At 74.1% G+C, this 110,882-nt stretch carries 113 protein-coding genes and 2 pseudogenes (1 of these 115 running past the window's edge); 66 read left to right on the top strand and 49 right to left on the bottom strand.

Features of this window, described 5'->3' with window-relative positions; genetic code table 11:
* A protein-coding gene (locus AB0K17_RS18470; protein WP_365965847.1) for an XRE family transcriptional regulator crosses the window boundary here: on the top strand, positions 1-214 show its end. 359 nt of this gene lie to the left of the window's left edge; only the last 214 of its 573 coding nucleotides appear in the window; its start codon lies beyond the left edge, outside the window; it ends in the stop codon at positions 212-214.
* Positions 215-242: 28 nt separating this feature from the next.
* Here the strand turns inward: AB0K17_RS18470 and AB0K17_RS18465 are convergent, their stop codons facing one another.
* Both AB0K17_RS18465 and AB0K17_RS18460 read right to left on the bottom strand, forming a co-directional pair.
* On the bottom strand, positions 243-737 hold the full coding sequence (locus AB0K17_RS18465) for a GNAT family N-acetyltransferase (RefSeq protein ID WP_365965846.1): 495 nt from the start codon (positions 735-737) through the stop codon (positions 243-245).
* A 34-nt stretch (positions 738-771) separates the two neighbouring features.
* Positions 772-1,248 (bottom strand): CoA-binding protein, encoded by a 477-nt coding sequence (locus tag AB0K17_RS18460; protein WP_365965845.1) that lies wholly within the window; start codon positions 1,246-1,248, stop codon positions 772-774.
* A 64-nt stretch (positions 1,249-1,312) separates the two neighbouring features.
* On the opposite strand from AB0K17_RS18460, the gene AB0K17_RS18455 reads away from it, so the two are divergent.
* The 3 genes from AB0K17_RS18455 to AB0K17_RS18445 all read left to right on the top strand — a co-directional run bounded on the left by AB0K17_RS18455 (position 1,313) and on the right by AB0K17_RS18445 (position 6,388).
* Positions 1,313-1,939, top strand: a complete 627-nt coding sequence (locus tag AB0K17_RS18455; RefSeq protein WP_365965844.1) for a YigZ family protein — start codon at positions 1,313-1,315, stop codon at positions 1,937-1,939.
* 115 nt (positions 1,940-2,054) lie between these two features.
* The gene (locus AB0K17_RS18450; RefSeq protein ID WP_365965843.1) at positions 2,055-3,221 is read left to right on the top strand and encodes an exonuclease SbcCD subunit D; all 1,167 of its coding nucleotides are present in this window, start codon (positions 2,055-2,057) and stop codon (positions 3,219-3,221) included.
* Positions 3,218-6,388: an SMC family ATPase gene (locus tag AB0K17_RS18445; protein ID WP_365965842.1), complete on the top strand. Its 3,171-nt coding sequence runs from the start codon at positions 3,218-3,220 to the stop codon at positions 6,386-6,388. Before AB0K17_RS18450 ends, AB0K17_RS18445 begins: the two co-directional genes overlap by 4 nt.
* On the opposite strand, the gene AB0K17_RS18440 is transcribed toward AB0K17_RS18445, so the two are convergent.
* On the bottom strand, positions 6,333-6,824 hold the full coding sequence (locus tag AB0K17_RS18440; RefSeq protein WP_365965841.1) for an Lrp/AsnC family transcriptional regulator: 492 nt from the start codon (positions 6,822-6,824) through the stop codon (positions 6,333-6,335). The genes AB0K17_RS18445 and AB0K17_RS18440 overlap by 56 nt on opposite strands.
* Before the next feature lie 93 nt (positions 6,825-6,917).
* On the opposite strand from AB0K17_RS18440, the gene AB0K17_RS18435 reads away from it, so the two are divergent.
* From AB0K17_RS18435 to AB0K17_RS18390, 10 genes are all read left to right on the top strand, one after another.
* Positions 6,918-7,439 carry a rhodanese-like domain-containing protein gene (locus AB0K17_RS18435; RefSeq protein WP_365965840.1) on the top strand — a complete coding sequence of 174 codons (522 nt, stop codon included), beginning with the start codon at positions 6,918-6,920 and terminating at the stop codon, positions 7,437-7,439.
* A gap of 115 nt (positions 7,440-7,554) precedes the next feature.
* A complete protein-coding gene (locus AB0K17_RS18430) occupies positions 7,555-8,247 on the top strand; it encodes a class I SAM-dependent methyltransferase (protein ID WP_365965839.1) in 693 nt (230 codons plus the stop codon).
* A gap of 66 nt (positions 8,248-8,313) precedes the next feature.
* Entirely contained in the window at positions 8,314-9,210 is an 897-nt protein-coding gene (locus tag AB0K17_RS18425) for a TIGR03621 family F420-dependent LLM class oxidoreductase (protein WP_365965838.1), read from the top strand.
* Positions 9,211-9,385: 175 nt separating this feature from the next.
* A complete protein-coding gene (locus tag AB0K17_RS18420; RefSeq protein WP_365965837.1) occupies positions 9,386-10,738 on the top strand; it encodes a hemolysin family protein in 1,353 nt (450 codons plus the stop codon).
* A complete protein-coding gene (locus tag AB0K17_RS18415) occupies positions 10,735-11,748 on the top strand; it encodes a hemolysin family protein (RefSeq protein ID WP_365965836.1) in 1,014 nt (337 codons plus the stop codon). The genes AB0K17_RS18420 and AB0K17_RS18415 overlap by 4 nt, the downstream gene beginning before the upstream one ends.
* Positions 11,749-11,798: 50 nt before the next feature.
* Entirely contained in the window at positions 11,799-12,692 is an 894-nt protein-coding gene (locus AB0K17_RS18410; protein WP_365965916.1) for an SGNH/GDSL hydrolase family protein, read from the top strand.
* A 107-nt stretch (positions 12,693-12,799) separates the two neighbouring features.
* Positions 12,800-12,997: a hypothetical protein gene (locus tag AB0K17_RS18405; RefSeq protein ID WP_365965835.1), complete on the top strand. Its 198-nt coding sequence runs from the start codon at positions 12,800-12,802 to the stop codon at positions 12,995-12,997.
* A 113-nt stretch (positions 12,998-13,110) separates the two neighbouring features.
* Positions 13,111-14,544: an adenylosuccinate lyase gene (gene purB, locus AB0K17_RS18400; protein ID WP_365965915.1), complete on the top strand. Its 1,434-nt coding sequence runs from the start codon at positions 13,111-13,113 to the stop codon at positions 14,542-14,544.
* Positions 14,545-14,591: 47 nt separating this feature from the next.
* A complete protein-coding gene (gene mug, locus AB0K17_RS18395; RefSeq protein WP_365965834.1) occupies positions 14,592-15,095 on the top strand; it encodes a G/U mismatch-specific DNA glycosylase in 504 nt (167 codons plus the stop codon).
* Positions 15,096-15,185: 90 nt separating this feature from the next.
* Positions 15,186-16,343: an ROK family transcriptional regulator gene (locus AB0K17_RS18390; protein WP_365965833.1), complete on the top strand. Its 1,158-nt coding sequence runs from the start codon at positions 15,186-15,188 to the stop codon at positions 16,341-16,343.
* 7 nt (positions 16,344-16,350) lie between these two features.
* On the opposite strand, the gene AB0K17_RS18385 is transcribed toward AB0K17_RS18390, so the two are convergent.
* Entirely contained in the window at positions 16,351-17,085 is a 735-nt protein-coding gene (locus AB0K17_RS18385) for a GntR family transcriptional regulator (protein WP_365965832.1), read from the bottom strand.
* Between the two features lie 191 nt (positions 17,086-17,276).
* Between AB0K17_RS18385 and AB0K17_RS18380 the strand changes: the two genes are divergently transcribed.
* On the top strand, positions 17,277-18,035 hold the full coding sequence (locus AB0K17_RS18380) for an SDR family oxidoreductase (RefSeq protein WP_365965831.1): 759 nt from the start codon (positions 17,277-17,279) through the stop codon (positions 18,033-18,035).
* A gap of 128 nt (positions 18,036-18,163) precedes the next feature.
* On the opposite strand, the gene AB0K17_RS18375 is transcribed toward AB0K17_RS18380, so the two are convergent.
* Complete coding sequence (locus AB0K17_RS18375) at positions 18,164-19,048, bottom strand: RNA polymerase sigma-70 factor (RefSeq protein WP_365965830.1); 885 nt, start codon at positions 19,046-19,048, stop codon at positions 18,164-18,166.
* Between the two features lie 90 nt (positions 19,049-19,138).
* On the opposite strand from AB0K17_RS18375, the gene AB0K17_RS18370 reads away from it, so the two are divergent.
* Positions 19,139-19,969, top strand: coding sequence for an alpha/beta hydrolase (locus tag AB0K17_RS18370; protein WP_365965829.1), 831 nt, complete (start codon positions 19,139-19,141; stop codon positions 19,967-19,969).
* A 7-nt stretch (positions 19,970-19,976) separates the two neighbouring features.
* Here the strand turns inward: AB0K17_RS18370 and AB0K17_RS18365 are convergent, their stop codons facing one another.
* Complete coding sequence (locus tag AB0K17_RS18365; protein WP_365965828.1) at positions 19,977-20,429, bottom strand: VOC family protein; 453 nt, start codon at positions 20,427-20,429, stop codon at positions 19,977-19,979.
* 169 nt (positions 20,430-20,598) lie between these two features.
* Here AB0K17_RS18365 and AB0K17_RS18360 point away from each other — a divergent pair, with 169 nt between their 5' ends.
* Positions 20,599-21,975, top strand: coding sequence for an NAD(P)/FAD-dependent oxidoreductase (locus AB0K17_RS18360; protein WP_365965827.1), 1,377 nt, complete (start codon positions 20,599-20,601; stop codon positions 21,973-21,975).
* A gap of 39 nt (positions 21,976-22,014) precedes the next feature.
* Here the strand turns inward: AB0K17_RS18360 and AB0K17_RS18355 are convergent, their stop codons facing one another.
* Positions 22,015-22,791: an alpha/beta fold hydrolase gene (locus AB0K17_RS18355; RefSeq protein ID WP_365965826.1), complete on the bottom strand. Its 777-nt coding sequence runs from the start codon at positions 22,789-22,791 to the stop codon at positions 22,015-22,017.
* Between the two features lie 200 nt (positions 22,792-22,991).
* Between AB0K17_RS18355 and AB0K17_RS18350 the strand changes: the two genes are divergently transcribed.
* Both AB0K17_RS18350 and AB0K17_RS18345 read left to right on the top strand, forming a co-directional pair.
* Positions 22,992-24,386 carry a GNAT family N-acetyltransferase gene (locus AB0K17_RS18350; protein ID WP_365965825.1) on the top strand — a complete coding sequence of 465 codons (1,395 nt, stop codon included), beginning with the start codon at positions 22,992-22,994 and terminating at the stop codon, positions 24,384-24,386.
* Between the two features lie 47 nt (positions 24,387-24,433).
* Positions 24,434-26,119, top strand: a complete 1,686-nt coding sequence (locus AB0K17_RS18345; protein ID WP_365965824.1) for a DUF885 domain-containing protein — start codon at positions 24,434-24,436, stop codon at positions 26,117-26,119.
* 48 nt (positions 26,120-26,167) lie between these two features.
* Here the strand turns inward: AB0K17_RS18345 and AB0K17_RS18340 are convergent, their stop codons facing one another.
* Genes AB0K17_RS18340 through bioB form a run of 4 tightly spaced genes read right to left on the bottom strand, consistent with a single transcriptional unit; the run spans position 26,168 to position 30,324 of the window.
* Positions 26,168-26,950, bottom strand: a complete 783-nt coding sequence (locus tag AB0K17_RS18340) for a polysaccharide pyruvyl transferase family protein (protein ID WP_365965823.1) — start codon at positions 26,948-26,950, stop codon at positions 26,168-26,170.
* A gap of 43 nt (positions 26,951-26,993) precedes the next feature.
* Entirely contained in the window at positions 26,994-27,707 is a 714-nt protein-coding gene (gene bioD / locus AB0K17_RS18335) for a dethiobiotin synthase (RefSeq protein ID WP_365965822.1), read from the bottom strand.
* Between the two features lie 9 nt (positions 27,708-27,716).
* The gene (locus AB0K17_RS18330; RefSeq protein WP_365965821.1) at positions 27,717-29,033 is read right to left on the bottom strand and encodes an adenosylmethionine--8-amino-7-oxononanoate transaminase; all 1,317 of its coding nucleotides are present in this window, start codon (positions 29,031-29,033) and stop codon (positions 27,717-27,719) included.
* Positions 29,026-30,324, bottom strand: a complete 1,299-nt coding sequence (bioB, locus tag AB0K17_RS18325) for a biotin synthase BioB (protein WP_365965820.1) — start codon at positions 30,322-30,324, stop codon at positions 29,026-29,028. Before bioB ends, AB0K17_RS18330 begins: the two co-directional genes overlap by 8 nt.
* Positions 30,325-30,471: 147 nt before the next feature.
* Between bioB and AB0K17_RS18320 the strand changes: the two genes are divergently transcribed.
* Positions 30,472-31,623: an 8-amino-7-oxononanoate synthase gene (locus AB0K17_RS18320; RefSeq protein WP_365965819.1), complete on the top strand. Its 1,152-nt coding sequence runs from the start codon at positions 30,472-30,474 to the stop codon at positions 31,621-31,623.
* Positions 31,624-31,689: 66 nt separating this feature from the next.
* On the opposite strand, the pseudogene AB0K17_RS18315 reads toward AB0K17_RS18320, so the two are convergent.
* Together AB0K17_RS18315 and AB0K17_RS18310 are read right to left on the bottom strand one after the other, a co-directional pair.
* Positions 31,690-31,872, bottom strand: a pseudogene (locus AB0K17_RS18315) (DUF397 domain-containing protein); the annotation flags it as partial.
* A gap of 9 nt (positions 31,873-31,881) precedes the next feature.
* A complete protein-coding gene (locus tag AB0K17_RS18310; protein ID WP_365965818.1) occupies positions 31,882-32,763 on the bottom strand; it encodes a helix-turn-helix transcriptional regulator in 882 nt (293 codons plus the stop codon).
* Between the two features lie 175 nt (positions 32,764-32,938).
* Here AB0K17_RS18310 and AB0K17_RS18305 point away from each other — a divergent pair, with 175 nt between their 5' ends.
* A complete protein-coding gene (locus AB0K17_RS18305) occupies positions 32,939-33,367 on the top strand; it encodes an ATP-binding protein (RefSeq protein WP_365965817.1) in 429 nt (142 codons plus the stop codon).
* Positions 33,368-33,389: 22 nt separating this feature from the next.
* On the opposite strand, the gene AB0K17_RS18300 is transcribed toward AB0K17_RS18305, so the two are convergent.
* From AB0K17_RS18300 to AB0K17_RS18290, 3 genes are all read right to left on the bottom strand, one after another.
* The gene (locus tag AB0K17_RS18300; RefSeq protein WP_365965816.1) at positions 33,390-33,875 is read right to left on the bottom strand and encodes a C40 family peptidase; all 486 of its coding nucleotides are present in this window, start codon (positions 33,873-33,875) and stop codon (positions 33,390-33,392) included.
* 495 nt (positions 33,876-34,370) lie between these two features.
* The gene (locus AB0K17_RS18295; RefSeq protein WP_365965815.1) at positions 34,371-34,727 is read right to left on the bottom strand and encodes a hypothetical protein; all 357 of its coding nucleotides are present in this window, start codon (positions 34,725-34,727) and stop codon (positions 34,371-34,373) included.
* 5 nt (positions 34,728-34,732) lie between these two features.
* Positions 34,733-35,323 (bottom strand): ATP-dependent Clp protease proteolytic subunit, encoded by a 591-nt coding sequence (locus AB0K17_RS18290; protein WP_365965814.1) that lies wholly within the window; start codon positions 35,321-35,323, stop codon positions 34,733-34,735.
* Positions 35,324-35,387: 64 nt separating this feature from the next.
* Between AB0K17_RS18290 and AB0K17_RS18285 the strand changes: the two genes are divergently transcribed.
* The 8 genes from AB0K17_RS18285 (at position 35,388) to AB0K17_RS18250 (ending at position 42,270) form a co-directional block, all read left to right on the top strand.
* Positions 35,388-35,690, top strand: a complete 303-nt coding sequence (locus AB0K17_RS18285; protein WP_365965813.1) for a type II toxin-antitoxin system Phd/YefM family antitoxin — start codon at positions 35,388-35,390, stop codon at positions 35,688-35,690.
* A gap of 129 nt (positions 35,691-35,819) precedes the next feature.
* A complete protein-coding gene (locus AB0K17_RS18280; protein ID WP_365965812.1) occupies positions 35,820-36,122 on the top strand; it encodes an urease subunit gamma in 303 nt (100 codons plus the stop codon).
* A 17-nt stretch (positions 36,123-36,139) separates the two neighbouring features.
* Positions 36,140-36,451: an urease subunit beta gene (locus AB0K17_RS18275; protein ID WP_365965811.1), complete on the top strand. Its 312-nt coding sequence runs from the start codon at positions 36,140-36,142 to the stop codon at positions 36,449-36,451.
* Entirely contained in the window at positions 36,444-38,165 is a 1,722-nt protein-coding gene (locus tag AB0K17_RS18270) for an urease subunit alpha (protein ID WP_365983547.1), read from the top strand. Before AB0K17_RS18275 ends, AB0K17_RS18270 begins: the two co-directional genes overlap by 8 nt.
* A complete protein-coding gene (locus AB0K17_RS18265) occupies positions 38,165-38,863 on the top strand; it encodes an urease accessory UreF family protein (RefSeq protein ID WP_365965809.1) in 699 nt (232 codons plus the stop codon). The genes AB0K17_RS18270 and AB0K17_RS18265 overlap by 1 nt, the downstream gene beginning before the upstream one ends.
* Positions 38,864-38,888: 25 nt before the next feature.
* A complete protein-coding gene (gene ureG, locus AB0K17_RS18260) occupies positions 38,889-39,590 on the top strand; it encodes an urease accessory protein UreG (RefSeq protein ID WP_365965808.1) in 702 nt (233 codons plus the stop codon).
* Positions 39,587-40,474, top strand: a complete 888-nt coding sequence (locus AB0K17_RS18255) for an urease accessory protein UreD (RefSeq protein ID WP_365983546.1) — start codon at positions 39,587-39,589, stop codon at positions 40,472-40,474. The genes ureG and AB0K17_RS18255 overlap by 4 nt, the downstream gene beginning before the upstream one ends.
* A gap of 203 nt (positions 40,475-40,677) precedes the next feature.
* Entirely contained in the window at positions 40,678-42,270 is a 1,593-nt protein-coding gene (locus AB0K17_RS18250; protein ID WP_365983545.1) for an alpha/beta hydrolase, read from the top strand.
* 43 nt (positions 42,271-42,313) lie between these two features.
* Here AB0K17_RS18250 and AB0K17_RS18245 read toward each other — a convergent pair whose 3' ends face one another.
* The 3 genes from AB0K17_RS18245 to AB0K17_RS18235 form a co-directional block, all read right to left on the bottom strand.
* On the bottom strand, positions 42,314-43,009 hold the full coding sequence (locus AB0K17_RS18245; protein WP_365965805.1) for a hypothetical protein: 696 nt from the start codon (positions 43,007-43,009) through the stop codon (positions 42,314-42,316).
* Positions 43,006-43,563 (bottom strand): sigma-70 family RNA polymerase sigma factor, encoded by a 558-nt coding sequence (locus tag AB0K17_RS18240; protein WP_365965804.1) that lies wholly within the window; start codon positions 43,561-43,563, stop codon positions 43,006-43,008. Before AB0K17_RS18240 ends, AB0K17_RS18245 begins: the two co-directional genes overlap by 4 nt.
* 256 nt (positions 43,564-43,819) lie before the next feature.
* Positions 43,820-44,812 carry a helix-turn-helix domain-containing protein gene (locus AB0K17_RS18235; protein WP_365965803.1) on the bottom strand — a complete coding sequence of 331 codons (993 nt, stop codon included), beginning with the start codon at positions 44,810-44,812 and terminating at the stop codon, positions 43,820-43,822.
* Between the two features lie 51 nt (positions 44,813-44,863).
* Between AB0K17_RS18235 and AB0K17_RS18230 the strand changes: the two genes are divergently transcribed.
* Positions 44,864-45,259, top strand: coding sequence for a cupin domain-containing protein (locus AB0K17_RS18230; RefSeq protein WP_365965802.1), 396 nt, complete (start codon positions 44,864-44,866; stop codon positions 45,257-45,259).
* Positions 45,260-45,263: 4 nt separating this feature from the next.
* Here the strand turns inward: AB0K17_RS18230 and AB0K17_RS18225 are convergent, their stop codons facing one another.
* Complete coding sequence (locus AB0K17_RS18225) at positions 45,264-45,614, bottom strand: hypothetical protein (RefSeq protein WP_365983544.1); 351 nt, start codon at positions 45,612-45,614, stop codon at positions 45,264-45,266.
* Between the two features lie 42 nt (positions 45,615-45,656).
* On the opposite strand from AB0K17_RS18225, the gene AB0K17_RS18220 reads away from it, so the two are divergent.
* Complete coding sequence (locus tag AB0K17_RS18220) at positions 45,657-46,343, top strand: RraA family protein (RefSeq protein ID WP_365983543.1); 687 nt, start codon at positions 45,657-45,659, stop codon at positions 46,341-46,343.
* Between the two features lie 19 nt (positions 46,344-46,362).
* Here the strand turns inward: AB0K17_RS18220 and AB0K17_RS18215 are convergent, their stop codons facing one another.
* Complete coding sequence (locus AB0K17_RS18215; protein WP_365983542.1) at positions 46,363-47,181, bottom strand: TIGR02452 family protein; 819 nt, start codon at positions 47,179-47,181, stop codon at positions 46,363-46,365.
* A gap of 228 nt (positions 47,182-47,409) precedes the next feature.
* Between AB0K17_RS18215 and AB0K17_RS18210 the strand changes: the two genes are divergently transcribed.
* Positions 47,410-47,823 carry an SSI family serine proteinase inhibitor gene (locus tag AB0K17_RS18210; protein WP_365965798.1) on the top strand — a complete coding sequence of 138 codons (414 nt, stop codon included), beginning with the start codon at positions 47,410-47,412 and terminating at the stop codon, positions 47,821-47,823.
* Positions 47,824-47,856: 33 nt separating this feature from the next.
* On the opposite strand, the gene AB0K17_RS18205 is transcribed toward AB0K17_RS18210, so the two are convergent.
* The 5 genes from AB0K17_RS18205 to AB0K17_RS18185 all read right to left on the bottom strand — a co-directional run bounded on the left by AB0K17_RS18205 (position 47,857) and on the right by AB0K17_RS18185 (position 52,414).
* Positions 47,857-48,015: a hypothetical protein gene (locus tag AB0K17_RS18205; protein ID WP_365965797.1), complete on the bottom strand. Its 159-nt coding sequence runs from the start codon at positions 48,013-48,015 to the stop codon at positions 47,857-47,859.
* A 121-nt stretch (positions 48,016-48,136) separates the two neighbouring features.
* On the bottom strand, positions 48,137-49,090 hold the full coding sequence (locus tag AB0K17_RS18200) for a cytochrome c oxidase assembly protein (RefSeq protein WP_365983541.1): 954 nt from the start codon (positions 49,088-49,090) through the stop codon (positions 48,137-48,139).
* A gap of 54 nt (positions 49,091-49,144) precedes the next feature.
* A complete protein-coding gene (locus AB0K17_RS18195) occupies positions 49,145-50,143 on the bottom strand; it encodes an ATP-dependent 6-phosphofructokinase (protein WP_365983540.1) in 999 nt (332 codons plus the stop codon).
* A 272-nt stretch (positions 50,144-50,415) separates the two neighbouring features.
* Positions 50,416-51,144, bottom strand: coding sequence for a glutamine amidotransferase (locus tag AB0K17_RS18190; RefSeq protein WP_365965794.1), 729 nt, complete (start codon positions 51,142-51,144; stop codon positions 50,416-50,418).
* 31 nt (positions 51,145-51,175) lie between these two features.
* The gene (locus AB0K17_RS18185) at positions 51,176-52,414 is read right to left on the bottom strand and encodes a MurT ligase domain-containing protein (RefSeq protein WP_365965793.1); all 1,239 of its coding nucleotides are present in this window, start codon (positions 52,412-52,414) and stop codon (positions 51,176-51,178) included.
* 169 nt (positions 52,415-52,583) lie between these two features.
* Here AB0K17_RS18185 and def point away from each other — a divergent pair, with 169 nt between their 5' ends.
* Positions 52,584-53,123 (top strand): peptide deformylase, encoded by a 540-nt coding sequence (gene def / locus AB0K17_RS18180; RefSeq protein ID WP_365983539.1) that lies wholly within the window; start codon positions 52,584-52,586, stop codon positions 53,121-53,123.
* A 12-nt stretch (positions 53,124-53,135) separates the two neighbouring features.
* On the opposite strand, the gene AB0K17_RS18175 is transcribed toward def, so the two are convergent.
* Positions 53,136-53,792, bottom strand: coding sequence for a TetR family transcriptional regulator (locus tag AB0K17_RS18175; protein ID WP_365965791.1), 657 nt, complete (start codon positions 53,790-53,792; stop codon positions 53,136-53,138).
* Positions 53,793-53,941: 149 nt separating this feature from the next.
* On the opposite strand from AB0K17_RS18175, the gene AB0K17_RS18170 reads away from it, so the two are divergent.
* Complete coding sequence (locus tag AB0K17_RS18170) at positions 53,942-55,171, top strand: acyl-CoA dehydrogenase family protein (protein WP_365965790.1); 1,230 nt, start codon at positions 53,942-53,944, stop codon at positions 55,169-55,171.
* Here the strand turns inward: AB0K17_RS18170 and AB0K17_RS18165 are convergent.
* A complete protein-coding gene (locus AB0K17_RS18165) occupies positions 55,134-55,700 on the bottom strand; it encodes an EF-hand domain-containing protein (protein WP_365983538.1) in 567 nt (188 codons plus the stop codon). The genes AB0K17_RS18170 and AB0K17_RS18165 overlap by 38 nt on opposite strands.
* Positions 55,701-56,035: 335 nt before the next feature.
* Between AB0K17_RS18165 and AB0K17_RS18160 the strand changes: the two genes are divergently transcribed.
* From AB0K17_RS18160 to AB0K17_RS18150, 3 genes are all read left to right on the top strand, one after another.
* On the top strand, positions 56,036-56,371 hold the full coding sequence (locus AB0K17_RS18160; protein ID WP_365983537.1) for a hypothetical protein: 336 nt from the start codon (positions 56,036-56,038) through the stop codon (positions 56,369-56,371).
* Positions 56,372-56,452: 81 nt separating this feature from the next.
* Positions 56,453-56,755 (top strand): hypothetical protein, encoded by a 303-nt coding sequence (locus AB0K17_RS18155; RefSeq protein ID WP_365983536.1) that lies wholly within the window; start codon positions 56,453-56,455, stop codon positions 56,753-56,755.
* Positions 56,752-56,991 carry a hypothetical protein gene (locus AB0K17_RS18150; protein ID WP_344438792.1) on the top strand — a complete coding sequence of 80 codons (240 nt, stop codon included), beginning with the start codon at positions 56,752-56,754 and terminating at the stop codon, positions 56,989-56,991. The genes AB0K17_RS18155 and AB0K17_RS18150 overlap by 4 nt, the downstream gene beginning before the upstream one ends.
* Positions 56,992-57,013: 22 nt before the next feature.
* On the opposite strand, the gene AB0K17_RS18145 is transcribed toward AB0K17_RS18150, so the two are convergent.
* Complete coding sequence (locus AB0K17_RS18145; RefSeq protein WP_365983535.1) at positions 57,014-57,775, bottom strand: 4'-phosphopantetheinyl transferase superfamily protein; 762 nt, start codon at positions 57,773-57,775, stop codon at positions 57,014-57,016.
* Positions 57,776-58,089: 314 nt separating this feature from the next.
* Here AB0K17_RS18145 and AB0K17_RS18140 point away from each other — a divergent pair, with 314 nt between their 5' ends.
* Complete coding sequence (locus tag AB0K17_RS18140; RefSeq protein WP_365983566.1) at positions 58,090-59,706, top strand: GMC oxidoreductase; 1,617 nt, start codon at positions 58,090-58,092, stop codon at positions 59,704-59,706.
* Between the two features lie 29 nt (positions 59,707-59,735).
* On the opposite strand, the gene AB0K17_RS18135 is transcribed toward AB0K17_RS18140, so the two are convergent.
* Positions 59,736-61,868, bottom strand: a complete 2,133-nt coding sequence (locus tag AB0K17_RS18135; protein WP_365983533.1) for a PIG-L family deacetylase — start codon at positions 61,866-61,868, stop codon at positions 59,736-59,738.
* Positions 61,869-62,171: 303 nt separating this feature from the next.
* Positions 62,172-62,765, bottom strand: a complete 594-nt coding sequence (locus tag AB0K17_RS18130) for a GNAT family N-acetyltransferase (RefSeq protein ID WP_365983532.1) — start codon at positions 62,763-62,765, stop codon at positions 62,172-62,174.
* A 141-nt stretch (positions 62,766-62,906) separates the two neighbouring features.
* Here AB0K17_RS18130 and AB0K17_RS18125 point away from each other — a divergent pair, with 141 nt between their 5' ends.
* The 5 genes from AB0K17_RS18125 to AB0K17_RS18105 all read left to right on the top strand — a co-directional run bounded on the left by AB0K17_RS18125 (position 62,907) and on the right by AB0K17_RS18105 (position 66,818).
* Entirely contained in the window at positions 62,907-64,097 is a 1,191-nt protein-coding gene (locus AB0K17_RS18125; protein WP_365983530.1) for an alpha/beta hydrolase, read from the top strand.
* A gap of 81 nt (positions 64,098-64,178) precedes the next feature.
* The gene (locus AB0K17_RS18120; RefSeq protein WP_365965782.1) at positions 64,179-64,361 is read left to right on the top strand and encodes a hypothetical protein; all 183 of its coding nucleotides are present in this window, start codon (positions 64,179-64,181) and stop codon (positions 64,359-64,361) included.
* A complete protein-coding gene (locus AB0K17_RS18115) occupies positions 64,358-65,425 on the top strand; it encodes a radical SAM protein (RefSeq protein ID WP_365983529.1) in 1,068 nt (355 codons plus the stop codon). The genes AB0K17_RS18120 and AB0K17_RS18115 overlap by 4 nt, the downstream gene beginning before the upstream one ends.
* A gap of 1 nt (position 65,426) precedes the next feature.
* Positions 65,427-66,590 (top strand): hypothetical protein, encoded by a 1,164-nt coding sequence (locus AB0K17_RS18110; protein ID WP_365983528.1) that lies wholly within the window; start codon positions 65,427-65,429, stop codon positions 66,588-66,590.
* 45 nt (positions 66,591-66,635) lie between these two features.
* Entirely contained in the window at positions 66,636-66,818 is a 183-nt protein-coding gene (locus AB0K17_RS18105; protein WP_365965779.1) for a hypothetical protein, read from the top strand.
* Between the two features lie 40 nt (positions 66,819-66,858).
* Here the strand turns inward: AB0K17_RS18105 and AB0K17_RS18100 are convergent, their stop codons facing one another.
* Positions 66,859-67,899, bottom strand: coding sequence for a polyprenyl synthetase family protein (locus AB0K17_RS18100; RefSeq protein ID WP_365983527.1), 1,041 nt, complete (start codon positions 67,897-67,899; stop codon positions 66,859-66,861).
* Positions 67,896-68,936, bottom strand: a complete 1,041-nt coding sequence (locus tag AB0K17_RS18095; RefSeq protein WP_365965777.1) for a tetratricopeptide repeat protein — start codon at positions 68,934-68,936, stop codon at positions 67,896-67,898. The genes AB0K17_RS18100 and AB0K17_RS18095 overlap by 4 nt, the downstream gene beginning before the upstream one ends.
* 293 nt (positions 68,937-69,229) lie before the next feature.
* Here AB0K17_RS18095 and AB0K17_RS18090 point away from each other — a divergent pair, with 293 nt between their 5' ends.
* Both AB0K17_RS18090 and AB0K17_RS18085 read left to right on the top strand, forming a co-directional pair.
* The gene (locus AB0K17_RS18090; protein WP_365983526.1) at positions 69,230-70,849 is read left to right on the top strand and encodes a phospholipase D-like domain-containing protein; all 1,620 of its coding nucleotides are present in this window, start codon (positions 69,230-69,232) and stop codon (positions 70,847-70,849) included.
* 174 nt (positions 70,850-71,023) lie between these two features.
* Positions 71,024-71,962, top strand: a complete 939-nt coding sequence (locus AB0K17_RS18085; protein WP_365965775.1) for a serine hydrolase — start codon at positions 71,024-71,026, stop codon at positions 71,960-71,962.
* 9 nt (positions 71,963-71,971) lie between these two features.
* Here the strand turns inward: AB0K17_RS18085 and AB0K17_RS18080 are convergent, their stop codons facing one another.
* The 3 genes from AB0K17_RS18080 to AB0K17_RS18070 form a co-directional block, all read right to left on the bottom strand.
* Complete coding sequence (locus AB0K17_RS18080) at positions 71,972-72,910, bottom strand: alpha/beta hydrolase (RefSeq protein ID WP_365965774.1); 939 nt, start codon at positions 72,908-72,910, stop codon at positions 71,972-71,974.
* A 113-nt stretch (positions 72,911-73,023) separates the two neighbouring features.
* Positions 73,024-74,316 carry a wax ester/triacylglycerol synthase domain-containing protein gene (locus tag AB0K17_RS18075; protein ID WP_365965773.1) on the bottom strand — a complete coding sequence of 431 codons (1,293 nt, stop codon included), beginning with the start codon at positions 74,314-74,316 and terminating at the stop codon, positions 73,024-73,026.
* A gap of 38 nt (positions 74,317-74,354) precedes the next feature.
* Complete coding sequence (locus AB0K17_RS18070; RefSeq protein ID WP_365965772.1) at positions 74,355-75,599, bottom strand: glycosyltransferase; 1,245 nt, start codon at positions 75,597-75,599, stop codon at positions 74,355-74,357.
* A gap of 191 nt (positions 75,600-75,790) precedes the next feature.
* Here AB0K17_RS18070 and AB0K17_RS18065 point away from each other — a divergent pair, with 191 nt between their 5' ends.
* Positions 75,791-76,978, top strand: a complete 1,188-nt coding sequence (locus AB0K17_RS18065; protein WP_365983525.1) for an aminotransferase class V-fold PLP-dependent enzyme — start codon at positions 75,791-75,793, stop codon at positions 76,976-76,978.
* Here AB0K17_RS18065 and AB0K17_RS18060 read toward each other — a convergent pair.
* The 6 genes from AB0K17_RS18060 to AB0K17_RS18035 all read right to left on the bottom strand — a co-directional run bounded on the left by AB0K17_RS18060 (position 76,966) and on the right by AB0K17_RS18035 (position 81,990).
* Complete coding sequence (locus tag AB0K17_RS18060; protein WP_344438819.1) at positions 76,966-77,208, bottom strand: hypothetical protein; 243 nt, start codon at positions 77,206-77,208, stop codon at positions 76,966-76,968. The two genes, AB0K17_RS18065 and AB0K17_RS18060, sit on opposite strands and share 13 nt — an antisense overlap.
* Before the next feature lie 18 nt (positions 77,209-77,226).
* Positions 77,227-77,514: a hypothetical protein gene (locus AB0K17_RS18055; protein WP_365965770.1), complete on the bottom strand. Its 288-nt coding sequence runs from the start codon at positions 77,512-77,514 to the stop codon at positions 77,227-77,229.
* A gap of 107 nt (positions 77,515-77,621) precedes the next feature.
* Complete coding sequence (locus AB0K17_RS18050) at positions 77,622-77,933, bottom strand: hypothetical protein (RefSeq protein ID WP_365965769.1); 312 nt, start codon at positions 77,931-77,933, stop codon at positions 77,622-77,624.
* A gap of 108 nt (positions 77,934-78,041) precedes the next feature.
* The gene (locus tag AB0K17_RS18045; RefSeq protein ID WP_365983524.1) at positions 78,042-79,226 is read right to left on the bottom strand and encodes an amidohydrolase family protein; all 1,185 of its coding nucleotides are present in this window, start codon (positions 79,224-79,226) and stop codon (positions 78,042-78,044) included.
* Between the two features lies 1 nt (position 79,227).
* Complete coding sequence (locus tag AB0K17_RS18040; protein ID WP_365983523.1) at positions 79,228-80,586, bottom strand: glutamine synthetase family protein; 1,359 nt, start codon at positions 80,584-80,586, stop codon at positions 79,228-79,230.
* A gap of 147 nt (positions 80,587-80,733) precedes the next feature.
* A complete protein-coding gene (locus AB0K17_RS18035; RefSeq protein WP_365965766.1) occupies positions 80,734-81,990 on the bottom strand; it encodes a serine hydrolase domain-containing protein in 1,257 nt (418 codons plus the stop codon).
* Between the two features lie 207 nt (positions 81,991-82,197).
* On the opposite strand from AB0K17_RS18035, the gene AB0K17_RS18030 reads away from it, so the two are divergent.
* From AB0K17_RS18030 to AB0K17_RS18020, 3 genes are all read left to right on the top strand, one after another.
* Positions 82,198-82,566 carry a hypothetical protein gene (locus tag AB0K17_RS18030; RefSeq protein ID WP_365965765.1) on the top strand — a complete coding sequence of 123 codons (369 nt, stop codon included), beginning with the start codon at positions 82,198-82,200 and terminating at the stop codon, positions 82,564-82,566.
* 88 nt (positions 82,567-82,654) lie between these two features.
* Positions 82,655-82,924 (top strand): hypothetical protein, encoded by a 270-nt coding sequence (locus AB0K17_RS18025; protein ID WP_365965764.1) that lies wholly within the window; start codon positions 82,655-82,657, stop codon positions 82,922-82,924.
* A gap of 98 nt (positions 82,925-83,022) precedes the next feature.
* Entirely contained in the window at positions 83,023-83,778 is a 756-nt protein-coding gene (locus AB0K17_RS18020; protein ID WP_365965763.1) for an SDR family oxidoreductase, read from the top strand.
* On the opposite strand, the gene AB0K17_RS18015 is transcribed toward AB0K17_RS18020, so the two are convergent.
* Positions 83,763-85,082 carry an NB-ARC domain-containing protein gene (locus AB0K17_RS18015; protein WP_365983521.1) on the bottom strand — a complete coding sequence of 440 codons (1,320 nt, stop codon included), beginning with the start codon at positions 85,080-85,082 and terminating at the stop codon, positions 83,763-83,765. The two genes, AB0K17_RS18020 and AB0K17_RS18015, sit on opposite strands and share 16 nt — an antisense overlap.
* A gap of 321 nt (positions 85,083-85,403) precedes the next feature.
* On the opposite strand from AB0K17_RS18015, the gene AB0K17_RS18010 reads away from it, so the two are divergent.
* Together AB0K17_RS18010 and AB0K17_RS18005 are read left to right on the top strand one after the other, a co-directional pair.
* Positions 85,404-86,273 (top strand): hypothetical protein, encoded by an 870-nt coding sequence (locus AB0K17_RS18010; RefSeq protein WP_365983520.1) that lies wholly within the window; start codon positions 85,404-85,406, stop codon positions 86,271-86,273.
* A 448-nt stretch (positions 86,274-86,721) separates the two neighbouring features.
* Complete coding sequence (locus AB0K17_RS18005; protein WP_365983519.1) at positions 86,722-87,690, top strand: polysaccharide deacetylase family protein; 969 nt, start codon at positions 86,722-86,724, stop codon at positions 87,688-87,690.
* A gap of 24 nt (positions 87,691-87,714) precedes the next feature.
* Here the strand turns inward: AB0K17_RS18005 and AB0K17_RS18000 are convergent, their stop codons facing one another.
* From AB0K17_RS18000 to AB0K17_RS17985, 4 genes are all read right to left on the bottom strand, one after another.
* Positions 87,715-88,947 carry a DUF1343 domain-containing protein gene (locus tag AB0K17_RS18000; RefSeq protein WP_365983518.1) on the bottom strand — a complete coding sequence of 411 codons (1,233 nt, stop codon included), beginning with the start codon at positions 88,945-88,947 and terminating at the stop codon, positions 87,715-87,717.
* A gap of 122 nt (positions 88,948-89,069) precedes the next feature.
* Entirely contained in the window at positions 89,070-90,257 is a 1,188-nt protein-coding gene (locus AB0K17_RS17995; RefSeq protein WP_365983517.1) for a cytochrome P450, read from the bottom strand.
* Between the two features lie 123 nt (positions 90,258-90,380).
* On the bottom strand, positions 90,381-91,025 hold the full coding sequence (locus AB0K17_RS17990; protein ID WP_365983516.1) for a phosphatase PAP2 family protein: 645 nt from the start codon (positions 91,023-91,025) through the stop codon (positions 90,381-90,383).
* A complete protein-coding gene (locus tag AB0K17_RS17985; protein WP_365983515.1) occupies positions 91,022-91,750 on the bottom strand; it encodes a DedA family protein in 729 nt (242 codons plus the stop codon). The genes AB0K17_RS17990 and AB0K17_RS17985 overlap by 4 nt, the downstream gene beginning before the upstream one ends.
* A gap of 300 nt (positions 91,751-92,050) precedes the next feature.
* Between AB0K17_RS17985 and AB0K17_RS17980 the strand changes: the two genes are divergently transcribed.
* The 6 genes and pseudogenes from AB0K17_RS17980 to AB0K17_RS17955 all read left to right on the top strand — a co-directional run bounded on the left by AB0K17_RS17980 (position 92,051) and on the right by AB0K17_RS17955 (position 98,505).
* Positions 92,051-92,365: an antibiotic biosynthesis monooxygenase gene (locus AB0K17_RS17980; RefSeq protein ID WP_365965753.1), complete on the top strand. Its 315-nt coding sequence runs from the start codon at positions 92,051-92,053 to the stop codon at positions 92,363-92,365.
* A gap of 375 nt (positions 92,366-92,740) precedes the next feature.
* Complete coding sequence (locus AB0K17_RS17975) at positions 92,741-93,760, top strand: 2-oxoglutarate and iron-dependent oxygenase domain-containing protein (RefSeq protein ID WP_365965752.1); 1,020 nt, start codon at positions 92,741-92,743, stop codon at positions 93,758-93,760.
* 167 nt (positions 93,761-93,927) lie between these two features.
* Positions 93,928-95,254 (top strand): annotated as a pseudogene (locus tag AB0K17_RS17970) (DUF692 domain-containing protein).
* Between the two features lie 38 nt (positions 95,255-95,292).
* Positions 95,293-96,318, top strand: coding sequence for a TIGR04222 domain-containing membrane protein (locus AB0K17_RS17965; protein ID WP_365983514.1), 1,026 nt, complete (start codon positions 95,293-95,295; stop codon positions 96,316-96,318).
* Positions 96,319-96,579: 261 nt separating this feature from the next.
* Entirely contained in the window at positions 96,580-97,653 is a 1,074-nt protein-coding gene (locus AB0K17_RS17960; RefSeq protein WP_365983513.1) for a S1 family peptidase, read from the top strand.
* Between the two features lie 117 nt (positions 97,654-97,770).
* Complete coding sequence (locus tag AB0K17_RS17955) at positions 97,771-98,505, top strand: Mut7-C RNAse domain-containing protein (protein ID WP_365983565.1); 735 nt, start codon at positions 97,771-97,773, stop codon at positions 98,503-98,505.
* A gap of 72 nt (positions 98,506-98,577) precedes the next feature.
* Here the strand turns inward: AB0K17_RS17955 and AB0K17_RS17950 are convergent, their stop codons facing one another.
* Positions 98,578-98,961, bottom strand: a complete 384-nt coding sequence (locus AB0K17_RS17950; protein WP_365983512.1) for a MazG-like family protein — start codon at positions 98,959-98,961, stop codon at positions 98,578-98,580.
* A 94-nt stretch (positions 98,962-99,055) separates the two neighbouring features.
* Here AB0K17_RS17950 and AB0K17_RS17945 point away from each other — a divergent pair, with 94 nt between their 5' ends.
* The 9 genes from AB0K17_RS17945 (at position 99,056) to AB0K17_RS17905 (ending at position 110,462) form a co-directional block, all read left to right on the top strand.
* Positions 99,056-99,325, top strand: a complete 270-nt coding sequence (locus tag AB0K17_RS17945; RefSeq protein WP_365965748.1) for a DUF1876 domain-containing protein — start codon at positions 99,056-99,058, stop codon at positions 99,323-99,325.
* Between the two features lie 103 nt (positions 99,326-99,428).
* Positions 99,429-101,165 (top strand): histidine kinase, encoded by a 1,737-nt coding sequence (locus AB0K17_RS17940; protein WP_365983511.1) that lies wholly within the window; start codon positions 99,429-99,431, stop codon positions 101,163-101,165.
* Between the two features lie 60 nt (positions 101,166-101,225).
* Complete coding sequence (locus tag AB0K17_RS17935) at positions 101,226-101,888, top strand: response regulator transcription factor (RefSeq protein ID WP_365983510.1); 663 nt, start codon at positions 101,226-101,228, stop codon at positions 101,886-101,888.
* A gap of 293 nt (positions 101,889-102,181) precedes the next feature.
* The gene (locus tag AB0K17_RS17930) at positions 102,182-103,453 is read left to right on the top strand and encodes a phenylacetate--CoA ligase family protein (protein ID WP_365983509.1); all 1,272 of its coding nucleotides are present in this window, start codon (positions 102,182-102,184) and stop codon (positions 103,451-103,453) included.
* Positions 103,450-104,739 (top strand): MFS transporter, encoded by a 1,290-nt coding sequence (locus AB0K17_RS17925; RefSeq protein WP_365983508.1) that lies wholly within the window; start codon positions 103,450-103,452, stop codon positions 104,737-104,739. The genes AB0K17_RS17930 and AB0K17_RS17925 overlap by 4 nt, the downstream gene beginning before the upstream one ends.
* Entirely contained in the window at positions 104,736-105,878 is a 1,143-nt protein-coding gene (locus AB0K17_RS17920) for a GNAT family N-acetyltransferase (protein WP_365983507.1), read from the top strand. The genes AB0K17_RS17925 and AB0K17_RS17920 overlap by 4 nt, the downstream gene beginning before the upstream one ends.
* Entirely contained in the window at positions 105,875-107,032 is a 1,158-nt protein-coding gene (locus AB0K17_RS17915; RefSeq protein ID WP_365983506.1) for an acyl-protein synthase, read from the top strand. Before AB0K17_RS17920 ends, AB0K17_RS17915 begins: the two co-directional genes overlap by 4 nt.
* Positions 107,029-109,533, top strand: a complete 2,505-nt coding sequence (locus AB0K17_RS17910; protein ID WP_365983505.1) for an acyl-CoA reductase — start codon at positions 107,029-107,031, stop codon at positions 109,531-109,533. Before AB0K17_RS17915 ends, AB0K17_RS17910 begins: the two co-directional genes overlap by 4 nt.
* Positions 109,534-109,610: 77 nt before the next feature.
* On the top strand, positions 109,611-110,462 hold the full coding sequence (locus AB0K17_RS17905) for a methyltransferase domain-containing protein (protein ID WP_365965741.1): 852 nt from the start codon (positions 109,611-109,613) through the stop codon (positions 110,460-110,462).
* Positions 110,463-110,474: 12 nt separating this feature from the next.
* Here AB0K17_RS17905 and AB0K17_RS17900 read toward each other — a convergent pair.
* Positions 110,475-110,882: Hsp70 family protein (locus AB0K17_RS17900; RefSeq protein ID WP_365983504.1), on the bottom strand; the 408-nt coding region annotated here is incomplete at its 5' end.

Genomic DNA, 110,882 nt, shown 5'->3' with positions numbered 1-110,882 from the left:
CGACAGCAGCGTCTCCGACGCCCATCCGGCCGGTACCGTCGAGCTGCTGCGCGTCACCGCGGGCGAGCTCACCCTCGTCGTCGACGGCGAGGAACACCTCCTGCCGGCCGGCACGTCCGCCACCTTCGAGGCCAACGTGCCCCACGTCTACCGCAACGCGGGCACCGAACCGGTCGAGATGACCATGGCCGTCGCCGTCCCGCCCGCCCGCTGACCGCTCCACCCGGGCGGGCAGGCGCCGCTCAGGGCCGCACCGGGCGCCGGGAGACGTCGAGCGACAGGGCGAGCGAGTGCTCGGCGAACCCCAGGCTCCGGTAGAGCGCCTCGGCGTCCGGCGTCGCGTGCAGGTCCACACGCGTGACGCCCCGCTCGGCGAACCAGCCGAGCAGCGCCTCGGTCGTCGCCCGGGCGTACCCCCGGCCCCGGTACCGCGCGTCCGTGGAGACCGTGAAGACGAAACCGAAGCGCCCGGTGGGATGACCGGGCGCCGGCAGCCGCTCCTCCAGCCGCCCCACCGCGCACGCCGCCAGATGCGCGGGCCCCTCGCCGGGGACGCCGTCCACGACGAACGCCCCGAGGACCGGCTGCGCGGCCGCCAACTGCTCCCGGGCGATCCGCTCGGCCTCCCGCTCCCAGGGACCGGGCGCGTCATGGCCGTCCATCGCGGCGAACATCAGCCGGCGCAACCGTACGATCTCGGCGGCGTCCTCGGGACCCGCCGGGCGTGTGGTGATCATGAAGGGACGCTAACGCAGGCCCGGGCGACCGGTCTCACCAGGCGGGCAGTGCACCCCCGGGCCCCTGGCCCGGGGCGCCGGCCTTCTGCCGCCGCGCGGCCCGCAGGCCCAGGGAGGGGATCTCGATCGCCGGGCAGCGGTCCATCACCATCAGCAGCCCGGCCGCCCGCGCCCGGTCGTAGGCGTCCTCGTCGACCACCCCGAGCTGGAACCACACCGCCTTCGCGCCGATCGCCACGGCCTCGTCCGCCACCGCGCCCGCCAGCTCCGAGCGCACGAAGACGTCCACCACGTCCACGTCGAAGGGAATCTCCGCGAGCGAGGCGTACCCCCGCTCGCCGTGCACCGTCTCCGCCCTGGGGTGCACGGGAACGACGCGCTTGCCGTACTGCTGCAGGACCCCGGCGACCCCGAAGGCCGCACGCCGCTCGTTGGACGAGAGACCGACCACCGCCCAGGTGTCGCCGGTCTCCTCGATGATCTTCCGGATGATTCCCGGTTCTGCGTACATGCCCGCTCAACGACCGGTCACCGCCCCCCATTCCCGCCTGCGGGCGAGCATTTAGGCTGGCGGGATGCAGGACGAGTACCGCACGGTGGCCCACGAGGGCGTGCACGAGATCGAGATCAACAAGTCGCGCTTCCTCTGCGCGCTCGCGCCTGCCGCGACCGAGGAGGAGGCCCAGGCGTTCCTCGCCCGCGTCCGCAAGGAGCACCCCACCGCCCGCCACCACTGCTGGGCCTACGTCCTGGGCGCCGACGGCTCCGTGCAGAAGGCCAGCGACGACGGCGAACCCGGCGGCACCGCCGGCGTCCCCATGCTGCAGATGCTGCTGCGCCGCGAGATGCGCTACGTCGTCGCGGTCGTCACCCGCTACTTCGGCGGCGTCAAGCTCGGCGCCGGCGGCCTGATCCGCGCCTACGGCGGTGTGGTCGGCGAGGCCCTCGACACCCTCGGCACCGTCACCCGCCGCCGCTTCCGGCTCGCCACCGTCACCACCGACCACCAGCGCGCCGGAAAACTGCAGAACGAACTGCGCGCCACCGGCCGGGACGTGCGCGAGGTCGCCTACGGCAGCGAGGTCCGCATCGAAATCGGCCTGCCCGAGGCCGACGTCGAGGACTTCCGCGCCTGGCTCGCCGACACCACCGCCGGCACCGCGCGCCTCGACCTCGGCGGAGAGGCGTACGGCGACGCCTGAACGATGAGAACCTGAACGATGAGAAACTGAGCCGGGTGAGGAACAGGGTGCCGCGCGGAGCGGATGTGGCACGGGGCGACTGCGGAGGAGACGAGATGCGGGCCGGAGCCCTCCGGTGAGGCTGCTGCACACCTCCGACTGGCACCTGGGCCGGTCCTTCCACCGCGTCGGCCTGCTGGCGGCCCAGCGCGCCTTCCTCGACCACCTCGTGCACACCGTGCGCGAACACCGCGTCGACGTCGTCCTCGTCGCCGGCGACATCTACGACCGGGCCGTCCCCCCGCTCGCCGCCGTCGAGCTCTTCGACGAGGCCCTCCACCGCCTCGCCGCCCTGTCGGTGCCCACCGTCATGATCTCCGGCAACCACGACTCCGCCCGCCGCCTCGGCGTCGGTGCCGGCCTCATCGACCGTGCCGGCATACACCTGCGCACCGACCCCGCCACCTGCGCCACCCCCGTCGTCCTGCCCGACGACCACGGCGACGTCGCCTTCTACGGCCTGCCCTACCTCGAACCCGCCCTCGTCCGCGAGCAGCTCGGCGCCGACGGCGGCACGCACGCCGCCGTGCTCGGCGCCGCCATGGACCGGGTCCGCGCCGACCTCGCCGCCCGGCCCGCCGGCACCCGCTCCGTCGTCCTCGCCCACGCCTTCGTCACCGGCGGCACCCCCAGCGACAGCGAGCGCGACATCACCGTCGGCGGCGTCGCCTCCGTGCCCCCCGAGACCTTCGCCGGCGCCGACTACGTCGCCCTCGGCCACCTGCACGGCTGCCAGACCGTCGCCGAACGCGTCCGCTACTCCGGCTCCCCGCTCGCCTACTCCTTCTCCGAGGCCGACCACCGCAAGACCATGTGGCTCGTCGACCTCGGCCCATCCGGCCAGATCACCGCCGAGCGCATCGACTGCCCCGTGCCCCGGCCCCTGGCCCGCATCCGCGGCCACCTCGCCGACCTGCTCGCCGACCCCGCCCTCGACGCGCACGAGGACGCCTGGGTCGAGGCCACCCTCACCGACCCCGTGCGACCGGCCGACCCCATGGCCCGCCTCGCCCGCCGCTTCCCGCACGTCCTCAGCCTGCTGTTCGACCCCGAACGGGCCCCCGGCGACGACGCCCCCGCCTCCTATGCCCAGCGGCTGCGCGGCCGCACCGACCAGCAGATCGCCGAGGACTTCGTGGCCCACGTGCGCGGCCGGGGCCCCGACGACGCCGAACGCGCCGTGCTCACCGCCGCCCTGGACGCCGTACGCACCGAGCAGACCGTCCGCGAGGTGGCCCGGTGAGGCTCCACCGGCTGACGATCACCGCCTTCGGGCCCTTCGGCGGCACCCAGCACATCGACTTCGACGACCTGTCGGCAGCGGGGCTCTTCCTGCTCCACGGCCCCACCGGCGCCGGCAAGACCTCCGTCCTCGACGCGGTCTGCTACGCCCTCTACAACGAGGTCCCCGGCACCCGGCGCGGCAGCGACCTCGCCCTGCGCAGCGACCACGCCGAACCCGGCACGGCGACCGAGGTCGTGCTGGAGTTCACCGTCGCCGGCCGCCGCCTGGAGGTCACCCGCCGGCCCGAACAGCTCCGGCCCAAGAAGCGCGGCAGCGGCCTGACCAAGGAGAAGGCCTTCAGCGCCCTGCGCGAGAAGCCCGCCGGGGCAGCCGAATGGAAGGGCCTCAGCCGCTCCCACCAGGAGATCGGCGAGGAGATCGGGCAGCTGCTCGGCATGAGCCGGGAACAGTTCTGCCAGGTCGTGCTGCTGCCGCAGGGCGACTTCGCCCGCTTCCTGCGCGCCGAGGACGCCGCCCGCGGCAAGCTGCTGCGCAGCCTCTTCGGCACCGGCCGCTTCCTGGCGGTCGAGGAGCGCCTGGCCGATCAGCGCCGCGCGGCGGAGACGCGCGTGCGCGGTGGCGACGAGCACCTGCTCGCCCTGGCCCACCGCATGCAGCAGGCAGCGGCCGACCCCACCCTGCCGCAGGTGGCCACACCGTCTCCGTCGACGGCGGTGCGGGACGGCTCCCGCCGCGCGCCGGGGCCGTCCGGTGCCGGCCCCCAGGAAACGGTCAAAGGGCAGGGTCGGGGCCCCTCCACCTCCACGCGCCGCGCCACCGTGCCCGCCCAGGGCCGCCGCCCCGCCGAGCCCCCCGTACTCGCCGCCGGCGAGGCCGGGCTCGCCGAGGCCGTGCTCGAGTGGGCCGCCCTCGCCCGCACAGGTGCCCGCGAGGCCCTCGCCGTCGCCGAGGTCGCCGTACGAGCCGCCGAGGACGCCCACCGCGACGCCCAACAGCACGCCGAGAGCGCAGCCCGCCTCGCCGCGAACCGGATCCGCCACGCGGAGGCCGTACGCCGGGGCGAGGCGCTGGCCGCACGCCGCGACGCGTACGAGGAGGCCCGCGCCCGCCTGGAGCGTGCCAAGGCCGCCGAGTCCGTCGCGCCGGCCCTGGAGCTGCGCGAGAAGGCCGCCGCCGCGCACCGCGCCGCCACCACCGCCGAGGAACAGGCCCGCGAGGCACTGCCCGCCGCGCACCGTGCCGACGATGCCGGTGAACTGGCCGCCGCCGAGCGCACCCTGCGCGAGGAGCTCGGCGCCCTGTCCGCCGCCCGCCGGGCCGAGGAACGCGCTGCCGGCATCGTCGCCGAGACCGCCGCCCTGGAGGCCGAGGCCCGCGCCGACGAGGAGGCGCTGGCCGAGGCCGACCAGTGGCTCGCGGTCTGGGAGACCACGCGCGAACACCACCGGCAGCGCATCGAGACCGCCCGTGACGCGGTCGGCCTGGCCGAGCGGCTCGCCGGGGCGCTCGCCCCCGCGAGGCGCCGCCTGGAGGCCGCCCGCCGCCGCGACGCCCTCGCCCGGCAGAGCGAGGAGGCCGAGGCCGGCCTGCCCGCCGTGCGCAGCGCGGCCCTCGACGCCCGCGCCCACTGGCTCGACCTGAAGGAACGCCGCCTGGACGGCATGGCCGCCGAGCTCGCCGCCGGCCTGCAACCCGGCCTGGCCTGCGCGGTGTGCGGCGCCACCGAGCACCCCGCCCCGGCCCGGCCCGGGGCCGGCCACGTGGACCGGGCGGCCGAGGAGGCGGCCCTGGCCGCCCACCAGCACGCCGAGGCGCGCCGCGAGGCCGCCGAGGGCCGGCTGCGCGCCCTGCACCAGGAACTGGCCGCGGCCACGGCCGAGGCCGGCGACGAGGGCGCCGACGGCCTCGCCGGCGCCCTCGCCGAGCTGGAGGACCGGCACGCCGCCGCCACCCGCGCCTCCCACGATCTGCTGCCCGCCCGCGAGGCGCTGGCCGCGGCCGAGCGCGAGTACGAGCGGCGCCGCGAGGACCGGCAGCAGGCCGGGCTGCGCCTTGCCTCCCGCACCTCCCGCCGCGAGCACCTCGAGCGCGAACGGGAGTCGCTGCAGCACGAACTGGACCGGGCCCGCGGCGGCGAGGCGAGCGTCGCCCACCGGGCCGCCCTGCTGGAGGACCGGCTCGCGGCCCTGGCCGCCGCGGCCGAGGCCGCGCGCGAGGCGGCCCGCACGGCTGCCGCCTTGGCGGCCGCCGAGGCGGACCTCGCGGGCGCGGCCGCCCGCGCCGGCTTCGCCGGGCCGCGCGAGGCCGCCGACGCGCTGATGGATGCGGCCGGGCAGCGGGAACTGCAGCAGCGGCTCGAACAGTGGCGGGCCGCGGAACTGGCGGTGGCCGCCGAGCTGGCCGATCCGGAGCTGGTCGCGGCAGCTGCCGCGCCCCCCGCCGACCCGCAGGCCGCCCGGGCCGCCGCCGACACCGCGCACGAGGCGCTGCAGCGGGCCTTCGCCCGGGCCGCCGCGGCCCGGACCCGCTGCGAGGAGCTGGACCGCCTCTCCGCCGAGGCCACCGCCGACGTGCGGCGGCTCGCGCCGCTGCGCGAGGAGTACCACCGCGTGGCGGAGCTGGCCGCGCTGGCCGCCGGCACCTCCGCCCGCAACGAGCTCAAGATGCGCCTGGAGTCCTACGTCCTGGCCGCCCGGCTGGAGCAGGTCGCCGCGGCGGCGACGGCCCGCCTGCAGCGGATGTCGGCCGGGCGCTACACGCTCGTCCACTCCGACGCCAGGACCGGCGGCCGCGGCCGCTCCGGCCTCGGCCTGCACGTCGTCGACGCCTGGACCGGCAGCGAGCGCGACACGGCGACCCTCTCCGGCGGCGAGACGTTCTTCGTCTCCCTCTCCTTGGCCCTGGGCCTCGCGGACGTGGTCACCGAGGAGGCCGGCGGCACCCGGCTGGAGACCCTCTTCATCGACGAGGGCTTCGGCAGCCTCGACGAGCAGACCCTCGACGAAGTGCTGGACGTCCTGGACTCCCTGCGGGCACGCGACCGCGCCGTGGGCATCGTCAGCCACGTCGCCGACCTGCGCCGGCGCATCCCCGCTCAGCTGCAGGTCGTCAAGGAGCGCTCCGGCTCGGCCGTACGGCACCGGACGGCTCGCTGCGCCGGCTGAGCGCCCGGCGGGGGAGCGGCGAGGAGTACACCACGCTGGTCGTCACCGCGCCCAGCGCCCCCACGCGGCCGGCGACCTCCTCCAGGTGGCGCATGGAGCCGGCGGCGACCTTCAGCACGAAGCAGTCGTCGCCGGTGACGTGGTGGGCCTCCAGGATCTCGGGCGTGGCGGCCAGCAGGTCGTGAAAAGGTTTGTAGTTGCCGTTGGGGTAGCGCAGGCGCACGAACGCGAGGACGGGAAGTCCCAGCTTCTCCGGGTCCACGACGGCGGTGTAGCCGCCGATCACCCCGGCCTCCTCCAGCCGCCTGACCCGCTCGGTGACCGCGCTCGCGGACATGTTCACCGCGCGCGCCAACTCGGCGTAGCCGGCACGGCCGTTGCTCTGCAGGGCGTCGAGGATGCGCCAGTCGGTGGCGTCAGGGGAATACCCGGTCATGGGCGATGTCTAGCAGCGGAATCCCCGGCGGGGCAATACCTTTCCCGTGGATCATTCGTTCCGGCCGTTGATCACGGACCGTAGGTTTACGGCATGACGAACACCGCCCTGACGAGCACCGCCACCACAAGCACCGCCACGACGAGCACCGCCACCACAAGCACTGCTGTCACCGCCACCCTTGCCACGCCCGCCGAAGCGGCGGCCCACTTCGCCGCCCGGCTGACCTTCTACACGGACGTCGCCGACGTCCACGCCGCGCTGGCCGCCGGCACGGCGGACTTCACCGTGGTCGACTGCCGTTCCACGGCGGCGTGGGACCAGGGGCACGTGCCGGGTGCGGTGCACCTGCCCACGGCGCAGATCCCGCAGCTGGCCGACGAGTTCCTCGACGCGACCGTGCCGGTCGTCGTCCACTGCTGGGGCCCGGGCTGCGACGGCGCCACGCGGGCTGCCCTGGCGCTGGCGCGCCGGGGCTACCGGGTGAAGGAGATGCTGGGCGGCATCGAGTACTGGATCCGCGAGGGCTACGAGGTCGAGACGTGGCAGGGCCGGACGCGGTCCGCCCCCGACCCCCTGACGGCCCCGGTCGACGGCGCCGACTGCGGCTGCTGACGCCGCGACCGCGCGCCGAGAGGCGGGGAACGGGAAACGGGTGACGGGGAACGGGCGGGGTGGGGGAACACCCCCTCTGGGAAGGATCCCGGTAGCCGTCAGGAAGGGGTCCGCCATGCCGCACCGGACCAGAACCGCGCACGACCCCGTGCACCACCCCCTCTTCGCGCGCTTCTACGCGCGCGTCGCTCCTGCCCTCGACGAGCGCGCCGGTGTGCGGGCCCACCGCCGCGAGCTCGTGGCCGGGCTGTCGGGGCGCGTGATCGAGATCGGCGCCGGCGCGGGGCTGAACTTCGCGCACTACCCCGGCACCGTCTCGGAGGTCGTGGCGATCGAGCCGGAGCGCCTGCTGCGCCGGCTGGCGGTGGAGGCCGCCGTGCGCGCGGGGGTGCCGGTGGACGTGGTGCCCGGTGCCGCCGAGGCGCTGCCCGTCAAGAGCGAGGCGTTCGACGCGGCGGTGGTGAGCCTGGTGCTGTGCTCCGTCCGCGACGTGCGGCGGTCGCTGGCGGAGCTGCGCCGGGTGCTGAAGCCGGGCGGCGAGCTGCGGTTCTACGAGCACGGGGTGGCCCGTGGCCGGGTGCCGGCGCAGGTGCAGCGGGCCCTGGACCGTACGGTGTGGCCGGTGCTGTTCGGCGGGTGCCACACCGCCCGCGACCCGCTGGCGGCGATCGAGGCGGCCGGGTTCGAGCAGGTGACCTACAGACGGTTGCTGGTGCCGGGCGGCAGGATCCCGATGCCGCACGCGCCGCACGTCCTGGGCTCGGCCAGACGCCCGGCGGACGGGCAGGAGCGCCAGGAAAACCCTTGAGCAAACGGAGGCGTCCTCCTTTACGGTGGCGATCGTCAAGATCATCGATCGCCGAGGGGGTCCTCCATGACGTACCAGGCCGACCGGCCCTTCCGCTTCGCCGTCAACATGTTCACCGCCGGCACGGGCGCCCAGTGGCGCGAGAAGTGCCGCCGGGCCGAGGAGCTCGGTTACGACGTGATCCTGGTGGCGGACCACCTCGGCATGCCGGCCCCCTTCCCGTCCCTGGTGGCCGCCGCCGAGGCCACCGAGCGGCCCCGGCTGGGCACCTATGTGCTCAACTCCGGCTTCTACCACCCGGCGCTGCTCGCCCGCGAGGTGGCCACGACCGACCGGCTGACCGACGGCCGGCTGGAGTTGGGCCTGGGCACCGGCTACGCGCAGGCCGAGCACGAGAGCGCCGGCCTGCCGTTCGGCTCGCCGCGCGAGCGCGTCGACCACCTGGCCCGTACGGTCGACGAGGTCGGCCGGCTGCTCGCGGACCCCGGGCACGTGCCCGCGGCCGTCCAGCCGCGCGTCCCGGTCGTGATCGGCGGCAACGGCGACCGGGTGCTGCGCCTGGCCGCCCGGCACGCCGCCACCATGGCCTTCACCGGGGGCGGCGCCGGCCCCGACGGGGCGCCGCGGCTGCACGCGCCCGCCGCCCTGGACGAGCGCGTGGCCACCTTCCGCCGCTTCGAGGCCGAGCGGCCCGAGGGGCTCGCGCCGGCCGAGCTGAACTTCCTGGTCCAGATCGTGACCGTCGGCAGCGATCCCTTCGCCAGGACCGGCGACCTGATCGGTGACGTGTCGCACCTCACCGAGGACGAGCTGCTGGCCCACCCCGCACTGCTCTCCGGCTCGGTCGAGGAGATCGCCGAGCGCCTGCGCGGCCACCGCGCGCGCTACGGCTTCAGCTATTTCACGATCCTGGAGCCGTACATGGAGGAGTTCGCACCGGTGATCGAGCACCTGCGCGGCTGAATCCCACGCTGTTTTGCCTCTCCTTTACCATGGAGGGGCATCAGTACAGCCGACGGAATCCCGCACACGAAAGGTGTGAGCGTCCGCCCATGGGCGAGCCTCCCAGTAGCCATCCCCGGAACCGACATCGCGCGGTCCTTCCGCCCCTGCCCGACCATGGGACGGAGGTGAACCGATGACCGAGCTCCTCCTCCTGGGGGTCGCGCTGCTGCTCACGCTGGCCTGCGCCGTCTTCGTCGCCGCGGAGTTCTCCCTCACCACCGTCGAGCGCGCCGAGCTGCAGCGCGCGGCCGAGAGGGGCGAGCGCGGCGCCGAGAGCGCGCTGAAGGCCGTGCGCGGCCTGACCTTCCAGCTCTCCGGCGCCCAGCTGGGCATCACGCTCACCGGCCTGGTCATCGGCATGCTCGCCAAGCCGTCCATCGCCGCCCTGCTCACCGGCCCGCTGGCGGCCGCGGGCCTGCCCGCCTCGGCGGCCTCCTCCACCGCGCTGGTGCTGGGCACCGTCCTGTCCACCGTGGTGCTGATGGTCGTCGGCGAGCTGGTCCCCAAGAACTGGGCGATCTCCCGGCCGCTGCCCGTCGCCCGCCACGTGGCCGGCGCGCAGCGCGCCTTCAGCACGGCCTTCCGCCCGCTGATCCGGCACCTGAACAACAGCGCCAACCACATGGTGCGCCGCCTGGGCCTGGAGCCCTCCGAGGAGCTCGCCACCGCGCGCGGCCCGCAGGAACTCATCGCCCTCGCCCGGCACTCCGCCCGCGCGGGCGCCCTGGAGGCGGACACCGCCGAGCTGTTCGTGCGCACCCTGAACCTGGCCGACCTGACCGCGGAGAACGTGATGACCCCGCGCGTGCAGGTCATCGCCCTGGACGAGCGGGCCACCGCCGAGGACGTCGCCAACGCCACCCTGGCCACCGGCCTGTCCCGCTTCCCCGTCTACCGGGACACCCTCGACACCGTCGTGGGCACCGCCCACATCAAGGACGTCCTCGCCATACCCGCCGACGAGCGCCCCCGCCGCCCCGTCGCCAGCCTGATGCGCGAGCCGCTGTTCGTACCCGCGTCCCTGACCGTGGACCGGCTGCTGGACCGCCTCTCCGGCAAGCGCACCATGGCCATCGTCATCGACGAGTACGGCGGCACCGCCGGCGTCGCCACCCTGGAGGACATCATCGAGGAGGTCGTCGGCGAGGTCCGCGACGAGCACGACCCCCTGGAGCTGCCCGACCTCGCCCCGGCCGGCCGGGACACCGAGGGCCGCAAGCGCTACGACGCCGACGGCGCCACCCGCACCGACCAGCTCGAACACATCGGGCTGCGGGCCCCCGAGGGCCCCTACGAGACGCTCGCCGGACTGGTGGCCACCCTGCTCGGCCGCATCCCCGCCCGGGGCGACACCGTGGCGGCCGGCGGCTGGCGGATCGAGGTCACCGACGACTCCGGGCGCCGCGCCGCCCGCGTGCTGCTGACGGCCCCCCTGCCGCACGAGCGGCAGGCGAGCGCCGACGGCGCCGAGGAGGCCGGCCGATGACCTTCCTGCAACTGCTCATCGGCCTGGCCACGCTCGTGGCCAACGCCTTCTTCGTCGGCGCTGAGTTCGGCATGATCTCCGTGCGCCGCGGCCAGATCGAGCCGTACGCCGAACAGGGTGACCGCCGGGCCCGGGCCGTGCTGTGGGGCCTGCAACACATCTCCGCGCTGATGGCGGCGGCCCAGCTGGGCATCACCCTGTGCACGCTGGTCCTCGGCGTGGTCGCCGAGCCGGCCATCGCCGACCTGCTCACGCCCCTCTCGGACGCGGTGGGCCTGCCGCACCAGCTGGTCCACCCGGTCTCGTTCGTCATCGCGCTCGCCGTCGCGACGTACCTGCACATGCTCTTCGGCGAGATGGTGCCCAAGAACATCGCGCTCGCCGAGCCCGTGCGCACCGCGCTGCTGCTCGGCCCGCCGCTGGTGACGCTGGCCCGCGCCCTGCGCCCGTTCGTCTTCACCATCAACCAGCTGGCCAACGGCGCACTGAAACTGCTGCGGGTCGAGCCCAAGGACGAGATCACCGCCGCCTTCTCCGACGAGCAGCTCTCCCGCATGGTCGCCGACTCCAGCGAGGCCGGCCTGCTCGACTCGCGGGCCACCGCACGGCTGCGCGACGCGCTGAAGCTCGGCACGCGCCCGGTCAAGGACGTGGTCATGCCGCTGGAGAAGGTCGTCTCCGCCCCCTTCGGGATCACCCCCGAGGAACTGGAGCACCTGGCCGCCTCCTCCGGCTACTCCCGCTTCCCCGTGACCGACGACGCCGGACGGATCCTGGGCTACCTGCACGTCAAGGACGCCCTGGACGCCCGGCCCCGCACCGCGCCCTTCCCGCTGCGCCGGCTGCGGCCCATCGCCCGGGTCCAGGCGGACACCCCACTGGACGACGTCATCCGCGCCATGAGCCGCACGGGCGCCCACCTGGCCGCGGCCATCGGCGAGAACGACCGGCTCACCGGGCTGGTCATGCTCGAGGACGTGCTCCGGCAGCTGGTGGGCACCCGCGCCTGAGACGTGCCGGCGGGTAGGATTTGCGGGCCATGTCGATGAATGCCGCGCCGATGAACAAGGGCCCGCAGGACGAGGGCCCGACGCCCGCGCCCCGCCCGTACACCAGCTTCGTCGCCGTCGGCGACTCCTTCACCGAGGGAATGTCCGACGCGCTGCCGGACGGCAGCTACCGCGGCTGGGCCGATCTGCTCGCCACCCGGCTCGCCGGGCGGACGAGCGGCTTCCGGTACGCCAACCTGGCGGTGCGCGGCAAGCTCATCGGGCAGATCACCGACGAGCAGACCCGGGCCGCCGCCGACCTCGGCGCGGACCTGGTGACCCTGGTCGGCGGGCTCAACGACGTCCTGCGGCCCGGCTGTGACGTGGACCTGGTCTGCGCCCGCCTCGCCGAGGCCGCGGGCCGCCTCGCGCCCAGCTGCCGGCAGCTGGTGCTCATGCGCAGCCCCGGCCGGCGCGGCCCCGTCCTCGAACGCTTCCGACCGCGCATGGAGCACCTCTTCGGCTTCATCGACGAACTGGCCGAGCAGCACGGCGCGCTGGTCGTCGACCTGTTCTCCTCCGAGACCCTGGGGGATGGCCGGCTGTGGGCCGAGGACCGGCTGCACCTGAACGCCGAGGGCCACCGCCGCGTGGCCGAGGCCGTGTGGCAGGCGCTCGGCCACGAGCCCGAGGACGACTGGCAGGCCCCGCTGCCGCCCGCCGTCCGCCCCGGCTGGGCCGCCCGGCGCACCGCCGACCTGCGCTTCGCGCGCGAGCACCTCGGCCCCTGGATCGGCCGGCGGCTGACGGGGCGCTCTTCCGGCGACGGCCGCATCGGCGCGCACGTCGGCGCCGAGGACGGCCGGGCGTTCTGGGTCACCCCCGCGGACGCCGTGACCCCCGGCTGCGTGAGCACCTGGCGGCGCTGGCAGGACGAGGCAGGCGTCGTGGTCAACGCCGGGTGACCGGCGGATCGTTTCGCCGCTCCCCCAGGGGTGAGACCCGGCGTGCTGGCCCGCCGCCCGGGGCAGCCTCGCAGCGTTTCCCGGACCGCCGATCCGAAAGGCCGCCCATGCGCCGCATCGCCCTGACCGCCCTCGCCGCCCTCGCGTTCCTCGGCGCCCTCGCCACCCCGGCAGCGGCCGATACGCCCTCCTCGGACCACGAGTCGACGCGCGTCCTGCCGGTCAACGTCAAGGCGCTCACCACGGACACCCATGCCGGCGCCGCCCCGGGCACCAATGCGCTCCTGCCGGTGACGCTCGGCTGACCGGACGCGGGCGCCCCGGCGGGCCGCGTGCGGTCTTCGTAGTAAGGCACGAACCCACCCGGGGCGCCGGCCTGCGCATTCCGCCAGTAGACTTTCGCCACGTGACTGCACCTGTGTCCTCCAAGCCCCGCATCCCCAACGTTCTGGCCGGCCGCTACGCCTCCCCCGAGCTCGCCGTGCTGTGGTCCCCCGAGCACAAGGTGAAGCTGGAGCGGCAGCTGTGGCTGGCCGTGCTGCGCGCCCAGAAGGACCTGGGGATCGAGGTGCCGGAGGCGGCCCTCGCCGACTACGAGCGGGTCCTGGACCAGGTCGACCTCGCCTCGATCGCCGAGCGCGAGAAGGTCACCCGCCACGACGTCAAGGCCCGCATCGAGGAGTTCAACGCCCTCGCCGGCCACGAGCACGTCCACAAGGGCATGACCTCCCGCGACCTGACCGAGAACGTCGAGCAGCTGCAGATCCGGCTCTCCCTGGAGCTGGTGCGCGACCGCGCCGTCGCCGTCCTGGCGCGCCTGGCCCGCCTCGCCGCCGAGCACGGTGAGCTGGTCATGGCCGGCCGCTCGCACAACGTCGCCGCCCAGGCCACCACCCTCGGCAAGCGCTTCGCGACCGGCGCCGACGAGCTGCTGGTCGCCTTCCACCGCCTGGAGGAGCTGCTGGAGCGCTACCCGCTGCGCGGCATCAAGGGCCCGGTGGGCACCGCCCAGGACATGCTCGACCTGCTCGGCGGCGACGCCGGCAAGCTCGCCGAGCTGGAGCGGCGCATCGCCGGCCACCTCGGCTTCGGCCAGGCCTTCACCTCCGTCGGCCAGGTCTACCCGCGCTCCCTCGACTACGACGTCGTCACCGCCCTGGTGCAGCTGGCCGCGGCCCCCTCGTCGCTGGCCAAGACCATCCGCCTGATGGCCGGCCACGAGCTGGTCACCGAGGGCTTCAAGCCCGGCCAGGTCGGCTCCTCGGCGATGCCGCACAAGATGAACACCCGCTCCTGCGAGCGCGTCAACGGCCTGATGGTGATCCTGCGCGGCTACGCCTCGATGACCGGCGAGCTGGCCGGCGACCAGTGGAACGAGGGCGACGTCTCCTGCTCCGTGGTGCGCCGCGTGGCCCTGCCGGACGCCTTCTTCGCCCTCGACGGCCTGCTGGAGACCTTCCTGACCGTCCTCGACGAGTTCGGTGCCTTCCCGGCCGTCGTCGCCCGCGAGCTGGACCGCTACCTGCCCTTCCTGGCCACCACCAAGGTGCTCATGGGCGCCGTGCGCGCCGGGGTGGGCCGCGAGGTCGCCCACGAGGTCATCAAGGAGCACGCGGTGGCCTCCGCGCTGGCCATGCGTGAGCAGGGCGCCGAGCGCAACGAGCTGCTGGACAAGCTCGCCGCCGACGAGCGCATCCCGCTGGACCGCGCCGCGCTGGATGCGCTGATGGCCGACAAGCTGTCCTTCACCGGTGCCGCCGCCGACCAGGTCGGCTTGGTCGTCTCCCGCATCGAGGACCTCGCCAAGCGCCACCCGCAGGCCGCCGAGTACGCGCCGGGGGCGATCCTCTGAGGCGCTCCTTCACTCAGGAGGAACTCCAGGCCGCCCGCGACCGCCTCGTGCCGGACGTGGTCGCGGACGGCCTGAAGGTGCTGTTCTGCGGCATCAACCCGGGCCTGATGTCGGCGGCCACCGGCCACCACTTCGCCCGGCCGGGCAACCGCTTCTGGCCCGCCCTGCATGCCTCCGGCTTCACGCCGCGGCGCCTGGAGCCGGCCGAGGAACGGCAGTTGCTCGCCTACGGGCTCGGCATCACCAACGTCGTCGCCCGGGCCACGGCCCGCGCCGACGAGATCGGTGAGGTGGAGTTCCGCGAGGGCGGGGCCGTCCTGGTGGAGAAGGTGAAGCTGCTGCGACCGGGGTGGCTCGCGGTCGTCGGCGTCACCGCCTACCGCGTCGCCTTCGGCGACCGGCGGGCGCGCATCGGCCCCCAGGAGCGGACCATCGGCGACACCCGGATCTGGGTGCTGCCCAACCCCAGCGGCCTCAACGCCCACTGGACGCTGCCCAAGATGGCCGAGGAGTTCGCCCGGCTGCGCGAGGCCGCCGGCGCCACGGGCTGAGGAACCCGGCGCTCGCCGCCCGGACGCGCAGCGGATACGATCCGTGGCGGGCGAGCGGGCAAAGGGAGCGCAAAGCGAGGAGGCGGCACGTTGGGGCGGCTCACCGGTGGGGACCCGTCCCTGCTGCGGCGGATCAACTCGGCAGTGGTGCTGCACGCGCTGCGCGCCGCCCAGGCCCCCACGCTCACGGACCTGGTCAAGGTCACCGGTCTGTCCCGGCCGACCGTCGAGGGCGTGGTCGAAGGCCTGATCGGCGCCGGCCTCGTCGTGGAGGCGGCCGCCGACGAGGGCGCCGCCCGCCGCCAGGGCCGGCCCGCCCGGCGCTTCCGCTTCCGGGTCGAGGCGGGTCACCTGCTGGGCATCGAGATCGGTGCGCACCGCGTCGCCGTCCTGCTGGCCGACCTCGGCGGGCGCATCGTGGGCTCCGCGCAGGCCGAGGTGCACGAGAGCGACCCGGCCGAGCAGCGTCTGGAGCGCACCCGCGAGGCCGTCGCCGACCTGCTCGCGCGCGCCGGCGTCCCGCGCACCGCCCTGCGGGCGGTGGGCGTGGCCAGCCCCGGCATCGTCGAGGCCGACGGCACCGTACGGCTGAGCACCGCGCTGCCCGGCTGGACGGGGCTGCCGCTCGGCGACCGGCTGCGGCGCTCCTTCCGCTGCCCGGTGCTGGTGGAGAACGACGCCAACGCCGCCGCGGTCGCCGAGCACTGGAAGGGCGCGGGCACCGGCAGCGACGACCTCGTCTTCGTGCTGGCCGGGCTGAGCCCGGGCGCCGGCGCGCTCATCGGCGGCCGGCTGCACCGGGGCTTCGGCGGCGCGGCCGGCGAGATCGGCGCCCTGCACCTGCTGGGCCGTGAGGCCACCCCGGAAGAAGTGCTCTCGCCCACCGGGGAGCCGCTGCACCCGCTCGACGAGGCCCAGGTGGCGCGGGTCTTCGCGCTCGCGGCGGAGGGCGACGAGCCGGCCCGGGCCGCCGTACGGCGCTATCTGCGCCGCCTGGTGCACGACGTGGCGGCACTCGTCCTCGCCCTGGACCCCGAGCTGGTCGTGGTCGGCGGCTGGGCAGCAGGCCTGGACGGCATCCTCGAACCACTGCGCACCGAGCTGGCCCGCTACTGCCTGCGCCCGCCGAAGGTGGCCCAGTCCCTGCTGGGCGAGGCCGCGGTGGCCACCGGCGCGCTGCGCCTGGCCCTCGACCACGTCGAGGCGGAGCTCTTCGCGGTCGAGGGCACGGTCACGGCGCGCCGCTGAGGCCGCGTCAGCCGGCCAGGGCCACGGCGGGCGGGGTGCTCTCGCCGAAGGTCAGCTTGCAGGTGTCCGCCCGGTAGGTGGCCACGGCGACGGCCGCGGTGCGCCCGCCGGCGACGTAGCGCGTGGTGACGACGAGCACGGGGGAGCCGGGCAGCCGGTCGAGCTGCCGGGCCTCCTCGGCGCCGGCCGATCCCAGCTCCACGGAGCGGTCCTGACCGTCCAGGGGCAGCGCCTGCAGCTCGTGCAGCACGGCCGTGCTGTCCTCGGCGGGCCCGGCGGACAGGGCGGGAACGCTGCGGGCAGGGACGTAGAGCAGCTCGGCGGCCACGATCTGACCGCGCGTGCGGCGGGTGCGGCGCACGGTGTGCACGCACGCGCCCGACTCGGTCTCCAGCAGCCGGGCGACGGAGGCGGGCGGCGCCTCCCAGGTGCTGCCGATCGGCTGCCAGGCGTCACCGGCGCCGCCGGTCCGGTTCGGGCCCGCGTCGGTGACGGCCACGCCCATGCGCGGCGGGGCGACGCTGGTGCCCACGCCCCGGCGGCGCTGCAGCCGTCCCTCCAGCTCCAGTTGTTCCAGTGCCTGGCGGAGCGTGGCCCGCGCGACACCGAAACGGGCCGCGAGGTCGCGCTCGTTGGGCAGGATCTCCCCGACGGCGAACTCGGAGTCCAGTGCGTCACTGAGGACGGTCTTCAGGTGCCAGTACTTCGGTTCCGGCACCGCTTCCGGTTGCGTGGTCCCCACCCTGATCCTCCGCGAGGCTTTTTGCGCGCTTCTTTATTAAAGGTTGTTGCAGTATGCCTGCGACCATAGGACGGCGTGCGTACTTGGTCAAGACCAATGCCACCCCGCGCCCTGCCCGGCACCCACCCTCGGTTACGGTCGTCGCCACCGGTGCACACCGAAGGAACACGTACGACAACAGGGGGCGCACAATGAGCCGTAACGCCGGACAGGTCACCGTGGTCACGGGAGGCGGCAGGGGCATCGGGGCGGCCGTGGCGCTGCACCTGGCCCGCGCCGGTCACGCCGTGGCCATCGGGTACGAGCACGCGCAGGAGGCCGCCGAGCGGACGGCGGCGCAGGTGCGCGAGGCGGGCGCCGCCTGTCTGGCCGTCCGGGTCGACGTCAGCGACGAGGCCGCCGTGGACGCGCTCTTCGACGCCGTCACCGCGCAACTGGGGCCCGTCACCGGCCTGGTGAACAACGCGGGCGTCACCGGCCTGCTCGGCCGCTTCACCGAGACCCCGGTCGCGCGCATGCGCCGGGTCCTCGACGTCAACGTGACCGGGGCCCTGATCTGTGCCCGTCGCGCCGCCCTGGAGATGTCCACCCGGCACGGCGGCGCCGGCGGTGCCATCGTGAACATCTCCTCCGCCGCCGCGACGCTCGGCAGCCCGGGGGAGTACGTGCACTACGCGGCGAGCAAGGCGGCCGTCGACGCCATGACCGTGGGCCTGGCCAAGGAGCTCGCCGCCGAGGGCATCCGCGTCAACTCCGTCCAGCCCGGCCTGGTCGACACCGACATCCACGCCGCGATGGGCGCGCCGGACCGCGCCCGCACCAAGGCGGCCGTCGTGCCGATGGGCCGCGCCGGCGAGCCCGCCGAGATCGCCGGAGCGGTGGCCTGGCTGCTCTCGCCGGAGGCGTCGTACACCACCGGCGCCGTCCTGCGGGTCGCCGGCGGCCTCTAGGGCTCTTCGTCACGCAGCCACCACGGCGCCCCGTAGGGGCGCGGGGAACTGCGCGACAAGCCACGACGCGCCCGCAGCTGATCGCGCCCACGCGGTGGCAGCCGCAGATCGGCACTGCCCCGCGCCCCTTACGGGGCGCTGGGCACCGGCAGGAGGCCGGAGAGCTTGTCCGGGTTGCGCATGAGGTAGACGGTGGAGATGCGGCCCTCGGCGACGGCGAGGCACAGGACCGAGTCGGGCCTGCCGCGGGAGAGCACCAGCAGGGCCGGCCCACCGTTGACCTCCACCAGCCGGTAGTCCGGCTCGGGCAGCGGCACCGCGGCCACGGCCAGCAGGAAGCGGGCGACCTTGTCCGCGCTGTGGATGACCCGTCGGGGGCCCTTGGCCCTGCCGCCGCTGTCCGCCACCAGGCGGACGTCGGGGGCCAGCAGCGCGAGCAGGTCCTGCAGGCTGCCGCCGCCCGCCGCGGCCAGGAACCGCTCGGTCAGCTCGCGGCCGCGCGCCGGATCGGCGTCGAAGCGCGGCCGGCGCTCGGCCACGTGCCGCCGGGCGCGGCCGGCCAGTTGCCGCACCGCCGCCTCGCTGCGGCCGGTGGCCTCGGCGATGTCCCGGAACGGCAGGTCGAAGGCCTCGCGCAGCACGAAGACGGCCCGTTCCAGCGGGGAGAGCGACTCCAGCACGACGAGCAGGGCGAGGGAGACGGAGTCGGCGAGTTCCGCGCGTTCGGCGCCGGTGTAGGCGGTGGTCACCGGTTCGGGCAGCCACGGCCCCACGTACTCCTCGCGCCGCGCCTGCACCTGGCGCAGCCGGTCGAGGGCGAGGCGGGTGGTCACGCGCACCAGGTAGGCGCGCGGTTCGCGGACCTCCTCGCGCCCGGCCGAGGACCAGCGCAGCCATGCCTCCTGCACGACGTCCTCGGCGTCGGCGAAGCGCCCGAGCATGCGGTAGGCGACGGCGGTGAGCAGGGCGCGGTGGCCCTCGAAGGCTTCGAGTAGGGTCTCGCTGGTGGTCACGGACCCATCTTGCACCGTCCTCTACCCATCGGTAACCGTTGCTGACATCCTGTCTCGGTACGCATGACCACGATGGCGAGGAGCCGCCCCATGGCCGAGAAGATCTCCTTCCCCGTCGCAGCGCCCGCCGGGGACCGCACGGTCGAGGTGGCCTACGAGCGGCTGGGCGACGGCGAACCGCTGGTGCTGCTGCACGGCATCGGCCACCACCTGCAGGTCTGGGACCCGGTCATGGGCATCCTCGCCGCCGAGCGCGACGTGATCGCCGTGGACCTGCCGGGCTTCGGCCGCTCCGCCGCCGTGCCCGAGGGCATACCCCACGACCTGCGCGGCGTGACACGGATGCTGCGCGCCCTGTTCGAGGCCCTGGGCCTGGAGCGGCCGCATGTCGCCGGCAACTCCCTGGGCGGCCTGATCGCCCTGCGGCTGGGCCAGGAGAAGCTCGTACGGTCCGTCACCGCCCTGTCCCCGGGCGGTTTCTGGACCCCGGCCGAGCGCCACTACGCCTTCGCCGTGCTGAGAGGGCTGCGCCTGGGCGCCCTGCGGCTGCCCGAGCCCGCCGTGGCCCGCCTGGCCCGCACGGGCGTGGGCCGGGCGGCGCTGACGAGCGCCATATACGCCCGGCCCGGGCGCCGTTCGCCGGACGCGGTGCTCGCCGAGACCCGCGCCCTGCGGGAGGCGACCGCCTTCGACGCGGTACTGGAGGCCGGGCGCTCCTTCGTCTTCACCGGGGACGTCCCCGGTATGCCGGTGACCATCGCCTGGGGCACGGCCGACCGGGTGCTGCTGCGGCGCCAGGGCGTGCGGGCGAAGCGGATCATCCCCGGGGCCCGGCTCGTCAGGCTGCCCGGCTGCGGGCACGTGCCCATGAGCGACGACCCGGCACTGGTGGCCCGGGTCGTCCTCGACGGCTCGCGCTGACGCCAGGTCAGCTGCCCAGGCCGCGCACGTTCGTGGCGAGGTCCGCGTTCGACCAGGTGCGGGTGGACAGCACCAGGCGGTAGCCGTCGGGGTCCTCCACCGTCACGCCCCAGGTGTCCCAGTAGGGGTTGTGGGCGGGAACCCGCTTGCCGCCGTGCTCCTCCAGCCGTGCCACGAGCTCCTCGGGCACCTCCTCACCCGCGTAGATCACCAGCAGGTCCTCCACGGTCGGGGCCGGCTGCGGGAAACCGTCGGGCGAGGCGACCAGCTCCAGGTGCCAGCCGGCGTCCGCCCAGCCCACCATCAGCAACGCGTGGGCCTCGGCGGGCGGTGCGCCCTCCTCGGCCGTCTTCCGGAAGAGCACCGACAGACCGAGGCCGCCGGTGTAGAACCGCTCGGCCGCCGCGAGGTCGCGCGAGGGGCGGGCTATGCGCACATGGGCTTGTCCGTTGACGGGCACTGTGCTGCCTCCTTGTCTCCGGGGGCCGCCGTACGGCGGCCCGTACCGATCACGACCCTACGCCGCGGCCACGGCGCGCCCGCGGCCCGGGGCGCGTCGCAGCCCCGCACTCCGCGGCCGCGGTGGGATGGTGGGCGTGCGGGAACCGTCGCGAGGAAGGGTGGGCCCTGTGGCCGAGCAGGTGGACGTCGTGGTCATCGGTATGGGCCCGGGCGGCGAGCACGTGGCCGGCCGGCTCGCCGAATCGGGGCTCGCCGTGGTCGGCGTGGAGGCCGAGCTGGTCGGCGGCGAGTGCCCGTACTGGGCCTGCGTCCCCAGCAAGATGATGATCCGCGCCGGGAACCTGCTGGCCGAGGCCCGGCGCGTGCCCGGCCTGGCCGGCACGGCCGAGGTGCGCGCCGACTGGGCCCCGGTGGCCGCCCGCATCCGCGACGACGCCACCGACGACTGGAACGACCAGGTCGCCGCCGACCGCTTCACCGGCAAGGGCGGCCGGCTCGTACGCGGCCACGGCCGGCTGGCGGGCCCGGGCCGGGTGGCCGTCGAGGGCGCGCAGGGCGGCGTCTTCGAGGCCCGGCACGGCATCGTGCTGGCCACCGGCAGCCACCCGCAGGTGCCGCCGGTGCCCGGGCTGGAGACGGTGCCCTACTGGACCAACCGGGAGGCCGTCGCCGCGCAGGAGCCCCCGCGCTCGCTGCTCGTGCTCGGCGGCGGCGCCGTCGGCGTCGAACTCGCCCAGGTCTTCGCCCGCTTCGGCACGCAGGTCACCGTCGTCGAGGCGCTCGATCGCCTCCTGCCGGCCGAGGAGCCGGAGGCCGGCGCGCTCGTGGAGCAGGTGCTGCGCGCCGAGGGCCTGGCCGTGCGCACCGGCGCCCGTGCCACCGCGGCCCGGCACGACGGCGACAGCTTCACCCTCGCGCTCGACGGCGGCGAGGAGCTGACGGCACAGCAGCTGCTGGTGGCGACCGGCCGCCGGGCAGCCCTCGCCGACCTGGGGCTGGAGACGATCGGCATGGACCCGCGGGCCCGCAGCCTGCGCACCGACGGCCGGATGCGCGTCGCCCCGGGACTGTGGGCGGTCGGCGACGTCACCGGGCACGGCGCCTTCACCCACGTGGCGATGTACGAGGCGGAGATCGCCGTGCGCACCGTCCTCGGCGAGCCCGGCCCCGAGGCCGACTACCGGGCCCTGCCCCGGGTGACGTTCACCGATCCCGAGGTCGGAGCCGTGGGCCTGACCGAGAGCCAGGCACGGCAGAAGATGCCCCGCGTGCGCACCGGCACCGCGAGCCTGCCCTCCTCGGCCCGCGGCTGGATCCACAAGGCGGGCAACGAGGGCTTCGTCAAACTCGTCGAGGACGCCGACCGGGGCGTACTGGCCGGGGCGACCGTCGCGGGCCCGGTGGGCGGCGAGGTGATGTACGGGCTGGCCGTGGCCGTCCAGGGCCAGGTGCCGGTCGAGACGCTGCGGCACATGATCCACGCCTACCCGACGTTCCACCGCGCCGTCGAGGACGCCCTGCGCGCCCTGGGCAGCGCCCCGTAGGGGCGCCGTCGTGCCGCATGAAGATCCGCCGGGCACCGCCTAGCGCGGGGCGCCGGCCAGCTCCAGCAGGAGATCGGCGACCGCCCGCGGGTCGCGCAGCGACGGGAAGTGGTCGCAGTGCGGCCAGCGCACCAGGCGGCAGCCGGGGATGCGGGCCGCCATCGCCTCGTTGCAGCGCACCACCTCGTCCTGGTCCTGCTCGCCCAGGGCCAGCACGCACGGCACGTCCAGCTCGGGGAGCCGGTCGAAGGCCGGCGCGTCCTGGGTGACGTAGGGGTGGGTGGCGAACCACGCCGGGATCGCCGCCCGCAGCTGGGCCCCGGCCTCGTCGTCGGTACCGCTGCCGGCCGCGCCCCAGGTGCGCAGGCCCAGCTCCACCAGAGCGTCCACGTCGCCGGCCTGCGCCAGCTCCTCGATGCGGGCCGTGACCTCGGGCGAGGACAGCTGCGGGTAGCCGGTGACGCCCGGGCACAGCAGCCCCAGGCCGGCCACGCGGCCGGGGGCCGCGAGCGCCACGGACACCGCGGTGGCGCCGCCCAGGCTGGAGCCGGCCAGCACGGCCCGCTCCAGGCCGAAGTGGTCGAGGACCACCGCCAGGTCGCGCGCGTGGGAGTACGACACCGTCGGCGCGGGGGAGCGTCCGAACCCGCGCGCGTCGTAGCGGATCACCCGGTGGTGCGGCGCCAGCAGCGGCACCACCCCGTCCCAGATCCGCGAGTCGCCCACCCCGGGGTGCAGCAGGACGACCGGCGTGCCCTCCCCACCCGTGTCCTGCGCCCACACCATGCCGCCCGGCACCGGGACCGTGATGTCCATGTCCATGAGTCTGTCCGCCGCGGCGGACGGCGTAAACGACGGAGTGCGTAAACGACGGAGTGCGTAGACGACGGACGGCGTATGCGAGGGGAGGCCGGCAGAATCCGCCCACCGGTCACAGAAGCGAACAGAAGCGTCCGTAACTCACCGGACACAGAGCGTTCGCGATCACGCAACACCCGTCCGTCAGGGTGGGCGACATGAGCGACGAGACCCCCGAGACCGCTGCCCGGAGTCTTGACGACACGCGCCGCCGGCACCACCACTGGCGCCGCGACCTGGCCGAACTGGCCGCCGTGTTCACCGCGGTCGCCACCGCCGACTGCGTGGCCAACACCGTCGCCCACGGGCCCGACGGCCCCGCCCTGCTGGTCGCCTCCGCCGGTGCCCTGCTGGCCACCGCCGCGTTCCACACCTGGTTCTCCCGGCGCCGCGCCCGCACCGCGGACCACCCGCCCCCCGCCCCGGCCGCCGCACCCGGCCCCGGCGCCACCGCGCTGTGGCGGATGCGCACCACCGTGCGCGACACCCCCGGCAGCCTGGCCGCCCTCGGCCGGGCCCTGGCCGACCGCGGCGTCGACATCCTCTCCCTGCAGACCCACCCTCTCGGCGACGCCACCGTCGACGAGCTGCTCCTGCGCGCCCCCGCCGCGCTCGCGCCCGCCGACCTGACCCGGGCGGCCGCCACCGGCGGCGGCCGCTCGACCTGGCTGGAGCGCGCCGACGCCCACGACCTCGTCGACGCCCCCACCCGCGTCCTGCGCCTGGCCACCCGTACCGCCGTCGACCCCGCCGAACTCCCCCTCGCCCTGCGCCAGCTGCTCGGCCGCTGCACCATCCGCTCCACACCCGCCCGCTCCCCGCGCAGCGGCGCCGTCACCGAACCCGTACCGCACGACGGCGTGTGGGAGGAGACGGTGCTGCGGCTGCGCGACCCCGCCGGCGGCACCATCACCATCGAGCGACCTCATCTGCCCTTCACCCCCGCCGAGTTCGCCCGGGCCCGGGCCCTGGTCGAACTCGACGCCCGGCTGGGCCCGCGCGTCCCGCACCGCGGCGACGTGCACATCCTGCCCGAGGGCAACGAGATCACCGTGCGCCGCGCCGGGCCCGGCGACCTGGCCGCCGCCCGGGAGATGCACGAGCGCTGCTCATCGGCCACCCTGGCCCGCCGCTACCACGGCCCCGTCCGCGACGCCGACCGCTATCTCGGCCACCTGCTCGGCCCCCGTTTCGGCCGCACCCTGGCCGCCTGCACCCGCTCCGGCCGCCTCGTCGCTCTCGGCCACCTGCTGTGGGACGGCGAGGAGACCGAGGTCGCGCTCCTGGTCGAGGACGCCTGGCAGCGCCGTGGCATCGGCGGCGAACTGCTGCGCCGGCTCGTGGAGATGGCCGCCGACACCGGCTGCGACAGCGTCTACGCCGTCACCACCGCCGGCAACACCGGCATCGTGGCGACCATGCGTTCCCTCGGCCTGCCACTGGACTACCAGGTCGAGGGGGGCACCCTCGTCATCACCGCCCGCCTCGCCGCCGCGCCCGCGACCCCCGGCGCACGGCACGACGACCGTGCGCCGAGCACCCGGCAGCCATGAGCGAAATGCCGGTGACGCGGGCCCCGGTGGCGTACGAGGATGAGCCCATGCCGAACACCAGCAGCGCGCTCCTGCCCCGCCAGGTCGCCGACGCCTACGTCACCGCCCTGACCGAACTCGACCCCATCACCGGCACCTACCTCGGCATCCCCGAGTCCGCCCCGCACCTGCCGGACTTCTCGCCCGCAGGCTGCGACGCCCTCGCAGCCCTGGCCCGCACCACCCTGGAGCAGCTGGCCGAGGCCGAAGGACGCCCCGGGGCCGACGACGAACGGGAGCGGCGCTGCGCCCGGCTGCTGCGCGAACGGCTGACCGCCCAACTCGCCCTGCACGACACCGGCGAGCACCTGCGCACGGTCAGCAACATCCACTCGCCGCTGCACTCCGTGCGCGACATCTTCTCCCTCATGCCCACCGCCACCGACGAGGACTGGTCCGCGATCGCCGCCCGGCTGCGCGCCGTCCCGGCGGCCCTGGAGGGCTACCGCGCCACGCTCGCCGAGGGCCTGGACCGCGGCCTGTTCGCCGGGCCCCGGCAGGTCTCCACCGTGCTGGGACAGCTCGCGGAGTGGATCGGCACGGGCGCCGGCTGGTTCGGCGACTTCACCGCCGACGGCCCCGCCGCGCTGCGCACCGAGCTCGACGAGGCGGCCCGCATCGCCACGGGCGGCCTGGCCGCGCTGCGCGACTGGCTGGAGGGGACGTACGCACCCGCCGTCGCCGGCGCGCCGGAGGTGGTGGGGCGCGAGCGGTACGCCCGCTTCTCCCGCTACTGGAACGGCACCGACCTCGACCTCGACGAGGCGTACGCCTACGGCTGGTCGGAGTACCACCGCATCCTCGGCGAGATGCGGCTGGAGGCGGAGAAGATCCTGCCCGGTGCGAAGACCCCGTGGGAGGCGCTGGCCCACCTCGACGAGCACGGCACCCACATCGAGGGCGTCGACGAGGTGCGCGTGTGGCTGCAGGCGCTGATGGACGAGGCGATCGAGGCGCTGGACGGCACCCACTTCGAACTGGCCGAGCGCGTCAAGCGCGTGGAGTCGCGCATCGCCCCGCCCGGCGGCGCTGCGGCCCCGTACTACACCGAGCCCTCCGAGGACTTCTCCCGCCCGGGCCGCACCTGGCTGCCCACCCTGGGCCAGACCCGCTTCCCCGTCTACGACCTGGTCTCCACCTGGTACCACGAGGGCGTGCCCGGCCACCACCTGCAGCTCGCGCAGTGGATGCACGTGGCCGACAACCTCTCGCGCTACCAGGCCACCGTCGGCCTGGTCAGCGCCAACGTCGAGGGATGGGCGCTGTACGCCGAGCGCCTGATGGACGAACTGGGCTTCCTCACCGACCCCGAGCGCCGCCTGGGCTACCTGGACGCGCAGATGATGCGGGCCACCCGCGTGATCATCGACATCGGCATGCACCTGGAGCTGGAGATCCCCGCCCACTCCCCGTTCCACCCCGGCGAGCGCTGGACGCCCGAGCTGGCACAGGAGTTCTTCGGCCTGCACAGCGGGCGCCCGGCGGACTTCGTCGAGAGCGAGCTGGTGCGCTACCTCGGCTGGCCGGGCCAGGCCATCGGCTACAAGCTCGGCGAGCGGGCGTGGCTCGCGGGCCGCGAGGCGGCCCGCAAGGCCCACGGCGAGGCGTTCGACGCGAAGGCCTGGCACATGGCCGCGCTGTCCATGGGCTCCCTCGGCCTGGACGACCTGGAAGCGGAGCTGTCGGTGCTGTAGTGCCGTGCGCGGGGGCGGGAGTCGCATCCTCTGCCGCCCCCGCGCAGGTCAGACGTGGTCCCGGGGGAACGCCCGGACGAGCGAGCGCTGGATGCGGGCCGTGTCGCGCGGCCGGTACGCCGCGGCCACCTGCTCCAGCTGCGCCTGCTCCAGCAGGTCCGCGCGGAAGGGCCGGGGAGCCGGCGGCGGCATGTCGTACACCGAGTAGTAGTCGCGGAACTTCCACTCGCCGCCGTGCGGCGGCGTCGTGAAGGTCACCCACTGGTTGGGCACCCCGAAACTGTCCGCGATCACCAGGCCGTGCAGCGCGGAGGACAGGACGACCTCGCAGGAGGCGATCTGCTTCATCACCTCGACCGGATGCCGCCGCACGTCGATCACCTTGAGCCACGGGAAGCGTTCCTTGGCCTTGAGCACTTCCGCGTCCGCGCGGTTCCACAGGTGCGGGACGAGCCCGACCGGGGCGTCCTTGCGCGGGGCGTCCACCAGGTGACAGGCCAGCAGCCCCGGGTCGCCCAGCGTGACGCCGTCCAGGGCGCTGTGCCGCTGGGTCAGCTTCCCCCGGATGGCCCAGTGCCGCACGCAGGCGTGCCCGACCGCCGGTTCCTCGTCGAAGGGGTAACCGGTGCCCCACACGTGGATGTCGCGGGGCCGGGCGGCGATCGACCGGGCCAGCCGGTGCAGGCACGACCCGATGCCGATCAGCGTGGCCCGCTCCATCTCCACCCGCCGCACCCGCACGCCGAAGAGGCGCTCGACGATCAGCGGGTTGAGCCTGTCCCCGAGGTTCGGCTGGTCGTTCCACCAGTACATCTCGATGGTCTTGCCCATGGCGCCAACCCCTTAGGACAGCTCGCTGCGGGCCGGACCACCACTATGCGGCCGAGCGGTGCGCCTCGCACGTCCAGCTGCCGTGCAGCCGAGGAGCCAGCCAGGTGGGCGCCAGGCGCCGGAAGGCCGCGCCGTCCAGCTCGCCGGCGCGCTCCGGCACCGAGCCGAGCAGGGGTGCGCCCGCGACCTCGGGCAGGTCCGCCAGGTTGCACCGCATGGCGAGGTCCGGCTCGGCCGGCCAGCTCCCGATGACCAGGCCCGCGCACGCCAGGCCGCGCGAGCGCAGCGCCTCCGTGGACAGCTGGGAGGTGTTGAGCGTGCCCAGCCCGGCCTGGACGACGAGGAGCACCGGGGCCCCGAGCAGCCCGGCCGCGTCGGCCAGGGTCGCGCCCTCGTCGTCCAGGCGGACGAGCAGCCCGCCCGCGCCCTCGACCAGCACGAGGTCGTGCTCCTCGGCGAGCCGGGAGGCCACCTCGGCGATCTTCGCGGGGCGCACCGGCTCCCGCCCGGCCCGGCGGGCGGCCGTGTTGGGGGCCAGCGGGTCGGGGAAGCGGGCGATCTCCACGCCCATGACCTCCTCGCCCGCCAGGCGCCGCACCTCGGCGACGTCCCCCGGTTCGTCGGGGCCCACCCCGGTCTGGGCCGGCTTGAGGACGGCCACCGACTTCCCGGCGGCCAGCGCGGCCGCCGCGACGGCGGCCGTCACGACCGTCTTGCCGATCTCCGTGCCCGTGCCCGACACGACCAGCACCGACATCTTCCGCTCCTATCCCTCCCGCGCGGCAGCACACACCGCCGCGCAGATCCTCGCCAGGTCCTCGTCGCCGGTGACGTACGGCGGCATCGTGTAGATCAGGTTCCGGAAGGGGCGCAGCCATACGCCCTCCCGCACCGCTGCGGCCGTGGCGGCCGCCATGTCCACCTCGTGGTCGAGCTCGACCACGCCGATCGCGCCCAGGACCCGTACGTCCCGCACGCCCGGCAGGTCCGCGGCGCCGGCCAGGCCGTCGCGCAGCCCGGTGCCGATGTCCTTGACCCGGGTGCGCCAGTCCTGACCGAGCAGCAGGTCGATCGAGGCGTTCGCGATCGCGCAGGCCAGCGGGTTGCCCATGAACGTGGGGCCGTGGGCGAGCACCGGCACCTCGCCGGAGCTGATCCCGTCGGCCACGCGCGGGGTGCACAGCGTCGCCGCCAGCGTCACGTATCCACCGGTCAGCGCCTTGCCCAGGCACATCACATCCGGGGTCACGCCCGCGTGGTCGGCGGCGAAGAGCTCGCCGGTGCGGCCGAAGCCCGTCGCGATCTCGTCGAACACCAGCAGCACGTCGTGCTCGTCGCACGCCTCGCGCAACACGCGCAGCAGCGACGGGTCGTGGAAGCGCATGCCGCCCGCGCCCTGCACGACCGGCTCGACGATCACCGCCGCCAACTCGTGCGCGTGCCGTGCGAGCGTCTCCCGCAGATGCGCCGCGTACGCCGGCAGGGCGGCGGTGTCGCGGTCGTGCGGGGGCACGCCGGCGAACACCTGCCGGGACAGCACCCCGGACCACAGGTGGTGCATCCCGCCGTCGGGGTCGCACACGGCCATCGGCTGCCAGGTGTCGCCGTGGTAGCCGCCGCGCCAGGTCATCAGGCGCCGCTTCTCGGGCCGGCCGATCGAATGCCAGTACTGCAGGCACATCTTGACGGCCACCTCGACCGCCACCGAACCGGAGTCGGCGAGGAAGACGTGGTCGAGGCCCTCGGGGGTGATCTCCACCAGCCGGGCCGCCAGCCGCACGGCGGGCTCGTGCGTGAGCCCGCCGAACATCACATGGCTCATCCGCCCCAGCTGGTCCCGGGCGGCCTCGTTGAGCACCGGGTGGTTGTAGCCGTGGACGGCCGACCACCACGAGGACATGCCGTCGACGAGCTCGCGGCCGGCGTGCTCCGCCCCGGCCAGCCGCAACCGCACCCCGGATGCCGATGCGACGACCAGCGGCTGCTGCCGGCCCGGCATGGGACCGTAGGGGTGCCACACGTGCTGCCGGTCCAGCTCGAGCAGCCGGGCCGCATCGAGCGGCCCGACGAGCGGCTCAGGCATTGGGCGGCAGGTCCGTGCCCGCGCCCCGGCGCCGCACGGCCACCAGGTCGTTGCGGACCTCGCCGGGCACGGCCTGCCCCGCCGCGCCGGACACACCGGCCGGGACGGCGTCGGTCTGCGCGACGGAGCCGGCGGTCGCCGGCGCCCCGGCCGCAGCCGGACCGCAGGCTCCCGCGGAGCCGCAGCCGCTCGCGTCGGCGTCCTCCGGCGCGGCCGGCGCACCGCCGTCGCCGCACGGTCCGCAACCGCCGCCGCCGTGGCTGCCGCAGCCGCCCGTGAGGGCGTCCGCGCGGTGCGCGGGCAGCGTCGTGGTGTCCGCGCCCTCGACCTCGAAGCCCGCGTCCTCGATCATCGCGAGGTCGGCCCGGCCCTCCTGGCCCTCACTGGTCAGGTAGTCGCCGAGGAAGATGGAGTTGGCCAGGTGCAGCGCCAGCGGCTGCAGCGAGCGCAGATGCACCTCGCGGCCGCCCGCCAGACGGACCTCCACGTCGGGGCAGACGAAGCGCACCATGGCCAGGATGCGCAGCGCGCGCTGGGGGGTGAGGTTCCATTCCTTGGCCAGCGGCGTGCCCTCGAAGGGGATGAGGAAGTTGACCGGCACCGAGTCCGGGTCGAGCTCGCGCAGCGAGAAGACCACGTCCACCAGGTCCGCGTCGCTCTCGCCCATGCCCGCGATCAGGCCCGAGCAGGCCGACATGCCCGCCGACTGGGCCTTGTGCACGGTGTCCACGCGGTCGGCGTAGGTGTGGGTGGTGGTGATCTCGCCGTACGTGGCCTCGGAGGTGTTGAGGTTGTGGTTGTAGGCATCGGCACCCGCCGCGCGCAGCCGCTCGGCCTGGCCGTCGGAGAGCAGGCCGAGACAGGCGCACACCTCGACGCCCTCGTTCTCCTCCTTGATCGCCTCGATCGTCCTCGAGACCCGGTCGACGTCCCGGTCGGTCGGACCGCGGCCGCTGGCGACCAGGCAGACCCGCTTGGCGCCACCGGCGATGCCCGCCGCCGCGGCCTTGGAGGCGTCCTCCGGCTTGAGCCAGGTGTACTTGAGGATCTCGGCCTTCGACCCCAGCCGCTGCGAGCAGTACGAGCAGTCCTCCGGGCACAGCCCGGACTTGAGGTTGACGAGATAGTTCAACTTCACTCGCCGCCCGAACCACTTGCGGCGTACCTTTCCGGCCGCCGCGACCACGTCGAGCACCTCGTCGTCGGAGGTCGCCAGCACGGCCAGCGCCTCCTCGCGGGTCGGCAGCTCGCGCCGCAGCCCCTTGTCCACCAGCGTGTTCAGCAGGTCCATGGCGCAGATCCTCGCCTACACCCGTGGCCCCGGCCAAGGGAGGGACCGCACAACGAGAGCCGAGGCAGGTGTGTGTATCGCCACATCCTGTCCGGGGCACCTGGCGGCTAGGTTTTATGCAAACCCACCAAACGCGAGGGACGGCGCATGCAGCGGGACCCGTTCGACTGGATCGACGCCCACCACGAGCGGCTCGCCGCCGCGGGGCTGGTGCGCACCCTGCGCCCGCGCCCGGCCGAGTCCTCCCTCGCCGACCTGGCGGGCAACGACTACCTGGGCCTGACGCGCCATCCCGAGGTCACCGCCGCCGCGGCACAGGCGGCCCGGCACTGGGGTGCCGGCGCCACCGGCTCCCGCCTGGTCACCGGCAGCACCGAGCTGCACGCCCGACTGGAGGAGGAACTCGCCGCCTTCTGCGGCTTCGAGGCGGCCCTCGTGCTCTCCTCCGGCTACGCCGCCAACCTCGCCGCAGTCACCGCCCTCGCCGGCCCCGCCGCGGACGAGACCCTGCTGGTGTGCGACGAGGCCAACCACGCCTCCCTCATCGACGGCGTGCGCCTGGCCCGCGCCCGCAAGGCCGTCGTCCCGCACGCCGACCCCGAGGCCGTGCGCAAGGCGCTCGCGGCCCACGGCGGGCGGGCGATCGCCGTGAGCGACTCCGTCTTCTCCGTCGACGGCGACGCCGCCCCGCTGCCCGCTCTCGCCGCCGCCTGCCGGGAGTACGGCGCGGCCCTGCTGGTCGACGACGCGCACGGTCTGGGCGTGCTCGGCGACGGCGGCCGCGGGGCCGTGGCGGCCGCCGGCCTGGCGGGCGCGCCGGGGGTCGTTGCGACCGTGACGCTGTCGAAGTCGCTCGGCAGCCAGGGCGGGGCGGTGCTCGGCCCGGCGCGTGTCATCGCCCACCTGGTCAGCACCGCCCGTACCTTCATCTTCGACACCGGTCTGGCCCCGGCCGCGGCCGGGGCGGCCCTGGCGAGCCTGGACGTGCTGCGCCGGGAGCCCGAGCGCGCCCACCGGGTACGGCAGGTGGCCAGGGAACTGCACCGGCGCCTCACGGCAGCGGGGCTGGAGGCCGTACGGCCCGACGCCGCCGTCGTCTCGGTGCGGGCGCCCTCGCCGGAGGCCGCTGTCCGATGGGCGGCCGACTGCCGGTCCGCGGGGCTCGCGGTCGGCTGCTTCCGGCCGCCGTCGGTGCCCGACGGCGTCTCACGGCTGCGGCTGACCGCCCGCGCGGACCTGTCCGACCGCCAGGTGGCGGCGGCGGCCGCCACGATCGCCCGGACGGCGCCGCGCGCCTGACCGGGCGCCGCCCGTGGGGGCGGCGCGCCGGGCGGGCGGCCGCCAGGCCGGCGCCCGCAGCGAGGCGACGAAGGCCGACCAGGCGGCGCGGGAGAACAGCAGCACGGGCCCCGAGGCCCGTTTGGAGTCGCGGACCGCGAGCAGCCCGGGCCCCAGCAGCGCCGTCTCGACGCAGTTGTTCATGCCGGTGCTGTGGCTGCTGTGGACGTACCGGGGCTGCGCGTACCGAGGCCTGAGGGACATGGACATGGCGCCTCCTTACGTGCCGTCGGCGACTGCGGTGATGTAGGCGAGGGACTCCTCGTGCGGCAGGGCCTTTTCCCGCAGCGAGGCGAAGGCCGCGGCGTACGCCCGGAGGTCCTCTCGCCGCTCCAAGTGGAGGCTACTCGTCAAATGGTCGAGGACAACCACGTCCAGATCGGCGATGCGCGCAAACGAGAAGATGACGAAAGGCCCCGTGATGCCGATATGACTTCCCCGGCTGAACGGCAGCACGTGCAGCCGCACGTGCGGCAGACCGCCCTGGCGGACGAGGTGACGCAGCTGCCCGTCCATCACCGCGCGGCCGCCCACCTCGTGCCGCAGCGCCGCCTCGTCCAGGACCGCGCACAGCTGCAGCGGGCGCTCGCCGGCGAGGACCGACTGGCGGGCCATCCGTACCCTGACCAGCTCCTCGACCAGATCCTCCGGCGGGTCGCCGAGCGCCGCGCGGGTCACGGCCCGGGCGTACGCCGGCGTCTGCAGCAGGCCGGGCACCACCGTGGTCTCCAGCGTACGGGCGCAGGAGGCCTCCGACTCCAGGCGGATGAAGTCGAGGTACGCCGCGGGCAGCAGCTCCCGGTAGGCGTACCACCAGCCGCGCCGGCCCGGGGAGCGTTTCCTGCTCCCGTCCGGCGCCGGCGCCCCGCACAGCGCGCCGAGCATCTCCCTGAGCTCGGGGTCCGAGACGCTGTAGACGTCCAGCAGCCGGGCGACGTCCGAGGGCTTCGCGCCACTGCTGCCCGTCTCGATCCTGCTCACTTTCGACTGGTGCCAGCCCAGCGCGCAGGCGGCCTCCCGGCTGGTCATGCCGGTCAGCTCGCGCTGACGGCGCAGTTCCGCGCCGAGTTTGCGGCGGCGCACCGCAGGTTCGTACCGCATCAGCTCTCCTCAGAGGTGATGAGAGTCAATAAACCAATGCGGCGGCCAAATGCGGTCGCGGTTCGCAGAGTTCACCGCTTCGAGCGACAGATATATCCATAATCCGGTGGAACCCACCCATCAGGGCCGTTATCAGTGGCACGCTGCACGGACGCGTCGGGAAAGGTGCAGCGCCATGGCAGACCACCAGGAAGCAACCGTCACCCTGCCGAGCGTCCCGGCCTCGGTCGCCGTGGCCCGCCGCCGCATCGCGCACCTGCTCGCCGAGTGGGGTCTGCCCCAGGGCACCGAGGCCGCCGACGTCATCCGCCTGATCGTCTCCGAGCTGGCCACCAACGCCGTGCTGCACACCCGGGGGTACTCGCCCTCCTTCACCGTGGAGCTGCGCCTCGACCGCGACGAGTGCCTGCGCATCGGGGTCGGCGACAGCTACCCGCGCCACCCCCGGCGCCTGCCCGCGGCCGCCTCGCAGGACAACGGCCGGGGCCTGCTCATCGTGCGCTGCCTCGCCGCCGAACAGGGCGGCGGCTTCCACATCGCCCCGACGGCGGACGGGGGCAAGACGGTGTGGGTCCGGCTGCCGTGGCCCGGTCCGATGAGCTGACGGCAGCCGGACGCGCGGTGCGTCAGCCGTTGACGCGGCCGTAGGAGACGCTCCTGGTCCAGATGCGCTCCATGCGGACGACCGAACCGGTCTTGGGGGCGTGCCAGATGAGGTTGTCACCGGCGTAGATGCCCACGTGGTAGACCCCGCCCCGGCCGTGGAAGAAGACCAGGTCGCCCCGCTCGCGGGTGGCGGCGGGGATGTGGCGGGTGCGGTTGAACTGCTCCTGTGCGGTGCGCGGCAGCTGTTTGCCGACCCGCTTGAACGAGTACTGCGTCAGCCCCGAGCAGTCGAAGCGGTACGGGCCGGTGGCTCCCCACTGGTAGGGGGAGCCGGCCTTCGAGGCCGCGACCAACAGGGCTTGGACGGAGACGGTTGCCGCTTCGGCCTTTCCGGCCGCGCCCGGTGCCAGCACCGAGGCGCTCACGGCCGCGAGGGTCAGCGCCGAGACGGGAACCGCCGCGGCCCGGGCCCGGGACAGCTTCGAGGGACGCCTGTGCACGCCCATGCTCTCACCCTTCGTCAGCCGCCTGTGAAGGATGACCTGTCGGGTTCGGGCAGGCGAAGAATGCCCGGCCGCGCACGGCGGCTTCACCCCAAGGGGCGGTCCGGTGGTGCCCGGCTCCGGCCGTCCCGTCGTGCTCGGGTCCTCCATCCCTGCCGAGTGCACCCATGTCGACCCGCGCCCGGGCGGCGGCAGGGTTCGGCGTCCGCCCGGACCGCCCCGCCGTGGTGGCGGGGTCTTGTCGTCGCAGGGATCTTGGCGCAGCCGGGCCGGGGAAACCGAGGGGATCCCCTGTTATGTGAGCCTCGTCACCTTCGGGCAATTCAGGTGGACGCAGCGGGATTTGGTACTCACTGATCATCCCTGGTGAGGCCGCCACCTGCGCCGGAGCGATCTCCCCGGGCGGCGGCCCGGCGCGCTGCCCGAGGAGATCACCGCGCTCCGTCTACGATCGCCTCCGGCGTCTGGAGGAGATCGGGGGAAGAATGTTTCCGCTCCTCAGTTCGCCGCCTCCGGAGGCAACATCACCCGCCGGGCCCGTCGTTCACCGTCCAGGACCCGCATCGCCCGCGTCAAAGTCCTCCCGTACACCTCGCGTTCACCGCGTTCGTGCATCGCGGTGAGCGCATCGCGCAGCGCGGTGGCCGCGACCACGAGCCTCTGCGCGGCTCGTAGCCCGCTGTACGTGTCGTGTGCCCGGGCCGGGTTGATCCTGCCGAGCTGATCCAGTACTTCCAGATAGCGGTCGACCAACTCGCCCTCCGCGCGCGTCAGGGCGGGCAGCGGGGGCAGCGGAGGCGGCCACCGGTGCGCCGCGTCCCGGGAGTCGTCGCGGAACTCGTCGTCGTACGGCACGCCGCTCACCTCGTCGTCCCGGCCCAGGCCTGCTGCGAGCGGCGGTCGGTGACCACGGCGTCGGCCAGGCCGTAGGCGACGGCGGCCTCGGCGTCCAGCACGGTGTCGCGCTCGAGGTCCCGGCGGATCCGCTCGGTGTCCTGCCCGGTGTCCCCGGCCAGCGCCGTCACCATCTCGTCGCGCACGCGCAGCAGTTCCGCCGCCCACAGGGCCAGGTCCGCGGTCTGCCCGCGCACCGGCTCGGGCAGGGCGGGCTGGCGCAGCACGGCCCGCGCGTGCGGCAGCATCAGCCGCTTGCCGCGGGTGCCGGCCGCCAGCAGCACGGCGGCGGGGCCGCAGGCCTGGCCCAGGCAGACGGTCTCGATGTCGCACTCGACGTAGCGCATGGTGTCGCGGATGGCGCTCATGGCCCCGGGGGAGCCGCCGGGCGAGTTGAGGTAGAGCCCGATGTCCCGGCCGGGCGCCGCGTGCTCCAGGTGCATCAACTGGGCGATCACGTCCTGGGCCGCCGCGTCGTCGACCGGCGCGCCGAGGACGATCAGGCGTTCCGCGAACAGCTTCTCGTACGGGTTCAGGTCCCGGATGGCGGTGTCCATGACGGCGCTCCCTCTCGGTTTCTGTAAAAAATGTACAGGACGTACGTCCAGTTAGAATGGGAGCATGGCCTATGAAATTCCCGTGACGCAAGCCCGAGCCGAGCTGGCGGACCTGATCAACCGCGTGGTCTACGGCGGCGAGCGGGTCGTCGTCACCCGCCACGGCAAGCCGCTGGTGGCCCTCGTCTCCGCTGCCGACCTGCAGCGACTGGAGCAGCCGGAGGCCGCGGCGCAGGCGGAGGGCGAGCAGGTGATCAGCACGGTGGCGGCACTGCGCCCGGCGTCCTCCTCCACCGCGGGCGAACGCAGGCGCTTCGGCATCGCCGCCGAGCATCGCGACCCGGGCGGCGCGGATTCGGGCCGCTGAGCAGGCTCGTCATGCGCACGCAAAGAACGGGTCTGACCTGTTAACGCGTTGGAAAAGCTTGCGCCTTAATCTGCGTGCACCGGCCACGGGCCGCAGAAGCCCTGGTCAACCCTGTGCTGAGGTGGGCGCATGCAACTATCCCCGCACGAGATGGACAAGCTCCTCGTCCACGTCGCCGCCGATGTCGCCGAGCGGCGCAGGGCCCGGGGCCTGCGGCTGAACCACCCCGAAGCGATCGCCCTGATCACCGCCCACGTCCTCGAAGGTGCCCGGGACGGCCGCACGGTCACCGAGCTGATGGCCTCCGGGCGCGCCGTCCTCACCCGCGCCGACGTCATGGACGGCGTGCCGGAGATGATCCACGACGTGCAGGTCGAGGCCACCTTCCCCGACGGCACCAAGCTCGTGACCGTCCACGAGCCCATCGCGTGACGGGGAGGCGGAACCACGTGATACCCGGAGAGATCCTGCACGCCGCCGGCACCGTCCGGCTCAACGAGGGCCTGCACCGCACCACCGTCACCGTGCTCAACGCCGCCGACCGGCCCGTCCAGGTCGGCTCCCACTACCACTTCGCCGAGGCCAACCCGGGTCTGCGCTTCGACCGCGCGGCCGCCCGCGGCCGGCGCCTGGACATCCCCGCGGGCACCGCCGTGCGCTTCGAACCCGGCATCCCCGTCGAGGTGCGGCTCGTCCCCATCGCCGGCAAGCGCATCGTCGAAGGACTGCGCGGCGAGTGCGGGGGACCGCTGGATGCCTGAGCTCACCCGGGCCGCGTACGCCGGCCTGTACGGCCCCACCACCGGCGACCGCATCCGGCTCGCCGACACCGACCTGCTCGTGGAGATCGAGGAGGACCGCTGCGGCGGCCCCGGCCGCGCCGGCGACGAGGCGGTCTTCGGCGGCGGCAAGGTCATCCGCGAGTCCATGGGCCAGTCCCGCACCACCCGCGCCGACGGCGCCCCCGACACCGTCGTCACCGGCGCGGTCGTCCTCGACCACTGGGGCGTGGTCAAGGCGGACGTCGGCATCCGCGACGGCCGCATCACCGGCATCGGCAAGGCCGGCAACCCCGACACCATGGACGGCGTCCACCCCGACCTCGTCATCGGCCCGGAGACCGAGGTCATCGCCGGCAACGGCAGCATCCTGACGGCCGGCGCCGTCGACGCCCACGTCCACTTCATCTGTCCCCAGCTCGCCGACGAGGCCCTCGCCGCGGGCATCACCACCCTCGTCGGCGGCGGCACCGGCCCCGCCGAGGGCAGCAAGGCCACCACCGTCACCCCCGGCGCCTGGCACCTCGCCCGGATGTTCGAGGCCCTGGAGGCCCACCCCGTCAACATCGGCCTGCTCGGCAAGGGCAACACCGTCTCGTACGACGCGATGCGCGCCCAACTGCGCGCCGGCGCCGTCGGCTTCAAGATCCACGAGGACTGGGGCGCCACCCCGGCCGTCATCGACGCCTGCCTGCGGATCTGCGAGGAGAGCGGCGCCCAGCTCGCCATCCACACCGACACCCTCAACGAGGCCGGCTTCGTCGGCGACACCCTCGCCGCCATCGCCGGCCGCTCGATCCACGCCTACCACACCGAGGGCGCGGGCGGCGGGCACGCCCCCGACATCATCACCGTCGTCTCGCAGGCCAACGTCCTGCCCAGCTCCACCAACCCCACCCGGCCGCACACCGTCAACACCGTCGACGAACACCTCGACATGCTGATGGTCTGCCACCACCTCAACCCGGCCGTGCCCGAGGACCTCGCCTTCGCCGAATCCCGCATCAGACCCGGCACCATCGCGGCCGAGGACATCCTCCACGACCTGGGGGCCATCTCCATCATCTCCTCCGACTCCCAGGCCATGGGCCGCATCGGCGAGGTCGTGCTGCGCACCTGGCAGACGGCACACGTGATGAAGAAGCGGCGCGGGGCGCTCCCCGGGGACGGACCGGCCGACAACCGGCGCGCCCGGCGCTACGTCGCCAAATACACCATCAACCCCGCCGTCGCCCAGGGCCTGGACCACGAACTCGGCTCGATCGAGAGCGGCAAGCTCGCCGACCTCGTGCTGTGGGACCCGGCGTTCTTCGGCGTCCGGCCCCGCCTCGTCCTCAAGGGCGGCCAGATCGCGTACGCGCAGATGGGCGACGCCAACGCCTCCATCCCCACGCCGCAGCCCGTCCTCTCCCGCCCGATGTACGGCGCCCTCGGCCGCGCCCCGGCAGCCAACTCCCTGAACTTCGTCACCCAGTGGGCCCTCGACGACGGCCTCCCCGAACGCCTCGACCTCGGCAAGCGCTTCGTGCCCATCCGCAGCACACGCGGCGTGACCAAGGCCGACATGCGCAACAACGACGCACTGCCGCGGGTGGAGGTGGACCCGGACACGTTCACGGTGACGATCGACGGCGCCCCCGTCGAGCCGGCTCCGGCGACGGAACTGCCCATGGCCCAGCGTTACTTCCTGTTCTGATGACCACCGTGGATGCCCCGAGGGCGGTCCGCGCAGCCCTCCTCGTGCTCGCCGACGGCCGCTTCCCCGCCGGCGGCCACGCCCACTCCGGCGGCGCCGAGGCCGCCGTCAAGGCCGGCCGCATCGTCGACGCCCCCACGCTGGAGGACTTCTGCCGCGGCCGCCTGCACACCACCGGCCTGACCGCTGCCGCCCTGGCCGCCGCCGCGGCGGCCGGCGCCGACCCCCTCGCCCTGGACGAGGCCGCCGACGCCCGCACGCCCTCGCCCGCCCTGCGCGCCGCCGCCCGCCGGCTCGGCCGGCAGCTGCTGCGCGCGGCCCGCGCGGCCTGGCCCTCGCCCGAGCTGGAGGCCCTGGCCGCGGCCCGCCCGCGCGGCGCCCACCAGCCCGTCGTGCTCGGCCTCGCCGCCCGCGCCGCCGGGCTGGGCCCGCCGGACGCCGCCCACGCCGCCGCGTACGAGTGCGTGAGCGGCCCGGCCACCGCGGTCGTACGGCTCCTCGGTCTGGACCCGTTCGCCGCCACCGCCGTCCTGGCCCGCCTCGCGCCGGAGCTCGACGAGGTCGCGGCCGCGGCCACCAAGGCCGCCGCGCGCGTCGCGGCCGAGGGCACCGAGGCGCTGCCCGCCGCGTCGGCACCACTGCTGGAGATCACCGCCGAGGAGCACGCCGCCTGGCCCGTGCGCCTCTTCACGACCTGACCCGACCCCCCGGAGAGACGAGACCATGCACCTCGACCACCCCGAAGTCTTCCCCCACCGCCACACCTGCAGCGCCACCCCCGCCCTGCGGCCCGACGGCACCCGGCGTGCCCTGCGCATCGGGCTGGGCGGTCCCGTCGGCTCCGGCAAGACCGCGACGGTCGCCGCGCTGTGCCGGGCCCTGCGCGAGGAGCTGTCCCTCGCCGTGGTCACCAACGACATCTACACGCGGGAGGACGCCGAGTTCCTGCTGCGCAACGCCGTCCTGCCGCCGGAGCGGATCACGGCGGTGGAGACCGGCGCCTGCCCGCACACCGCGATCCGCGACGACATCTCCGCCAACCTCGAAGCGGTCGAGGAGCTGGAGGAGGCCGTCGGCCCGCTCGACCTCGTCCTGGTCGAGTCCGGCGGCGACAACCTCACCGCGACGTTCTCCAAGGGCCTGGTCGACGCCCAGATGTTCGTCATCGACGTCGCCGGGGGCGACGACATCCCCCGCAAGGGCGGCCCCGGGGTGACCACCGCCGACCTGCTGGTGGTCAACAAGACCGACCTCGCCCCGTACGTCGGCGCCGACCTGGAGCGCATGGCGCGCGACGCGGTGGCCCAGCGCGGCGGCCTGCCGGTCGTGTTCACCTCGCTGGCGGCGGAGGACGGCGTGGCGCCGGTACGGCAGTGGGTGCGCGAGCGCCTGGCGGCCTGGACGGCCGCGCCGGCGGCGGTATGACGCCCCCCGCGTCGGCCGCGCCCGCCCCCACGGCCGAGCACCCCGCCGCCGTTGCGCCCGAGCCCGCGGCCGGGCCCGGGACCGCCGTCGGGCCCGGCGGAGCCCCGCATACAAACCCGTCCGCCCTGCGCGCGAGCGCCCGCATCGCCGCCGTGCCCGACGGCCGGGGCGGGGTGGCCCTGCCCGTCCTGCGGGGCGAGGGCCCCCTCGCCCTGCGCCGGCTCCGGCCGGACGACGGGGCCCGCGCGCGGGTCTGCCTGGTCGGCGCCATGAGCGCACCCCTGGGCGGGGACGCGCTCGCCCTGAGCGCCGACGTCGCCGACGGCGCCGGGCTGACCTTCACCACCGCGGCCGCGACGGTCGCCCTGCCGGGTCGCTCGGGCGCTGCTGCCACGTACGACACCCGGCTGGGCGTGGGGGAGGGAGCGGTGCTGCACTGGCTGCCCGAGCCGCTGATCTGCGCCCGCGGCAGCGACCTGCGGCAGACCACCCGCGTCGAACTCGCCGCCGGCGCCCGCCTGGTGCTGCGCGAGGAGCAGGTGCTCGGGCGGGCCGGCGAGCCCACGGGCCGGCTGGCCACCCGGCTGACCGTGCACCGCGCCGGGCGCCCGCTGTACGACCAGGAACTGCGCTACGGGCCGGGGGTCCCCGGCTGGGACGGGCCGGCGGTGCTCGACGGCAACCGGGCGGCCGGCCAACTCCTCGTCGTCGATCCGGCCTTCGCCGACCACCCGGTGCAGCCGCGGGTGCTGGGCCCGGGGGCCGTGCTCGTCCCGCTCGCGGGGCCGGCCGCCCTGGTCAGCGCGGTGGCGCCGGACGCCCTGGGCGTGCGCAGGGCACTCGATTCGGCGGCAACCACTATCAATGCCGTAATCCGGCCGTAAAAGGGGGCAGTAGGGGGATAGCAGGCCGGCGACCGCGGGTAACAGCCGCCCGTACAGCGGCTCATGTGTTCTCTCCTTTACGGATTAGTAAAGAACGCCCTTCCGGTCTGTCCTTTGTGGCAGGGGAGGCGAAAGGATTCCCCCCTGCACATCGTGTGATCATCGCCGCCCCGGGCGGCGCACTCTGCAGGGGGATTCCTACTTTGAGACCGAACGCGATAGCCGGTGCGGCCGGCACCGTGGTGGCGGGCGCACTCGTCGCCGGCTTCCTGACCGCGGCGCCGGCCGGTGCCGCCCAGTCCGTGCCGGGTGGTGCCGCCGAGGCGCGTGGCGCGAAGATCGCCGCCGACCGTGCCGCCAAGGCCGGCATCAGCTGGCAGGACTGCCCGGCCGACTGGGGCCTGGACAAGCCCATCCAGTGCGGCTTCGTCACCGTGCCCGTCGACTATGCGCGCCCCAACGGCCGCACCATCAAGATCGCCGTTGACCGGGCGAAGTCCACCGGCACCGCGAGCGAGCGCCAGGGCTCCCTCGTCTACAACCCGGGCGGTCCCGGCGGTTCCGGCCTTCGCTTCCCGAAGAAGGTCACGACCAAGAACCCGCTGTACACCAACATCGCCAAGGCGTACGACTTCGTCGGTTTCGACCCCCGCGGCGTCGGCCACTCGGCCCCGATCTCCTGCGTCGACCCCCAGGCGTTCGTCAAGGCGCCCAAGGCCGACCCGGTGCCGGGCAGCGAGGCCGACAAGCGCGCCCAGCGCAAGCTGGCCAAGGAGTACGCGGACGGCTGCGCCGAGCGCAGCGGCGACAAGCTGCCGTACATGACCACGGCCAACACCGCGCGCGACGTCGACGTGGTCCGTGCCGCCCTCGGTGACAAGAAGCTCAACTACCTGGGCGTCTCCTACGGCACCTACCTCGGTGCGGTCTACGGCACGCTCTTCCCGGACCACGTCCGCCGCATGATCGTCGACAGCGTCGTCAACCCGGCGCGCGACAACATCTGGTACCAGGCCAACCTCGAGCAGGACATCGCCTTCGAGGGTCGCTTCAAGGACTGGGAGAACTGGGTCGCCCAGCACGACTCCGTCTTCCACCTCGGCACCACGCAGGCCAAGGTCCAGCAGGAGTGGGAGAAGCTCCGCGCCGCCGCCAAGAAGGAGCCCATCGGCGGTCTCGTCGGCCCGGCCGAGCTGATCAACTACTTCCAGGGCGCGGCGTACTACGACTCCTCGTGGGTCCCGGTCGCGCAGACCTGGGCGAAGTACCGTGCGGGCGACGAGAAGGCGCTCGTCGAGGCGGCCGGTCCGAACCTCGACGACAAGGCCGGCAACATCGCCTCCGAGAACAGCAACGCCGTCTACACCGCCGTCGAGTGCGCCGACGCCAAGTGGCCCACCAGCTGGCGCAAGTGGGACCGCGACAACACCCGCATCCACCAGCAGGCACCCTTCATGACCTGGGCCAACGCCTGGATGAACCTGCCGTGTGCCACGTGGAAGGGCCCGCAGTACAACCCGGTCGAGGTGACGACCCACAAGGGCCTGCCGCAGACCCTGATCGTCCAGTCCGACCGTGACGCCGCCACCCCGTACGCGGGTGGGGTCGAGCTGCACAAGCGCTTCCGCGGCTCGCAGATGATCACGGAGAAGGGCGCCGGCTCGCACGGTGTCACGGGCTTGAAGAACCCGTGCATCAACGACCGCGTCGACGCCTACCTGCTCACCGGCAAGCTCACCGGCGGCAGCGACGTCACCTGCACCCCGCACGCCACCCCGGAGCCCCCCAAGGCGTAATGCCGCGGACCAGCACCTGGTGTGACAACGCCGCCCCGGCCCCTCACGGGCCGGGGCGGCGCGTCTTTTCGCGGTCCGCCGTCGCCAGTACGTCCGCGAAGCGCCGCCCGGGCCGGCCCACGACACCGCAGCTCTTCATCGTCTCGGCAGCGAGACGGTGCACCTCGTCCTCGATCTGCCTGCAGACCCCGTCACCGGGCGGAAGGCGCCGGTGCCGGTGGCGGGACGCCGCGGCCAGCAGTTCGTACTGGGCCACCCCGTCGGAGCCGCTGCCGGCCCGGGACGGCAGTGCCGCGTACCGCTCGTACCAGTGGGAGCTCGCCCCGTAGGCGACGTCGAGCTGGAGGTGGTGCAGGTGCAGGCAGTAGGCCGCACCCCGGTGGTCCGCCCCGGCCGCCAGCCGCCACCAGAACTGGGCGCTCTTGCCGTAGCCCAGCCGGTGCAGCAGGCACCCGAAGACGAACGGCCCTTCCGGCTCCAGGCCCTGGCCGCCTTCGGCGAAGCGGCGCAGCTGCTCCTGTGCGTCCGTGAGCGACCACTGGCAGATCCAGTCCAGGGCGATCTGTGCCTTGCGCGCCTCGCGGGCCTGCCAGTCGCGCAACTGCCGGCGGTGCCCCGGCGCGCTCGCCTCGGCCGCCAGCCGGTGCACGGCCGCAGCCGCATCGAAGCCGGCACCCGACGCCGTGGGAACCGCCGCCTGCGCCAGCAGCTCCTCGATGCCCGCACCCCGCCCGGTCACTTCCTGACCTCCTTGATACGCGTCACTTCCGGAATGCCGAGCTGCTGGCGCAAGTACTCCTTGCCCTTGCGGCCGTGGTAGTCGACGGTCCGTTCGTCCAGTCCGAGGAGCCAGGCGGTCCGGGTGACGGGGTAGCCGATGACGTACTGCAGCACGATGACGTCGAACTGCCGGCTCGGCAGCTCGGCTATCGCCGCGTACAGGCCGATGCTCTCCTCCAACACCGCCAGCTGGTCCCCGGCGGCGTCCATGGCCCGGGCGAACGCCCCCTTGGCCACGAACGCCGGCCGCCCGCTGCCGCTGCGCAGCCGGCGCATCGTGGCCAGCCGCAGGACGGACCAGGCGCCCTCCTCGACGTTGCTGCTGCAGAGCAGGTCCGCCCACTCGTCGCGGATCAGGCAGAACGCCTCGTGCACGGCCTCCTCGGCATCCTCGCGGTTCCCGAGGATCTCCGTGGCGTAGGAGTGGTACATCTCCTCGACGCCCAGGTAGAAGGCCTGGAAGTCCAGGGGCAGGCGGCCGTCCTCGAGCCGGCTCCGGCGGTCGCCGGTCATCGCACCGGCCCCGGGCCGGGGCGGGGCGCCGTCCGTACGGCGCAGGGCATGCTGTCCATGAGGTCCTCTGATGGATCGATGTGACGGTGGCCTGATATCGCGCCCTTCCCCCACCATCCAAGCGATTCGCGGCCCGGAATACTCATGACGACACTGTCCGGAAGATGTCCGTCAAAAGAGAGACCGACCCTGTCGGATCCAGCTCCTCATCGGCCACTCCAGGCCCATGGAACGACCGGAACCGGTCTTCCGGTCGTCAGTCCGCCTCCGGTCCGAACCGGCGCCTGTACGCCGAGGGATTCAGGCCGGTCTCACGGCGCATGAGCGCACGCAGGTTGGCGGCGGTGCCCAGTCCGGCGCGGCGCGCGACCACCTCCAGGCGCGACTCCCCCCGCTCGATGAGCCGGCAGGCCAGGGCGACGCGTTCCCCCGTGAGCCACGCCAGGGGTGTGGTGCCCAGCTGCGCCCGGAAACGACGGTGCAAGGTCGCCGGACTGACCGCGGCCCGGGCCGCGAGCTCCGGGACGGTGAGGGACGCGTCCAGCCGCTCCTGGGCCCAGGCCAGCACGGGTGCCAGGGACTCGTCCGGCACCTCGGGCACGGGCCGCTCGATGAACTGTCGCTGGCCGCCGTCGCGGTGGGCGGCGAAGACCAGCCGCCGGCTGACGGCGCCCGCGATCTCCGCGCCGTGGTCGCGGCGGACGAGGTGCAGCCCCAGGTCGAGCGCGGCGGCACTCCCCGCGGCGGTGAGGATGTCGCCGTCGTCCACGAACAGCACATCCGGTTCGAGCCGTACGGAAGGGAAGCGGGCCCGGAAGGCGTCCGCCCACTGCCAGTGCGCGGTGGCCCGGCGCCCGTCGAGGACCCCCGCCTCCGCCAGGGTGAACGCGCCGCTGCAGAAACCGACCAGGCGCGCGCCCCGCGCGTGGGCCCGCCGGACGGCATCGAGCACGGCCGGGCGGCGGGGCACCTCGACGTCGGGCCGGTTGGGCACGATCAAGGTGTCCGCCGCGTCGGCCGCCGCCAGGTCCGCGACGCCCGTGAGCGTGAAGAATCCGTCCCGCATCAGCGTGCGGGGGGCGGGCGAGCAGAGCGTGAACGCGTAGAGATCACGGCCGACCTCGGGTCGGCGCAGGCCGAAGATCTCGGTCGCGCAACCGAGCTCGAAGGGGTTGGAGTTCTCGTCCACGATCACGACGACGCGGTGCGGACCGGTGCTGCGGACTGCGTGCGAGGATTCTTGCGCCATATGCAATTCCTAGCACTCCCGCCGAGTGGGAGCGGGCGCAAGGATGAGTCCATGAACAGCGAACCCATCGCCCTCGGCACGGCTCTGGCCTCCTTCGACGACCTGTGGAGCCCCCGCATCGTCACGCGCGTCAACGACTACGACGTCCGCATTGCCAAGGTCGACGGCGAACACGTCTGGCACGCCCACGACGACACCGACGAGTTCTTCCTGGTACTCGACGGCGAACTGCACCTCTCTCTCCGCGAGCCCGCAGGGGAGCGCACGGTCGTGCTCGCCCAGGGCGCGGTCTTCACCGTCCTGCGTGGCATGGAGCACAAGCCGTATGCGCCCTCCGGCGCCGCCATCCTCATGTTCGAGCCCACCGGGACGGCGACGGTCGGCGACCGCCACGACGCGATCCCCGCCCATGTCGACGTGACGACAGGGCACGCCCTCGACCTCTGAGCGCCTACGGGCGGGTGGCCGGCCGGCGGCTCGTCGCCAGGGCGGCGCAGGCCACCGCCGCCACCACGCCCGCGGCCAGGACACCGCGGCGGGAGCGCCAGGAGAGCACCGACCACCGCGACTGGGCGGACAGCACGGAGCCGGTGCTCAGCCAGGAGCCGGTCGAGGCGACGGACAGGGCCGAGCCGATCGAGCCCAGGGAGAGGGCACTGCCCACCGAGCCGACGGACAGCACCGAGCCGACCGAGCCGATCGACAGGACCGAGCCCACCGAACCGATCGACAGGAGCGAATCCCGCGACCACAGGGACAACGACGAAGAGGAATGCGACGCGTTCGCGGGGTGCTTGACCATGTGGCGATCGTAAACTCCCGTTCGCCACCAAGGAGGCAGGCAATGGATCGCACCGAACTGACCACCGCTCACATCGCCGACGGCTGTGTGCGCACCGGCGTGCCCGTGCGGTGCGCACCGGCGGGCATGCGGCCCGTCGTGGAGGGGACGCGGCTCGCCGGGCGGGTGCTGCCCGCGCGGCACGCGGGCAGTGTGGACGTCTTCCTGGAGGCCGTCGAACAGGCCGCACCCGGGGACGTGCTGGTCGTCGACAACGACGGCCGCACGGACGAGGCGTGCATCGGCGACCTCGCGGTGCTGGAGGCCGCGGCCGCCGGACTGGCCGGCGTCGTGGTGTGGGGGCTGCACCGGGACACCGCCGACATCCGCGCCATCGGCCTGCCGGTGTTCAGCCTGGGCGCGCTGCCCGCCGGGCCGCTGCGCCTGGACGCCCGGCCGCCCGAGGCCCTGGGCTCGGCGGTCGTGGGGGAGTGGACCGTGGACCCCGCGGACCTGGTGTTCGGTGACGACGACGGCGTGGTCTTCGTGCCGGGCGAGCGGGCCGAGGAGGTGCTCGCCGCCGCGGAGGCGATCCGCGACGCCGAGCGGCGGCAGGCCGCGAGGATCAGGGAGGGCGTCCCGCTGCGCCGCCAGGTGGGCTTCGACGCCTACCTCGCCGCCCGCGCGGCCGACCCCGGCCTCACCTTCCGCGAGCACCTGCGTACGGTCGGCGGGGCGATCGAGGAGTAGCCCGCCGGCGCCCCGCCGCTCACCCGGCGAAGGCGCGGGCGAAGGCCGCCCTGTTCGCGGAGTGCGGCTGCCGGTCCAGGACCGCGAAGACGACGTGCTCGAAGCGGCCCGCGAAACGCCCCGTGCCCTTCAGATGGCCGGCGAAGGCCGCCGCCACCTGTGCCGGGTCGTTGCGGAAGACGCCGCAGCCCCACGCGCCGAGCACCAGACGCCCGTACCCGTGCGCCGCCGCGACCTGCAGCACCCGTGCCGCACGCTCGGCGAGCGCGGCCGGGATCAGCTCGGCCTGCTCGGGCGTACGCCGGGCGATCACGCCCGCGTTGGGCGCGGGCGAGGTCAGGAAGCCGGCCGTGTACGGCTCTTCGAGCAGCTCGCCGCGGTCGTCGCGGAAGACGGGGACGCCGGGGGAGTGGATGACGCGATGGCTGTAGAAGGGGCTGGGGTCCGCGCGGTGGGCGGCGTAGTACGCGGGAGCCTGCAGCAGGCACGCGTACAGCGCCGACCCGCGGCAGACGGCCTCCTCCTGCGCCTGCGCACCGTTGAGGTAGCCGCCGCCGGGGTTGCGGGCGGAGGCGAAGTTGAGGACGGCGACCGGGCCGTCGGCCGCCAGCCGGCGGGCGGCGTCCAGACTGCCCTCGGCGGTCACCTCGAAGACCGTCGGATGTGCCGGCCCCGCCTGCGGTACGGGCACCGGCTCCGGCCCGTACAGCCGCGTCCCCTCGCGGGCCCGCCGGACGTCCTCGGCGATGTCCGCCCAGCGGCCGCCGGGCGTGGTGTAGCCGCCTTCGGCGACGATCCGTTCCGTGGTCCGCGCGACCTCGCGCAGCCGGGCACTCATGTGTTTCCCGGTCCTCCCCGTTGAATGATCAATGACAAGCGAGGACAGTACGGGCCCGGACGGCCCGGGGCGACACGTTTTCCGGCGGTCGTTCCCGGCGGCCCGGACCTCGCCCGACCGGGTGGCCGGCGTCCCCCACACGAGTGCGGGCGCGGTGCGGCCCCTTGGCGGGCCCGGCCCGGGCGCGGTGGCCTGGCCGGCACACCAGCGCCCGGAAGGCACGCCCCCATGTCCCCACGTACGTCCCCCCGCCCCGCCGCCGCGGTCGCGGCCGCCGCCACCGCCCTGCTCACCTGGCCCCTGGGCCAGGCCCACGCCACCGACCGGGAGGACGCGAGCGACGGGCGGTACCTGCTGACGATCTCCGGGGCGCACGGCACCTGGATCCGCGGCGTACGCCTGGTCTGCCCCGGCCCCGGCGGCCACCATCCGCACGCGGCGGAGGCCTGCGAGAGCCTGGCCCTGGCCGGCGGGCAGCCGGAGGCGCTGCTCGGGGACGCGGAGCGGGTGTGCACCCGGGAGGAGGACCCCGTCGAGGCGACCGCCCGGGGCGACTGGCACGGGCTGCCCATCGCCTGGCGGCGGACCTTCCCGGGCCTGTGCGCGCTCGAGGCCGCGACCGGGCCCGTCTTCCGGTTCTGACCCGCTGGTCCGGGTCGTGATGCGCCGGCCGTCTCACGCCCCGCGGGCCGCCACCGTGCCTATCGTCGCCAGCCCCAGCACGGACCAGATGAACCACAGCCAGCCGTTGCCGCCCAGGGCCACCGAATAGGCGGTCACCAGCACCAGGGCGCCCATGGTCAGCCACGCCATCGTCTTCGCCGATCCGGACATCGCCGCACCTCCCAAGTCGGCGGTCCGGCGCGAGCAGCTCGTGCACCGAAAACGCGGACCGCGGCCAGGAGACCATGGTCTCCCGGCCGCGGTCCGCGGGCCATACCGCCGTCGGCCGCCTTCACTGCCCCCGGGCGTTGAGCGAGGCCAGGTAGGCGTTGTAGGCCGCCAGCTCCTTGTCGCCGTTGCGGTCGGCGGCGCGGTCGCTGCGCCGGGCCTGCCGCTGCTCGGAGCGGTACCACTGGAAGACGAGTGCGAGCAGCACGACCACCGACGGGATCTCGCTGAAGGCCCAGGCGATGCCGCCGCCCGCCTTCTGGTCCTCCAGCGCGTCGATGCCCAGTGAGGCCGCCGGGTGCATGTACGTGCCGATCATCGGTTCCGAGGCCATCATCAGCGCGATGCCGAAGAACGCGTGGAAGGGCATGCCGGCGAACAGCTCCAGCATCCGCATCACGTACCCCGGACGGTGCGGGCCGGGGTCCACGCCCATGATCGGCCAGAAGAACACCAGGCCGACGGCGAGGAAGTGCACCATCATCGCGATGTGGCCCGCCCGGCTTCCCATGAGGAAGTCGAACAGCGGGGTGAAGTACAGCGCGTACAGGCTCGCGATGAACAACGGGATCGTGAACGCCGGGTGCGTGATGATGCGCATGTAGCGGCTGTGCAGCAGGGCGACGAGCCATTCGCGGGGGCCCTTGCGCCCGCGGCCGGCGGCCGGGAGCGCGCGCAGGGTCAGCGTCACGGGCGCGCCGAGCAGGAGCAGGATGGGGGAGAGCATGCTGATCACCATGTGCTGCACCATGTGCACGCTGAACATGACCATGCCGTAGTCGTTCAGCTTGGTGCACATCACCAGCGCCACGGTCAGCACGCCGGTGACGAAGGCCACGACGCGACCCCACGGCCAGGCGTCGCCGCGCCGGCGCAGCCGCACCACGGCCCAGCCGTAGAGGCCCAGTGCCAGCAGGCAGCCGATCATGAAGAACGGTTCGCTACTGAACTGCAGACCCCGTCCCAGCGTGAACGGCGGCATGTCCATGTGCATCATGCCGTGCCCGCTGTGATCCATCCGCTCTCTCCCATTTCGCACCGATGCGCCGGGACAAGCGTAGAGGCGCCCTTCTCACAGCACGCACCCGACCTCGGCATAGCGTTCCGGCGGCACCGGCCGGTGCCCGGGCGCCGAGGTCAGGGGCACCGGGACGAGCGCCTCGCCGCGCAGCGCGGTCATGACCGCCAAGGGTGCGCCGGCCCGCCTCCGGGCGGTCTCCACGGCGTACCGGCCGAAGCGGCTGGCCAACACCCGGTCGTACGCGGTGGGCGCGCCGCCGCGCTGGGCCGGGCCCAGGGGCACGGGGTGGACGCCGACCCCCAGGCGCTGCTGCAGCTCGGCGGCCAGCAGCTCGGCGACGCCCGGGCCGGGGGCGTCCGGCAGGGCGTCGTGGGCGGTGGCGCCCTCGGCGACCACCGCGACGGTGCAGCGCCTCCCCGCGGCCAGACTGCGGCCGGCTGCTTCGGTCAGGGCGTGGACGGAGAAGGGGCGCTCGGGCACGGCGATCACATCCGCCCCGGTGGCCAGCCCGGTCTGCAGCGCCACCCAGCCCGTACGCCGGCCCGCCACCTCGGCGACGACGACGAGCTGCCGCGATGCCGCCTGCATCCGCAGCCGGTCCAGGGCGTGCGCCGCCACCGCCACGGCGGTGTCGAAGCCGAAGGCCGCGTCGGTCGCGGCGATGCCGTCGTCGACGGTGCGCGGGACGCCGACCGCGGGCAGCCCGGCCCGGGCCAGCAGATGGGCGGCATCGAGGGTGCCGGCGCCGCCGATGGCGATGATCACGTCCAGGCCGAGGGCCGCCGCCCGCTCGCGGGCGAGCTCCACACCCCCGGGCAGCTCGGCGAGGGCGATGCGGGAGGAGCCCAGCAGCGTACCGCCGGTGCCCAGGGCACCGGCGACGGCCGCGGGGTCGAGCAGGCGGTGATCGCCTTCGAGCAGGCCGTGCCAGCCGTCGTGCAGGCCCACGACCTCGTCGCCGTGGTCGCAGACCGCGTGGTGGACGACGGACCGCAGGACGGCGTTGAGGCCGGGGCAGTCGCCGCCGGAGGTGAGCACACCGATGCGCACGACAGGGTCACCTCACACAGGGCGGGCCTTGCGCGGCCGGCCCGCCGCCGGGCGCGGTCCCCGCCACCCTATGGCCTGTCCGGCGGATTGTCGTGGAACGCTGCGAGCGCGCGTGCAGTGCCCCGTAGGGGGCGCGGGGAACTGCGCGACAAGCCACGACGTGCCGCAGATGAAGGCGGTGCTTCAGCTGCAGGCCGTCGGTGGCCGATCGCGCCCACGCGGCGGCAGCCGCAGATCGAACGCTGCCTCGCGCCCCCTACGGGCCGTAGGCCCTACGCCGGCTGTGTCGCGGCGGCGATGCGCTCGGCGCGCAGCGCCTCGTACCAGCGGTCGTCGACCGGCGGCAGCGCGTTGACGTCCAGCGCCAGCTTGATCAGCAGGTCCGCGATGTGCGGGTTGCGGGCCATCACCGGCCCGTGCATGTAGGTGCCGAAGACGGTGTCGTTGAACGCGCCCTCGGTGCCGTCACCGGTGCCGTTGCCCTTGCCGAGGCGGACCCGGGCGAACGGGCGGGCCGTGGGGCCCAGGTGGGTGACGCCCTGGTGGTTCTCGAAGCCGGTCAGCGGCGGCAGGCCGAGCTGCGGGTCGATGTCCGCCAGCACGTCGCCGACGCAGCGCTCGCCCTCGCCACGGGTGCTGATCACGTCCAGCAGGCCCAGGCCCTGCTCCCGCTGGCCGAGGTCGTTGATGAACTCGTGGCCGAGGATCTGGTAGCCGGCGCACACCGAGAAGACGATCGCGCCGTTGGCCACGGCCCGGTTCAGACCGCCGTCGCGGCGCAGCCGCTCGGCCGCGAGCCGCTGCGGGCGGTCCTCGCCGCCGCCGATCAGGTAGATGTCCCCGGAGGTGGGGATCTGCTGGTCGGAGCGCACGTCGACCCGCTGGACGTCCAGGCGGCGCTGGTGCGCCCGCCGCTCCAGGACCAGGACGTTGCCCTGGTCACCGTAGGTGCTGAGCAGGTCGGGGTAGACCCACACCACACGCAGACTGTTCTGGCTCATGCTCACAATCCCTATGAAGCGCTGTCGCGGGTCAGTTGCCGACGCGGCGGCGGATGTCCTGGAAGGCGGTGTAGTTCGCGATGACCTCGATCCTGCCGGGCGGGGCCATCTGCACCGCCTCGTCCATGCTCTCGCAGACCCGGAAGTCCACGCCCGCGACCTCCAGCCGCACCGCCAGGTCCAGCTTGCGGTCGCCGATGACCATGATCGGGTGGCCGGCGAGGCGGGTGTAGTCCACGTCCCACAGCCAGGAGGTGTCGGTGCCGTCCGCGCCGCGGGCGTTCACCGACAGGATCACCGGCGCCGGCGGCCCGTCGATCAGCGAGAAGGTCTCCAGCCAGCCGGCCGGGTTCTTCGCCAGCAGCAGCCGCACGTCACGGCCGAGGAACTGCACCACGTCGTACCGGCCGGCCACCGCCTGCACCTGGTACATCCGCTCCAGCGCCACCTGCGGCGGCACGCCGAAGGTCGCGGCCACGGCGGCCGAGGTGGTGGCGTTGGCCTTGTTGGCCCGGCCCGGCAGCTGCAGGTGGATCGGCCACGCGGAGCCGTGCGGGTCGAGCACGTAGTCGCCCGACAGGGCCCAGCTCGGCGTCGGCCGGCGGAAGCCGCACTCGCCGCAGAACCAGTCGTCGCCCGGGCGCTGCATCACACCGCCGCAGGACGGACAGGACCACGCGTCGTCCTTCCACTCCTGGCCGGCCGCGACCCACACCACGTTCGACGAGGAGGAGGCGGCCCACACCACCAGCGGGTCATCGGCGTTCGCGATGATCACGGCCTTGGTGCCGGCCAGGCCCTCGCGCCACTTCTCGGCGAGCATGCGGGTCTCCGCCGCACGGTCGAGCTGGTCGCGGGAGAGGTTCAGCAGCGCTATCGCCTTCGGCGCCACGTCGCGCGCGACGCCCGCCAGGTACTTCTCGTCCACCTCGATCACGCCGTAGCGGGCGTCCGAGCCGCCTGCGAGGGCGGAGGTGATGCCCGCGGGCATGTTCGCGCCCAGCGCGTTCGACACCACCGGGCCGCTGGCCCGCAGCGCCTCGGCGATCAGCCGGGTCGTGGTCGTCTTGCCATTGGTGGCCGAGACCAGGACCACGTCCAGGTGGGTCGCCAGCCGGGCCAGCAGATCAGGGTCGAGCTTCAGCGCGACCTTGCCGCCGATCACCGACCCGCTGCCGCGGCCCGCGGCCCGCGACACCGCCGCAGCCGCCTTGCCCGCCGTCACGGCCAGCTTGGCCCGCGGCGACAGCGGCCCCGAGTTGCCTGCCATCGTCCTAGATCCTTCCTTGCATCCGGCGCCGCGCCGCTTCCCTGGTCAGCCGGTGGAACGCCCCCCTTGCGCTCGTCATCGCCGGCCAGGAGGCAACGGTCGGGGATCAGCCTATCGAGATCCGGACCGGGGCCCGAACCCGCTGCCCCCGGAACGTACCCTTAGGGCCATGCGAAGAGCCACGATTCCCGGCAGTTCAGGACGAGTGCGGCCCATGAGGCTGCTCGGGGACGCGGCTCTCGTTGCGCCCTGCGAACCCGTCACCGACTTCGGTACGGACCTCGCACGGCTCGTGGAGGACATGTTCGCCACCATGTACGCGGCGAACGGTGTGGGCCTGGCCGCCAACCAGGTCGGTGTGCCCTTGCGGGTCTTCGTCTACGACTGCCCGGACGACGAGGACGTCCGGCACCTGGGCCACCTCGTCAACCCCACCCTGGTCGCCACCGACGGACCGGTGCTGCGCGGCCCGGAGGGCTGCCTGTCCGTGCCGGGCGTCGAGGCCGGCACGCCCCGCCACGACGAGGCCGTGGTGGAGGGCTTCCGCATGGACGGCACCCCGGTGACGGTACGGGGCACCGGGTTCTTCGCGCGCTGCCTGCAGCACGAGTGCGACCACCTGGACGGTGGCCTGTACCTCGACCACTTGACGGGCCTGCGCCGCAGGCGCGCCCTGCGGGCGGTGCGGCGCGCGGGGCTGCGCCCCTGACACCGGGCCGGGTCAGAACCCCGGCCCGTCCGCGCGGTCGCCCGAGACGGCGAGCCGCCCCCACAGCAGATCCGCGAGGTGGCGCACCAAGTCCGCGCGCGGGCAGGGCCGCTCGCGCAGCCACCAGTCGCCGGCCGCGTGCATCATGCCCACGATCCCGTGTCCCCACGAGCGCGCCAGCCCCTCCCCGTCCGGGCCGAGGTCGACGCGCTCGGCTATGACCTCGGCCAGTTCCTCGCCGAGGCGGCGCAGCAGCGGTGCGGAGTGCCGGCCGACGTCGAAGCCCTGCTCGGTCGGCTGGCTCTCGTCGGCCGGGTGCATCAGGAAGCGGTAGACCTGCGGCCGGGCCTCTATGGCCGCAAGGTAGGTGTCGAGCGTGGCCTCGACACGCTCGCGCCGCTCGGCGGGCGCGTCCAGGGCCGCTCGCAGACCCGACAGCAGGGCGTCGGTGTGCCGGACGGCCAGCGCCCGGTACAGCCCGCCCTTGTCGCCGAAGTGCCGGTAGAGGATCGGCTTGGTGATGCCGGCCTCCGCGGCGATGGCGTTCATCGACGCGCCGGGGCCGTCCCTGAGCACCACCCGGTCCGCGGCCTCCAGCAGTTCCTTGCGCCGCTGTTCGGCCGCGCGCTGCTGTTCCTCCCGCTGAGTGGTCTGCTGACTGGTCTCCATATGAGGTGCCTCCCCGCCCCGGTGATTCAAAATGCCTGCGCAACGTAACACCCGCTCCACGCTATGGAATGGACGGGCGTGCCGTTGACAGGCTTTACCGATGGGTAACATACTGCGGTTACCGGAGGTAGCGCATGCTGGGAGGGGTCATGACGCAGTTCACGCCGGAGCTGAACGACGATCAGGAAGCCGTCCGCGACTGGATCCACGGCTTCGCCGCCGACGTCATGCGTCCCGCCGCGGCGGAATGGGACGAACGGGAGGAGTTCCCCTGGCCCGTCGTCCAGGAGGCCGCCCGGATCGGCCTGTACTCCCTGGACTTCTACGCCCGGCAGTTCTTCGACCCCACCGGTCTGGGCATCCCGCTGGCCATGGAGGAGCTGTTCTGGGGCGACGCCGGCCTGGGCCTTGCGATCTCCGGCACGGCACTCGCGGCGGTCGCCGTCCTGACCAACGGCACCGAGGAGCAGGTCGGCACCTGGGTTCCGCAGATGTACGGCGACGCGAACGACGTGAAGATCGCCGCCTTCTGCTCCTCCGAACCCGACGCCGGCTCCGACGTCGCCGCCATGCGCACCCGCGCGGTGTACGACGCGGCCAAGGACGAATGGGTCCTCAGCGGCACCAAGACCTGGGCCACCAACGGCGGCATCGCCGACGTCCACGTCGTCGTCGCCGTCGTCGACCCCGGGCTCGGCGCCCGCGGCCACGCCTCCTTCGTCGTACCGCCGGGCACCCCCGGCCTGACCCAGGGCCAGAAGTTCAAGAAACACGGCATCCGCGCCTCCCACACCGCCGAAGTCGTCCTGCAGGACGTCCGCGTGCCCGGCCACTGCCTCCTGGGCGGCAAGGACAAGCTCGACGAACGCCTGGCCCGCGCCCGCGAGCGGACGCGCACCGCCGGCGCCGAGCGCGCCGCGAACGCCGCCATGGCCACCTTCGAGGCCTCCCGCCCGGCCGTGGGCGCCCAGGCGGTCGGCATCGCCCGCGCCGCCTACGAGGTGGCCCTCGACTACGCCTGCACCCGCGTCCAGTTCGGCCGCCCCATCATCGACAACCAGGGCGTCGCCTTCCAGCTCGCCGACATGCGCACCCGCATCGACGCGGCCCGCCTGCTGGTGTGGCGCGCCTCGTGGATGGCCGCGACCGGCAAGCGGTTCACCTCCGCGGAGGGTTCGATGTCCAAGCTCTTCGCGGGCGAGACGGCCAAGGCGGTCACGGCCCAGGCCATGCAGATCCTCGGCGGCAACGGCTACACCCGTGAGTACCCGGTCGAGCGCATGCACCGGGACGCGGCCATCTACACCGTGTTCGAAGGCACGAGCGAGATCCAGCGCCTGGTCATCGCCCGGGCCCTGTCGGGCCTGCCGATCCGCTGACCGGCGGCGGTCGGTCGGCGGCGCCGGGTCGGTACAGGGCGGCGCCCATGGCCGAACCCTCGCCCGTGACGTGGGCACGGATCCCCGCCAGGTACGCGGCACGGGTGATGCGGCCGTCGCCGTCGGTGTCCAGCGCCTCGAAGGCGGCCTCCGCGTTGCCGGCAGGGTTGCCCAGGGCCTCGCGCAGGGCCAGGAATTGCGTGCGGTCGACGGTGCCGTCGCCGTCGGTGTCGGCGAGGTCGAACAGCAGGCCGAGGGTGGGCCTGCAGACGGTGTCGAACGCCTCGGCGCCCGCCCAGGCCGCGTACTGCTCGAAGGTCACGCCGCCGTCGCCGTCCGCGTCCATCGACGCCCACGCCCGGGCGCCGGCCGAGCGGGCGGCCGCGACCAGGGGGTCGTCCGGCCGGCGCCCGGTCGCCCGGACCACGTTCTCCGTGCGGGCGAGGTACTCCTTTTGCGAGATGACCCCGTCCCCGTCGGCGTCCAGCATGGCGAAGACGCGCGCCTTGGCAGCGGTGCAGTTCGTCACGGGCTGTCAGTACCCCCCGGCTGTGTCGTTCAGGCGTGGTGAGGGTGGCGAAGGCTCGCGCGCGAGGCTGGCGCGCGCGGGCGGAGTGCTGCCGGGCGCCGGAGGCGGGTGCGGCCGGCCGGGGTAGGCAGGGGCCATGGTCAAAAGGCGTGCGACGGCATGGGTGTTGAGTACCGCGGTTCTGCTCGCCTCGTCCGTGATGTGGGCCGCGGCGGGGCAGGCCCTCGACGGCGACAGTAGAGAGGCCCTGCTTCGAACTCATTGAATCAGCCTGGCCGTTGTCCGTGATTCCTCCTTGAATGAGGGTGTTTTCCGCCCCATTCCAAGGAGAAGTCATGGGCAACTTAGTCAAGTTCAAGACCACGCTCGCCGCGCTCGCCGTCGCCGCCGGCGGCCTGACGCTCGCCGTGACGGGACAGGGCACGGCACAGGCCGCCACGGCCGAGCCCGCGCCGAGCTGTGTCGAGGGCTACGGCTGGAACATGATGGACATGTACGCGGCCGTCCACATGAGCAACAAGTGCACCACCGTGCAGCGCGTGCGGCCGACCTACGCCAACGACGCCCTGCAGTGGGGGTGCTACGAGCTGCAGCCCGGGCAGACGGTGGAGGACAAGAAGTCCGTGGTCTTCGCCCCTTACTACAAGTACACGGGCCTCGTCCGCTGCTGAGCGAGCCGCCGGCCGAGTGGACCGGGCACGCCGTCGCGGCGTGCCCGGCCGCAGGCGCGCCGACGGGCTAGGGTGGGGCCCGTGAGCACCCCGCACATGTGGACCATCGACAGCATCGGTCACGCCCTGCCGCACCCCGAGCTGCGCGCCACCTTCCTGCGCGAGGTCACCTTCACCGACGTACGGGAGCTGCCGGCGGTGATCGAGCGGTGGGTGGCCTTCATCGAGGACTTCGAGGCCGAGCGGCCCCGGCTGGAGCAGCTGCGGGCGCTGGTGCACGACAACGGCCGGCTGCCGGCCACCTACACGGCCGGCCTGGTCGAGATCAGCCCCGAGGAGCTGCGCGCCGCCACCGGGCGCCGCGGGCGCCGGGGTGCCGCGTGACCTACCGGCTCAGCCTTGATCCCAGCCTGCACGCCTCCTACAAGAGCCTGCCCGACGAGGCGCGTCGCGACCTCGCGGTGTGCCTCCTGGACGCCCTCGCCGATCCGATCGCCCATTCGAGTGCGTACGGGGTGGACGACGGCACCATGCGCACCATCGCCCACGGCCGTACGGCCGGTGTGGTTCTGATCGGCGACGACACGGTCACTCTCGTGCACATCACCTGTCTGGGCTGAGCCCGCCGGCGGGCGACCGGTGTCAGGCCGCCAGCTCCTGCGGGTCCAGCCGCGCCACGTCGTACCGGCTGCCGATCCGTCCCCGTACCGCGGCCGCCGCGTGGCCCGCGCCCACGGGGACGTCGACGATCGTCCAGCCGGCGGGCCAGGCGGGCGTGCCGGGTCCGCCGTTGCCGAGGTAGTCCAGGGCGGGGGAGCGGCCGAGGCCGGTGCCCAGTGCCTTGAGGTAGGCCTCCTTGCGCACCCACAGCCGGGTGAAGACCGCCGCGCGGCGGACGGCGGGGGCGGACATCACCTCGCGCTGTTCGTCCGGGTGCAGGGCGGTGGCCACCTGGCCGACGGTGTGGGCGGCCGGCAGCTGTTCGGTGTCCACGCCGACGGGCGCGGCGGCGACCCCGACGAGGACGAGGTTGCCGCCGTGCGAGAGGGAGAAGTGCGGGCCGTCGCCGGCGAGGGCCGGCCGCCCGTGGGGCGCCCCGCAGCAGGGGCAGGGCTCGCGGACGAACGCCACCTCGCCGGCGGGCCGGTCCAGGTACGCGCCCAGCAGCCGGCGCAGCATCAGGTGGGACGCGACGTACTTGGCGCGGTCGACGGCGTGCACGAAGGAGGCGGCGCGTGCCCGCTCCTGCTCGTCGAGCGGGGAGGTGTCGAGGACGGCACCGGCGAGCCAGGGATCGGGGACGTGCAGCAGCCACAGGTCGAGCGCTCCGTCGGCGGGGGCGCTCAGGGTCTTCGGCCAGGGGACGACGGCGGCGTGGCCCGGGCGGAGGGCGGCGGTGTCCATAGGTCGCTCCAGTCGATCCACGTGCGGCTGCACAGCTCGCTCCGGTGGTGTCGGTGAACGGCCCGGAGCGTACAGCAGTCATATGTCCCGCACATATCAGCATCGCGAGCGTCGTTCATCCTCGAATCAATCAGGCGGGCGAACGCTCAACTCCGGTCGAAAACAGGGTTCCGGGGCCCGAGTGAACCCATGTCTAGGTCTTTCCTTGTCGTGCCGGTGGGCACAGTGTGAGCTTCACCAGGCTCACCAGCCGCCAGGAAGGCGAGGTACCTCCCGTGGTAGACCAGCACCTGTCGCGTCGCCGGTTGCTCGGCATGACGGCACTCGGCGCTGCCGCCCTCACCGGGGCCACCACCATCACCACCGCGAGCCGCGCGGCCGCGGCCACGGCCGTAGGCGCCAAGGGCGCCGGAGCGGAAGGGCCCCGGCACGTGCGGGCCGTGGTCGTCGGCACCGGTTACGGCGCCGCCGTCACGGCGCTGCGCCTGGGGGAGGCGGGCGTCGAGACGCTCATGCTGGAGATGGGCCGGCAGTGGGACGCCCCCGGCGCCGACGGCAATGTCTTCCCCGGCATGCTCAAGCCCGACGAGCGCTCCACCTGGTTCAAGAACCGCACCGAGGCCCCGCTGGGCAGCTTCCTGTGGCTGGACGTGGTCAACAAGAACATCACGCCCTACGCCGGTGTCCTGGACCGGGTCGCCTTCGAGGAGATGTCCGTCTACGTCGGGCGCGGCGTCGGCGGCGGCTCCCTGGTCAACGGGGGCATGGCCGTCATGCCGCGGCGCGCGTACTTCGAGGAGGTCCTGCCGCAGGTCGACGCGGCGCAGATGTACGAGCGCTACTTCCCGCGCGCCAATGCCGCCCTCGGGGTCAACCACATCGACAAGCAGTGGTTCGAGGAGACGGAGTGGTACAAGTTCGCCCGCGTCTCGCGCAAGCAGGCGGAGAAGGCGGGCCTGGGCACCACCTTCGTCCCCAACGTCTACGACTTCGAGTACATGAAGCGCGAGGCGGCCGGCGAGGTGCCGAAGTCCGCGCTCGCCACCGAGGTCATCTACGGCAACAACCACGGCAAGAAGAGCCTGGACAAGACCTACCTGGCCGCGGGCCTGGGCACCGGTAAGGTCACCATCGCCACCCTCCACCAGGTCAAAACGATTCGGCAGCGCAGCGACGGCGCGTACCTGCTGAGCGTGCAGGAGAGCGACGCCCATGGGGCGGTGCTGGCCACCAAGGAGATCTCCTGCACCTACCTGTTCCTCGGGGCCGGCAGCCTCGGCTCGACCGAACTGCTGCTGCGCGCCCGGGAGACCGGCACCCTGCCCGCACTGAGCCCCGAGATCGGCAAGGGCTGGGGCCCCAACGGCAACATCATGACCGCCCGCGCCAACCACATCTGGAACCCCACCGGCACCAAGCAGGCCACCATCCCGGCGCTGGGCATCGACGACTGGGACAACCCGGAGCACCCCGTCTTCGCCGAGATCGCCCCGCTGCCCGCCGGCCTGGAGACCTGGGTCAGTCTGTACCTGGCCATCACCAAGAACCCCGAGCGCGGCACCTTCGTCTACGACGCCGCCACCGACCGGGCCGCCCTGCGCTGGAAGCGCGAGCAGAACGCGCCCGCGGTCGAGGCCGCCAGGTCGCTGTTCGACCGGATCAACAAAGCCAACACGACCATGTACCGCTACGACCTCTTCGGCGCCCGGCTCAAGAACTTCGCCGACGACTTCTGCTACCACCCCCTCGGCGGCTGCGTCCTGGGCGAGGCCACCGACCTGTACGGCCGCGTCAAGGGCTACCGCAACCTCTACGTCACCGACGGCTCGCTCATCCCGGGCTCCATCGGCGTCAACCCCTTCATGACCATCACCGCACTCGCCGAGCGCAACGCCGAACAGGTCATCCACCAGGACGTCACCAAGGCCTGAGCGGGCCCCGGAGCAGGCCTTGGCAGGCCCTACGAGGTCTGCAGGTCGCTCGTGCCGTCGTGGGAGACCCACTCCTCGAACGGCACACCGCCCGTGACCCGGGAGCGGGCACTGGAGAGCCGGCCGTCCATGCCGAGCACCACCGCCACCGTACGCCCCCGGGCGTCGCGGACCAGGGCGGGCGTCCCGCGGTGCGGGACGCCCCCCTCCCGCCAGGGGCCCGGGCGGCCCGGCCCGGCCGACAGCCGGGCCAGGCCCGCGCCGTCCCGCGCCGCGAGCACCGTGGTGCCGCCCTCCTCCGAGAGCGCCACCCGCCCGTGGCCGCCGACGGGCTCGCAGGACGTGACCGGGCGCCAGGTGCCGTCCGCGGGGCGGTCGAAGAGCAGCACCCGGGCGGTGCCCGCCTCGCGTATCGCAAGGCGCACGCCGCCGCCCGGCAGCGCCGCCAGGGCCGGCGGCGCGCCCGCCGCGGGCAGCCGCGTCGGCCCGGCCGGGCGCAGGGGTGCGCCCGACCCGTCGCCGATCCAGTGCTGCACGGTGCGGGCGTCGGCGGCGACCACGTGCACCCGGCCCCGGCCGTCGACGACGGCGTCCAGCGCGTCCTCGATGCGCACCGCCGGCCGGTCGTCCTGCCCGGCCGGCGCCTCCCACGGCGACCACCGGCCCTCCGGGCTGCACGTACGGGAGACGAGCCCGCCGGCCCAGTCCTTGACGAAGACGCGCAGCGTGCCGTCCGCGCCGGCCACCGCGACCGGGTGCCCCACCTCCAGCGAGCGCTCCGGGTCGTCCTCGGGCGAGCCCAGCGAACGCCAGGGCCCGAAGGCCGGGGCGCCGCCGGCCATGCCCTGCTGCACCGCCGTCATCACCTCCCGCCGGTGCGCGACGCCCGGGCGCGGCAGCACCGTGCGCACGGAGAACAGCACCAAGGTGCCGTCGGGCCGGCGCAGCGCCTGCACCTGGCCCTCCAGCATCGAGCCGCCGACCGGCACGGGCGGCGACCAGATGCCGCTGCCCGCCGATGTCTCCGTCCAGCACTGCGCCTCGCCGTCGAGGACGGCGAAGGCGGCCAGCCGTCCGTCGGGCAGCGCCTGCGCCCAGCGCTGGGTGCCCGGGGCGCGGTGGCGGAGGTTGTCGGACCAGCGGATGTCCTTCGACCGGTTGCCGATCTTGCGGTCGCCGCAGCCCGCCGCATCGCCGCAGTCTCTGCCGTCGGCCCAGCCGTAGACGTCGAGTATCTCCACCTTGTGCGCGGTGGCCGCCCGGTCGAGGCTGTCGGGCAGCAGGGCCACCTCGTAGCCGACGTAGGCGTCCACGGCGGTCGGCCGGGCGTGCGGCCGGCCCCAGTACTGGGCGAGGGCGGCCTGGGCGAAGCGGGCCGAGGCCGTGTGGTCCTGGTGGTCGTGGAAGGCCAGGCCGCGCAGCACCGCCGGTGCACCGGGGAAGTCCGGCTGCTTCGGCAGGTGGGTCGGTGTCGGGTCCAGCGTGCGCACGACGGTGGGCCGGTAGCGCTCCAGGACGGCCGTCAGCGCGTCGATCACCTGCTGCCGGGTGCAGCGCTGGGTGCGCCGGATCGGGCTTCCCGCCGGCACGAGGGTGGGCAGCTGCTCGGTCGCCCCCAGCCACAGGCCGCGCAGGCTCTCCCGGCGCGGCACCCGCACGTACCGTGCCTCCACCAGCTCCATGAAGATCAGTTGGATCTGCGGTGCGGCCCGCAGCGTCTGCAACTCGACCTGGAAACCCGGCAGCAGCGTCAGCGGCTCCACGTTCCAGGGGCTGAGCCAGTCGCCGGTGACCATGCGGGCGGTGGCCTCGCGCAGCCCGTTGATGCGCGCCCGGACGAACTCCGGCCGCTTCTGCGGCAGCCGGGCGTACCCCGGGGTGCGCGTGAGCGCGTTGCGCCCGTCCGACTCTCCGCCGGTCATGCAGACGGTGACCGCGGGCGCGCCGCTGCGCAGCGACTGCTCCAGCTCGGGGTTCATGAAGTACAGCGAGTCGTCCGCGTGCGCCATGATGTGCACGAAGGCCTCGGCCGGTGCCGTCCTGGCGGGGCGCGCCGCGGCGTGCCCCGCCCCCCGCTCCCGCGGTGCCTCGGGGGCCAGCCACTGCCAGGCGCCGCTCATCGCGCCCGCCCCCAGGAGCAGACCGCCGCCGGCGCCGAGCATGCGACGACGTGCTATTCGTGCCGGCACGGACGCGTCCCCCTCCGCCGGGCGGGCCGGCGCGTGCATGGAAAAGGGCGATGATGATCAATCGCCCGTCGAACAAGACGCTGATCGTATGAGTCGTAACCTCCGGTTTGCCTGCCGTTGTGTAACAGCCGTGCCACGGCCACCCATGGATCGGGCATCGGCCGTGGCCGCGACCGTCCACGGCGCGGCAGGCGTTGCGATCAACGGTTGATGCGATCATCCGTTACCGGTGGGCGGGCGTTGTCACCCCAGCGGGTGGGCGGGCGCCGCGGCGCTTCACGCAGCGGGCGCAGGCGGGCGATCGTTGAGGATCCGCTGGAAGAGGACGTGGTCCTGCCAGGCGCCGTTGATGTGCAGATAGGCGGGGGCGACGCCGATCCGCTCGAAGCCGCACCGGGCCAGCACCCGCTGCGAGGCGGCGTTGGCGAGCACCGTACCGGCCTCCACGCGGTGCAGACCGAGGTGCTCGTCGGCGTCCCGGCACACCGCCTCCACCGCGGCGGAGGCCAGCCCCCGGCCCGTGCGGGCCGCCGCGACCCAGTACCCGAGGTTGGCACTGCGCCATGCGCCGTGGACGATGTTGTTGAGGTTCACCACGCCCACGATCTCGCCGGAGCCGGGCCCCGTGCCGCCGTCCTCGGCCAGCACCCACGGCATCGACCGGCCGGCCGCGCGCAGCTCCATCAAATCCCGCAACCGGGCGGCCTGGCCCTCCGCCGTGAAGAACGCCTCGCCACGTACCGGCTCCCACGACCGCAGGTGTTCGCGCTCCCGGCGGTACGCGCGGGCCATGGCCTCGGCGTCGTCCTCCGTCACCGGGCGCAGTACGAGATCGGGGGCAAGGGTCCGGATGCGGGATTCGAAGATCATCGCCCTACCGTAGTCGCGCTGCGGACACCGCTGTCATACCTGGGTATCACCTGCCGGACAGCACCGTGGAGTGACGCGGCGTCAGTCACCTGCTCCCTACGTTTCCCCTCGTCAGCACGGCAAGACGAGGGAGAACCACCCATGCGCCGCCTCAAGCGCACCCTGATCGCCGCGGCCCTCGCGGCGACCGCCATGGCAGGCACCGCCGGCTGGGCCGCCGGGGATCAGCAGGACGCCGTCACCGGCCCGCCCGCCGGCAGCGCCGCGTGGCGCGCGGACGACGTGCTGCACCGGCCCCTGCCCGACCCGGCCACCGCCACCCCGCGCGAGGTCGCCCGCTTCTTCGCCTCCCTCGACGCCACCCGGCAGCAGCAGCTGGCGACCCGTCACCCCCTGGTGGTCGGCAACCTCGACGGCGCCCCCGTCGCTCTGCGGTACGCCGCCAACCGGCTCGCCATCGCGGCCGAACGCGACCGGCAGCTGGCCCGCTCCACCGACGGCTCCCTGGCCGCCCACGAGCGCGAGCAGGCCCGCGGGCGCGCCGCCCGCTACGCCCGCCTGCTCGCCCCCGGCCGGCAGATCCTCGCCTTCGACCCCCGCGGCCGCGGCCAGCTCGCCGAGGTGTACGGCGACTGGACGGCCGCCCGCCACACCGCCGTCGTGGTGCCCGGCTCCGACACCGACCTGGCCACCTTCGACCGCGGCGAGCAGCGCTACGACAGCCCGGCCGGCATGGCCCGTGCCCTGCGCGCGGAGATGGCGCGCCAGGACCCCGCCGCGCCCACCGCGGTGATCGCCTGGGCCGGCTACACCACCCCCGTCGGCGTCGGCATCGACGCCGCCACCGGCCGCCTCGCCGAGGCCGGCGCCCCGCGCCTGGACCGCTTCCTCGCCGGACTCGCGGCCCTCGGCGGCGACGTCGCGCCCGCCCTCTTCTGCCACAGCTACGGCTCCGTCGTCTGCGGCCTGGCCGCCCCGCACCTGGGCGCCGCCGAGGCCGCCGACCTGGTCGTCCTCGCCAGCCCCGGTGTGCACGCCGACTCCGCCGCCGCCCTGCACACCGGCGCCCGCGTCTGGGCCACCCGCCGCAACGGGGAGGACTGGATAGGCGACGTGCCCAACGTCAGCCTCTTCGGCCTCGGCCACGGCGCCGACCCCACCTCCGGCGCCTTCGGCGCCCTGAGCGTCCCCTCCACCGGCGCCCACGGCCACAGCGGTTACTTCACCCCGGGCACGCAGTCGCTGCGGCACTTCGCGCAGATAGCGATGGGGCGATACGAGGAGGTACGGCGGGCTGCGTCCGGTTCACCCTCGATGCACCCGAATGGGTGATTCCCGGACGGCCGGCCCGGGAGTACATCCTTCTTATGCGCCGCCGTCATGCCGAGCGCCGGCGCCAGGGAGGGGCAGGGCATGTCCGACGCACTCGCGAAGGTCCTGGCGGGGCTCACGCCCGACGACGTCGCCATCGACGACACCGGCCGGGTCGTGATCAAGAACCAGCAACTCGCCCAACAGGTGAGGGAACTCTCGGCGACCGCGACCCCGCTGGTCGACAACGACAACTGCAACCACGGGTGCCGAGGGCAAGGGTGAATCCCGCAGCCGCCTCCGAGAGCGAAGAACGCCGCAGGGTCTTCGCACAGGAGCGCGCTTCCTCCCTGCGCAACGACAGCTTCCACCTGATCGTCCTGCCCACCGAGCACTGCAACTTCCGTTGCACCTACTGCTACGAGGACTTCTCCATCGGCAGGATGAGCCCGCCCGTCGTCCAGGGCGTCAAGCGCCTTCTGGACCGGCGCCTGGACGACCTGCGCACCCTGCACCTCTCGTGGTTCGGCGGCGAACCGCTGCTCGCGGCGGACATCGTCGAGGACATCAGCAGCCACGTCGTCGCCGGGCAGGCCGGGCGACCGGGGCTGCGGTACACCGGCGGCATGACGACCAACGGCTACCTGCTCGATGCGGCCATGGTGAGCCGGCTGGCGCGCCTGGGCATCCGCGAGTTCCAGGTCTCCCTCGACGGGCCCGAGGAGATGCACGACCGCACCCGGGTGCGGGCCGACGGGCGCGGATCGTACGCCCGGCTGTGGCGCAACCTCCTGGCCGTCCGCGACGGCGACGCACCGGTCGCCGTCGTGCTGCGCGTCCACCTCACGCCCGGCAACCTGGCGGCGATGCCGGACTTCCTCGCCCTGCTGCGGGACACCTTCCTGGCCGACCGGCGGTTCTCGGTCCTGCTCAAGCCCGTCGAGCGGCTCGGCGGCCCCCACGACGCCACCATGGACATCATCGACAAGGGAAGCCAGTCGCAGATCCTCGCCCGGCTGGAGGCGATCCTGCGGACGGGGGAGGACGGGCACAGGACCGCCGGCCGCGTCAGCGGCGTTCCCGTGTGCTACGCGGCGCGCGCCAACTCCCTGGTCGTCCGGGCCGACGGCAGGCTCGCCAAGTGCACGGTCTCCCTAACCGACCCGGCCAACGACCTGGGCCGGCTGCGCCCGGACGGAACCCTCGCCTTCCGCAACGACCGCCTCCACCCGTGGCTGCGCGGCTGGCAGAGCGCCGACTGGGACGTCCTGCACTGCCCTGCCGACGGCCTGACACTCGGTGCGCCGCCGTTGCTGCAGATCGGCCCGGCGCCCCGAAGGCGTACCTGACATGGCGCCCCCTGCCGGGACGGTGCCGGTCCCCGGGGAGTTCCTGCGCCACCACGACCGGCTGCTGCGGCCGGAGCTCGAGGCATGGGCCGAGGACCTGTGCCGGGAACTCGAGGAGCTCAAGCCCGCTTCCGCCTCGACCCCGGGCCGGCTCGACGCCGTGTCGGCCTGCATGAACAAGGCGAGCTTCGTCATCGCCGCCACCGGTGACATGGCGCAGGCCATGCGCCTGTGCGAGTTCCAGCTCGCCTGGGTCGCCCACCGCGCCCGGGACTGCTCCGACGCCGGGATCCTCGGTCACGCCGTTCAACCGTGGATCAACATCGGCCGGCTGCACGCCCTGTGCGGCGACATCGACAGGGCGCTTGCGCACTTCCGCCTCGCCGAGTGCCTCTCCCGCCGGCGGACCGCCGTGCTGGGCCCCTGCCGCATTGCCGCGGAATCCTGGCCCGCCGTGACGGGCGCCGGACCCGACCTGCCGGGCGTCCTGTGGAACGTGTACGCGCTGGAGAGCATCAAGGCGTACCTGACCCCTCCCCGCTGCGCGGAACTGCCCGCGGTGATCTCCTCCCTGCGGCGGGCCGTTCCCGAGCGGTGGCACGGATTCATCACCGAAGGCGAGATCCTCGGGCTCCTGCAGCAAGGCGAAGCGCGGCAGGCCCTTGCCCGGGCCGGTCGCGCGGACCCCTCCTCGGCCTACGACGAGGCGGCCTTCCGCCTCCACGAGGTCACGGGCCTGATCCTGTCGCAAGAGCGCACGGCGGCATTCGACCGGGCGCTCGCGGCCGTGGCGTTCCTGACGAACGTCGAGCCGCGCCGCCCCAAGGACGCCCCCACGCTGCTGCGGCAGCTCAGGAGACTCGGCGTGCTCATGGAACACCTGGAGCAACCGCGCTACGCGCTGGCCGCATGTCTGCGAGGGCTGGACATCTGCGCCGTCCACGACGACCAGCCCCTGCGCTTCGCCTTCCTGACCACGGCCTTGCGCCTGGCTCCCGCCCATCCCTCGGCCGGCGCGTGGGAGCGGGAGCACCGTCGCCTGACCGACCACTGCTGGTACGCGGACGTGCGGCGCCGCAGCCCACGCCGCGCTCTGCCCCGTGCCCCGTTCCGCGCGCTCGGCGCAGCCGTCGAGGCGGCCGCGACGGCGGGCGGCGGCGCCTGACGTCACCATCCTGGACGCACCAGCCTCCCGGAAGAAGGGAACGAGATGTCGCCATCGCTCTCCGAGGTCCTGGCCGGGCTCACGCCCGACGATGTGGAAATCGACGACTCCGGCCGGGTCGTGATCAAGAACCGGGAACTCGCCCGGCAGGTACAGGAGCTGTCGGCAGCCGCGACCCCACTGGTCGACAACAGCAACTGCAACCACGGCTGCCGGGGACAAGGCTAGGAACCCGCCGGCGGGCCACGACCGCCGCCGGCGGCACCCCCTACACTCGCCGGTCCGTCAAGTGATCGGCCAGTTCCAGCAATTCCCGCCGTGCCTCCGGTGCGAGCGGCGCCGCCTCCAACCGCGAGCGCGCCGAGGCGGCCCGTTCGCGGGCCAGTGCCAGGGCCGCGGCGCGGCCGCCCGCCTCCTCCACCAGGTGCGCCGCCCGCCGGGCCGCCTCCGCGTCCAGGGGCGCGCCCAGCAGGGCCCCCAGCCGGCGGCCCGCCTCACCGCCCGCTGCCAGCGCCGCCAGGACCGGCAGCGTCTTCTTGCCCCGCCGCAGGTCGGCGTGGACCGGCTTGCCCGTGTGCGCCGGGTCCCCCCAGATACCGAGGACGTCGTCCACGGCCTGGAAGGCGGTGCCCAGATCCCTTCCCGCGGCGGCGAGGGCGTCGGTGACCGCCCCCGGCGCGCCGGCCAGCACCGGGCCGAGGGTCAGGGCGCACGCCAACAGGGCGCCCGTCTTGGCCGCCGCCATCGCCTCGTACGCGACGGCCGTGACCGCCGCCGGGCCCGTCCAGGGGCGGGTCTCGAACAGCAGGTCCTCCGCCTGGCCGTGGACCAGCGAGCGCATCGCCCCGGCCAGCAGCCCGAGGGCCTGCGCGCTGTGCGGGCCGGCGGAGCCGGCCAGCTTCTCCACCGCGAGCGCGAAGAGGGCGTCGCCGGCCAGCACCGCCGGCCCCGTGCCGTACTCCTTCCACGCGCTGGCGCGGTGCCGGCGCCGTTCGTCGCCGTCCATGATGTCGTCGTGCAGCAGCGAGAAGGTGTGCACGAGCTCCACGGCGACGGCCGCGGCCACGGCGTGCTCGCGCGGGGCGCCCACCGCCTCGGCGCCCAGAACGGCCAGGGCCTGGCGCACGCCCTTGCCCCCGCCGCCGGCGGCGGGCGTGCCGTCGGCCTCGCACCAGCCGAGGGAGAAGGAGGCCATGCGGTGCGGCCAGGGGTGCAGGCTCGCCACGGCCTCCCGCAGCGCGGGTTCCACCAGGGTGCGGCAGCGCGCGAGGACCTGCTGCGCCCCGACGACGGGGGGTGCGGTCGTCATCGCCGGGCCCCCGCCGTCGCCGGGTCCAGCTCCGCGCGCGCCGTGGCGACCATCTCCCGCACGTGCCGCAGCCCCGTCCCCTCCAGCGACTGTTCCAGCGCGTCGAGCGCGGCGGCCGTGCGGGCGGGGTCCTCCCCGAGCCGGGCGCGGGACTTGACGAGCCCGAGCGTCGCCAGGGCGGTGCCGCGCGGCTCGGCCATCTCCCGGAACTCCGCCAGCGCCTCCTCGTAGACGGCGCGCGCCTCCTCGTACCGGCCGGCGCGGAAGAGGACGTTGCCGCGCATCTTGTGGTTGTAGGCGAGCGCGCCCGCCAGGCGCATGCGGCGGCAGCCCGCCTCGGCCTGCGACAGCAGCTCCAGGGCCCGCCGGGTCTGCCCGCGCAGGGACAGCACGTCGGCGATGCCGCGCAGCGCCCAGGCGTGCCCGCGGGTGTCGTCGGCGGCCAGGGCTATGGAGGCCGCCTCCTCGAACATCTCCAGCGCCTTGTCGTGGGCGCCGGTGTTGCGGTGCATCTGCGCGATGCCCTCCAGGGCCCACACGGTGTGCCGGGCCTCGCCGCGCCGTCTCGCCTCGGCGAGCAGCTTCTCGTGCAGGTCGGCCACGGCCGCGTAGTCGCCCTGGATACGGCCGGTCTCGGCCAGGCCGGCCAGTGAGTAGCCGCGCGCGACGACGTCGCCGCCCCGCTCGGCCAGGTCGGCGGCCAGGGCGAGGAGCCGGCGGGCGAGGGCGAGCCGGCCGCGCTGCCGGGCGAGCGTGCCACCACTCCAGACGGCCCAGGCCATGGCGCCCTCGTCGCCGGCCCGCCGCGCGGCCCGGTAGCTGGCCCGCCAGGCCCGGTCCGCCTCCTCGATGCGGCCCAGGCGCCTGGCGGCCTCGGCGGCGGCGAGGCCGGCGTGGGCCGACTCCAGGTCGCTGCCGGCCGCTTCGGCCTCGCGCAGCTGCTCGGTGGCCGTGCGCAGGACCTCCTCGATGGAGGAGTTGACCGAGAGCTCGCCGAGGGCTCCGCGGTACTCGGGGGCGAATGCCTTGCCGTACATCTGTTGCCTCTCATCGGGGACGTTCCGGGCGCGCGGGCGGCCTCGCCGGCGCCGCGCCGCCGTCGATCTCGAAAATACGTCCGGCCGGTGGGGGCGGGAGTCAGCCCCTGAGGCGGTCCTGGCGTACCTCTGAGGGCGGGTGGGGAGGGGGCGTGTCATACGTGAGGTGGACGCGGGGCGGAAGAGCACGGCTTTGCTGAAGTTGATCTTCCGTTTACTCTTCGTTCACGAAGTGATGACCCATCACCGAAGGCCCAACCCCGCCCATGACCTACTTAGTTGAAGGATGCACAGTGCCCCGTCGTCGCCCACCACGCCGTACCCACCGTCTCGCGCGCAGCGCGGCGGCGTCGGCCGTCGTCCTCGCCGTGCTGCCCGCGGCCCCCGCGGTCGCGAGCCCCTCGGCCACCCCGCACCTGGACGCCGTCGAGAAGTCGCTGCGCGAGGTCTCGCCCGGCCTGGAGGGCGAGGTCTGGCAGCGCACCGAGGGCAACCGCCTCGACGCCTCCGCCGCCGACCCGGCCGACTGGCTGCTGCAGACGCCCGGCTGCTGGGGCGACGCCACGTGCACCGAACGCCCGGGCACCAAGCGGCTGCTGGCCAAGATGACGGAGAACATCTCCAAGGCGCGGCGCACCGTGGACATCTCCACCCTCGCGCCCTTCCCCGACGGCGCCTTCCAGGACGCCATAGCCGCCGGCCTGAAGTCGTCGGTCGCCGCCGGCAACAAGCTCAAGGTACGGGTGCTGGTCGGCGCCGCCCCCGTCTACCACATGAACGTCCTGCCCTCGAAGTACCGCGACGACCTCAAGGCCCGCCTCGGCGCCGCCGCCGACAACGTCACGCTCAACGTCGCGTCGATGACCACCTCCAAGACCGGCTTCTCCTGGAACCACTCCAAGCTGCTGGTCGTCGACGGCGCATCGGCCGTCACGGGCGGCATCAACAACTGGAAGGGCGACTACCTGGAGACCGCCCACCCCGTCACCGACGTCGACCTGGCGCTGACCGGCCCGGCCGCGCACTCCGCCGGCCGCTACCTGGACACGCTGTGGGGCTGGACCTGCCGCAACAAGTCCAACATCGCCTCCGTGTGGTTCGCCTCCTCCGGCGGCGACTGCATGCCCGCCATGGAGAAGGAGGCCAACCCCGAGCCCGCCGGCCCCACCGGTGACGTCCCCGTCATCGCCGTCGGCGGCCTCGGCATCGGCATCAAGGACCGCGACACCTCCTCCGCGTACCGGCCGCAGCTGCCCACCGCCCCCGACACCAAGTGCGTCGTCGGCCTGCCCGACCGGACCAACGCCGACCGCGACTACGACACGGTCAACCCCGAGGAGAGCGCCCTGCGCGCCCTGGTGGCCAGCGCCGAGCGGCACATCGAGATCTCCCAGCAGGACCTCAACGCCACCTGCCCGCCCCTGCCGCGCTACGACGTCCGCCTCTACGACACCCTCGCCGCCAAGCTCGCCGCGGGCGTCAAGGTGCGCATCGTCGTCAGCGACCCGGCCAACCGCGGTGCGGTCGGCAGCGGAGGCTACTCCCAGATCAAGTCGCTGTCCGAGATCAGCGACACCCTCAAGGCCCGCCTCGCCAAGGTCACCGGCGACGACGGCAAGGCCCGCGCGGCCATGTGCAGCAACCTGCAGCTGGCCACCTTCCGCAGCTCCCCGAACGCCACGTGGGCCGACGGGCACCCCTACGCCCAGCACCACAAGCTGATCTCCGTCGACAGCTCGGCCTTCTACGTCGGCTCGAAGAACCTCTACCCCTCCTGGCTCCAGGACTTCGGCTACATCGTGGAGAGCCCGCAGGCCGCCAAGCAGCTGGAGAGCAGCCTGCTCGACCAGCAGTGGCGCCACTCCCAGGCCGGCGCGACCATCGACTACGCCAAGGGTGTCTGCAACGGCTGATCGGGCCGCCGCTCTTCCCCTGTGACCTCCTCGCTCATCGGGCACGTGTATTCGACCGCCGATGAACAATCCGACGATCTGCTCGTAGGAGTGAAACGGATTTCGTCTCGTGTGCTGCGAGGTGCCAGCATTTCGCTCGCCTCAACCCGATGAGCGAGGACAACTGGAGATCGCATGCAGCGTTGTGGGGGAATCGCCGTCCAGCGGCTGCGCCGCCTGGCGGTGGCGCTGACGGCCTCGACCGCGGCTGTCACGGCAGCCCTCCCGGCCGCCGGAGCCCGGGCCGCCGGCGAGCCACCGCCACCGACCGTCGGCGCCAAGGGCGCGTACCTGGCCGACGGCGACCAGCCGCTGTTCGGCAAGGCCGCCGACGTACGGCGCCCGATGGCCAGCACCACCAAGGTCATGACCGCGGTCGTGGTCGTCGACGAGCACGTCGCCGACCTCGACCGCGAGGTCACCGTCAAACAGGTCTACCGCGACTGGGTACGCGACCAGCAGGCCAGCACCGCCGACCTGCGCACCGGCGACCGGCTCACCGTACGGCAGCTGCTGTACGCCCTGATGCTGCCCTCCGGCTGCGACGCCGCCTACGCACTGGCCGACACCTTCGGCAGCGGCGCCACGGAAAAGGAACGCACCGCATCCTTCGTCGCCGACATGAACAAAAAAGCGCAGGAACTCGGGCTCGCCGACACCCATTACGATTCCTTCGACGGAAATTCCGGCCCCGCGGGAAACAACTGGACGTCCCCGCACGACCTGGCCGTCCTCGCCGCGCACGCCCTGTCCAGCGACACCTTCGCCACCGTCGTGCGCGCCATGAGCACCCGGCAGCGGGCGCAGAACGTCAACCGCCTCTACACCTGGTACAACACCAACAAGCTGCTCGGCTCCTACGACGGCGTCATCGGCATCAAGACCGGCTCCACGCGCGCCGCAGGCCCCTGCCTGGTCTTCGCCGCCCGCCGCGGCGAGCACACCGTCATCGGCGCCGTCCTCGCCGCCCAGGGCGACCGCTACCGCGACGCCGCGAAGATGCTCGACTACGCCTTCCGCACCACGACCCGCATGACGCTGCGCCACCTGCCCGCCGGCGCCCACGAGGACTGAAGGGCCTTCCTACAGCTCCCGGGCCGGCCGCGGCGAGGGGAGCGTGCCCACCGAGCGGTGCCGGAAGTACTCCACGGGCCGGCAGTACTCCAGCCCGTCCAGGCAGTCGCCGGAATAGAAGCGCAGCAGCAGGTCCACCAGCTCGCCCGGGCACTCCAGGTGCACCAGGTGATCGGCGTTGCGCAGGGTGGTGAAGCGGGCGTCCGCCAGCCGGGCGGCCGCCTGCCGGCCCAGCGCCGGGGTGCTCAGCGGGTCGTGCTCACCGGTCACCACCAGGGCCGGCACCCGCACCGCCGTCCCCCCGGGCAGCGTCGAACGCGCCAGGAGCCGCTCGGAGTTGTCCCGGAACTTGCGCAGGTCTTCGTCGCTCATCTCGTGCAGCGCCCGGTTCAGGCAGCGCACGACCGTGGGCCGGCGCGAGACCGTCACCCGGGGCGAGGTGCACACCATCCCCTCGATCACGCACTGCGCGAACTCGCTGCGCCGGCCCTCCTCCGCCAGCCGGATGGTCTGCTCGACCGTGGCCCGCACCCGCGGCGTCAGATGGGACATCGTGCCCACCAGCGCCAGGCGTTCGGCCCGCCCCGGGTGCGCCCGCGCCCACTCGTAGGCCACGGCCGTCCCGTAGGAGGTGCCCAGGACGTTGACGGGGGACGGCGCGACCTTCTCCAGCAGCTGGTCGAGGGCCTCGGCGAGGAAGTCGAAGCCGTAGTGCGCCGGCAGCCGGTCCGCCCCGCCCCAGCCCGGCAGGTCGACGGTGATCACGCTCGCCGCCTCCCGGCAGCCCTGCTCCAGCCGCCCCCACGCGTTCTGGTACTGGAACGCCCCGCCGACGAAGACGATGGGGGCGAGCCTGGCCCCGGGCTGGTGGACGACCCGGCCGCTGTACGCGTAACCGTCGAGGGTGAGCGGGATGACCTCTTCCAAGAGTGCGGTACGCGTCGGCACGGCCGGTCTCCGTTCGTGGGGGGTTTCACCAGGGGAACGAGAGCCGCGGCGTGACGTTACTGCCCGCCTGCCCGCCCGCCGCGGGCCCCCGCGGCCGGGCCCCGGCGGCCTGTTCAGGGGCACAGCGCGAGGATCTCCTGGCCGATCAGCGCGGGCAGCCGCTCCGCGATGCGGCGGTGGCCCTGGTCACTGACCACGGTCAGCGTGGCACCGCCGTCGTGCAGGCTCATCGTCACGGCCACCGGATGCCCGGGGCTCAGCGACGGCAGCGCGGCGATCCCGGTCAGCCGGGCCCGCCCCAGTCCGAGCGGGCCCGCGTGGGTGGCGAGGCTGGAACACAGCAGCGAGGAATACAGGCAGGAGTCGGCGTACCGACCGAGCGCCTCGCCCACGGCGCCGTAGCGGTGCGGCCGCGAGGCCACCAGCAACGCCTGGGCCCGCGCCCGGCGCTTGAGCCCCGCCCGCCGCGTGAAGGCGTCCACCGCCGCGAGCCGCCGCAGTGGGCTGCCCGTCATCGGCAGCGGCACCCTGACCGCGGCGTAGTGGTTGCCCAACGGCGCCGGCCCGCCGGGGGAGCGCACGTCCACGGGCACCATCGCGCACACGCCCGGCAGCCGCAGCCGCCCGGTCACCCCCGCCGCCTGCAGCGCGCCGGCCGTCGCCGCCAGAAAGACGGCGTTGGCCGAGGCCCGCCCCGACGGCAGCGCCTCCCGGGCCGCACCCAGATCCGCCGCCGGCACCCGGCACCAGGACACCACGCGCCGGGAGTCCACCGGCCCGTGGAACGGCAGCGGCCGCGCCCGGGGCACCAGGTCGGCCAGCGCCCGCGCCACCGCGAACCGCCCCGGGCCGCCGGGCGCCGGGCCCGGCAGACTGCGCTGCCCGGGCACCCCGGTCGGCTGGTCCAGCAGCGCCCGCACCAGCGTCACCATGGACATTCCGTCCAACAGGGCGTGGTGACAGCACAACAGCAACGCGAAACCGCCCGCAGCCGGCAGCAGGTGCAGCCGCCACGCCGGCCGGTCCCGGCCCATCGGCTGGGCCAGCAGGTGCCCGGCCACGCCCGCGAGGCCGCCCGGCGGACCCTCGGTGACGTGCCACTCGGGGTCGAAGGCCGCGGCCGGCGTCCACCACGGCCACGTACGGGGATCCCCCCGGTCCGGCCCGGCCACCAGGCGCAGCCGCTCGTAGGCGCCCCAGCGGGCCGCCACCAGCTCGCGCAGCTCGCCGAGCCGGGGCGCCGGGCCCTCGAACCAGGCCAGCAGCCCGGCGGTCATGCACACCGCCCCGCTGCTCTGGTGCCGGTGCAGCCAGGCGTCCAGCGGTGGCATCGAGAACCCGGCGGGCTGCTCGGTGTCCGCCGGCAGGACCGGGGAAGGGGCGGGCGGGGGGAAGGGAAGTCTCACTACGGGCTCCTCGACGTTCCACGACGTGCCGGCCGGGGTCAACAGGTGGCCTCCGCGACCGCCCGGGACACCGCGCCGGCGCCGTCCTCCAGGCCCAGCCGGGCGGCCAGTTCCGTGGCCCGGCGGGCGAAGCGCGGCTCGGCCGTCACCCGGTGCAGCGCGCCGGCCAGCCGGTCCGCCGTCAGCCCGGAGAACGGCAGCACCCCCGGGCTCACCCCGAGCCGCACCAGCCGCTCGGCCCACCACGGCTGGTCGGTGAAGACCGGCACCGGAACCGCCGGCACACCCGCGCGCAGACCGGCGGCGGTCGTCCCGGCGCCGGCGTGGTGGACGACCGCCGCCATGCGCGGCAGCAGCCAGCCGTGCGGCATCGCCCCGACCGTGATGACGTCGTCGCTGACCACCGACAGGCCCGCCCAGCCGGACTGCACCACGCCCCGCACGCCCGCCTTCCGCAGCGCCCGGGCGGTGATCTCGGCAAGCCGCTCGGGATCGCCCGGCATCATGCTGCCGAAGCCCACGAACACCGGCGGCGGCCCCGCCGCCAGGAAGTCGTCGACCAGCCCCGGCGGCTGCCAGCCCGCGCACTCGTGCGGCCACCAGTAGCCGGCGACGTGCAGCCCGGGCCGCCAGTCCGCCGGGCGCGGCAGCACCGTGGGGCTGAAACCGTGCCAGATCGGCCAGCGAGACCGCTCCCGCTCCGCCCGCAGCCGGTGCACGCTGCGGTGGGCGAGCCCCAGCCGCGCGTGCAGGCTGCGGTTGGCCGCGGCATACAGCGCGTCCAGCACCCCGTTGGCGCAGCGGCCGCGCAGCCGGTTCGTCCGGCCCGGCGACCGCCATGCCGTCGTGCACGGCGAGAACGCCGCGGTGGGCGTGTCCGGCTGCAGGAACACGCCCATGCTCGGGATCTGGTGGTACTGCGCCACCACCCGCCCCAGCGGCGCCACCAGGGCCGACAGCAGCACCAGGTCGGCCTTGAGGTCCACCGCGGCCAGCACGCCCTCCACCAGCGCCAGCGCCGCCCGCTCGGTGGCCCGCGCGAACCGCGCCAGGGCCAACGGCGAACGACCGCCCCCGCGCAGCCGGTTGTGGGCGCCCAGCAGCTCCTCGAAGGGATCCCCGGGCAGCGGGCGCATCCGCAGCCCGCAGCAGGCCACCGTCTCCTCGAACCGCTCGTGCGCCACGATCTCCACGTCGTGGCCCTCGGCGAAGAGCCGGTGCCCCAGGCCGGTGTACGGAGCGACGGAACCCGTGGTGCCCGCTGTGATGATCTGGATGCGCATCTGTCCGGCCCTCCTGCCGCCTGTCCTGTCAACGACACGGCTCCGGCACGGATACGCACCCGTCGCAGACGGTCCCTTCGTCCGAGGTCAGGGGGCTGGTCACCGGGGCGGTTCCCGTGATGGAGTCGGACTGCCGGCCGACCGTTGCGCCATGAGAGTCGCGCCAGGAGAGCTGCGATGAGAGGGGACCCATGGACATTGCCGCACTGCGCCGCGACACCCCGGGCTGCGCCCACCGCGTGCACCTGAACAACGCCGGTGCCGCCCTGCCGACCCGCGCCACCCTCGACGCCGTGACCGGCCACCTCGAACTCGAGGCGCGCATCGGCGGCTACGAGGCCGCCGCCGAACGCGAGGCCGACATCCGCGCGGTGCCCGCCCTCGTCGCCGAACTCCTCGGCGGCCGCCCCGACGAGGTGGCACTGTTCGACAACGCCACCCACGCCTGGCAGGCCGCCTTCTACGCCCTGCCCCTGCGCCCGGGCGACCGCATCCTGACCGGCCGTTCGGAGTACGGCAGCAATGTGCTGGCCTATGTGCACGCCGCCCGGCGCACCGGTGCCGAGATCGTGGTCGTGCCCGACGACGAACACGGCCAGCTCGACACCGCCGCCCTGGCCGAACTCATCGACGAGCGCACCGCCCTGGTCGGGGTGAGCCATGTGCCCACCAGCGGCGGGCTGGTCAACCCCGTCGCCGAGATCGGCCGGATCACCCGCCGGGCCGGGGTGCCGTTCCTGCTGGACGCCACCCAGTCGGTCGGCCAGTTCCCCGTCGACGTCGCCGAGATCGGCTGCGACATGCTGTGCGCCACCGGCCGCAAATTCCTGCGCGGCCCGCGGGGCACGGGCCTGCTGTGGGTGCGCGAGGAGATGCTCGAACGCCTGGAGCCGCACGTCAGCGAGACCGCGTCCGCCCGCTGGGACGGCGCCGACGGCTATGCCTGGCGCTCCGGGGCCCGCCGCTTCGCGACGTGGGAGATGAACTACGCGGCCGTCCTCGGTCTGGGCAGCGCCGTGCGTCAGGCCCTCGACCTCGGTCTGCCGGTGATCGGCGACCGGGCCGTCGCCCTGGGCGCCGCCCTGCGCGAGCGGATCGACGCCATTCCCGGGGCCCGCACCCACGACCTGGGACGCGACCGCTGCGCCATCGTCACCGCCGCCGTCGAGGGCGTTCCGGCGGAGGAGGTCAAGGCCGAACTGGCCCGCCACGGCATCAACGTGACCGTCACGGTGCCCGAGCAGTCGCAGTTCGACACCGAAGTGCGCGGCGTGCACCCGCTGGTGCGCCTCTCGCCGCACTACTACAACACCGAGGAGGAGCTGGACCGCGCCGCCGAGGTCCTCGCCGGCCTGGCGCGACGGCCTCAGCCGAGGTAGTCGATCTGGTAGATGTGCAGCGTCCTGGTCTGGTGCCCGAGGTAGAGGACGAGGAAGACGTCGTCGAGCACCAGCATCCGCATGATGCCGTCGTCCTCGCCGTACGGGACGGTGGACGCGAGGGGGTCCGCGCAGGCGGCGGCGAGGACGCCGCTGAGGTGCTCGCTCACCGGTGCGGGCAGGCAGTCCCAGACGGCCGCTATCGTCGCATCGTATTTCAGCGCGTACACGCGGCCCAGACTGTCAGCTCAGGCCGTCCCGCGGGCGCGAACGAGGGCGGCGTCCCGCTGCACCTTCTGGGTGATGTCGATCCACTCGCCGGGCACCTGGCCGCCCGCCGCCTCCAGCGCGGCGTCCCGCCGGCCGCGCTCGACGGCGGCGAGGGTGCGCTCGGCGATGCCCTGCCACTTCGCGAGGACGGCGGCCGTCTCGCGGGCCGGGGCGCGGCCCAGTTCGAGGGCGAAGCGCCGGCACAGATCGGGGCAGCCGAGGACCTCGTGGATGCGGTCGGTGCTCCAGACCACTGGGCTGCCCATGCGTCCTCCCCGCGTCGGCGGCTCGACCGCCCAGAGTAGCGAAGACCGGCGGGAGGGGAGGGGGAACGCGCATCCGGCGGGTGACGGCCGAACGGGTGACGCACCGCTCAGTGCAGGAAGAGCACGCTGTGGAAGGACTCCAGGCGGTAGAAGCCGACCGGGAAGTACGCGGCGGCGCCCTGGCAGTCCGGGGTGTCGAACAGGTAGGCGTTGCGGTCGGTCTCGTTGCCCACGATGCCCCGGGCCTCGCCGACGGCGTAGCAGCGCCCGTCGACCGGGTCGGTGATGTCGTGCGCCTCCGCCCCCTGCCGGGTGAAGTACGTGAACGTCCCGGTGGCCGCCCGGGCGTCGCACGGTGTGCTCAGCACCAGCGCCGCGGCCAGCGCGCAGACGAGGGGGCCCGGGATCGGATGTCGCATCGGTCGCAGTGCCCTTCGTCGCCCTCGCCGCCTCCACCCCCTGCGGGCGGCGGCCCGGCCGCGACGGTACCGGCGCGGGGCAGGGGCTGGGCCGTTCGGCGGGGGCCTTCACCCGGACGGCTCAGTGCGGGGTGGTTGCGGCCGGTGCGGCCGGGATGCGGTGCTGCCCAGGCGGTAGACGCGGCGGGCGTTGTCCGCCGCGACCATCGCCGCCACCCGCCCGGCGTCCGCCGCCGACCAGGCGCCCTCGGCCACCCAGTCGCCGAGCAGCCGGGACAGGGCCCGGCGGAAGAGCTCGGCACCCACCACGTACAGCTCGGGCAGGCCGTAGGCGTCCGTGGAGAACAGCAGTTTGCCGAACGGGGTGAGCTCCAGCATCTCCGCCAGTACCGCGTGGGCCCGGGCGCCGGTGTGACTCAGGGCCAGCCCCATGTCGGCGTACACGTGGGGGAAGACGCTCGCCAGGTAGGCGGCACCGCGGTGGTAGGGGTAGCAGTGCAGCAGCACCACGGTGGCGCCGGTGGGGCGCACGGCGCGCACGAAGTCCGTCAGCAGCAGGGGGTCGCTGCGGTGCAGCGTCAGGTCGGGGTCGCCGAAGCCGGTGTGCACCTGCAGGGGCAGCGCGGTGTCGGCCGCCGACCACAGCAGGTGGCGCAGCAGGACCGGGTCCGTGAGACGCTCGCCCGGTGCTCGGGTCAGCAGCCACTGGTCGGCGGCGGTGCGCACCTGTGCCGGGCGCGGGCGGTCCGGAGGCAGGTCGAGGCCGTGACGGTAGGCGGCGACCGACTTGAAGCCCACCGCGTGGCGGGCGGCGTCGGTGACGGCGGTGGCGAGGGCGTCCAGGAAGGCCCCGGGCCCGTCGGCGGTGTCGGCGGCGCGCTCGGCCAGCGGTTCGAGGCGGACGACCTCGTGCCAGGTGGCTCCGCCGCCTGCGGCGGCCAGCTCGCGGGGGCCGGTCAGGTCGCCGGGGATGCCGGTGTCCACGAGGTACTCGGCGATGCCGGTGGCCCCCAGCAGCCGCCGCGCGGCCTCGGCGGCGCCCAGTTCCCGTCGGCGTTCGAGGTAGTGGCCCGGGGTGCAGTGCGCTTCCAGCCCGAGCAGCGGCGGGCACCAGCGGCGTACGGCGAAGCCGAGCTGGGTGTCGAAGAAGGAGGTGCCCGTCGCGGGAGGTGCGTCGGACTCGGTGAGGTACGCCGCGAAGTCGGCGGCCGCCAGCTCCCGGCGGTCGATCCCGTGGCAGTGCTGGTCGACCAGGGGCGGAATGGCGAGATCGGTGACCGCGGTGCCGGGCATCTCAGTACCGTCCCCGGGTGGCGGCGGCTACGGCCGCGGGGGAGGCACCCTCGTACAGCGCGGCCTCTCCTCTGCGGACGGCCACGATCGCCTCGAACAGCGGGTCGCCGAGCGCCGAGCGCAGCAGCGCCGAGCCGGCGAAGCGGTCGGTGGCCTCGGTCAGCGAGGTGGGCAGGCGCAGTTGGCCGCCCGTCGTGGCCGGGTCGCCGGCCACCGGCGGCGGCAGGGTGCGCCCCTGCTCGATGCCGGCCAGCCCTGCGGCGATGACCGCGCCGGTCACGAGATAGGGATTGGCGGCCGCGTCGAAGCACTTGACCTCGGCGTTGGCGCCCGAGGGGTCGTCCGGGGCGCCGGTGACGAAGCGCAGTGCGGCCTCCCGGTTCTCCAGGCCCCAGCACTGGAAGGCCCCCGCCCAGCGCGAGGGTTCCAGGCGCAGGTAGCTGGCGGGTGAGGGGGCGCCCAGGGCCAGCAGGGCCGGCAGCTCGTGGAGGACGCCCGCGAGGAACGCCTCGCACTCCCGGTGCATCGCGAACGGGCCGTCGCCGGCCCGGCACAGGTTCACCCCCTCCCGCCACAGGCTCAGGTGCAGGTGGGCGCCGTTGCCGACGCCGCCGGGCTCGACGACGGGCCCGAAGTAGGCGTCGAGGCCGTGGTCGGCGGAGACCGCGCGGATCGTCTCGCGCACGAGGACGACCAGGTCGGCCGCGTCCACCGGGTCGCTCGCGGCGACGGAGACCTCGAACTGCCCGGGCGTGTACTCGGGATGGATCTGCAGGGCCGTCACCTCCTGTGCGGCCAGGGCGGCGAGGACGTCCCGGAGGTAGCCGGACAGCTCCGTCACGCGCGCCATGCCGTACGCCGGTCCGGTCGCGGCCCAGCCGGGCCCGGGGCCGGGTGCTCCGGCGTGCGCGACGACCCACTCGGTCTCGAAGCCCATCCGCAGCTCCAGGCCCCGCTCGCCGGCGGCCCGCGTCATGCGGCGGGCGAACAGCCGCTGGCACGCGGCGTACGCCCCGCCGTGCTGCTCGTGGCGGTCGGCGGGCGCCCAGGCCCAGCCCGGGCGGGCGGCGAGCACCGTGAGCCGGTCGAGGTCGGGGAAGAGCCGCAGGTCGCCGTCGGGGCCGCCGATGTGGGGGCTGGTGACGGCGGAGTCGTCGGAGAGGAAGACGTCGAAGGTGGGCGAGGCCCCCACGCCCCGGCGGGCGGCGTGGCTCAGCCGGCCGGTCGGCACCGCCTTGACGCGCGTGATCCCGGCGTTGTCCACGAAGGTCAGGGCCACGGCGTGCACGCCCTGGGCGGTCAGCTGCGCCGCCGCCTGCCGGGCCGCCGACTCCGCCCGTTCCCGTTCCGGATCCGTCACGGTCCGCTCCTTCGCTGGGAAGACACCGCAGTGCGACGCTGCAGTGCGACGCCTCATTACATCTCAACACCGCACGCCCGGTGTGCGTTGCCGCGAACCGGCGGCGGCCGTGCGCCGCCGCCGGGATGCCGCCGGGATGCCGCAGGGTCAGCGCGGGGAGAGCAGCCGCTCGGGTGCCGGGCCGCTGCCCTTGCCGGCCGGCGGGCGGGTGCCGCAGTACTCGGACTCCAGGAGGGCCTGCAGGTCGACCGCCGCCCAGTCGCCGTTGACGTTGAAGGCGGCGGTGTGCCGGCCGTCGGGGGTGGCCGCGGCCAGGGAGACCGAGCCGTGGACGCCGCCGCTGTGGAACCACACGTCCTTTCCGCACGACAGGCGGGAGGTCTGGACGCCGAGTCCGTATCCGACGGACTTGTCGTCGTTCGCCGGCACGGTGGTCAGCAGTTCGCGCTGCCGGCGTTCGGGCAGCAGCTCGCCGCCGAGCAGGGCGCTGTAGAAGCGGTTGAGGTCGCCGGTGGTGGAGATGATCTCGCCGGCCGCCCACCCCCAGGTCATGTTGAGCTCGGTGACGTCGTAGGTGCGGCCCTCCGGATCGCCGAGCATTTTGCTGTAGGCGCGACCGGAGGGGTCGGGCATCCAGGGCGAGGTGCCGGGCAGGCTGGTCTGGCGCAGGCCCAGGGGGCGCAGGATGCGCCGCTCGATCTCGGAGGCGTAGGAGTGCCCCGTGACCTTCTCGACCACCATGCCGGCCAGGATGTAGTTGGTGTTGGAGTACTGCCACTTGCCCGGCTCGCCGGGTGAGAAGGACGGGGCGTGCCGCATGGCGGTCGCCACCAGCTGGGCCGGGGTGCGGGTCTGGTACCGGTGCGCGGTGAAGTCCTCGGTGAGCTCCTTCCGGAAGGCCGGATCATCCGTGTAGTTGTAGATGCCGCTGGTGTGGTTGAGCAGTTGGCGCAAGGTGATGCGGTTGCCGTCGTGGCCGTTGCCGTGGACGACGCCGGGCAGGTATTTCTCCACGGTGTCGTCGAGGTCGAGCCGGCCCTCGTCCTCCAGCTGCAGCAGCACCACCGAGGTGAACACCTTGCTGATGCTGCCGATGCGGAAGTGGTCCCGCTCCTGGCGCTTGCGGCCGGAGGTGAGGTCGGCGACGCCCGCGGAGGCGTTCCAGGCGAGGGTCCGGCCGCCGGTGCGTTCCCGGGTGCCGCCGAGGACGCCGGGCAGCCCGGCTCTGACGTGCTCCTCCATCACGGCGCGGGTCGCGGCGTGCCGGTCCTGTGCGTGGGCCGGGGCGGCCGTCGCGGTGGTGGTCAGGGTCGTCGTGGTCAGGGTGGTGGCGGTCAGTGCGGCGGTCACGGCGACGCCCAGCAGCGTCCGGCGCGGTGTTCTTGCGGGCGTGGGTGCGGTCATGAGTGCCTGCCCCTCGGTCGGAAGCGTTCCTGATCGCCTCCGAGGACCGCGGGTGGGGCGCGCACCGTTGAGCGGAGCCGGCCGGGAGGAGCGACTTCCGGCCAGAGGCCGATCGTGTCGATCAGTCAGGAAATATCACTTGTATCCGGCTAATCTCACCCGATCGACGGAATGCCCCGAAAGTGCTGCCGCATCTACCCTTTCACCATGCCGATGTGGGGTCGCGCCGCAGTCCTGCCGCCCGTGGTGCGGGCAGTGGTCGCCGTGCTGACCTCCGTGCTGCTGGTGCTGTCGGGCTCGGTGTCCGCCGGCGCGGAGCCCGTCCCCGTCCGCGCGGGGGCGCCCGTCTCCGCGCTGGTGGAGGACGACTCCTCCGACGAGTGCGTCACCTGTACGACCGAACAGCGCGTACCGCGCCCGGGGAGGGTCGGGCGGCCGGCGGGCAGGCACACCTGCCCGCCGGCCTTCGTGCCCGCCGCCGGGGCGGCCGGGGGGCTCCCCGGCCCGCGGGCGCCGGCCCGCCCCGGTGACGCCGTCGCCACCGGGCACGCGCACCACTCCGTCCTGCGCTGCTGAGCACGTCCACGCCCCGTCCCCTCCTTTCAGGGGGGCGGGGTGTCGCCGTGTTCCGGCTGTTCCGCAGGTACGACCCAGGAGTGACGTCATGCGCATCGATGCTGCGCGCGCACTCGGCGCCTACGTGCGCGCCGAGGCCTACCGTTCCGTCCGCCCCACGCCCGAGCCGGAGCCGGCTCCCGTCGTGGTGGAGGAGTCCGTCGAGGAAATCGCCGAGGAGATCGCCCAGGGGTTCGGTGCGGGGCGCGCCGGCGGGCGGCTTGCGGGGGAGCGTCCCTGCGGGCCCGCCGCCCGCGCCCGGCTGATCGCCCGGCTGCTGTTCCCGCGCCGCCACGAGGAGGGGCCGGCACAGGGCTGACCAAGGGCCCCCGCCGGCGGGGGTGCCGACGTGCGAGGCATGCCGTACCACCATAAATTGGTCGTGCCCTGCCGTCAGCCCTCGCCGAGGAGGGGCGCATGCCCAGCCACACGCTCAAGGACAAGGTCGTCGTGATCGGGGGCGCTTCGAGGAACCTCGGAGGCCTGATCGCGAAGGAGGTCGCCGCGGACGGCGCAAAGGTGGTCGTCCACTACAACAGCCCGTCCTCCAAGGAGGGGGCCCAGCAGACCGCCGAGGCGGTCAGGGCGGCCGGCAGCGAGGCGGTGGTGCACGAGGCCGACCTCAGCCGGCCGTCGGAGGTCGAGGGTCTGTTCGAGGTCGCGGTGGGTGCCTTCGGCCGGGTCGACTGCCTGGTGAACACGGCCGGCATGGTGATCAAGAAGCCGATGACCCAGGTCACCGAGGACGAGTACGACAAGATGTTCGCGGTGAACTCCAAGGCGGCCTTCTTCACGATGCAGGAGGCCGCCCGCCGCATCGAGGACGGCGGGAAGATCGTCACGATCGTCACCTCGCTGCTCGCCGCCTACACGGGGCTGTACTCGGTCTACGCCGGCAGCAAGGCGCCGGTCGAGCACTTCACCCGGGCGCTGTCGAAGGAGTTGTTCGGCCGGAACATCTCGGTGAACAACATCGCCCCCGGCCCCATGGACACCTCGTTCTTCTACCCGGCCGAGACCGACGACTCCATCGCGTACCACAAGTCCTCGTCCATGAACGGCGAACTGACCAAGATCGAGGACATCGTGCCGTACGTGAAGTTCCTGCTGACCGACGGCTGGTGGCTCAACGGCCAGACGCTGTTCGTCAACGGCGGCTACACCACCCGCTGACCCTCCAGCGCGAACAGCCGCACCAGCGCAGGAAGGCGGTAGCGCGTCCTGCCCTCCGTCTCCGTCACCTCCAGCAGGTGACAGTCCAGCAGGTCGCCGAGGATCCGGTGCACCCGGGGCGCCCCGCAGCCCAGCAGCGCGGCCGCCCCCTGCAGCCCGAAGACGGTCCCGCCGTCCGCCGCCAGCCGCAGCAGGGCCCACTGGGTCTGGTCGTCGAGCAGGGCGAAGGCCGCCGCCACGGACGCCCGCACCGACAGATCCCCCGCGCTCAGCTCGCGCAGCCGGGTCCGCGGCTCGCCCAGCACCTCCTCGGCGAGGGTGCCCAGCGTCCAGTGCGGCCGGGCCCGCAGCCGGCAACCGGCCACGCGCAGCGCCAGCGGCAGCCGGCCGCACAGCTCGGCCACCCGCGCGGCCTCCCGGGGCGCCCGGCCCACCCGCTCCGCCCCCACCGTCCGGGCCAGGAAGGCGAGCGCCTCCCCGGTCGTGAAGGCGCCCACCTCGACGTGCCGGGCGCCGGGCAGCGCCGCGAGCCGCCGCCGGCCGGTGGCGAGCACGGCCGAACCGCCGAGCGCCGGGCACACGCAGCGGATCTGGCCCTCGCCGACGGCGTCGTCGAGAACGATGAGCACGCGCCTGCGCGCGAGGACGGCGCGCAGGCGCGCGCTCGCCTCCTCCGGCGAGTCGTACGCCCCCGCCGGGGCGCCCAGCGACCGCAGGACCCGGCGCACGACCTCGTCGGGCCGCGGCGCCGGGCGGCCGGCGGGCGCCAGGTCGACGTGGACCTGCCCGTCGGGGAAGGCGCCGCGGCAGCGGTGGGCGGCGTGGACCGCCAGCGCGGTCCTGCCCGCCCCGGGGTGCCCGGTGATGAGCACCAGCCGCTGCGGCGGGCCCAGCGGCGGGCACAAGGCCTCCCGCACCTCGCGCAGTTCGGCGCTGCGGCCCGTGAAGTCCGCGACGTCGGGTGGCAGCTCGCGCGGAATGCCGTCGTCCGGCGGCCGTGGGTGCGACAGCACCGGCCGCTCGGGACCGGGACCGGGTCCGGGGGAGAGCCGGGCCATGACGGCCGCCTCCAGCAGCCGCCGGGCGCCGTCCCGTACGCCCGCCACCTGCTGACGCTGCGTCAGGGCACTCGTCAGGAGCTCGACCGACTTGCGCTGGGGGCTCGCCGTGCGACCGCGCTCCAGATCGCTGATGGCCCGCACACTCAGCGTCGAGGCGCGGGCGAGCTCCTCCTGCGTCATCCCCGCCGAGAGCCGGCAGCGGCGCAGCAGCGCACCGAAGGCGACCTCCTGGGAACCGTCCACCCCACCCATTCCCCCTCGCGCCGGCAGCCTCCCCCGCGACCGGCCCCTTCCAGCGTAAGGTGCCCACCGACACGGTCAAGATGCCTCCTACCGCCCGCTATGCAGGCAATACGGTGAGACGGTGCGAACCCGGCGCCGGAGCACACGGCGCCATGCGCCCGGCGGACGCGCGCACACCACCCGCCCCACGAACCGGAAGCCGACCGGCAGTTGGCCGACAGAAGCCCGGCGAACGCGTTGCGGCCCCCGCCCGCCCCGGACCACGATGCGCCCCAGGGCGCCGCGGGCCCGCCGCGGCATCCCGCACCCGGAAGGTGGTCGATGGAACGGCAACGCACCGCCCGGCCCGGGCCGCGCTACGTCAAGGGCCACTGCTGCGGCGACGGCTTCCTCCTCCTGCTCGACCCCGGCGACCGGATCCCGCTGTCCGAGGACGCCGTGCGCCGCGTGTGCGACCCGCACGCCGGGCTGGGCGGCGACGGGCTGGTGCGGCTGGTGGAGACTGCGGGCGGCGGCTGTCACCGCAGGCCGCGCACCGCCTGGTTCCTCGACTGCCGCGAGCCCGACGGCTCGCACACCCTCCTGTGCGGACCCGCCGCCGGCTTCGCCGCCCGCTACCTCGCCGAGGCCGGCCTCGCCCCCGCGGGCCCGGTGGGTTTCGCCACCCCCGTCGGCGACCAGCGCGCCACCGTCGACGACAAGGGCCGCGCCACCGTCGCACTGCCCCGCCCCCGGGTGCTGGGCACCGCATCGGTGACCGCCGAGGACCGCACCCATGCGGCCACGACGGTCTCGCTCGGCAGCCTGCACCTCGTCAGCGTCGTCGACACCCCCGTCTCCTACCTCGACCTGACGAAGGAACCGCGCACCGACTCCGCCGCCTTCCCCCGCACCGCAGGCGTCATCCGCCCCGCCCCCGACCTCGTCTTCGTCAACGTGCTGCCCCGCGGAAGCCTGCGCGTACGCGCCTACCGGCCCGGCACCGGCGAGGTACGCACCGGCGGCACGGTCGCCTGCGCGGCGGCCGCCGCCGTCCAGCACGCCGCCGGCGGCTGGGACACCACCGTCGTCGAGAACCCCGCCGGAGCCCTGACCGTCACCCTCGCCGCCGGCGCCCCCGCACTCCTGACCGGCCCCACCGCGATCAGCGCCGAAGGCGTCCTCGACACCCGCTGGCTGGCAGCCGCCTGAGCGCACCGGCGCCCCGTCAGGGGCGCGGGGCAGCGTTCGATCTGCGGCTGCCGCCGCGTGGGCGCGACAAGCCACGACGTGCCCGCAGACGGGGTGCCATGCCGCGCCCGGATCCCGGGGTGGCGCGTTCGACTGCGGGCCGTCGGTGGCCGATCGCGCAGTTCCCCGCGCCCCTGACGGGGCGCCGTCGCGGCCCCGGCCGCGCGTGGCGTCACCTCTTCGTCCGACGGCCGCTTGGCCTACGGCCCCGGCGCGCCCCGCAACGCCGTGACCGCCGCGGCCGCCGCGCGCGGCGCCACCCGGGCGGGCGACGTGCCCCGGCGTCCGCGGTTGCGCGAGTGCGCACCTGCCCCGAGGGTTGGTGTCAAGATCATCGAACCGGTGTCGTGCCGGGGTGAGGTGAGGGACCGTGCCGTGCCGGCGGTCCGTCACCCGTGAGGAGTCGTGCATGTCCGGATACGCAGAGGTCTTCCGGCGTGGCCGGGGGCGCCACCGGCGGCGCAGGCGGATTCCGCTGAAGACCGTCGCGGTGCTCTCCGCGCTGGTGACCTGCTCCGCATTCGCGGTGACCCGGATGGAGGACGACCCCCTGGACTGCGCGCCCCGTCGCGGCGCCGACGGGCGCCCGGCACGCCTGCCCGTCGAGTGCCGGGGCGCGGGCGCAGCCCTGCGGGCGGGCGCGCCGGCGGGCAAGGCGCCGGGCCGCGCCGGCGGCGAGGGCGGGGACGGGGTGCCGCACGACGGCGACGGCGGCCGCCCCGGCCGGGCGTCCGCGCCGCCGGAGGCCGAGGGCGGCTACGACCGCGAGCGGTGCGGCAACACCTCCGGGCGCCTGCTGCTGTCCCTGGACGACTGGGCGTACAGCGACCCGGAGCGCTCGGTGCGCATCGGCGCCCAGCTGCAGGCCCAGGGCGTCCGGGCGGCGTTCTTCCTCATCGGCAAGTTCGCCGCGCAGTACCCGAACATCACCGCCACCCTGCGACAGCAGGGCCACTGGGTGGGCAACCACTCCTTCACCCACAAGCAGCTCACGGCCCTCGACGACCAGGAGCTGCACGACGAGATCCGCAGCGGCGTCAATGGGAACCTGCTGCGGCCCCCCTACGGGGATGCCGGCGAGCGCGAGCGCGACGTGGCCGCGGACCTGGGCTATCGCATCTGCAACTGGACCATCGACACGCACGACTGGGAGAAGGGCGACGGTCCGGGCGGGCTGCGCAGCGCCGAGGCCGTCCGGGCGAGCGTGCGCGACGCCTCGCAGGAGGAGAAGCGCAACGGCGTGATCCTCGGCCACTTGTTCAGCAACTTCCCCGCCGCGCTCAACGACATCATCGCCGACCTGCATGCCCAGGGGTACCAGCTGTGCCGCAACACCGGCCCCGTCACGGAGAACGTCCCGCACCCGCTGCCCTGCTGATCCGCCCGCTGCCGGGTGCGGCGCTCACGCATAGCGCAAGTACTTCTCCCGTACGGTCCGGAACGCCGCGAGCTCCGAGCGCCAGGCGCCGACGACCTCGTCCGTGTCCGCCCCCGCGTCGATCATGGTGCGCAGCCGTGCGGACCCCGAGAGCTTGTCGATGAAGTGGTCCGGTCGCCAGGCGAACCCGCGCCACGTGCGCTTGGCGGTCACCAGCAGGGCAACGGCCGTGCGCAGGGGGTCGTAGGCGGCGCGGTCGTGGACGTGCAGGTGCACGCCGCCCATCGTCCTGCCCTGGAAGGGGCCGAAGGTGGGGACGAAGTACGCCTCGCGGAAGTGCACGCCGGGCAGGCGGGCGGCATTGGCCGCCTTGGCCCAGCGCCCGTCCAGTCCCTCCGCGCCCAGCATTTCGAACGGCCGCACCGTACCGCGCCCCTCGGACATGGTGGTGCCCTCGAACAAGCCGGTGCCGCAGTAGACCAGGGCGGTGTCCGGGGTGGCCATGTTGGGGCTGGGCGGCACCCACGGCAGCCCGGTGGCGTCGAAGAAGTCCGCGCGCCGCCAGCCGGTCATCTCCACGACGGTCAGCTCCGCCCTGCGGCCGGCGACGGCGGGTACGAATTCGCCGTTGTACAGCAGCGCGAGCTCGCCGACGGTCATGCCGTGCGCCTGGGCGATGGGTGCCCGGCCGACGAAGGTGGCCCACCGGGGGTCGAGGACGGGCCCGAGGGCGTGCCGGCCCGAGACGGGGTTGGGCCGGTCCAGCACGACGAAGCGCTTGCCGGCCGCGGCGGCCGCGGCCAGGCAGTCGTAGAGCGTCCAGATGCACGTGTAGTAGCGGGCGCCGCAGTCCTGGCTGTCGTAGACGAGGGTGTCCACCCCCGCCCGCTCGAACAGCTCGACCAGTGGCCGCCCGCTCTTGCGATAGGTGTCGTACACCGGAAGCCCCGTCGCCGCGTCCCTGGTGTCGCCCTCGGACAGGCCGGCCTGCGGGGTGCCGCGGTAGCCGTGCTCGCCGCCGAGGACGGCGACCGTACGCACCCTGCGGTCGGCGTGCATGACGTCGACGATGCCGCGCGCGTCCCAGGTGATGCCGCTCTGGTTGGTGATGACGCCGATGCGCTGTCCGGCGAGCAGCCGGTACCCCTCGGCGGCCAGCCGCTCGAAACCGGTGCGGACCCGGCCCGCGCGGCGCGGGGCCGCACCGGCCGGGCCCCGGACCGCCGCTCCCCACGCGGCGGCGGTTCCGGTGGTCACCAGGGCCCGTCGGGATACCGTCGGCCTATAGGGCGTCACATGGCGCAAACTAGCCCATCGGTGCGGCCACGGCGGGCATCCCACGCGGCGGGGCACGCGCCGCTCACTCCCGGGCCGGTGCGTCAGTACCGCACCGGCAGGGCCCGCAGGCCCCGCAGGGCCAGGCTCGGCCGCCACTGCAGGTCCGCCGGGTCGGCGTCCAGGGCCAGACCGGGCAGGAGCCGCAGCAGCGTCTCCACCGCGACGGCCGCCTCCAGGCGGGCCAACGGCGCGCCCAGGCAGTGATGGACGCCGTGGCCGAAGGCGAGGTGGCCGCGCGCGTCGCGGTGGAGGTCGAAACGGTCGGGTTCGGGGAAGCGGTGCGGGTCGCGGGCCGCGGCGGACAGGACGACGATCACCGCCTGCCGGGCGGGTACGAGGGTGCCGCCGATCTCGACGGGTTCCTTCGTGTAGCGGTACGCGGCCCGCTCCACCGGCGAGTCGTGCCGCAGGGTCTCCTCGACGGCTGCCGCCGTCAGGCCGGGGTCGGCGCGCAGCGCGGCGCTGCGCCCGGGGTCCTGCAGCAGGTTGAGGAGCGTGCTGGAGATCAGGTTGACCGTCGTCTCGTGCCCCGCGACGAGCAGGAGGAAGGCCATGCCCAGCAGTTCGGCGGACGAGAGGCGGTCGCCGTCGTCGTCGGCCGTGCGTATCAGGGCGCTGAGCAGGTCGTCCTCGGGGCCGGTGCGCTTGGCCTCGATGAGCCGGGCGAGGTGGTCGGTCATGGCCCCGGCGGCCGCGGTGGCCGCCGCCTCGCTCGTGGGCTGCACCATCTCGTCGGACCAGGCACGGAAGTCGGCGCGGTCGGCCGGGGGCACGCCGAGCAGGTGGCAGATGACGGTCAGCGGCAGCGGCAGCGCGAAGGACTCGACCAGGTCGGCGCGGCCGCCGGACGGCAGGTCGGCCACGAGCCGTTCGGCCAGGCGGGCGATCCACGGGCGGAGGGCTTCCATGCGCTGCGCCGTGAACTCCCGTGCCACCAGGCGGCGCAGCCGCGTGTGGTCCGGCGGGTCGGTCTGGAGCATGTTCGCACCGATGGCGTAGCCGCCGTCCCCGCTCCAGCCGGGGGAGTGGCGCAGGTCGCAGCTCAGCCGGGGGTCGGCGAGCGCTGCTCTGGCCTCGTCGTGGCCGACGACGAGCCAGGCGTCGCGTTCGTCGGGGGTGCGCACGCGGTGGACGGGCCCTTGGGCGCGCAGGTGGGCGTAGAGCGGGTGGCGGTCGGCGGCGAGGTCCGTACCGGGGTACGTGAGGTCGCCGAGGGCAGGTGCGGGCATGCGGGATCCCTTTCTGCGGCCGGATGACCGGAAGTCAAGCGGGGGGTGATCCCCGTTTTCTCGGTCCGAGCCTACAGTAATCGGGGGATGTTCCCCGATTCGGGTTCGTGAGCGCCCTGCGGCTCAGGCCGGGGCCACCAGCAACGGCCGCAGCCGGCCCTTGCGGGCCCGCTCCACCCAGCGCGCCCCGTGCGTCGCGAGCGCCGTGAGAGGGACGGCGAGGGCGATGCCCACCAGGGCGCCGGCGGCGACGTCGTGCGGGTAGTGCACCCCGATCCACACGCGGGAGGCCGCCATCGCGACCGCGGCCAGCACGGCCACCGCGCCCACCCTGCGGTCGACCAGCCACAGCGCGCCCGCCGCCGCGAAGGCGACCACCGCGTGGTTGCTGGGGAAGGACCAGTCGTCCCGCGGCGGGCACGCCGCGAGCGTGAAGCTGCCGGGGATCGAACGGCAGGGCCGCTCCTCGCGCACCACCGACTTGAGCAGCAGGTCCACGCCGTAGACCGCCACCACGACCAGCGGGACGGCCAGCGCCCGGGCCATCATCGGCGAGTCCGAGCGCCGGGCCCGCCACCAGGCGACGAGCATCAGCGCGGCGAACAGCGCCAGCCCGAACGCCGACCACGTGCAGACCGTGTCGTTCAGCAGCCACGGCGCGTGCTGGGCGTCGTGCGTGATGTCCGTGTAGAGCCCGCCGTCGATGCCCGAGCCGTCGAACCCGGGGGAGGGTGCGGGGCGCGGTCCGGGGCTCGTGAGCGCCGTCAACGGGCCCCCTCGGGATCCGAGGGAACCTCGGGAGTCCGGTCGGAGTGGGGCGGGCGTGCCGCGGCCTCACTGGACCGGGCGGCGGTGGCCCGGCGCCTGCCGCGCAGCACTTCCAGAGCCACCGGCAGCAGCGACACCGCCACCACCAGGCCCACCAGCGGCAGCAGATAGCGGTCGATGTCGGGGATGGCCGACCCCAGGGCGTATCCGGCCAGCGTCAGCCCCACCGTCCACACCAGCCCCCCGGCCACCTGCCACAGTGCGAAGACGCGCGCCGGGACGCCGAGCGCCCCCGCGAGCGGGTTGAGCACCGTGCGCACCACCGGTACGAAGCGGGCCAGGACGATCGCCCGCGCGTGCCCGTAGCGGCCGAGCAACTCCTCGGCCCGGGCGGCGCCTTCCAGCAACCGCCGGTTGCGCGAGCGCGCCAGCAGGGCGCGGCCGCCGCGCGCCCCCAGGACGTACCCGCACTGCGCGCCCAGCAGGGCGCCGGTCACGGCGGCGGTCAGCACGGGCAGGAGGTCCAGATGCGGTCCGGTATGGGCTCCGGAGCGGCACAGCAGCCCCGCGGTGAACAGCAACGAGTCGCCGGGCAGCAGGAAGCCGACGAGCAGACCGGTCTCCGCGAACAGCACGACGGCGATGCCGAGCGTGCCGAAGGCCGTCAGCAACGAGGACGCGTCCAGGACGTTGACGGCCAGTGTGGGGGCGGATGCTACGAGCACGAGTGCGAGGCCTCCCTGATCGAGGGGCGGCGGACGGCCGGCCCGGTGGACCGCCGCTCGGTCCGGACGGCTGTTCGGTCCGGACGGTCATCCGGGTCGGTGCCGGGCGGGCCGGTACGGGAACCGGCCGGCCCGGCGCCGTTCCGCCCGCCCGGACCTACACAATCCCCCTGCCCCGGGACCCGTACACCCGGAGCGGGGGAATTCCGTCGCAGGCGCCGGTGCGGACCGGGTACGCCGTGCGCCGGAAGGGCCAAGGGCCCGCCGATGTCCGCTAGTCTCCGCGGCAGGAGGGTGCACGTGACCGTCGAATACATCCGTTACCGCATCGCCGACCCCGAGCGCCGCGCCGCCTTCGAGAAGGCCTACGCCGCGGCGGCCCCGCACCTGTACGCCGCTCCCCAGTGCCTGGGGTACGAACTCTCGCGCGGGGTCGAGGAGCCGGAGCACTACGTCCTGCGCATCGAGTGGTCCTCCGTCGAGGACCACGAACACGGATTCCGCCGCGGCCCCCACTTCCCGCCGTTCTTCGCCCACGTCGGCCCGTACGCGCGGGACGTCGAGGAGATGCGGCACTACGAGCGGACGCTGCTGGTCGACAAGCACCGAAGGTGAACGGGCGACGGGTGAACGCCCAGCGGTTTTGTGAACGGCGTGTGACGCGTACCACGCCGCCGACATCTGGCCGTTCCTTTGAGAACGTATAAGCTGGCGTTATGAACATGCTCGTCAAGCGCCGCCACGTGGACTTCGCCCGCGTCACGAGCACGTCCTGTCGCCGCTGCGGCTGACACCTCACGCCTGAGCCCGTCCCGTACCCGGGACCCGCGGCCGCGTGTTCCCCTCCGGGCGATCTCTTGGTGCGCCTGGTCGTCTCATCCTGCCTTCCACCCCTCCCCGGCCCCGCTCCGTCCGCACACCCTGCGGCTGTTCGGCGGGCCGTCCGGCCACCCGCCGGGCGTGACCGGGCTCTCACGCAGTGGACCTACCATGATCAATGAGCTTCCCGTCCTCGACCTCTCCGCCGCCTCCGCCGGCCCCGACGCCCGCGCCCGCTTCCGCGAGGCCCTGCACGCCGCCGCGCGCGACGTGGGCTTCTTCCAGCTCACCGGCCACGGCATCACCGCCGAGGAGACCGCGGAGCTGATGCGCGTCATGCGGGCGTTCTTCGCCCTGCCCGAAGCCGATCGGCTCGCCATCAGCAACCTCAACTCCCCCCACTTCCGCGGCTACACGCGCATCGGCGACGAGCGCACGGGTGGCAGCCAGGACTGGCGCGACCAGCTCGACATCGGCGCCGAGCGCGAGCCGCACGTCCCCGGCCCCGGCGAGCCCGGCTACTGGTGGCTGGACGGCCCCAACCAGTGGCCCGCCGCCCTCCCCGAGCTGCGCACCACCGCCCTCGCCTGGGTCGAGCGGCTCGGCGACGTCGCCCGGCGCCTGCTGCACGAGCTGCTGGCCTCCATCGGCGCGCCGGAGGACTTCTACGACGACGCCTTCGCCGACCGCCCCCACCTGCACCTGAAGCTCGTGCGCTACCCCGGCACCGCCCCCGACGGCGCGGGCCAGGGCGTGGGCTGGCACAAGGACTACGGCTTCCTGACCCTGCTGCTGCAGGACCAGGTCGGCGGCCTGCAGGTCGACCGCGGCGACGGCACGCCCATCGACGTGCCCCCGCTGCCCGGCGCCTTCGTGATCAACCTCGGCGAACTGCTGGAGGTCGCCACCAACGGCTACCTCAAGGCCACCAACCACCGGGTCATCAGCCCGGCCGGCAGCCGCGAGCGGTTCTCCGTGCCCTTCTTCTTCAACCCCCGGCTCGACGCCCGCATCGCGCCGCTGCCCTTCGCCCACGCCGACCGGGCCCCGGGCGTCACCCAGGACACGACCAACCCGCTGTTCGCCGAGTACGGCCGCAACGAGATCAAGGGCTGGCTGCGCGCCCACCCCGAGGTGGCCCGGCGCCACCACGCCGCACTGTTGGAGGAGACCTCCGTGGCAGCGGCCTGAGCCCCGCGCCGTCCGGCCCGCAGCGGGCCGGACGGCACCATCGCCAAGATCACACCCCGCCCGGTTCTTTCCTCGTCGATCAAGGGTTTACCAGGCCCACGCAGGGAATCACCCTCGCAACACGGTGCCCAGGGCGCCACGGGGGAACGTACGGGGGGTCCACGGCGATGAACGCCACACAGAACGCGACACGCACACGCGACGCAGCACGGAAGACGGCATCGCACGCCGTCCTGGGAACGGGCATCGGCTGGCGGCCGGAGATCGCCGGAGCCGTCGAACGGCTGCCCGGCCTGGACTGGGTCGAGGTCGTGGCGGAGAACCTCTGCCCCGGCCACCTGCCCGAGGAGCTGCGCCGCCTGCGCGAGCGCGGCACGCCCGTCGTCCCGCACGGCGTCGGCCTCGGCCTCGGCGGCGCCGAGCGGCCCGACCTCGGCCGTCTCGTCGCCCTCGCCGAGCTGGCCGAGGCGCTGCAGGCACCCCTGGTCAGCGAGCACATCGCCTTCGTCCGGGCCGGCGGCGGCCACAGCGGCCGGCCCCTCATGGAGGCCGGGCACCTGCTGCCCGTGCCCCGCACCCGCGACGCCCTCGACGTCCTGTGCGCCAACGTGCGCGCCGCCCAGGCCGTCCTGCCCGTACCGCTCGCCCTGGAGAACATCGCGGCGTTCCTCGCCTGGCCCGGCGAGGAGCTCACCGAGGCGCAGTTCCTCACCGAGCTCGTCGAGCGCACCGGCGTACGGCTCCTCGTCGACGTCGCCAACCTCCACACCAACCACGTCAACCGCGGCGAGGACCCGGCCGCCGTCCTCGACGGCCTGCCCCTGGAGGCCATCGCCTACGTGCACGTGGCCGGCGGGTTCGAGCGCGACGGCCTGTGGCACGACAGCCACGCCCACCCCGTCGGCGAACCCGTCCTCGCCGTGCTCGCCGAGCTCTGCGACCGGATCGCGCCGCCCGGGGTCCTCCTCGAACGCGACGACCTCTTCCCCGAAGAGGCCGAACTGGCCGCGGAACTCGACGCCGTCCGCGCTGTCGTGGCGGACGCCCGTGTCCGCGCCTGAGCACACGGCGGGCACCGAGGCCGCCCGCCGGCGGCTCGCCCACGCCCAGCACGCCCTGCTGTCCGCCCTCGTCGCCGGCGGCCCGCCGCCCGAGGGCTTCGACGAGCGGCGGCTGACCGCCCAGCGCCGCGCCCTGCTGGCCAAACGCGTCTCCGTCGTCGGCAAGGTGGCCCCCGAACTAGCCGAAATCCTGGGTGCCGACTTCCGCGACCTGTTCCTCACCTACGCCCGCAACCGTCCCATGACCGGCGGCTACCGCAAGGATGCGCTGAACTTCGCCCACTACCTGCTGCTGCGAGGCGCCGTCCCCGATCCGGAGCGCCGACGACGGCTGGCCGCGTGGGCCGACGGGCACCGCACCCCCGCGCAGCCGGCCCGCGGGCCGCTGCGCCGCCTCGCCGCGGCCCTGCGCCGCCGGTACACCGCGCACTGACGCGCCGATCACCTGCCGATCGAAAGGCATCCGACACCATGACCTTCGTCGTCGTGGCGGCACTGTGTGCCGCGCTGCTGTGCATCCTCATACCGACCGCCCGGCTGATGATCCTGCGCCGTCAGGCCCAGGGCTCGTCGTGGTCGCTCCGGCCCGAGGAGCTGGACCTGACCGTCGTCGCCTACCTGAGGGGCGGCGCCGGCCGCGTCGCGGACACCGCCGTGACCGCCATGCACGCCGACGGGCGCCTCACCCTCAGCGGCGGCCGGGTCCAGGTGGTCGAGCCCGTCGCGCACGACGCCGTGGAACGGGCCCTGCTCAAACACTGCGGCTCCGACTGGAGCAACACCCTGCGCACCCTGCGCACGAAACTGCGCCAGGACGACGCCATGGCCCCCCTCGACACCACCCTGGTCAAACTGGGGCTCCTGCTGACCCCGCAGCTGCGGCGCCGGTGGCCCCGGGCCGTCACGGTGCAGCTCGCAGGGCTGATCGCCGGTGCGGCGCTCGCCCTTGCCGTCCTCGTCCAGGGCGACCTGTGGGCCTGGGCGCTCGTGCCGCTGCTGTCGACCGTGCCGGCCCTGGTGGTCCGGCACCACTGCCGGCCGCCCGCCGGGATCCCGTACACGGACGCGGGCGCGGCCCTGGCCCGCAGCATCGGGAACGACGACCCCTGGAGCAGGAAGAACGCGGAGACCCACCCGGCCGGAGAGGCGGGGATCGTCGCCGTGCACGGTACGGGCGTGCTGGCCGGCACGGAACTGCGCAAGGCGTTCGAGCAGGCGGCGGAGCGACGCAGGAGCCGCCGCCGCTCGGGCAGCTCCTGGTCGTCCTCTTCCTCTTCGTCCTCCTCTTCTACGTCTTCCTCGTCGTCGGTGGCCGTGGTGGGTGCCTCGTGCGACGGAGGCATCTTCTGCAGCAGCGGCGACTCGGGGAGTTCCTCGGACTCGGGGAGCTCCTCGGACTCCGGGAGCTCCTCGGACTCCGGTGGTTCGAGCTGTTCGTCGTCCTGCTCCTCGTCCAGCAGCTGTTCGAGCTGTGGTGGTGGAAGCAGCTGCTCCTGAGACGTTGGGGGAGCGGGGGCGATTACCGGACAGTCGCCCGGGCGGACGTCCGGTAGTCGCCCGCTGTTGGGGGAGGCCGGTGTGCGCTTCTGGGCGAACCTGTGCGGCCGGATGTCTTCTTGTGGACCGTCCGTGCCCGGGCGGACACTCGTTCGCGACTCGCTTGGCATGAACGCGACGTGCGGTTGCCGTCATGCCGGCCGGATCCTCCGGGCCCGGCGCCTCCCGCCGGGCACACCCCCCTCACAGGAGGTCGACGAGTTGACTCCCTCACGCATACCCGCCCGGCGCACGACCCTCGCGGTCGCCGCCACCGTGGCCCTGGCCACGGCATCCCTCACCCTCCAGCAGGCCCGGGCGGCCGCGCCCGGCCCGCAGGCGCTGACCGCCGCCCGCGCGACCGGGCTCGCCCAGCGCCTCGGCACCGAACTCGCCGCCGGCACCGCCGGTTCGTACTACGACGCCCGGACCCGCACCCTCGTCGTCAACGTCCTCGACGCCACCACCGCGCAGCAGGTCAGGGCCGCCGGGGCACAGCCGCGCACGGTCACGCACTCCGCCGCCGAACTCGCCGCCGCCAGAGTGCTCCTGAACCACCGGGCCGCCGTTCCCGGCACCGCCTGGTCCGCCGACCCCAGGAGCAACAAGGTCGTCGTCACCGTCGACAGCACCGTCACCGGCGACCGGCTGGCGCGCGTGCAGAAGGCCGTGGCCGACCTCGGCGACCGCGCGACCCTCCGGCACACGACCGGGAAGATCCGGCCCCTCCTCGCGGGCGGCGACGCGATATGGGGCAGCGGCGTGCGCTGCTCCCTCGGCTTCAACGTCACCAAGTCCGGCGAGCCGTACTTCCTGACGGCCGGGCACTGCGGCAACGCCTCGGCCTCCTGGTCGCCTTCCTACGGAGGGTCCGTGGTCGGCTCGACCGAGACCTCGTCCTTCCCCGGCCACGACTACGCCCTCGTGCGCTACACCTCCGGCAGCGAGTCCCACCCGAGCGCGGTCGACCTCTACGACGGCGGCAGCCAGTCCATCAGCAGTGCCGGCGAGGCCACGGTCGGCGAGCAGGTCCGGCGCAGCGGCAGCACCACGCAGGTCCACGACGGCCAGGTCACCGGCCTCGACGTCACCGTCAACTACGAAGAAGGCCAGGTCGACGGGCTGATCGGCACGACCGTGTGCGCCGAGCCCGGCGACAGCGGCGGTGCCCTGTTCGACGGCGAGACCGCGCTCGGCCTGACCTCCGGCGGCAGCGGCGACTGCTCCTCCGGCGGCGAGACGTTCTTCCAGCCCGTCCCCGCCGCCCTCCAGGCGGTCGGCGCCCAGCTGCCCTGACCCCGCGGGCCCGGCCCCCTCGACGCCGCGGGCGAGGGAGCCGGGCCGTCACGGCAGCAAGCGGCCCGCGCAGAACCCGGGGGCGCTCGCGATGGTGCGGGTGGCATGCTGTGGGACGTGAACGGTCCGCAGATCCACCTGACTTTCGCCCCCGGCCTGCAGCTCTTCGTCGCCGCCGAGCGACGCCGGCCCCGGGCGCCCTTCGTCACCGACGGCGTCTCCACCCTGGGACACGTCGTGGAGTCCCTGGGCGTCCCGCTCACCGAGGTCGGCCGGCTGCTCGTCGACGGCCGCCCGGTCCCGGTCTCCCACGTGCCGGCGGCCGACGAACACGTGGAAGTGGAAGCGGTCGAGCGGCCCCAGGAGGTGCCTGGCGCGCCGCTGCGCTTCCTGCTGGACGTCCACCTGGGCACGCTCGCGCGGCGGTTGCGGCTGCTGGGCGTCGACGCGGCGTACGAGAGCGAGGACATCGGCGACCCGGCCCTTGCGGCGCTGTCCGCCGCGGAGCAGCGCGTGCTGCTCTCGCGGGACCGCGGCCTGCTGCGCCGGCGCGAGATCTGGGCGGGCGGCTACGTCTACAGCGACCGGCCCGACGACCAGCTCAAGGACGTCCTGAGCCGCTTCGGCCCGCCGCTGGCGCCCTGGACGCGCTGCATGGCCTGCAACGGTCCGCTGCAGGACGCCGACAAGGACGCGGTGCGCGAGCACCTCGAACACGGGACGCGCCGCACCTACGACGTCTTCGCCCAGTGCGTCGCCTGCGGACGGGTCTACTGGCGCGGCGCGCACCACGCGCGGCTGCAGGCGATCGTCGACGGCGCGATCCGCGAATTCGGCACGGCGGCCGCCTAAGGTGTCTCCCGCGCCCCCGCAGGGGCGCGGGGAATTGCGCGACAAGCCACGACGTACCCGCAGAAGCAGCTATCAGCCGGTGCCGGGCGCGTCGATGCGTGCCGCGTCGCCCCGTGCCGCGTCGATGCGTGCGGCGACGCGGCGGGCGTGGCGCTCCAGGGTCGCCGCCGGGTCGTCACTGAAACCGTGCAGGGCCGTGGCGGCGGTGATGATGACGTCGCACAGCTCGGCGGCCACGTCCTCGCGGGTGTGGGTGACGCCCTTGCGCGGGTTCTGGCCGGTCGTGCCGATGTAGGCGGCCATCACCTCGCCGGCCTCCTCGGCCAGCTTCATCAGCCGCATGGCTCTCTCGTGCTCGCCGGTGCCGTTGGCCGCGTCCAGCCAGGCGACGGATGTGCGGACGGTGGACCACAGGGCCTGGGAGGCGTCTGTCGTGGCGCCGGTGCCGTCGGTCATGGTCCAGCAGCATGCCACAGCCCCGGGCGCCACCGGTGTCGCATTCCGCCCCACGGGTGCACGCTGGAGAGGTACTGCCGGAGGAGGTGCACTCATGAAGACGATCGTTGGCTGGCACGTCGAGGTGGAGTTCGAGGAGATCGACAAGCGGACCCACGCGGCGGTGCTGCTCAGGCTCCCGGACGGTACGGAGCTCAGGGCGCGGGCCCATGCCACCCGGCACCCGGACGACCCCGAGCAGGAGCGGGTCGGCGAGGAGGTCGCCGCGGCCCGGGCGCTGAACGAACTGTCGCGGGAGCTGCTGCAGAAGGCCGGGCACGACATCGAAGAGGTCACCCATGTGGCCGCGCATCCCAGGATGTGAGGCGGGGCCCGCGCCTGCCGGGTGCGCCGGATCTACTTTCGTCGGACCACATCGCGACCTTCGGTGAATGTGCCGGGCGGGCGGGTCTGCCTAAGGTGCGGGGGTGGATGCGACATCGTGGGCACGTGATCTGAGGCGGCGCCTGACGGACCGGCGGGAGTGGTCGCGGCGCCGGGTCGTCGGCGAGAGTGCGCTGGCCGTCGTCCTGGCACTGCTGACCGTCTGGTCGGAGCTCGAGCAGGGCCATGACTGGCCGAGGGCCGCCGCGGCGACCCTCGGTGTCGTGGTGCTGCTGCTGGTCCGGCGCGTGCTGCCCGCGACGGTGCTGATCACCGCGGCCGTGCTGGCCGGGCTCGCCGACAGCGGGGCGGTGCTGGTGCTCGCGGTGGCCGGCTGGTCCGCCGGGCGCCGGATCGCCGGGGTGCTGCGGGCGCTGCTGGCCTTCGCCGCCTCCCTGGTGCTGTTCGTGGGGCTGGCCGCATGGGTGGGGCGCCAGTCGTCGATGTTCATCCTGGTGCTGAACACCCTGTTCTTCCTGGTGATCACCGTCGTCCCCGGCCTGGCCAGCCGCTACTGGACCCAGCGCCGGACGCTGCTGCAGACGCTGCAGCAGCGCAACGCCCAGCTGCTGCGCGAGCGCCAGATGATCGCCGGGCAGGCGAGAATGCGCGAGCGGCAGCGCATCGCTCAGGACATGCACGACAGCCTCGGCCACCAGCTGGCCCTCATCGCCGTGCAGACCGGTGCCCTGGAGGTGGACCGGACGCTGACCGGGCAGCAGCGCGAGGCGGTCGGCGTGCTGCGTCAGGCCTCGGTGGCGGCGATGCACGAGCTGCGGGAGGTCGTGGGCATCCTGCGGGACGGCACCCCGCAGGACGAGCCCCCCGGCTCCCGCGGCGTCACCGGCATTCCCGCGCTGGTCGACGCCGCGACGGCGGCCGGGATGCGGGTGTCCCTGGAGAGCACGGGGGAGGAGCGGCCGCTGGCCCCCGCCGCCGACCACGCCGGTTACCGGGTGGTCCAGGAGGGCCTGACCAACGCCGCCAAGCACGCGCCGGGGGCGCCGATCACCATCGGGCTGCACTACGAGCCGGACTCCCTGCTGGTCGAGGTCGCCAACGGGACGGTGCCCCTGGGGCGTCGGGTCGCCGAGGCCGGCAAGGGCCACCCGGAGCCGGTGAGCGGCGGGCAGGGGCTGACCGGATTGCGCGAGCGGGCCCGGCTGATCGGCGGGATGGTCTTCACCGGCCCCGCCGAGGGCGGCGGCTTCCGGCTTGCGGCCGTGATCCCGTACGACTCCACGGAGGGCAGGGAGGCCGGTGCCGACCGGCGGGTGGCCCTGGGGGAGACGACGATCGTCGATACGACGGACGACTTTCGAGGGCAGACCGGGCCCTGGGCTCCGGGCGAGGGTGGAGCGGTCATCGACCCACTCGACCCCCGCGAGGAGTTCAAGGACATCATGGGCACCAGGAAGCGCAACGGCTGGGCGGTCGGATGCGTGGTGGGCCTGCTGATCGTGCTGGGGCTGGGGTTCCTGGCCCTCTTCGGGGTCGTCCAGCTCATGGATGAGCTCGACAAGGGAATGATCGAGCCCAGCGTCTACGAGTCCGTCCGCATCGGGGACTCCGAGCAGCAGGTGCGGCAGAAGCTGCCCTCCGGCAGGTCGATCATCACCTCCGACGTCCGCGGCAAGATACCGCCCGAGCCGGCGGGGGCCGGCTGCCTGGTGCTGCTGTCCACCGACACCTCGCACGGCCTGGACACCGATACCGTGTACCGGTTCTGCTTCACGGACGGAAAGCTGTCCGAGAAGCGCGAGTTCCACGTAAAGAGCTAGCGAGAGCTGGCAAGCGCCAGCGAGCAGCAGCCCCGCGCCCGGCCCCAGGAGTTGAACCAGTTGATCCGCGTCCTCATCGCCGACGACGAGCCGCTCATCCGGGCCGGAATCCGGATGATCCTCACCTCGGCCGACGACATCGAGGTCGTGGCGGGGGCGGCGGACGGACGCGAGGCCGTCGAGCAGGCCCGGTGCCACCGCGTGGACGTGGCGCTCCTCGACATCCAGATGCCGCGGCTGGACGGGCTGGCCGCCCTGGCCGAGCTCGGCCGCAGCGCCCCCGGTGTCCGGGTGCTGATCCTGACCACCTTCGGCGAACGGGACAACGTGCTGCGGGCGCTGCGGCAGGGCGGCGCCGGCTTCCTGCTGAAGGACTCGGCGCCCGGCGAGCTCATCGGTGCCGTGCGGGCGGCCGCCGCGGGCGACGCCTACCTCTCCCCGGCCGCCACCCGGCACGTCGTCGACTCCCTCGCCACCGGGCAGGCCGGCGCCGCCGACACCCGCGCCGCGGAAGCCCGCAGACGCGTGGCCGTCCTCGGCGAGCGCGAGCTGGAGGTGCTCGCGCTGCTCGGCGAGGGCCTGTCCAACGCCGACGCCGGCCGCCGGCTGCACATGAGCGAGGCCACGGTGAAGACGTACGTCAGTCGCATCCTCGCCAAGCTGGAATGCGACAACCGGGTGCAGGCCGCCCTCCTGGCACGCGACGCGGGCCTTGGGCGATAACGGCTCTCCCTGCGCATCTTTAACGGCAGAAAGCAAGGTTTCCGGCCATCTCAACCTGACATGTGGTCAGAGGGATGGTCTGTGTGCGATATCTTCTAAGGCGTTCCGGCGTGACCGCGCGTCAGATCCAAAATCGTAGCCGCGGCGCAACGTTGAGGATGCACTCCACGCACCTCACGGAACACCCTTCAACAGTCACGTGGCGGGCTCAACTGGCCAGAACTCGCCACGCATTGCTGTGTCGCAACACCAAAAGAACCTTCACCTGCCCGCATGACCTAGGCAAAGGCCATATGTCCGTCCTTCAACTATCGGACCTCATCAGTTATGCCCGCCATAACTCTCCCTTTTATTCGGCGCTCTACGCCGACCTGCTGCCCGGCATCGATCGGCTCACGGATCTGCCCGTCGTCGACCAGGGCGCCTTCTGGGCGGCCAACACGCTCCACGACAACCGGGTCCTGACCGCCCCGCTGTCGGAAGCGGTCGTCTACAAGACCGGCGGCACCACCGGCGCCCCCAAGTTCTCCTGCTACACCCGCGAGGAGTGGCGCGAGTTCACCGCCGCCTTCGGCCAGGGCCTCGTCGACGCCGGCCTGCGCCCCGGCCACCGGGTGGCCGACCTGTTCTACGCCGGCGAGCTCTACGCCAGCTTCCTGTTCATCCTGGACTCCCTCGCCCAGGCCCCCGTCGACAACGTCCGCCTGCCCATCGGCGGCGCCGCCCCCCTCGAGACCACCGTCCCCACCCTTGAGGACTTCGCGGCCCACGTCGTCGCCGGCACCCCCACGACCCTGTGCCGCCTGGCCGAGCACATCGTCGCCACCGGCCGCACCCTGCCCGGCGTCGAGCTGCTCTTCTTCGGTGGCGAGGCGCTCTTCGACGACCAGCGCAGGCTGTTGCGCGCCGCGTTCCCCAACGCCGAGGCGCGCTCCCTCGGTTACGCCAGCGTCGACGCCGGGCTCCTGGGCCGCCCCGTGCCCGGTGCCGACCCCCGTCTGCACCGCGCGTTCACCCCGCACACCGTCGTCGAGATCCTCGACGAGACGACCGGCGAGCCCATCCGCGAGGCCGACCGCCCCGGCCGCGTCGTCGTCACCCAGCTCTACCGCCGCCTCATGCCCGTCATCCGCTACCCCGCCGGTGACCGCGCCGCATGGGCCGACCCCGAGGCCGGCACCTTCCGCATCCTCGGCCGGGCCGAGGAAGGCGTGCGCGTCGGTCCCGTCTCCCTGTACTCCGAGGACACCTTCGCCGCCGTCGCCGAGGCCGACACCACCGGCCGCGTCACCGGCACCCAGCTCGTCGTACGCCGCTGGGACGGCCGGGACGGGCTCGTGCTGCGCCTGGCGACCGCCCCCGGCGACGCCGACGAGGCCGGCCTGGAGGTCCTGGCCAAGTCGATCGTCACGCACCTGGACGAGGTGCGCCCGCTGTACCCCGACAGCGTCCGGGCCGGCCATGTGCACCCGGTCACCGTCGAATGGGTGCGCCACGGCGACCTGACCGTCAACCCGCGCTCGGGCAAGCTCGTCCGGGTCATCGACGAGAGGCCGACCGCATGACCGCCCCCGTCACGGACGCGGGGCGCGGGACGTCCCGTACGCCCCTCGTCCTGCGCAACCGCGCCTTCGGCACCGTCTGGGCCGCCCAGGTGCTCACCCAGGCCGCGGTGCGCATGTTCCAGGTCGGCGTCTCCTGGTGGCTCGTCGCCTACGCCGTCTCCGGCGGCCGGGGCCTGGCCTCCGGGCTGTTCATGGCCGTCAGCACCCTGCCCGCGGTCGCCCTGGCACCCGTGGTCGCCCGGACGATCGCCCGCCATGCCCACCGCTCGGTGCTGCGCGCGGCCGCCGCCGGCGCCGGCACCGCGGCCGCCGCCCTGGCCTGCTGGGCGTACGCCGCCGACCTGCCGCTGGCCGCGGCGTACGCGGCGACGCTGGCACTGGCCACCGGCCAGGCGTTCTTCGACCCCTGCCTGACCACCTCCGTGCCCGAGCTCGTCGACGACGCGGACATCGAGGCGGCCACCGGGTTCGAGCTGTCCACCCAGTCCCTGGCGAGCCTGGGCGGCGCCCTGCTCGGCGCGCTGATCGTCGACGGCGCCGGCCTGGCCGGCCTCGCCACCGGCTGCGCCGCCGCCTACCTGACGGCGGCCCTGCTCATCACGACGGTCCGCTTCCGCGCGCAGGCCGCCCCGGGCGCCGCCGAGGGGACGGGCGCCCCCGACCAGCCGAAGCTGCGCCAAATCCTCGGCAGGCTCCCCTTCGTCCGCCGCATCCTGCTCTGCTTCACCGCGGCCAACCTCTTCACCACCGCCGTCTTCGTCATCATCCCCCTCTACACCCGCTCGGTGCTGGAGGACGGCGGCGGCACCGTGGCCCTGCTGGAGGCCTCCCTGGGCGCCGGCACGCTCATCGGCTCCTTCACCGGCGCCCGCGTCCCCGGCCGTCCCACGACCACCGGTGCATGCCTGATGGGCCTCATGGCCCTGGCCCTCGCCGTCCCCGGCCTGGTGCCGGGCCGCCCCGTCATGGCGGGCTGCCTGCTGGTGACCGGCTGGTGCGTGGGCGTGATCGGGGTGCGCTTCGTCGCCCTGTTCCAGCGGCTGGTCCCGCCGGCCGACAAGCCCGGCTTCTTCGCCGTCATGCAGGCCGTCCTCGGCGCGACGTTCCCCGTCGCCTCCCTGCTGTTCGGCCTGCTCGGCGACCACGTCGAGCCCCGCGTCCTGTGCCTGGTCCAGGCGGCCGGACTGCTCCCCGCCGCCTGCGCCCTCGCCCTCCTGCGCGAGGAGCGCCCCACCGCCCCGGCAGCCCCCGAACCTCAGCTCACCGCCTCCGGAGGAGAGCGATGACCACCACGATCGACCGTGCGGCCCCCGCCGACATCGCCGATCTGCGCCAGCTCTACTACGCCGTCTACGGCCCGCACTACCCGACCGCGCTGGGCACCGACCCCGCCGAGATGTCCCGCCTCATCGCCGACCCGCACACCCTTTGGCTGGTGGCCCGCTGCGCGCGCACCGGCCACCTGGCCGGCTCGGCGGCCATCCACGGCGAGCCAGGCAGCTGCATCGGCCGTCTCGAAGGACTGGCCGTGCACCCCGACCACCGGGCCGGCGGGCTCGCCCACACCCTGACCGACGAGCTGTGCCGGCAGATGCTCGAGACCGGCCGCCTGGACTCGGTGTACGCGACCGTACGGACCGTCAGCGCCGGCCCGCAGCGGGTCGTCACCCGCAATGGGTTCAAGCCGCTGGGCGTCCTGCCCAATGCCGTCGACCTCAGCAGCCGCGAGAGCCTCGCGCTCTACGCGCGTCACTCCCCGGGCGTGCTCGACCGGCGCCTCCCCGTGCCCGAGGTCCCCGCCCCGCTCGCCCCGCTGCTGCGCACCGTCGACCGCACCCTGGGCACCGACGGCCCCGCGCCCCGCGCGACCGCGCCCGCCCCGGCGCCCGAGGGCCGCTCCACCGCACGCCTGGAGATGGTCGAGGCCCCCGCCTTCGTCCGCCGCCGCTTCCACGAGCGCTTCCCGGACGCGACCAGCTGGTTCTACCCCCTGCACACGCCCAACGCCCTGCTCGTCGCGGACGACGGCGGCTTCGAGGTGTACGCCTACCTCAACCGCACCGGCCGCTACTGCGCGCTGATCGCGGCCCACCCCTCCCCGGACACCGCCGCCGGGTACCTCGAGGCCATCACCCGCACCCTCACCCGCGCCGGCACCGGATACGTCGAGGCACTCGTGCCGCTCGCCGAGCACGGCCCGCTCTCCGCCTTCCTCGCCCAGGGGTTCATCCCCAGCGCCCTGTACCCGGCGATGCGCCCCGACCCCACCGGCGCCGGCTTCCACGACTACGTCGTGATGACCCGCACCGCCGAACAGATCGACTTCCGCGGCGTGGTCGTCGACACCGCCCTGCAGCCCTACCTGGACGCCTACCTCTCGGCCTGGGCGGCCACCTACCTGCCCACACTCGAGGTCGCCTCATGAACCCGATCAACCCCCACCTCGCACCGGTCGCCGTCCCCGACCCCGCGGCCCTCGCCGCCGTCCAGCAGCTGTGCGACCTGACCGACCCCTACGCCACCGGCCCCGCCGAGGACGAGCTGTTCGCCGCCGCCATGGCCGAGAGCAACGCCTGGCACGCCGAGCGCTCCCCGTTCTTCCGCAGCCTGTACGCCGCGACCGCCGCCGAGCAGCCCTTCCACGCGCCCCTGGTGCACGCCAACTTCTTCAAGCGGCACGAAGTGCTCTCCATCGACCGCGACGCCGTCGACCTGCACCTGACCTCCTCCGGCACCACCGGCCAGAAGTCGCAGATGTTCTTCGACAACTGGACCATCCGCTCCGCCCAGCGCATGGTGGCCCGCATCTTCGAGCGCAACGGCTGGATCACCCCCGACCAGCAGGTCAACTACCTGCTCTACAGCTACCAGCCGGCCCCCGACCTCAAGCTCGGCACGTCCTTCACCGACAACTACCTGTGCGACTTCGCACCGGTCCGCCAGGTCGAGTACGCCCTGCGTCACACCGGAGGCGGCCACGAGTTCGACCCCTTCGGCTGCATCGCCGCACTCCAGCGCTTCGCGCAGGACGACGCCCCCGTACGGATCCTGGGCTTCCCGGCGTTCCTGTGGTTCACCCTGGAGCGCATGCAGGCCATGGGCCTGCCCCCGCTGCAGTTGCCCGAGGGCTCCCTCGTCATGCTGGGCGGCGGCTGGAAGGGCAACGCCGACCGGCAGATCGGCAAGGACACCTTCTACGCCCGCGTCACCGAACAGCTCGGCATCCCTTCCGAGCGCATCCGCGACACCTTCGGCTCCGTCGAGCACTGCATCCCCTACATCGAGTGCGAGCAGCACCGCCTGCACGCCCCCGTCTGGTCCCGGGTGTTCATCCGCTCGACCCGCACCCTCGAACCGCTGCCCTACGGCGAGGTGGGCTACCTGCACCTCGTCTCGCCGTACATCACCTCCGTACCGGCACAGAGCGTCGTCATGGGCGACCTGGCCGAGCTGCACCCGGGCGACGCCTGCCCCTGCGAGCTCGACACCCCCTGGTTCATCCACCGCGGCCGCGCCGGAGTGAGCCGCAACCGAAGCTGTGCGGTGGCCGCCGCCGAACTCATGAAGGGCCTGTCGTGACCACCGAGACCATCAAGCACCACTACTGGCAGGGCACCTTCGTCGACGACGAGGAGGCCGCCCGCCGCCTGGCCGCCCTGCCGGCAGCCGTCGAGGCGGCCCTGGCGACGCCGCTGGAGACCGGGACCGTCCTCGCCGCCTGCGACGCCCTCGCCACCGCCCTGGCCGAGCCCGGCCACCCCGTCCGTACCCGCCTGATCCCGCACCTGCCCGAGGACGAGGCGGACGCCGTCCTGACCGAGCTGGCCGCCTTCCTCGCCCGCCCGCAGCTCACCCGCAAGCTCCGCCGCGAACTGGGCGACGGCGCCCCCCAGCGGCTGACCCGCCCCGACGCCAAGGAGACCGTCTACGAGGCGTGGGCGCCCGTCGGCCTCATCGCCCACATCGCCCCCGGCAACGCCGCCACCGTCGCCCCGCTGAGCATCGTCGAGGGCCTCCTCGCCGGCAACGTCAACGTCCTCAAGACCAGCAGCGCCGACACCCTCCTGGCCCAGCACCTGCTCGCCGAACTCGCCGCGCTCGATCCGAGCGGCGCCCTCGCCGAACGCGTCATCGTGCTGCGTTTCTCCTCCTCCCGCCAGGACTGGCTGCAGCAGATGTGCGCGCCCGCCGACGCCGTCGCGGTCTGGGGCGGCGAAGCGGCCGTCGAGGGCGTCGCCGCCCACGTACCGCCCGGATGCCGGCTGGTGGAATGGGGACACAAGATCTCCTTCGCCTACCTCACCCGCGACGCCTGGCAGGACGGCGCCACCGTCGCCGCCCTCGCCGGCGACGTGTGCCTGCTGGAGCAGCAGGCGTGCTCCAGCCCCCAGGTCGTCTACCTCGACACCGACGACGACAAGGACGTCTTCGCCTTCGCCGAACACCTGGCGCAGGTCCTCGCCGCCCAGCCGGCCGCCGAGCAGCAGCCGCTGAGCCCGGGGGAGGAGGCCGAGCTCACCACCACCGAGCTCATCGCCCGCCTGGAGGAACACCTCGGCCTGACCCGCGTCCTCGCCGCCCCCGACGGCTCCTGGCGCGTCATGGCCGACACCCGCCCGGCCCTGACCGCCTCCCCGCTGCACCGCAGCGTCTGGGTCAAGCCCCTGCCCCGCACGGACCTGCTGCGCACCCTGCGCCCCATGCGCCGCTACCTGCAGACCGCCGGCATCGGCGGCAGCCGCGCCGACGTCGCCGAGCTCTCCCGCCTCGCGCTCGCCGCCGGCGCCACGCGCGTCACCCCCGTCGGCGCCATGCTCGCTAGCTACGCCGGCGAACCGCACGACGGCGTCTACGCCCTGCAGCGCTACAGTCGCCGCGTCGCCGTCCAGGCCGACGAGCGCTTCGCCACCACCGCCTGCCTCGACGACCTCGTGCGCACCCCCGACGTCCCGGCGCCCGCCGGCCCGCTGCTCGACAAGGCCGCCGTGCAGGTGCTCAACGACGCCGTCGCGGCGCAGGACGCCGAACTGTACTTCCGCAGCGGCGGCACCACCGGCAAGCCCGCCCTGTCGCTGTTCACCTACGACGACTACGACACGCAGATGCACGCCGCCGCCCGCGGCCTGATCGCCGCCGGCTACGACCCGGCCCGCGACCGCACCGCCAACCTCTTCTACTGCGGCGGCATGTACGGCGGCTTCATCAGCTTCTTCTCCATCCTCGAACGCCTGGGCGGCGTCCAGCTGCCCATGGCCGCCGGAGCCGACCACCGCGTCACGGCGGAGACGCTCGTCGCCCACCGGGCCGACACCCTCTTCGGCATGCCCTCCTACCTCTGGCAGCTCCTGCACGACCAGGCGGACCTGCTGCGCTCCTACGGCGGCATCCGCAAGATCTTCTACGGTGGCGAGCACTTCACCGCCGAACAGCGCCGCACCCTCACCGAGGACTTCGGCATCGAGGTCGTCCGCTCCATCACCTACGGCAGCACCGACCTCGGCCCGCTCGGCTACCAGTGCACCGAGAGCACCGGCGGCGTCCACCACCTGCACGCCGACCTGCACACCCTGGAGATCCTCGACACCGACTCCGACCGCCCGGTCGAACCCGGCGACACCGGCCGTCTCGTCTTCACCACCCACGCGCGCCGCGGCCAGAAGCTCGACCGCTACGTCATCGGCGACCTCGGCCGGGCCGTACCCGGCCCCTGCCCCTGCGGCAACCGCTCCCCGCGCTTCGAACTCCTCGGCCGCGGCGGCGACGTGATGCGCGTGGCCTCCTACTTCCTCAACTACCGCCGCTTCCTCGCGATAGCCGGGGCCGACTGCGGCTACAGCGGCGAACTCCAGCTGATCCTCAGCCGCTGCGACGCCCGCGAGCACCTGACCGTACGCGTCGAGCACTCCGCCAGCACCGGCCCGGACGCCCTGCGCGCCGCCTTCCTGGCCGGCTACGAGGAACTGCGCTCGGCTGTCGACGACCGCCTGCTCGACCTGGCGGTCGAGCAGGCGGACCTCGCCGGCTTCGTCCGCACCGCCAGCACCGGCAAGCTGCGCGCCGTGGTGGACAACCGCCACTGAACCCCCGCCGCCGTGGGTACGGCTTGAGGGGCGGGCCGCCGACCGGCGGTCCGCCCCCGACCACGGAGGTGGCACGGATGGCGCAGGATCCGGGGCTGCGGCCCGAGCCGCAGACGATGCACGCGGCGGTCGAGGAGGCGTACGGCCCGGGCGACCTCGGCGGCACGCCCCTGTTCGGCGGCGGGTTCATCAACTTCGGCCACTGGCAGGACATCGACCTCGACGGCGAGCCCACGGAGGACGACCGGATCCGCAGCCAGCAGGCCCTGTACCGGCACGTTCTCGGCACCCTGGCGCCCACCACCGGGCTGCGCGCCCTGGAGGTCGGCTGCGGGCTGGGCACGGGGTGCGCGATGGCGCTCGCCGAGTACGGCTTCGCGCATGTCACCGGCATGGACATCCACCCGCGGCAACTCGAGCGCGCCCGCCGGGCCCAGGCCGCCCTCCTGGCCGACGCCCACCGCCCGAGGCGGCTGGGCTTCGCACAGGGGGCGGCCGAGGACATGCCGTTCCCCGATGCCGCCTTCGACCGCGTGTACACCGTCGAGGCCGCCCAGCACTTCCGCGACCTCGGCGCGTTCGCCCGCCAGGCCGCCCGGGTCCTCACGCCCGGCGGCCGGGCCGCGGTCACCAGCTTCTTCGTCCCCGACGACCATCCGGACCGGCCCGGGCAGCTGGCCCGCCTGCTGCAGACGTTCGCCGACGGCCTGGACGTCGCCCACAGCATCCCCGAACTGACCGGCAGCCTGGAGAAGGCCGGCCTGACCGGGATCCGCGTCACCTCCATCGGCGCATCGGTGTGGCCCGGCTGGGACCGCTGGCTGTCGACCATGTGGCGCCCCGGCACCTGGCCCCGCAACTTCCTGCGCGCCTACCGGGACGGCCTCCTGGACTACTACACGGTGACCGCCGAGCGGCCCCTGGCGTGACGCCGGGCCGGGTCAGGCCGGCCCGGCGTGCCCCTTGTCGTCGTCGACGATCTCGGCGTCGACGACGTCGTCCCCCTCGGCCTTGGCCTGCGGGCCGTCGCCGGCGGAACCGGCCTGCGCGCCCGGGGCGTTCGCGTACATGGCCTGGCCGAGCTTCTGGCTGACCGCGGCGACCTTCTCGATCGAGGCCCGGATGCCGCCGGTGTCGTCCGTCTTCAGCTTCTCCCTCAACTCGCCGACGGCCGCCTCGACCTCACTCCTCACGTCCGCCGGGACCTTGTCCTGGTTGTCCCCCAGGAACTTCTCCGTCTGGTAGACGAGCTGTTCGCCCTGGTTGCGGGTCTCGGCGGCCTCGCGGCGGCGGTGGTCCTCCTCCGCGTACTGCTCGGCCTCCTGGCGCATGCGGTCGACCTCGTCCTT

The organism is Streptomyces sp. NPDC049585 (genome assembly GCF_040675615.1).
GTDB classification, from domain to species: Bacteria; Actinomycetota; Actinomycetes; order Streptomycetales; family Streptomycetaceae; genus Streptomyces; species Streptomyces luteosporeus.
Note: the sequence above shows the minus strand (reverse complement) of the source record. Positions and strands in the feature narration are given on the sequence as shown.

Bases quoted from the DNA above. Each gene is read 5' to 3' on its own strand.
- AB0K17_RS18350 (WP_365965825.1), top strand. From the start codon at position 22,992: ATGAGCGACGAGACCCCCGAGACCGCTGCCCGGAGTCTTGACGACACG.
- AB0K17_RS18355 (WP_365965826.1), bottom strand. From the start codon at position 22,791: ATGGACATCACGGTCCCGGTGCCGGGCGGCATGGTGTGGGCGCAGGAC.
- AB0K17_RS18270 (WP_365983547.1), top strand. From the start codon at position 36,444: ATGCCTGAGCTCACCCGGGCCGCGTACGCCGGCCTGTACGGCCCCACC.
- AB0K17_RS18185 (WP_365965793.1), bottom strand. From the start codon at position 52,414: ATGGCAGGCAACTCGGGGCCGCTGTCGCCGCGGGCCAAGCTGGCCGTG.
- AB0K17_RS18170 (WP_365965790.1), top strand. From the start codon at position 53,942: ATGACGCAGTTCACGCCGGAGCTGAACGACGATCAGGAAGCCGTCCGC.
- AB0K17_RS18215 (WP_365983542.1), bottom strand. From the start codon at position 47,181: ATGAGTGCCCGGCTGCGCGAGGTCGCGCGGACCACGGAACGGATCGTC.
- AB0K17_RS17950 (WP_365983512.1), bottom strand. From the start codon at position 98,961: ATGACCGACGGCACCGGCGCCACGACAGACGCCTCCCAGGCCCTGTGG.
- AB0K17_RS18190 (WP_365965794.1), bottom strand. From the start codon at position 51,144: ATGAGCCAGAACAGTCTGCGTGTGGTGTGGGTCTACCCCGACCTGCTC.
- AB0K17_RS18100 (WP_365983527.1), bottom strand. From the start codon at position 67,899: ATGACGACCGCACCCCCCGTCGTCGGGGCGCAGCAGGTCCTCGCGCGC.
- AB0K17_RS18160 (WP_365983537.1), top strand. From the start codon at position 56,036: ATGGGCAACTTAGTCAAGTTCAAGACCACGCTCGCCGCGCTCGCCGTC.
- AB0K17_RS18140 (WP_365983566.1), top strand. From the start codon at position 58,090: ATGACGGCACTCGGCGCTGCCGCCCTCACCGGGGCCACCACCATCACC.
- AB0K17_RS18280 (WP_365965812.1), top strand. From the start codon at position 35,820: ATGCAACTATCCCCGCACGAGATGGACAAGCTCCTCGTCCACGTCGCC.
- AB0K17_RS18345 (WP_365965824.1), top strand. From the start codon at position 24,434: ATGCCGAACACCAGCAGCGCGCTCCTGCCCCGCCAGGTCGCCGACGCC.
- AB0K17_RS18255 (WP_365983546.1), top strand. From the start codon at position 39,587: ATGACGCCCCCCGCGTCGGCCGCGCCCGCCCCCACGGCCGAGCACCCC.
- bioB (WP_365965820.1), bottom strand. From the start codon at position 30,324: ATGGACCTGCTGAACACGCTGGTGGACAAGGGGCTGCGGCGCGAGCTG.
- AB0K17_RS18435 (WP_365965840.1), top strand. From the start codon at position 6,918: ATGACGAACACCGCCCTGACGAGCACCGCCACCACAAGCACCGCCACG.
- AB0K17_RS18330 (WP_365965821.1), bottom strand. From the start codon at position 29,033: ATGCCTGAGCCGCTCGTCGGGCCGCTCGATGCGGCCCGGCTGCTCGAG.
- AB0K17_RS18095 (WP_365965777.1), bottom strand. From the start codon at position 68,936: ATGTACGGCAAGGCATTCGCCCCCGAGTACCGCGGAGCCCTCGGCGAG.
- AB0K17_RS18070 (WP_365965772.1), bottom strand. From the start codon at position 75,599: ATGCGCATCCAGATCATCACAGCGGGCACCACGGGTTCCGTCGCTCCG.
- AB0K17_RS17920 (WP_365983507.1), top strand. From the start codon at position 104,736: ATGACCACCACGATCGACCGTGCGGCCCCCGCCGACATCGCCGATCTG.
- AB0K17_RS18455 (WP_365965844.1), top strand. From the start codon at position 1,313: ATGCAGGACGAGTACCGCACGGTGGCCCACGAGGGCGTGCACGAGATC.
- AB0K17_RS18065 (WP_365983525.1), top strand. From the start codon at position 75,791: ATGGACATTGCCGCACTGCGCCGCGACACCCCGGGCTGCGCCCACCGC.
- AB0K17_RS18210 (WP_365965798.1), top strand. From the start codon at position 47,410: ATGTCCCCACGTACGTCCCCCCGCCCCGCCGCCGCGGTCGCGGCCGCC.
- AB0K17_RS18010 (WP_365983520.1), top strand. From the start codon at position 85,404: ATGGAACGGCAACGCACCGCCCGGCCCGGGCCGCGCTACGTCAAGGGC.
- AB0K17_RS18030 (WP_365965765.1), top strand. From the start codon at position 82,198: ATGCCGATGTGGGGTCGCGCCGCAGTCCTGCCGCCCGTGGTGCGGGCA.
- AB0K17_RS17995 (WP_365983517.1), bottom strand. From the start codon at position 90,257: ATGCCCGCACCTGCCCTCGGCGACCTCACGTACCCCGGTACGGACCTC.
- AB0K17_RS18240 (WP_365965804.1), bottom strand. From the start codon at position 43,563: ATGACCGGCGACCGCCGGAGCCGGCTCGAGGACGGCCGCCTGCCCCTG.
- AB0K17_RS17975 (WP_365965752.1), top strand. From the start codon at position 92,741: ATGATCAATGAGCTTCCCGTCCTCGACCTCTCCGCCGCCTCCGCCGGC.
- AB0K17_RS18045 (WP_365983524.1), bottom strand. From the start codon at position 79,226: ATGCCCGGCACCGCGGTCACCGATCTCGCCATTCCGCCCCTGGTCGAC.
- AB0K17_RS18340 (WP_365965823.1), bottom strand. From the start codon at position 26,950: ATGGGCAAGACCATCGAGATGTACTGGTGGAACGACCAGCCGAACCTC.
- AB0K17_RS18110 (WP_365983528.1), top strand. From the start codon at position 65,427: ATGGCGCCCCCTGCCGGGACGGTGCCGGTCCCCGGGGAGTTCCTGCGC.
- AB0K17_RS18055 (WP_365965770.1), bottom strand. From the start codon at position 77,514: ATGGGCAGCCCAGTGGTCTGGAGCACCGACCGCATCCACGAGGTCCTC.
- AB0K17_RS18420 (WP_365965837.1), top strand. From the start codon at position 9,386: ATGACCGAGCTCCTCCTCCTGGGGGTCGCGCTGCTGCTCACGCTGGCC.
- AB0K17_RS18290 (WP_365965814.1), bottom strand. From the start codon at position 35,323: ATGGACACCGCCATCCGGGACCTGAACCCGTACGAGAAGCTGTTCGCG.
- AB0K17_RS17905 (WP_365965741.1), top strand. From the start codon at position 109,611: ATGGCGCAGGATCCGGGGCTGCGGCCCGAGCCGCAGACGATGCACGCG.
- AB0K17_RS18300 (WP_365965816.1), bottom strand. From the start codon at position 33,875: ATGGGCGTGCACAGGCGTCCCTCGAAGCTGTCCCGGGCCCGGGCCGCG.
- AB0K17_RS18320 (WP_365965819.1), top strand. From the start codon at position 30,472: ATGCAGCGGGACCCGTTCGACTGGATCGACGCCCACCACGAGCGGCTC.
- AB0K17_RS18120 (WP_365965782.1), top strand. From the start codon at position 64,179: ATGTCCGACGCACTCGCGAAGGTCCTGGCGGGGCTCACGCCCGACGAC.
- AB0K17_RS18285 (WP_365965813.1), top strand. From the start codon at position 35,388: ATGGCCTATGAAATTCCCGTGACGCAAGCCCGAGCCGAGCTGGCGGAC.
- AB0K17_RS18135 (WP_365983533.1), bottom strand. From the start codon at position 61,868: ATGCTCGGCGCCGGCGGCGGTCTGCTCCTGGGGGCGGGCGCGATGAGC.
- AB0K17_RS17945 (WP_365965748.1), top strand. From the start codon at position 99,056: ATGAAGACGATCGTTGGCTGGCACGTCGAGGTGGAGTTCGAGGAGATC.
- AB0K17_RS18410 (WP_365965916.1), top strand. From the start codon at position 11,799: ATGAACAAGGGCCCGCAGGACGAGGGCCCGACGCCCGCGCCCCGCCCG.
- AB0K17_RS18370 (WP_365965829.1), top strand. From the start codon at position 19,139: ATGGCCGAGAAGATCTCCTTCCCCGTCGCAGCGCCCGCCGGGGACCGC.
- AB0K17_RS18465 (WP_365965846.1), bottom strand. From the start codon at position 737: ATGATCACCACACGCCCGGCGGGTCCCGAGGACGCCGCCGAGATCGTA.
- AB0K17_RS17925 (WP_365983508.1), top strand. From the start codon at position 103,450: ATGACCGCCCCCGTCACGGACGCGGGGCGCGGGACGTCCCGTACGCCC.
- AB0K17_RS18205 (WP_365965797.1), bottom strand. From the start codon at position 48,015: ATGTCCGGATCGGCGAAGACGATGGCGTGGCTGACCATGGGCGCCCTG.
- AB0K17_RS18430 (WP_365965839.1), top strand. From the start codon at position 7,555: ATGCCGCACCGGACCAGAACCGCGCACGACCCCGTGCACCACCCCCTC.
- AB0K17_RS18020 (WP_365965763.1), top strand. From the start codon at position 83,023: ATGCCCAGCCACACGCTCAAGGACAAGGTCGTCGTGATCGGGGGCGCT.
- AB0K17_RS17915 (WP_365983506.1), top strand. From the start codon at position 105,875: ATGAACCCGATCAACCCCCACCTCGCACCGGTCGCCGTCCCCGACCCC.
- AB0K17_RS18175 (WP_365965791.1), bottom strand. From the start codon at position 53,792: ATGGAGACCAGTCAGCAGACCACTCAGCGGGAGGAACAGCAGCGCGCG.
- AB0K17_RS18310 (WP_365965818.1), bottom strand. From the start codon at position 32,763: ATGCGGTACGAACCTGCGGTGCGCCGCCGCAAACTCGGCGCGGAACTG.
- AB0K17_RS18035 (WP_365965766.1), bottom strand. From the start codon at position 81,990: ATGACCGCACCCACGCCCGCAAGAACACCGCGCCGGACGCTGCTGGGC.
- AB0K17_RS18405 (WP_365965835.1), top strand. From the start codon at position 12,800: ATGCGCCGCATCGCCCTGACCGCCCTCGCCGCCCTCGCGTTCCTCGGC.
- def (WP_365983539.1), top strand. From the start codon at position 52,584: ATGCGAAGAGCCACGATTCCCGGCAGTTCAGGACGAGTGCGGCCCATG.
- AB0K17_RS18025 (WP_365965764.1), top strand. From the start codon at position 82,655: ATGCGCATCGATGCTGCGCGCGCACTCGGCGCCTACGTGCGCGCCGAG.
- AB0K17_RS18380 (WP_365965831.1), top strand. From the start codon at position 17,277: ATGAGCCGTAACGCCGGACAGGTCACCGTGGTCACGGGAGGCGGCAGG.
- AB0K17_RS18220 (WP_365983543.1), top strand. From the start codon at position 45,657: ATGGATCGCACCGAACTGACCACCGCTCACATCGCCGACGGCTGTGTG.
- AB0K17_RS18425 (WP_365965838.1), top strand. From the start codon at position 8,314: ATGACGTACCAGGCCGACCGGCCCTTCCGCTTCGCCGTCAACATGTTC.
- AB0K17_RS18235 (WP_365965803.1), bottom strand. From the start codon at position 44,812: ATGGCGCAAGAATCCTCGCACGCAGTCCGCAGCACCGGTCCGCACCGC.
- ureG (WP_365965808.1), top strand. From the start codon at position 38,889: ATGCACCTCGACCACCCCGAAGTCTTCCCCCACCGCCACACCTGCAGC.
- AB0K17_RS17965 (WP_365983514.1), top strand. From the start codon at position 95,293: ATGACCTTCGTCGTCGTGGCGGCACTGTGTGCCGCGCTGCTGTGCATC.
- AB0K17_RS18200 (WP_365983541.1), bottom strand. From the start codon at position 49,090: ATGGATCACAGCGGGCACGGCATGATGCACATGGACATGCCGCCGTTC.
- AB0K17_RS18130 (WP_365983532.1), bottom strand. From the start codon at position 62,765: ATGATCTTCGAATCCCGCATCCGGACCCTTGCCCCCGATCTCGTACTG.
- AB0K17_RS18230 (WP_365965802.1), top strand. From the start codon at position 44,864: ATGAACAGCGAACCCATCGCCCTCGGCACGGCTCTGGCCTCCTTCGAC.
- bioD (WP_365965822.1), bottom strand. From the start codon at position 27,707: ATGTCGGTGCTGGTCGTGTCGGGCACGGGCACGGAGATCGGCAAGACG.
- AB0K17_RS18225 (WP_365983544.1), bottom strand. From the start codon at position 45,614: ATGGTCAAGCACCCCGCGAACGCGTCGCATTCCTCTTCGTCGTTGTCC.
- AB0K17_RS18460 (WP_365965845.1), bottom strand. From the start codon at position 1,248: ATGTACGCAGAACCGGGAATCATCCGGAAGATCATCGAGGAGACCGGC.
- AB0K17_RS18105 (WP_365965779.1), top strand. From the start codon at position 66,636: ATGTCGCCATCGCTCTCCGAGGTCCTGGCCGGGCTCACGCCCGACGAT.
- AB0K17_RS17930 (WP_365983509.1), top strand. From the start codon at position 102,182: ATGTCCGTCCTTCAACTATCGGACCTCATCAGTTATGCCCGCCATAAC.
- AB0K17_RS18265 (WP_365965809.1), top strand. From the start codon at position 38,165: ATGACCACCGTGGATGCCCCGAGGGCGGTCCGCGCAGCCCTCCTCGTG.
- AB0K17_RS18305 (WP_365965817.1), top strand. From the start codon at position 32,939: ATGGCAGACCACCAGGAAGCAACCGTCACCCTGCCGAGCGTCCCGGCC.
- AB0K17_RS18085 (WP_365965775.1), top strand. From the start codon at position 71,024: ATGCAGCGTTGTGGGGGAATCGCCGTCCAGCGGCTGCGCCGCCTGGCG.
- AB0K17_RS18125 (WP_365983530.1), top strand. From the start codon at position 62,907: ATGCGCCGCCTCAAGCGCACCCTGATCGCCGCGGCCCTCGCGGCGACC.
- AB0K17_RS18050 (WP_365965769.1), bottom strand. From the start codon at position 77,933: ATGCGACATCCGATCCCGGGCCCCCTCGTCTGCGCGCTGGCCGCGGCG.
- AB0K17_RS18440 (WP_365965841.1), bottom strand. From the start codon at position 6,824: ATGACCGGGTATTCCCCTGACGCCACCGACTGGCGCATCCTCGACGCC.
- AB0K17_RS18005 (WP_365983519.1), top strand. From the start codon at position 86,722: ATGTCCGGATACGCAGAGGTCTTCCGGCGTGGCCGGGGGCGCCACCGG.
- AB0K17_RS18145 (WP_365983535.1), bottom strand. From the start codon at position 57,775: ATGGACACCGCCGCCCTCCGCCCGGGCCACGCCGCCGTCGTCCCCTGG.
- AB0K17_RS18415 (WP_365965836.1), top strand. From the start codon at position 10,735: ATGACCTTCCTGCAACTGCTCATCGGCCTGGCCACGCTCGTGGCCAAC.